This is a genomic window from Actinacidiphila acididurans (assembly GCF_016918855.1).
GTDB classification, from domain to species: Bacteria; Actinomycetota; Actinomycetes; order Streptomycetales; family Streptomycetaceae; genus Actinacidiphila; species Actinacidiphila acididurans.
In genome coordinates, this window is record NZ_JADKYB010000027.1 from 1 (window position 1) to 115,343 (window position 115,343).

Consider the following 115,343-nt stretch of genomic DNA (forward strand, 5'->3'; position numbering starts at 1 on the left):
TGGTGGGGAGGGTGGCGTCGAGGAGGGCGCGGTGGGGTGGGAGGAAGCCGTGGCGGCCGCCGTCGGGGAGGTGGGCGGGCCAGCCGAGGTCGACGCGGGTGGGGGTGGCGGAAGGGGCGAGGGGGAGGGGGGCGGCCGGGGTGTCGTGGGCGTCGACGAGGGCGCGGCCGCGGGTGAGGACGTCGGCGGGGAGGGTGACCGTGCCGGTGGCGAGGGCGACGAGGTCGATGCGGACGCCGAGGTCGGCCGCGAAGTCGTCGAGGTGGGCGCGGTCGGCGGCCGAGCGCAGGTCGGTGAGGGCGACGATGACGTAGTGGTCGCGCGGGGTGCGGCCGTGCAGGTCACGGATGGTGTTGAGGACGGTGCGGCCGGTGGAGAACTCGTCGTCGACGAGGACGAGGGGGCCGGGTGCGGTGAGCAGGGCCGGGTCCTCGGGGAGCAGGAGGTGGCCGGTGGCGTGGCTGTGCTCCTCCTGGAAGCCGCCGCCCGGGGTGACGCCGGGAACCTCGCGCCGGGTGGAGTGCAGGTACGGCACCGCGCCCAGGCCGTCGGCGACCGCGTGCCCGAGGCCGGTCGCGGTCTCGGCGTAACCGAGCACGAGCGCGCCGGCGGCCTGCTCGCCGAGCAGATCGCGTACGCGGCGGCCGAGATCGTACCCGTGGCCGTACACGACGCGCGGCGACTGCGGCACGTGCTTGCCGAGGACGTCGGAGACGAGCAGATGGGCGCGTTTGGGGTTGCGCCGCAGCGCGAGGCCGAGCAGGTCGTGCAGGCCGTCGCCGTGCAGGGCGACGCCCAGCCGGTCGGCGACCCACTGGCCGGGCCAGGGCGCGTTCGCTGTCATGCGGGGGCGGTTCCGTTTCTTCGGGGGCGTGGGGGGAGGGCGCGGGGACTCAGTCCTGCGGGAGGGAGGCGGCGAGGAGTTCCACGAAGCCGATGTCCTCACGGGCGACGCCGAAAACCTCCGCGCGGCGCAGGGTCCGCTCGGCCCAGGCGCGGTGCGGCTTCACCTCGTTCATCTTGTTGGTGTACGCCGAACGCAGCACCCCGCCGCCGCTGCGGTCCTCGTGCAGGATGTCGGCGGCGTCGCTGAACTCCTCGTGGGTGACCACGCTGAGTGCGTGCACGACCGGCACGTGGGTGGGGTGGATGCAGGTCTTGCCCTGCAGGCCGTTGGCCCGGTCCAGCTCGATCTCGCGGAGCAGGCCGTCCATGTCCCGTTCGATGAGGGAGTCGCGCAGGTCGACCGCCTCGGGGCGGAACGGGCTCATGCGCAGCTGGGGCTTGAACATCCGCTCGTGGTGGCGGAAGTACTCCCAGACCGGGCCGGTGACGGTGTAGCCGCTGCCGTCGGCGCGGCCGAAGACGTTGACCACGTCGGCGATGACGGAGGCGACGATCTGTACGTCGTAGGCGGTCATCGCGGGCGCGCGGCGCAGCCCGTAGGAGGAGCAGAAGTCGGTGACGCCGAGCCGCAGCGCGAGTATCCGCTCGCGGTACTTGTCGACGGTCCGGGAGATCCCGGCGAGCGTCTCGACCCGGGCCTCCAGGTGCATGAGCTGCGGCGACTCCAGGACCGGCATGGCGAACAGCCGGCGGCCGCAGGCGGTCTCGGCGGCGGTGAGCGCCTCGAGGAAGGGAACGCCGGTCTCCTCGGTGAACTTCGGGAGCACGAATCCGGACAGCAGCTCCACGCTTGCGCCCAGCCGGCTCACCAGGTCGGTGATCTGGGCGGGCGTGCGCACCCGGATGAACAGCAGCGGCAGCCTGGCGGCCGCGCCGGGGCGGGCGGCCAGCTCCGCGAACTGGCGGACCAGATTGGCCTCACCAGCGACGACATCCTTGTCGTCAATGGAGTCCTCCAGGCACAGGACCATGGACACCACCCCGCGGCCGGCCTGCTTGAGGACGTCGTCGGCGAGGCGGGGGCGGGTGGCGGGGCTGTAGAGGGTGGCGCCGAGGGCGACAGCGAGCGTATGAACAGGCGAATCTGCGGTGAACTCCTGCGGCTCGCGGTGGAACAGTTCACTCCTGAGGTCCGGAGTGAGGTGTCCGAAGTGGCGCATACGCCCCCTTTCGAGACGGTGGGCCTGGGCATAACTCGGAGATATCTGGCCGATTATCGTACGTGTGAGGATGCGGTACGGGTTCCCATCGCGTATGAAAAACAGGTAACCGGCGCAGGTCCATGGTGTGACCGAGCCGCCGGACCGGCCGCCCGGCACCCGCCGCGTTGTGAGCCACCCCGCCGGAAGGGCAGGATGACCGCTATGACGCAACGGATGGTGAAGGGCTCGAACCTCGCTGTGGACGCCCAGGGCATCCGGGCAGTGCTGAGCTGGACGCCCGGCGCCGGAGCGCCGGACGTGGACGCCTCCGTGCTGCTGCTCGGCCCCGACGGGCGGGTCCGCTCGGACGCGGACTTCGTCTTCTACAACGAGCCCCGGCACCCCTCCGGCCTGGCCCGCCACCTGCCGAAGAAGCGCGTCGCCGACGGCCTCACCGACACCGTGGAGGTGGACCTCGCCGCGCTGGACGCGGGGGTGGACCGCGCGGTGATCGCCGCCTCCTGCGACGGCGGCCCCTTCCGTACCGTCCGCGACCTGTGCCTTTCGCTGTACGACACCGCGGGCCCGGCGCACGCGGCCCCGCTGATCACCTTCGACGTCGTGCCCGACACCGGCCACGAGACCGCGCTGATCTGCGGCGAGCTGTACCGCAAGGGCAGCGGCTGGAAGTTCCGCGCCCTCGGCCAGGGGTACGCCTCGGGCCTGGTCGGGCTCGCCACCGAGTTCGGTGTCGCGGTGGACGACGTGGAGCCTGACTCCGAGCGTACGCCGCCACCGGCCGCTCCCCCGTCCGCGCCCGTCACCGCCGCTCTCCCGGCCACGCAGCCGGCCGTCGAGCCCCCCGCGACCAGCGCCTACGGCTACCCGCTCCAGCCCCCGGCCCACGTCCCGGCCCAGCCCGCCTACGGCTACCCGCAGCCGGTGGCCGCCGCGGCCCCGCCGCCGCCCCCGGTCCACCAGCAGCCCCAGCAGGGCTGGCCGGCCTACGGCTACCCCCAACCGGTCGCCGCGGCCCCCCACCAGCCCCCCCGCGGCGATTCCGGCATCACCCTGCCCCCCCAGGGCCCCCAGTTCCAGCCCACCCGCTGACGCGCCTTCCCCACGCCCCGCCCCACGCCGGACGGAGTCCGGCCGGCCGCCCGCAGCCCGCGAAGCGGCGCAAGGGCGGCCGAAAAATCAGACCTTCGTTTTGTAGCCCCGACCCCACTGCAGGCCCCACCCGTAGAGGCGGTCGATCTCGGCCTGGAAGCCGTAGACATAGCGGACTTCGCGGCGCACGATCAGCTCGCCCTTCTGGTTCTCGATGAGGACCACCGCGCAGGAGCGGGCCTGCGGCTCGCGCTCGTTGAGCGGGATCTCGATGCGCGGGCCGGAGCCCGGGAAGATCTCCACCTTCGCGTGCGTGCGGTCGAAGGCGGGCGTGCCGTCGTAGATGTAGACGAAGACCAGCAGCCGCTTGAACTCGTCGCGCTTGTCGAAGTTGATGAACAGCGTCTCGCCGGAGCCGCTGCCGAACCGGTCGTCGCCGCTCATCTGGATGTACGGCGGCTCGTCCAGGTCGCCCAGGAAGTTGCCGAGCGGCTGGACCACCCCTTTCGAGCCGTCCTTCAGCTCGTACAGGCACGCCAGGTCCAGGTCGACGTTGACCATCGCGGGGCCGGCCGCCTGCACCATTTTCGGCTTGAAAACCTCCGCTTGACGGCGGAAGAACCCGGGCCGGTCGGTGCTCCAGCCACCGGTGTCCGAGGTTCGCATGGACCAGGACAGGTTCACCCGCATGTTCCCCACCGCGGCGCCCTGCTTGCTGAGCGAGATCACCGGATTCCGCTTGGTGAGCTCCACCGAGTGCGCGTTCGCCAGATTGTCGAACTGTCCGGCTTCGCTGGGCCGCAGAAACCGCCACCAGGCCATATGTGTTCTCCACCCTCCCTCACGGCCCCCTGGGGGCCCACCAACCCCTGGCATGACATGACGCTGCCCCCACCGGCCGGCGGGGGCAGCGGTTGACGCGCGGGAGGCCCGGGGGTCAGACCCCGGACTTCACCTCCGCTTTGTCGTCGTCCGACTGTTCAGATCCTTCCCCCAGCCGACGGTTGCGTACCACCGACGACCAGTAGGACGCCGCGATCAGGACAACGCCGACCAGGCCGGTGATGACCTCGCTGACGTTGTACTTGATCGTGATCAGCAGGATGATCGACAGGGCGCCGATCGCGTAGTGGGCGCCGTGCTCGAGGTAGACGTAGTCGTCCAGGGTGCCCTTGCGGACCAGGAAGACGGTGAGCGAGCGGATGTACATCGCGCCGATGCCCAGGCCCAGCGCGATCTGGAAGATGTTGTTGCTGATCGCGAACGCGCCGACGACGCCGTCGAAGGAGAACGACGCGTCGATCACTTCCAGGTAGAGGAACATGAAGAACGCGGCCTTGCCGGCCAGCCCGGCCACCCGGGCGGCGTTCGCCCGCCGTTCCGGAGCCTTGGCCGCCTCGGCGCCCTCGTCCCCGCCCTCCTCGTCGTCGTCCTCCTCGTCGTCGAGCTGGTCCTCGAAGAAACCGGAGATGCCGCCGACCACGAGGTACGTCACCAGGCCCGCCACGCCGGAGAGCAGAACCGTCTCTCCCTTGTCGATGTGGCCGGTGGTGCCGTGCAGCGGGACCCCGGTGGCGACGGTGGTGGCCGCCACGATCAGCACGACCATGGCGATCACCACCGAGAGCATGTCCAGCTTGCCCAGCTTGGCCAGCGGCCGCTCCAGCCAGCTCAGCCAGGTGATCTCCCGCTCCTCGAAGAGGAAGTCCAGGAAGATCATCAGCAGGAACATGCCGCCGAAGGCGGCGATGGCGGGGTGCGCGTTGGTGACCAGCGTCTCGTAGCGGTCGTGGTCGTTGACCGCGATTCTGACCGCTTCCCACGGGCTGAGCTTCGCGGTCACCGCCACGATGATGATCGGGAAGACCAGCCGCATGCCGAAGACGGCGATCAGCACGCCGACGGTGAGGAAGATCCGCTGCCAGAACGGGTTCATCTTGCGCAGGATGCCCGCGTTGACGACGGCGTTGTCGAAGGAGAGGGAGATCTCGAGGACGGCAAGAATCGCAACAAGCGCGAGCCCCTTGCCCTGCCAGAAATACCCGGCCGCGGCCAGGCCGGCGGCGGTCACGCCGAACGACCAGCCGAATGTTCTCAGGAGCACGTGCTTCCCACCCAATCGCTCATGACCACGAAGGCCCCCGCGCGTACGCGGCTTTACGAAACGTTGACCCCGAAGTCTAGGGCGATGCCGCGCAGTCCGGAGGCGTACCCCTGACCCACGGCCCGGAACTTCCACTCGCCGCCGTACCGGTAGAGCTCGCCGAAGATCATCGCGGTCTCCGTCGAGGCGTCCTCGGTCAGGTCGTAGCGAGCGAGTTCCGAGCCGTCGGACTGGTTGAGCACACGGATGTAGGCGTCACTGACCTGTCCGAACGTCTGCGCCCGGGCGTCGGCGTCGTAGATCGACACCGGGAAGACGATCTTGTCGACCCGCTCCGGGACGGCGGTGAGGTCCACCAGTATCGTTTCGTCGTCGCCGCCGGTGCCGCCCACCAGTTCGTCGCCGGTGTGCTCGACCGAGCCGTCCGGGCTCTTGAGGTTGTTGTAGAAGACGAAGTAGTCGTCGCCCAGAACCCGGCCGGCCGCGCACAGCAGGGCACTGGCGTCCAGGTCGAAGTCGGCTCCGGTGGTGGAGCGGGCCCTCCAGCCCAGGCCGATCTGCACCTGGGTGAGATTCGGCGCGGCTTTGGAGAGGGAGACGTTGCCTCCCTTGGCGAGCGTGACGCCCATTGTGGTTGTTCCTCCCCGGTTTCGTTCCGTGTGCGCGTGGTGCCGACGGGCGCGGGCCGTCAGACGTTGACGCCGAAGTCCTGCGCGATGCCGCGCAGGCCCGAGGCGTAGCCCTGGCCGATGGCGCGGAACTTCCACTCGCCGCCGTGCCGGTACAGCTCGCCGAAGACCATCGCGGTCTCCGTCGAGGCGTCCTCGGTCAGGTCGTACCGGGCCAGCTCGCGCTGGTCGGCGGCGTTGACCACCCTTATGTAGGCGTTGCGCACCTGGCCGAAGCTCTGCTGGCGCGACTCGGCGTCGTAGATCGAGACCGGGAAGACGATCTTGGCGACGTCGGCCGGCACGCCGGCCAGGTTGACGTTGATCACCTCGTCGTCGCCCTCGCCCTCACCGGTGAGGTTGTCCCCGGTGTGCTCGACCGAGCCGTCGGGGCTCTTGAGGTTGTTGAAGAACACGAAGTGCTGGTCGGACAGGACCTTGCCCTGTTCGTTGGTGAGCAGCGCGCTCGCGTCGAGGTCGAAGTCGGTGCCCGTGGTGGTGCGTGCGTCCCACCCCAGACCGACGATCACCGCCGTGAGGTTCGGCGCCTCCTTGGTCAGCGAGACGTTGCCACCCTTGCTGAGGCTGACTCCCACGAGTCCTCTCCCGTCCGTTCGGTGCGGTCGGGCTCGCGCCGGGACCGCGTGACAGCTAGGCGTATCGAATGAACGAGCCGAGCTTAGTGACCGGTTCCCTCCGGCCGCAGTGCCTGGAGCGCCTTTGCGTACTCGCGGAGATCCCGGGCCTCCGGCAGGCCGTTGACGATGGTCCAGCGCACGATGCCGGCCGTGTCCACGACGAAGGTGCCGCGCAGCGCGCAGCCCTTGTCCTCGGCGAACACGCCGTACGCACGGGACGCCGTCCCGTGCGGCCAGAAGTCGGACAGCAGCGGGAAGTCCAGGCCCTCGGCGTCGGCGAACACCCGCAGCGCGTGCATCGAGTCGCACGAGACGGCGAGCACCTGCACGTTCTCGTTCTGGAAGGCGTCCAGCTCTTCCTGCACGGCGCGCAGCTCACCCGTGCAGACGCTCGTGAAGGCGAACGGGAAGAACATCAGCAGCACGTTCTTGTGGCCGCGCAGGTCCGAGAGCCGCACCTGCCGCCCGTGCTGGTCGCTCAGCGTGAAGTCCGGGGCAAGCTGGCCCTCTGCGATCACGGTCCCCTCCATCGGTGGCCTGCGATCGCAGAGTACCCGCACTGTGGGCAACCCAAGGGGCGCGGGGAACTGCGCGACCAGCCCACATCCCTGGCGCGGGTCGCCACCGGCCCAAGGGGGCAGTTGCTGCCGTTTCCGGACCACCGGCCGGTGGCCGGTTGCTCGCGCAGTTCCCCGCGCCCCTGGGTACTCCGGTGGCACCGCAGCGCGCATGATCCCCGCGCCCCTGTCGGGGCGCTCCCCGGCGAACCCGGGAGAAACAGGTGAACCTAGCGCTTGGCGGCTCGCGCGGCCTTGGGGGTGACCAACCTGCTGCCGGTCCAATCCTTGGCGGCGTTCACGCTACTGGTCTGGGCCAGGCCCGCCGTCTGCGCGGCTTCACCGATCTCACTGGGCTCGACGTGCCCTTCGCGCCCGGTCTTCGGCGTCATGAGCCAGATCGGGGCGCCGGGGTCGACCGTCGACGTGGCGTCGACGAGGGCGTCGGTGAGGTCGCCGTCCTCCTCGCGGAACCACAGCAGGACGGCGTCGGGCACGTCGTCGTACTCCTCGTCCACGAGCTCCTCGCCCGTGAGCTCCTCGATACCCTCGCGGAGCTCCTGGTCGCAGTCCTCGTCGTACCCGAGCTCCTGGACCACCTGTCCGGGCTCGAAACCAAGCCGGCTCGCCGGGTTGGTCCGCTCCTCCGCGTGGTCCGCGGTCGCGCTCACGCTTTGCCTCCTGTCATGGGAACTCTCTTGGTCCGGGGGCCCGCCACGGTGCGGGCTTATTGGCGGTAGTCCACACGGGCGCGGCGGATCGCGCAAGTACCCGGCGTACGAGACCGCCGAAACGGTGACTATTCGACCGTCTTCCCCGCAACCCGTACCTCCCATGGTGACGCACATCACTCCGCTTTGCCGGTGTTGCGGGTGATTGGCCCCGCGGAGCCGGTCGTACGTCCGAGTGGGCGTAGAGTTCGGGTTTGGCCTCGCCCTCCCGCGCCGCCCGCCGCCGCCCCCAGGGCCGTCTGCCCGCCGCACCCCGACGGAACCCCGGCGGAACCCCAGGGATTACCGCACGGTAGAGATGACGTATCCGGCGCCGCGGTACACGATGGATGGCGGCACGGATGCGGCACGCAAGCGGTCCAGGCCAGACAGTTTTCAGCAGACATCGAGCAGATTTCAGCCCTTCAGTCCCCCGACGTTCAGCCTATTTCAGCGAAGGAACAGCGTGGCTTCCGGATCCGATCGCAACCCGATCATCATTGGCGGCCTTCCCAGCCAGGTCCCGGACTTCGATCCCGAGGAGACGGCGGAATGGCTCGACTCGCTCGACGCAGCGATCGACGAGCGCGGCCGGGAGCGGGCCCGTTACCTGATGCTGCGGCTCATCGAGCGGGCGCGCGAGAAGCGCGTCGCCGTCCCGGAGATGCGCAGCACCGACTACGTCAACACGATCGCCACCAGGGACGAGCCGTACTTCCCGGGCAATGAGGAGATCGAGCGCAAGATCCTCAACGCCACCCGGTGGAACGCGGCCGTCATGGTCTCCCGGGCCCAGCGCCCCGGCATCGGTGTAGGCGGCCACATCGCCACCTTCGCCTCCTCGGCCTCGCTGTACGACGTGGGCTTCAACCACTTCTTCCGGGGCAAGGACGACGGCACCGGGGGCGACCAGATCTTCTTCCAGGGCCACGCCTCGCCGGGCATCTACGCCCGCGCCTTCCTGCTGGACCGGCTCTCCGAGGCCCAGCTCGACGCCTTCCGCCAGGAGCGGTCCAAGGCCCCGTACGGCCTGTCCAGCTACCCGCACCCGCGGCTGATGCCGGACTTCTGGGAGTTCCCGACCGTCTCCATGGGCCTGGGCCCGCTGGGCGCGATCTACCAGGCCCGGATGAACCGCTACATGCACGCCCGCGGCATCGCCGACACCTCCGCCTCGCACGTGTGGGCCTTCCTCGGCGACGGCGAGATGGACGAGCCCGAGTCGCTGGGCCAGCTGTCCATCGCCGCCCGCGAGGGGCTGGACAACCTGACCTTCGTGGTCAACTGCAACCTCCAGCGGCTGGACGGCCCGGTCCGCGGCAACGGCAAGATCATCCAGGAGCTGGAGTCGCAGTTCCGCGGCGCCGGCTGGAACGTGATCAAGCTCGTCTGGGACCGCTCCTGGGACCCGCTGCTGGCCCAGGACCGCGACGGCCTGCTCGTCAACAAGATGAACATCACGCCGGACGGGGCGTTCCAGACGTACGCCACCGAGTCCGGCGACTACATCCGCCGTCACTTCTTCGGCGACGACCAGCGGCTGCGCTCGATGGTCGAGGGCCTCACCGACGACCAGATCCTGCACCTGGGCCGCGGCGGCCACGACCACCGCAAGATCTTCGCCGCCTACACCGCGGCGCTCCAGCACCAGGGGCAGCCCACCGTCATCCTGGCCCAGACGATCAAGGGCTGGACGCTCGGCCCGAACTTCGAGGGCCGCAACGCCACCCACCAGATGAAGAAGCTGACGGTGGACGACCTCAAGCGGTTCCGGGACCGGCTGCACCTGCCGATCACCGACCGGCGGCTGGAGGAGGGCTACCCGCCCTACTACCACCCGGGCCGGGACTCGGAGGAGATCCAGTACATGCACGACCACCGCACGTCGCTGGGCGGCTACGTGCCGACCCGGGTCGTGCGGGCCAAGCCGCTGCCGCTGCCGGGCGACGCGACGTACGCCACCGCGAAGAAGGGCTCCGGCGCCCAGCAGGTGGCCACCACCATGGCCTTCGTGCGGGTGCTCAAGGACCTGATGCGGGACAAGGAGATCGGCAAGCGGTTCGTGCTGATCGCCCCGGACGAGTACCGCACCTTCGGCATGGACGCGTTCTTCCCGAGCGCGAAGATCTACAACCCGCTGGGCCAGCAGTACGAGTCGGTGGACCGCGAACTGCTGCTCGCGTACAAGGAGTCGCCGACCGGGCAGATGCTGCACGACGGCATCTCCGAGGCGGGCTGCACCGCCTCCCTGATCGCGGCCGGCTCGGCGTACGCCACCCACGGCGAGCCGCTGATCCCGGTGTACGTCTTCTACTCGATGTTCGGTTTCCAGCGCACCGGTGACCAGTTCTGGCAGATGGGCGACCAGCTCGCGCGCGGTTTCGTGCTGGGCGCGACCGCGGGCCGCACCACCCTGACCGGTGAGGGCCTGCAGCACGCCGACGGCCACTCCCAGCTGCTGGCCTCCACCAACCCGGCGTGCGTCGCCTACGACCCGGCGTACTCCTTCGAGATCGCCCACATCGTCCAGGACGGCCTGCGCCGGATGTACGGCGAGACCGCGGACGGCAAGCCCGGCGAGGACGTCTTCTACTACCTGACCGTCTACAACGAGCCGATCCGGCATCCCGCCGAGCCGGCCGACGTGGACGTGGAGGGCATCCTCAAGGGCATCCACCGCTTCCGGGCCGGCGAGCAGGGCGCGATCCCGGCGCAGATCCTGGCCTCGGGCGTGGCGGTGCCGTGGGCGCTGGACGCGCAGCGCATCCTGGCCGAGGAGTGGAACGTACGGGCCGACGTGTGGTCGGCGACCTCCTGGAACGAGCTGCGGCGCGAGGCCGTCGCGGTCGAGGAGCACAACCTGCTGCACCCGGAGGAGGAGCAACGGGTGCCGTACGTCACCCGGAAGCTGTCCGGGGCCGAGGGGCCGTTCGTGGCGGTGTCGGACTGGATGCGGTCGGTGCCGGACCAGATCGCCCGCTGGGTGCCGGGCCGCTGGACGTCGCTGGGCGCGGACGGCTTCGGGTTCGCCGACACGCGCGGCGGGGCCCGCCGGTTCTTCCACATCGACGCCCAGTCGATCGTGCTGGCGGTGCTCACCGAACTGGCCCGCGACGGCCGGATCGACCGCTCGGTGCTCAAGCAGGCGATCGACCGCTACCAGCTGCTGGACGTGGCCGCCGCCGATCCCGGCATCGCAGGTGGCGACGCCTGAGCCGTTCTCCGAGGTCGTGCGCCGGACGCCGCTGGGCGCCGGCGCACGACCGCATGCCCGGCGCGCGCCCCGGCGTCCGGCCGGTCGTATCGTCTTCCCGGCGCACCCCAGCCGTAAAACGTGACGTGAATCACTGTGACCTCGGGCATGCCCGCGCGTCTTCTACTGTGGATACGACGCATCGTCAGCCCGACGATCCGTCCCCGTTCCCCGGCTGCTCCGCCTGATCCCGGGACGATTCCGCGAGGCATCTGCGAGTGACCCTTCTCGACGCGCGCCTGAGCTCCACCTCTTTCCGCGCTCTGCTGGCCCTCTCCGTGGTCTTCGTCATGCTGGCCACCACCGGCTGGACGGCGCTGCGGCCCAGCGGCGGCGGGGATCCGCGCGCGCTGGCCCTGTCGGCGTGGATGCGCGGCTCGGTCGGCGTCCGCAAGCTGCCCGACCCGGAGTCGGCGCCGGGCACCATCGCCCGCTTCTTCGCCTCGCTGACGAAGGCTCAGCGGCTGCGCCTGGCCGACCGCTACCCGCTGGTGGTGGGCAACCTCAACGGCGCGCCGCTGGCCCTGCGCTATCTGGCCAACCGGCGGGCGCTGGCCACCGCCCAGGTGCAGGAGCTGGCCCGCGCCAAGAGCGATCAGCTCTCCGCGGCCGGCCGGCACGACGCGGCCCGCCTGGCGCACCGGTTCGCCTCGATGCTCAGCGGCCACCGGCAGATCCTCGCCTTCGACCCGACCGGCGCCGGCCGCGCCGCCGAGGTCTTCGGCGACCTGTCCACCGCCACCCGGGTGTCCATCGTGGTACCCGGCGTGGACACCGACCTGCTCACCTTCGAGCGCACGTCCAAGCCGTACCAGGCCCCGGTCGGCATGGCCCGGTCGCTGTACGGCGCCGAGCACGCGCTGGCACCGGCCGCGCGCACCGCGGTGATCGCCTGGGCTGACTACACGACCCCGGCCGGAGTCGGCCTGGACGCGTCCACCGGCCAGCTCGCCGAACGCGGCGCGACCCGGCTGGAGTCCCTGCTGACCGCCCTGCCGCGGCACTCCGAGGTGTCGCTGTTCTGCCACTCCTACGGCTCGGTGCTGTGCGGCGTGGCCGCGCCCGACCTGCCGCGCGGGCGGGTCGCGGACATCACCGTCTTCGGCAGTCCGGGCATGCGCGCCCAGCACGCCTCCGACCTGGGCACCACCGCGCACATCTGGGCGGCCCGGGACGGCAGCGACTGGATCAGCGACGTGCCGCACCTGGAGTTCGCCGGCCTCGGCCACGGCCAGGACCCGGTCTCGGACTCCTTCGGCGCCCGCGTGATCAGCGCGGCCGGCGCCAAGGGCCATCCCGGTTACTTCGCCCCGGGCACCACCAGCCTGGCCAACTTCGCGGACATTGCCCTCGGCGACTACACCGCCGTCACCTGCCGCAACGGCGGCGAGGTCTGCGTCGCCGGGCTCTAGGCCGTGTCTGCCAAATTTCGCCTGTCCCGCGACGCCCTGCACGCACGCTCGCTGCGTTGTCGGTCGTCGGCGCAGCCCGCTGCGCTCTCCTCCCTCCGCCTTGCGATCGCACGCACCGGACGCCGCGGGCCCCGCCCTGGCGGGCGGACGACGCTCTTTGTCAGACACGACCTCGCCCGTGAGTACGGCGACGCGCGTAGCGCCGGGAAGCAGCCCCCGCGGCCGACCCGGTCCTAAGCTGATCCTTATGGGTGAGGTGCTGGCCGGGAACAACGCCGTGTGGGAGTTCGAGCCCGACGCGCTGGTGATCCGGTACAGCAGGGGCGTACGGGGCTCACGGCTGCTCCAGGCGCTCGGGGAGCGTCGTGTGCCGCACGAGGCCCTGCGGGGCGTCGAGCTGACCGACGGGCGCAAGGGCACCGCGGTGCTGCGGGCCGAGCCCTGGCCCGGCGCCGACCCCCTGATCGAGACCGCCGCCGGCCAGCTCAAGGAGACCGCGGACCCCTACCGGCTCGTCGTGCCCGACCAGAACCGCGTGCTCGCCGAGTTCTACCGCGACGAATTGCGCGCCGCGATCGAGGCGGCGGGCCGGGCCGAGCCCCCGGCCCGCTTCCTGGTCGCCGCCCCGCCCGTACCGCGCTCCTTCAAGGCCTACGACGCGAAGGCCTTCTTCGACGGCCGCACCGTCGTCTTCCGCTGGTTCTGGACCGGCGCGTCCACCGCCAAATGGAAGGCGGGGGATCAGTCTTTTCCCGTGGAACAGCTCACCGGCGTCGACTGGCGCTCGCCCGAACTCCTCCACGGCCACCTACGGCTCCTTCTGCGCGAAGAGGCTGCCCCTCCGCCCGGAGGCACCTTGCACGCCCTCGGCAAGGCGGTGCCTTCTCCGAGCGAGGCCGACCAGGATCCGACGGCGGTTGTCTTCGGGCTCGGTTACGGTCCCGTCCACGAGTCGTTGCCGTTCGCCGCGGCCGTGCTTTCCGCTGTTCAAGCCGCACGGGTGCGGCCCGAACCCTGAGCCGGCGCTCTGCGGAGTAGCCGCACCTTCCAGGGGCGCGGGGCTGCGTTTGATTTGCGGCTGGCGCCGCGTGGGCGCGAGGAACCCAATTCCGTGGCGCGGGTCGCCACCGCCCCAAAGGGGCAATTGCTGTCGCATCCGGACCACCGGCCTGTGGCCGGCTGAGCGCGCAGTTCCCCGCGCCCCCATTAGTTCCCCTACTCCCGCGACAGCGCCGTAGAAGACATGTCGGGGTAGCGGTCCCCCGCGACCTGGGCGGCAATCGCGTCCAGGGAGGCAAGCTCGGCCTCGGACAGGGTGATCCGGGTGGCGCCGGCGTTCTCGCGGACGCGGGAGGCCTTGCGGGTGCCGGGGATGGGGATGACGGAGAGGCCGTGGACCTGGGCCTGCTGCTGGACCCAGGCGAGGGCGATCTGGCCGGGGGTGGCGTCGTGGGCGGTGGCTGCGGCGCGGAGGGGTTCGAGGAGGGCCGCGTTGCGCTTGGCGTTGTCGCCGGTGAAGCGGGGCTGGGTGTGGCGGAAGTCGCCCGCGCCGAGGTTGGTGGCGTCGGCGAACGCACCGGTGAGGAAGCCGCGGCCGAGCGGGGAGTACGGGACCAGGGCGATGCCGAGTTCGGCGGCGGCCGCGACCGCGGAGATCTCGACGTCGCGGCTGAACAGGGACCACTCGGACTGCACCGCGGCGATCGGGTGCACCGCGTGGGCCTCGCGGATCTCCGCGCCGGTGACCTCGGACAGGCCGAGGTGGCGGACCTTGCCCTCGGTGACCAGTTCGGCCATGGCGCCGATGGACTCGGCCAGCGGGACGGCGGGGTCCCGGCGGTGCATGTAGTACAGGTCGATCACGTCGATGCCCAGCCGGGTGAGGCTGCCCTCGACGCATTCGCGGATGTAGGCCGGGTCGTTGGAGACACCCCGGTACGCCGGGTCGTCGGCGCGGCGGACGATGCCGTACTTGGTGGCCAGGGTGATCTCGTCGCGGTGCGCCTTGACGAAGGGCGACAGGAACTCCTCGTTGGCCCCCATGCCGTACGCGTTCGCGGTGTCGAACAGGGTGACGCCGAGGTCGAGCGCGGTCTCCAGCGTCTCGCGCGCGGCGGCCTCGTCCGTGGCGCCGTAGAACTCGCTCATGCCCATGCAGCCCAGGCCCTGCACCCCGACCACGGGACCGCCGGTGCCGAGGGTCGCCGTGCCGGTCTTCTCGCTGTCGTTCGTCATCAGGCGCCCGTCCTCTCCTGGGCGCGCGCGGCGCCCGCGTATGAATCGATCTTGCCGTCGAGCACCGTGAGGGTGCCCTGGAGTTCGGCGATCCGCTGGAGCACGTCCAGCCGGGTCGCCTCCAGCAGCGCGCGGCGCTGGGCGAAGGTGTCGTCGCCGGCCCGGACCAGCTCGGCGTAGGTGACCATGTCGGACACCGGCATGCCGGTCAGCCGGAGCTTGCCGACCAGCGCCAGCCAGTCCAGGTCGCGGTTGGTGAACCGGCGCTGGCCGGTGTGCGAGCGGTCGACGTGCGGCATCAGCCCGATCCGCTCGTACCAGCGCAGGGTGTGGGCGCTCAGGCCGGTGAAGGCGGCGACCTCGCTGATGGTGTACCGGTCCTGGCCGTCCGGCCGCAGGTACCGCTCGACGTCGCAGCTCCCGGTTTCGTCGGTCTTGCTCTCAGCCACTCGTACGACCGTCATGCTCTCCACGCTAGGACCTTGGAGCGCACTCCAAGCAACCCGGTCCCACGGCGTGGATAGGCTCGGGCCCGTGGAGAGCCTTGGGTTGATCGGGACATGGCCGGTGGACGGTGCGGCGGCCGGCGTGGTGCGCCGGGACGGCACGGTGGCCGGCACGTACGGCGCGGTGGACCGGCCGTTCCGGCTGGCGTCGGTGACCAAGCCGCTGGCCGCGTACGCGGTGCTGGTGGCGTACGAGGAGGGCGTCTTCGAGCTGGACGACCCGGCCGGGCCGGAGGGCTCGACGGTACGGCACCTGCTCGCGCACGCCTCCGGGCTGGCCTTCGACGAGGACCGGGTGATGGCCGCGCCGGGCACGCGGCGGCTGTACTCCAACACCGGGTTCGAGGTGCTGGGGCGGACCGTGACGGCGGCGACCGGGATGCCGTTCGCGGAGTATCTGCGGCAGGCGGTGCTGGAGCCGCTGGGGATGACCGCGACCTCGCTGCCGGGCTCGCCCGCGGCCGACGGGATCTCCACGGCGGCGGACCTGCTGCGCTTCGCCGCCGAGCTCCAGGCGCCCAGGCTGCTGCACCCCTCCACGGTGGCCACGGCGACCTCGGTGGTCTTCCCCGGGCTGAAGGGCGTGCTGCCGGGCTACGGCCACCAGAACCCCAACGACTGGGGGCTGGGCTTCGAGATCCGCACCACCAAGTCCCCGCACTGGACCGGGACCCGCTCCTCGCCGGCCACTTTCGGCCACTTCGGCCAGGCGGGCACCTTCCTGTGGGTGGACCCGGTGGCCGGCGCCGCCTGCACCGTCCTCACCGACCGCGCCTTCGGCGAGTGGGCGCTGCCCCGCTGGCCGGAACTGACCGACGCGGTGCTGGCGGAGCTGGCTGAGATCCAATAGCGGCCCGTCAGCCGTAGGAGGGTTCGCCGTCCATGGCCAGGGCGAGGTATTCCGCCTCGCCGTCGGGTTCGGCGTGCAGGCCGGCTTCCGCGGTGATCCGGGCGGCGTCGCCGGGGCCGAGGGTGTGGCCGGCGAGCCGCAGCCGGCCGCGGACGCAGTGCACGTAGAGGAAGGGCGCCGCGGGCAGCGGCGCCGCGCTGCGCAGGACCAGCAGTTCGGCGCCGGGCTGGCCGAGGGGGGCCAGGTCGGCGGCGGTGCGGACGGCGTACCGCGGCGGGGTGCCGAAGGCCGCCGGGTGCAGCCACATCTGCACGAAGGTCAGCGGGCCGGTGCCCTCGTTGCGCTCGGTGTGCCGCACCCCGGCGCCGGCGCTGAGCAGTTGTGCCTGCCCGGGCCGTACGACCGCGCTGTGCCCGGCGGAGTCGTGGTGCGTCAACTCGCCCTCGACCACCCAGGTGACGATCTCCGTGTCCCGGTGCGGGTGCTCGGCGAATCCCGCCCCCGGGGCGAGACGCTCCTCGTTGCAGGCCAGCAGGAGGCCGAAGCGCAGATTGGTGGGGTCGTAGTGGGCGCCGAAGGAGAAGGCATGCCGGCTGTCGATGCCCGCCCCGGGGTCTCCCCCGCGGTACCGCTCCGCGTCCCGGCGCACCTCGATCATGCCGCCACCGTACCGGTCCCGGAGCCGCCCGCCCCGGCCGCGCTCCCGTCCTCCGCCGCACCGGATCAGGCCGTACCCGATCCGGCCGGCGGCGGCCGGGAGCGCGGAACCCCAGAGGGCAGTGCCCAGCTCATCACGGATCTTCCACCCCCGCACCCCGGGGCCCGGCCGATGAGGCAGGCTTGTCCCGTGGCCCCTCCCTCGCAACCCTCGCAACCTTCGCACCCCGCACCCACGCCCGTCGTGCACGGCCGGGGTGACCATTCCGCGACGCTGCGCCGGCTGGAGAAGTCCGCGGGACGGCTGGCCGCGCGCGCGATCGCCCGGATGGACGAGCAGCTCCCGTGGTACCGGGCGATGCCGCCGGAGAACCGCTCCTGGATCGGCCTGGTCGCCCAGGCCGGTATCGCGGCCTTCACCGAGTGGTTCCGCCACCCCGAGGCACCGCAGGCGATCAGCACCGACGTGTTCGGCACCGCGCCGCGCGAGCTGACCCGGGCGATCTCGCTGCGGCAGACCGTGGAGATGGTCCGCACCACCATCGAGGTCATGGAATCGGCCATCGACGACGTGGCCGCGCCCGGCGACGAGTCGGTGCTGCGCGAGGCGCTGTTGGTGTACGCGCGGGAGATCGCCTTCGCCACGGCCCAGGTGTACGCGCAGGCCGCCGAGGCCCGCGGCGCCTGGGACGCCCGGCTGGAGTCACTGGTGGTCAACGCGGTGCTCTCCGGCGAGGCCGACGAGGGCGTGCTGTCCCGGGCCGCGGCCCTGGGCTGGAACTCCCCGGACAAGATCGTGGTGGTGCTGGGCACCGCGCCCAACGGGGACAGCGAGCTGACCGTGGAGGCGATCCGCCGGGCCTCGCGGCACGCCAAGCTCCAGGTGCTCACCGGTGTGCTGGGCGAGCGGCTGGTGGTGGTCGCGGGCGGCGACGGCGATCCGCTGCGTGTCGCCAAGGCCCTGATCGGCCCGTTCGCGCCCGGGCCGGTGGTGGCCGGGCCGGTGGTCGGCGACCTGCTGTCGGCCACGCGCTCGGCGCAGGCCGCGGCCGCCGGGCTGAAGGCGTGCGCGGCCTGGCCGGACGCGCCGCGGCCGGTGCTGTCCGACGATCTGCTGCCGGAACGCGCGATGGCCGGGGACCGATATGCTCGTGAGCAATTGGTGGAGGAGATCTACAGGCCCCTCGAAGAGGCCGGCTCCGCGCTGCTGGAAACGCTGAGTGTCTACCTGGAGCAGGCGTCCTCCCTCGAAGGCGCCGCGCGGATGCTTTTCGTTCACCCCAACACCGTTCGCTACCGGCTGCGACGTGTGACGGACGTCACCGGGTGGTCACCCTCCGATGTGCGGTCGGCTTTCACCCTGCGCATCGCCCTCATCCTCGGCCGACTGTCCGATGCGGACCGGTCTCGCTGAGTCTTTGTGGGACACCCACAAATCACCTGACAGTTCTTGGTCCCTGTCCCCACGGGCGGTCCGGCCCGCCCGCGAGAGAGAGTGTGAAGGTGCTCGTACTCGTCGCTCCCGGCCAGGGCGCCCAGACGCCCGGCTTCCTCGCTCCTTGGCTCGAACTGCCCGGCACCGCCGACCGTCTCGAGAGCTGGTCGGCCGCAGCCGGACTCGACCTCGCCCACTTCGGCACCAAGGCCGACGCGGACGAGATCCGTGACACGAAGGTGGCCCAGCCGCTGCTGGTGGCCGCGGGCCTGCTGTCCGCCGCAGAGCTGGGTGTCGTCCCGGACACCGTCGCCGGGCACAGTGTCGGCGAGATCACCGCGGCCTCGCTGGCCGGGGTGCTCTCCGACCAGGACGCCATGACGTTCGTGGCCACCCGCGGCCGCGCGATGGCCGAGGCCGCCGCGGTCACGCAGACCGGTATGTCCGCCGTGCTCGGCGGCGACCCCGACGAGGTGGTGGCCCACCTGTCCGGGCTCGGCCTGACGCCGGCGAACATCAACGGCGCCGGCCAGATCGTGGCGGCCGGCACGGCGGAGCAGCTCGCGGCGCTGGCCGCGGACAAGCCCGCGAAGACGAAGGTGATCGCGCTCAAGGTGGCCGGGGCCTTCCACACCGCGCACATGGCACCGGCCGTGGCGGAACTGGAGGCGCTGGCGCCCTCGCTGACGGTCTCCGACCCGAAACTGCCGTATGTGTCCAACGCGGACGGGCAGGAGGTGGACAGCGGCACCGATGTGGTGCGTCGGCTGGTCGCCCAGGTGTCCAACCCCGTGCGCTGGGACCTGTGCATGGAGACGTTCAAAGCGCGCGGCGTCACCGCGATCATCGAGGTGTCGCCCGGCGGCACGCTGGTCGGACTTGCCAAGCGGGCGCTCCCCGGGGTACGGACGGTGGCGCTGAAGACGCCGGCCGACCTGGACGCGGCGCGTGCCCTGGTCGCCGAGACCGGCGCGGCCGGCGCCGCACAAGCCGAAGCCGAATAGGAGCCCGTGAGCGGATGTCAGCGAAGATCAGGCCCAGCAAAGGCGCGCCGTACGCGCGGATCCTCGGCGTCGGCGGCTACCGCCCGACGCGTGTGGTGCCCAACGAGGTGATCCTGGAGCACATCGACTCCAGCGACGAGTGGATCAGGTCCCGGTCGGGCATCGCGTCCCGGCACTGGGCGGGCCCCGAGGAGACCGTGGCCGAGATGTCGCTCGCGGCCGGCGGCAAGGCGATCGCGGACGCCGGGATCGACCCGTCCGAGATCGACGGCGTGATCGTCGCGACCGTCTCGCACTTCAAGCAGACCCCGGCGGTCGCCACCGAGATCGCGCACCGGATCGGCGCGGGCATGCCGGCGGCGTTCGACATCTCCGCGGGCTGTGCCGGCTTCGCCTACGGCCTCACGCTGGCCAAGAGCATGGTGGTGGACGGCACCGCGAGCAAGGTGCTGGTGATCGGCGTGGAGCGGCTGAGCGACCTGACCGACAAGGAGGACCGTTCCACGGCCTTCCTGTTTGGTGACGGCGCCGGCGCGGTCGTGGTCGGCCCGTCCCAGGAGCCGGCGATCGGCCCGACGGTGTGGGGCTCGGAGGGCGACAAGTCCGAGACCATCAAGCAGACCGTGGCGTGGGACGTCTACCGCGACGCGGACCCGGGCCAGGTGCGTTTCCCGGCCATCACCCAGGAGGGCCAGGCGGTCTTCCGCTGGGCGGTGTTCGAGATGGCCAAGGTGGCCCAGGAGGCGCTGGACGCGGCCGGGATCACCGCCGAGGAACTGGACGTCTTCATCCCGCACCAGGCGAACATGCGGATCATCGACTCGATGGTCAAGACCCTCAAGCTGCCGGACCACGTCGCGGTCGCCCGTGACGTGGAGACCACCGGCAACACCTCCGCCGCGTCGATCCCGCTCGCCATGGAGCGGCTGCTCGCCACGGGCCAGGCCAAGAGCGGGGACACCGCGCTGGTCATCGGCTTCGGGGCGGGTCTGGTCTACGCGGCGACGGTCGTTACGCTCCCCTAGCAATCGCAACAGCAGCGGACCGCCGCCGGCCGTCCGTTCCGAACAACGTTTCATCGACACACCAAGGAGCGCCGTAAACATGGCCACCAAGGAAGAGATCGTCTCGGGTCTCGCCGACATCGTGAACGAGATCGCCGGTATCCCCGCCGAGGACGTCCAGCTGGACAAGTCCTTCACCGACGACCTGGACGTCGACTCGCTGTCCATGGTCGAGGTCGTGGTGGCCGCCGAGGAGCAGTTCGGCGTGAAGATCCCGGACGACGACGTCAAGAACCTGAAGACCGTCGGCGACGCGGTCGACTACATCCTCAACGCTCAGGTCGCCTGAGCCCAGGCCGCACGATCCCCGGACGACGCGCCTGTCGCCCGCCCTTCTAGACGTGGAGAGACAATTCCTGTGAGCCCGACCAATCGCACTGTGGTCGTCACCGGTATCGGAGCAACCACACCGCTGGGTGGCGACAGCGCGTCGACCTGGGAGGCGCTGCTCGCCGGCCGGTCCGGCGTTCGGCCGCTCGAACAGGACTGGGCCGCCGAGCTCCCGGTGCGCATCGCGGCACAGATCGCGGTGGAGCCGGGTACGGTGATCCCCCGGCCGCAGGCCCGCAAGCTGGACCGCAGCGCGCAGTTCGCGCTGATCGCGGCCCGGGAGGCGTGGGCCGACGCCGGGTTCACCGCTCCGGCGGGCGAGGACCCGTCGGTCGACCCGAACCGGCTCGGCACCGTGATGGCCTCCGGCATCGGCGGCCTGACCACGCTGCTGGCCCAGTACGACATCCTCCTGCAGCAGGGATTCCGCAAGGTGTCCCCGCACACCGTGCCGATGCTGATGCCCAACAGCCCCGCGGCGAACGTCAGCATCGACGTCAACGCCCGGGCCGGGGCGCACACTCCGGTCAGCGCCTGCGCCTCGGGCGCCGAGGCGATCGGCTACGGCATCGAGATGATCCGCACCGGCCGCGCCGACGTCGTGGTCGCGGGCGGTACCGAGGCGGTCATCCACCCGCTGCCCATCGCCGCGTTCGGCAACATGATGGCGATGTCCAAGAACAACGACGACCCGCACGGCGCCTCGCGGCCGTACGACACCGGCCGTGACGGCTTCGTCATGGGCGAGGGTGCCGGCGTGGTCATCCTGGAGTCCGTCGAGCACGCCCGGGCCCGCGGTGCCCGGATCTACTGCGAGGCGGTCGGCCAGGGCGTGTCGTCCGACGCGCACCACATCACCCAGCCGGAGCCGACCGGCCGCGGCATCGCCGCCGCGCTGCAGCACCTGCTGGACACCTCCGACGTCAAGCCCGCCGAGATCGTCCACGTCAACGCGCACGCCACGTCGACCCCGCAGGGCGATGTGGCCGAGATCAAGGCCCTGCGGCAGATCTTCGGCGACGACGTGGACCACATGGCCGTCTCGGCCACCAAGTCGATGACCGGCCACCTCCTCGGTGGTGCCGGCGGCATCGAGTCGGTGTCGACCGTACTGGCGCTCCACCGGCGTCTCGCGCCGCCGACCATCAACCTGGCCGAGCAGGACCCCGAGGCCGACGCCGACATCGTGACCGACAAGCCGCGCCCGCTGCCCGAGGGCACGATCGTGGCGCTGAACGACTCGTTCGGATTCGGTGGCCACAACGTGGTGCTGGCCTTCCGTTCGGTCGACTGACGCATACGCGCATCCCCCGGTGGGGGCGGGCCCGGTCCGGGCCCGCCCCCACCGCTGCTTTTCTTCACGGTTACCGGCCCGAGTCGTCCCCGTCGAAGCTGGCGAAGTAGGAGGCGGCCATGTCCTGGTCGGCGTGACCCGCTTCGGCGGCGCGCCGGAAGCGCTCGGCGCCGGCCGCGGTGACGTCGAGCTGGATCCCCGCCCGCCGGCCGGCCTCGACGATCAGCCGGGCGTCCTTCCAGGCGGCCTCGACGGTGAAGCTGGGCGTGTAGTCGCCCTCGCGGATCGCGCCGGCCTTGATGTGCAGGTAGGGCAGGTCCAGGGTGCCGCCGTCGATGGCCTCGAAGAAGCGGTCCGGGTCGGCGCCGAGCCCCTTGGCCAGGGCCATGACTTCGGCGGCTCCGTGGGTGACGTTCAGCACCCAGGCGTTGACGACCAGCTTGAGCGCGCTGGCGGGGCCCTGCCCGCCGTCCTCGCCGAGCCACAGGGTGGTCCGGCCGACCGCGTCGAACAGCGGCTGGGCGACCGGCCGGGCGGCGGCGGGCCCTGCGGCCAGCACGGTGAGCTGCCCGCTCTCGGCGACCGACTTGGTGCCCAGCACGGGGGCGTCCAGGTACAGCACCCCGAACTCGCCGGCGAGCGCGGCCAGTGCGGCCTGGGCCTCCTGTCCCACGGTGCTCATCTGCGCCCAGACGGCGCCCTCCCGCAGCGCCGGGGCGGCGGCCCGCATCACCTCGGTCACCTGCGGGGAGTCGAGCAGCATGGTGATCACCGCGTCGGCGTCCCGTACGGCCTCGGCGGGGTCCGCGGCGACGGTCACGCCGTCCTTCGCCAGCGGCTCGGCACGCGCGGCCGTACGGTTCCAGGCCCGGACCCGGTGACCGGCCGCGGCCAGGTTGCGCGCCATGGCGGCGCCCATCAGGCCGGTGCCGAGAACGGCGACGGTGAGGGGGGTGGAGGTGGAGGAAGTCATGACGGCAGGCTATGCCCGGCGGCGGGGAATCCCGGCGGGGCACGAGCGGGACCTGCGGAAGGGTCGCCGAGGGCGGCGGGAAGAGGGGCTAGAGGTCTTCAGGGGCCGTCAGGGGCCTTCGGAGGCCGTCAGACGACCTGGTGCAGCCAGCGGACCGGGGCGCCCTCACCCGCGTAGCGGAACGGCTCCAGCTCGTCGTCCCAGGGCTTGCCGAGCAGCTTGTCGAGTTCGGCCTCCAGGTCGCCCTCACCCTTGCGGGCCCGCTGCATGGCGGCGCGCAGCCGGTCCTCAGGGATGAGGATGTCGCCGTGCATGCCGATGACGGCGTGGAAGATGCCGAGTTCCGGGGTGGCGCTGTAGCGCTCGCCCTCCGCGGTGGCGCAGGGCTCGGCGGTGACCTCGAAGCGCAGCAGCTGCCAGCCGCGCAGCGCCGAGGCCAGCTTCGAGGCGGTGCCGGGCTCGCCCTGCCAGGAGAACTCGGCGCGCCAGGTGCCGGGGGCGGCGGGCTGGCGGATCCAGTCCAGCGTCACGCGCACGCCTAGGACGCCCGCGACGGCCCATTCGACATGGGGGCAGAGCGCGCGCGGCGCGGCGTGCACGTACAGAACTCCACGTGTCGTCACCGGTACCTCCAGTGTGGGACGAGGTTCGCCTTCCCCAGCGGCCTCACCCTCGAACCGGTAGCACCCGGGGCAACGTTCAGCATTCTGCAGTATTCATCTCAAACGGGACAACAAACACATATGACACGCGGTCAATGCGGCCTCCCGTCAGATCTTCCGGGTGTCAGGCTAAAAGCTACCGTGCGGCGTCCTTGAGGGAGTGACGTACGGTCGGGCTGAGACCAGATGTCACCCACTCGTCGGAGGGGAGCACCGGATGCGACCACTGCTGCGCCGCGGCCTCGCACTGGCCGCCGGGGCCGTTCTCCTGGGCGGATGCGGGCTGGGCGGCTCGCCGTCGGCCGGCGGCCGGGCGACGCCCACCGCACAGATCTCGCATTCCAACGGCACCGAGCGGCGGCCGCTGCCCGAGGCGGCCCGGCCGGCCCGGCCGTGGGACGTGCACCCGGCGTCGGTGGCGGCCCTCGGCGACTCCATCACCCGCGGCTTCGACGCCTGCTCGCCGCTGGCGGACTGCCCCGAGGTGTCCTGGGCGACCGGCTCGCGGACCAGGATCGACAGCCTCACGCAGCGACTGACCGCCGCGGGGCCGGCCACCCGCGGCTGGAACCTGGCCGAGTCCGGCGCGCGGGTCGCCGACCTGCCCGGCCAGGCGCGGGCGGCCGCCGCGTACCGGCCGGCCATGGTGACCGTGCTGATCGGGGCGAACGACGCCTGCGCCGCCACCGCCGGCGCGATGACCACGGTGGACGCCTTCCGGTCCGCCTTCGGCGCCACCCTGGCCTACCTGCACAAGGTGCTGCCCGCCACCCAGGTGCTGGTGGCCTCCGTACCGGACCTGCGGCGGCTGTACTCGGTGGGGGTCACCAACCCGCTGGAGAAGCAGCTCTGGCGGCTCGGGCTGTGCCCCTCGATGCTCAAGGACGCCGACTCGCACAGTGCCTCGGCGCAGGCCCGGCGCACCCGGGTGTACGACCGGGTGGTGGCCTACAACGGGGTGCTCCGGCAGGTGTGCGCGAACTACGAGCGCTGCCGTTACGACAACGGCGCCGTCTTCGGTTACCGATTCACCCCCGACGAGCTGAGCAAGTGGGACTGGTTCCACCCGAACGAGAAAGGCCAGACCGAACTGGCCCGCCTGATGTCCGCGGTGGCCTTCGGTACGGCGCCGGCTCCGGCGGGCTGACCGCGGTCCGCGGGCGCTCACTTCGTGACGTCCCACCGGGCGGTCAGCCGTACGTCCGCCACGCTGTGGGCCGCCTCGACCGTGTAACGGCCCGGGACGGCCGTCCAGCCGTCGCCGGACCAGACCTCGGCGGCGCGGCGCGGCAGGGTGACGATCGCCTCGGCGGTCTCGCCGGGCCCGGCGGTGATCCCGGCGAAGCCGGCCAGCCAGCGCTCGGGCCGCTCCCAGGGGCCGGGCTCGGTGGGGTCCGGGGCGAGGTAGACCTGGACCACCTCGCGGCCGGGGCGCTGCCCGGTGTTGCGGAGCAGGACCCGCGCGACGGCCAGGCCGTCCGAGCCGGCGGGCGCCGGCGTCACGGTCAGGGACTCGTACGCCCAGGTGGTGTAGCCCAGGCCGTGGCCGAAGGGGTAGGCGGGCAGTGCCGCCGAGCGCTGCCAGGCGCGGTAGCCGATGAACAGCCCCTCCTCGTACGGCAGCTCGCCCTCTTCCGGCGTCACGCGCGTGACGGGGGCGTCGGCCAGGCGGGCCGGCCAGGTGGTGGGCAGCCGGCCGCCCGGCTCGTGCGTGCCGGTCAGGACGTCGGCGAGCGCCGCCCCGGCCTCCTGGCCGCCGAACCAGGTCAGCAGCACCGCCGCCACGTCCTCGCGCCAGGGCATCTCCACCGGCGAGCCGGAACCCACCACCACGACCGTACGCGGGTTGACGGCCGCGACGCGGGCCACGAGTTCGTCCTGCCGGCCGGGCAGCCGAAGGTCGGCGCGGTCGAAGCCCTCCGACTCGACGCGTTCGGTGGTGGCGACCACCACCACGGCGGTGTGCGCGGCGCGGGCCAGCGCGACCGCCTCGGCGAGGAGTTCCTCGGGGTCCCGCACGGGTTCGCCGTGCAGCAGGGCGAACCCCACGGCGGGGAACGGGAGGTCGAGCCCGCGCGGCAGCGCGCAGCCCAGGCGCACCTCGACCGGCCGCCCGGCCACCAGGTCGACCGTGCCGCGCTCCAGGGGCGCGCCGAAGAACGCCTCGAAGGGGTCGCCCTGCCCGACCGTCTGGTCCCCCGCGAACAGCTCACGCCCGTCGACCGTCAGGGTGAACGTCCCGGCCCCCCGGGTGCCGAACCGGTGCGTGCCGGTGACCCGGGGCACGAACTCGCCGCGGATCTCCACCGTGTGCAGGCGCTCGTACGGCACCCCGGCCGGCAGCTCGCCGAGCCACCGCACCTGGCCGTCGGGCAGCCGTACGACGCCCAGTTCGGCGCCGGCCGCGTCCCGGGCGACCGCGCGCAGGGTGAACCCGTGCCCGGCGGGGAGGAGTTCGTCGCCGGTGCCGGCGCCGAGCGCGTACGAGACCGGCACCCGGTCCGGCAGGGCGGTGCGCAGCCCCTCCAGCGGCGAGACCACGTGGTCGGGGAAGACCTCCGCCGAGCCGCCGCCGAGGATGCGCGGGTCGCGGGCGGCGGCTCCGATGACGGCGACGCCGGAGCCGTGGAACGGCCCCGCCAGCGGCAGCACGGGAGCGCTCCCGCGGACCTCGTTGCGCAGCAGCACGGTGCCGCGGCGGGCGATCTCGCGGGCCAGCGCGTCCCCGTCGATGCCGTCCGGGCGGTCGGCCACCGCGACCGCGGCCGGGGTGCCGGACAGCAGCCCGGCCCGGGCGGCCAGCAGCAGCACCCGGCGGGCGGCGGCGTCGACCAGTGCCTCGGGCACCTCACCGGCCCGCACGGCGGCGGCGAGCGCGTCGCCGTAGACCGTGTGCGGGCCGGGCATGGCGATGTCCAGGCCGCCGCGGATCGCCCCGACGGTGGAGCGCGCCGCGAGCCAGTCGGAGACCACCACCCCGTCGAAGCCCCACTCGCCGCGCAGCACGCCGTTGATCAGCGGGCCGTGCTCGGTCATCGTGGTGCCGTTGACGGCGTTGTACGCGGCCATCACGCCCCACGGGCGGGCGCCGGTGACCACGGCCTCGAAGGGCGCGAGATACAGCTCGCGCAGCACCCGCTCGTCGATCCGGTTGTCGACGGTGAAGCGGTCGGTCTCCGCGTCGTTGGCGACGAAGTGCTTGACGGTGACGCCGACACCGCCGTCCTGGACGCCCAGCACGTAGCCGGTGGCGATGACGCCGGTGAGATACGGGTCCTCGCTGTACGCCTCGAAGTGCCGGCCGCCCAGCGGGCTGCGGTGCAGGTTGACAGTGGGGGCGAGCAGCACGTGCACGCCCTTGCGGTGGGCCTCCTGGGCGAGCAGCCGGCCGGCCCGGCGGGCCAGTTCCGGGTCGAAGGCGGCGGCCAGCGCGGTGGGGCTGGGCAGCGCGACCGAGGGGTCGGCGGCGGTCCAGTGCCGGCCGCGCACCCCGACCGGGCCGTCGGACATCACCAGCGAGGCCAGCCCGATCGCGCCGAGCGCCGGCAGGCTCCACATGTCCTGCCCGCCCAGCAGCCGTGCCTTGGCCGCCGGATCGAGCGTGCCGAGCGCGACCTCCACCGCCCGCTCCCGCTCGGCCTGCGCGCCCCGCTCGTACGGCGTCATCGTCCCCGTCCCGTCCTCTCGCCGCCCCGGACTCCGTGCGCGGCCGCCGCCCTCGGGCGACGGACGCCGTACGGCCCCGGTCGCACCGACGCCGCGGACGGCGGTACCGAAGCCGTGGCCAATGGTCGCCGTCATCCTGCGCCCGGGGCGGGCCCGGCGCCTGCCGGCCGGTAGGCATAGTTGCTGATTCGTAATCTTGTAGGCTCGCCATCGTACGCGGAAAGGGGGTCAGGCCATGACGAGGGCACGGGCCGACCGCGGCAGCCGGCGCACGGAGATCATCCAGGCCGCCACGGAGGTGATCGCCGAACGCGGCTACCGGGGCGCGAGCCTGGCGGCGGTGGCCGAACGGGTGGGGCTGACCCAGCAGGGCCTGATGCACTACTTCCCCACCAAGGAGGCGCTGCTGGTGGCCGTACTGGAGGCGCGCGACCAGTGGGACATGGCCGCCGCGGCGCTGTACGAGCGGACCTGGCCGCTGGAGGTGGTGGCGGACCTGGTCGACTACAACGCGACCCGGCCCGGCATCGTGCAGGCGTTCACCGTGCTGGCCGGGGACAGCGTCACCGACGGGCACCCGGCGCAGGAATGGTTCCGCCGGCGGTACGCCCGGGTGCGCGACGGCGGCGCGGAAGTGCTGCGCGCCCGCTACGGCGACCGACTGCCGGGCGGGCTCACCCCGGAGCGGGCCGCCACCCTGCTGGCCGCGGTGGTGGACGGGCTCCAGGTGCAGTGGCTGCTCGACCCGCGGGAGGTGGACATGCCCGCGGCCTTCCGCGACTTCCTGACCCTGCTCGCGCCGCCTCCGCCGGAAGCCGGGGACGCCCCTTCCCGGCCGGAGGGCCCGGGCGGGGACACCCCGCCGGGAAAAGGCACCGACGGCCGTGACGCGGTGTCAGACCCGGAAGCCGGGGGCGGCACCGCCGGCGGCACGAAAGGTTCGACACGTCAAACACCGCAGTAACCTGGCCGTATGACCCGCCGCATGGACCCGCTGACCGCCGAGGTGGTCGACCTCATCGGCACCGTGGTGCAGCGCTTCTACCAGGAGTACGACGCGGCCGCCGCCGTCCACCACCTGACCGGGGCCCAGGCCCGGGTGCTGGCCCTGGTGTCGGGCGAGCCGATGCCGATGCGGCGGATCGCCCACCGGCTCAAGTGCGAGCCGTCGAACGTGACCGGCATCGTGGACCGGCTGGAGGCCCAGGGGCTGGCCGAGCGGCGCCCGGACCCGGCCGACCGCCGGATCAAGCTGGCCGTGGCCACCGAGACGGGCCGGGAGACCGCCGCCAAGGTGCGCGAGACCCTGGACTTCGCCGGCGAGCCGCTGGCCGCCCTCTCCGACCGGGAACGCACGGTGCTGCGCGACCTGCTGCACCGCATGGTGGACCCCTGGGGCCCGAACGACTGACCCGTACGCGGCCCCGCTGCCGGGCTGGGCTACCGGCTACTGGGCTACTGGGCTACTGGGCTACTGGGCTACTGGCACCACCACAGCACCTGATGGCACTTGGTGGCCGTCGGCGAGGGGTGCGGGGAGGACGGGGGCGCGCTGGTGGGCGGGGCCGTGGTGGGGCGGGGCCGGACCGTGCCGGTGGTGGTCACCGGGGGGCGGACCGGCACATGGGTACGGGTCGCGGTGGCGGTGGGCGCCGCGGACGGCGACACCGAGGACGCGGACGCCGAGTGCGAGGGCGAGGCGTGGTGGTGGCCGGGGGCCGTGCTGACCGCTCCCGCGTCGTCGGGCGAGGGCGCGCCGCTGGGCGGCAGCGGCGAGAGGTCGGTGAGCCCCGGCGCGGGCGTGCGCGAGCCGCCCGGGCCGCCGGACAGCGCGGCCATGGAGAACATCGCCAGCGCCCCGGTGACCGCCACGGCGCCGACCCCGTACACCGCGGCGCGCTGCCGGCCGCGTCTGGACCGCCGCGCCCGTTCCTGGCGGCCGCGCTGTCTGCGCGCGGCCCGTCCACCGGTCGAGGGCTGCTCGTCCGCGGCCTCCCCGGCGGAGGGCAGCCCGGCGGTCTCGGCCGCCCCGGGCGCCACGAGCCGGTCCGCGGGGGTGCCGCAGCCCGGACACGAGTACGCGCCGTTGAGGTGACGCCGGCACGCGTAGCAGTAGTCCATGAGGCCCGGACCTTAGAGGAAGCCCAGGTCGGAGCGGAACCCGGGCATCCCGCTTGACATGCCTTTGCCCGGTAACTCCACCGCTTCCGGCCCGGGCCGGCGGTCCGTCAGGCGGACAGCAGGCCGCGGCCGAGCCAGTCGTTCCTGTCGCGCGCGCCGGGCAGTACGAAGAAGTAGCCGCCGCCGACCGGGGAGATGTAGTCGACCAGCGGCTCGTCGATCAGCCGGGTCTGGGTGGCCTCGAACTGCCGCACCACGTCCTGCTGGTAGCAGCAGAAGACCAGGCCCATGTCGAGGTTGCCGACGTCGTCGATGCCGCGGTCGAAGTTGAAGCCGCGGCGCAGGATGCGCGAGTCGTCGGTGCGGGCGGTGCGCGGGTTGGCCAGCCGGATGTGTGCGTCCAGCGGAATCGCGTTGCCCTGCGGGTCCTTGGTGTAGTTCGGCGCGTCGGTCTCCACCGCGCCGTCCAGCGGGGCGCCGGTGTCCTTGCGGCGGCCGAACATCTTCTCCTGCTCGGTGAGCGAGACCCGGTCCCAGAACTCCACCAGCATGCGGATGATCCGGATCACCTGGTAGCTGCCGCCGGTGGCCCACGCGGGCTCGCCCAGCGCGTCGGTGACCCACACCAGGCGGTCCATCTCGCGCCCGGAGGACACGTCCGGGTTGACGATGCCGTCCTTGAAGCCCAGCAGGTTGCGCTGCGCGCCGGCCGGCCGCGGGGCGTTCTGGAAGCCGTCGATGCGCCACTTGATCTGCATGGCGCCGCGGGTGTGCCGGGCGATGTCGCGCAGCGCGTGCAGCACGGTGTCGGTGCTGCCCCCGCAGATCTGCAGGCTCAGGTCGCCGTGGCACTGTGCGTCCTGGAGGTTGTCGTTGGGGAAGGTGCGCATCGGGGCGAGGCGGCGCGGCTTGGCGGCGGCCAGGCCGTACCGGTCGTCGAAGAGGGAGGCGCCGACGCCGACGGTGACGGTGAGCGCGTCGGCCGGGACGACCGGGCCGAGGATGCCGTTGTCGGACGGCGGGGCGCCGACGCCCAGGTCCACCGGGGTGCCGCCGGCGGTGAGGAACCGGGCCCGCTCGGTGATGGTCCTGAGCAGGTCGGCGAGTTCGGCCTTGGTGTCGGCTATGACGTCGAAGGACACGAAGGTCGCCGCCGCGGGCGCGGGGGTGGTGATGCCGGCCTGGTGCGGGCCGTGGAAGGCGACCGCGGGCGACTGGCCCCGCGGGTCGGAGTCCGCCGCCTGCGCGGTGCTGCCGCCGACCGCCGAGGTCAGCGCGACCCCGCCGCCGGCCAGCACCGCGGCGCCCGCGCCCGCGCCGAGCGCGGTCTTCACGAACGACCTGCGGCCCGCGCCCGTACCCGTGCCGGCGCCCATGCCCATCGGGCAGGTGCCGGTCAGGCCCTCGTGCCCCGGGATCCCCGGGTGAGCCGGGACGCCGGGATGGTCCTCGGGGCGGAAGTCGGCGGACATGGGCGGGTTCCCTTCGGTACGGCTCGGGGTGGTACGGGGGCGCGGCCGCGTCGGCTCGGCGCTCGGGTCGGGGCGGCCGGGCATCAGGCGGACTTCCGGATTTCCAGCAGGTCCGGGATCGGCGCCAGGTCCTCCAGCAGCTGGCCGGTGGCGCCGTTGATCCTGGCGCGGGTCATCGGGTCCAGCGACTCCACCGGGGTCCAGGCGGCGCCCTTGTGGGCGGCGTCCAGCAGGCCCTGGAGGCGGGTGATGTCGGTGTCGACGGCGGTGAGCTGCTGCGGGGCGCGCTTGGTGATGAGCGGGCGCAGCACGTCGAGCAGTTCCTTGGTGCCGGCCAGGTTGGCGCCGGCGGTGGCCAGGTTGCTGCCGCTGCCCTCGTCGGTGTCGCCGGTCAGCTCGAACTGCAGGGTGTTCTCCAGGATCTCGTGGGTGCGCAGCGGCAGGTCCGACGGGTCGAAGTCCTGGGTGGGGAAGGCCTTGCGCAGCCCGGTCACGTCGGCCGCCAACCGGTCCGCGTACGGCTTGAGTTCAGCGGCGGACTGGCCGTGCCACAGGCCGTACTCGATCCGGTGGAAGCCGGTGAAGTCCTTGTCGTCCGCGCCGCCGGGCAGGCCGTCCTTGCGGCCGTTGATCTTCGCGTCGAAGTCGGCGAAGGTGCCGTAGGCGGCGCCCAGCGAGGCGTAGGTCAGGTGCGCGGTGAGCCAGTCGGCCTTGGCGGCGTTCAGGTTGTTCGCCTTGAAGTCGGCCTGGAGCTTGGCGGTCTGGCCCTGGAGGGTGGCGAGCCCTGTGTCCACGTACGCCTTGTACGCCGTCAGCGGCGGCTGGAGTTCGGACTCGGCCAGCGGCAGTACGGCCTTGGTGGTGCCGCCGCCGCTGACCCGGACCGAGGCGGAGGTGACCGCCTTGCCGCCGGTGGGCACGCACCGCCAGGCGTAGGTGCCGGTGCCGACCGTGGCGACCAGGTCGCGGGTGGTGCCGGGGGCCAGGCCCTCGATCTCGCCGAAGACGGCGTTGCTGGACGGGTCGATCAGGTAGACCTCGGACGCCTTGTTGCCGGTGTTGTGCATCTGGAAGGTCTGCCGGCCGGGCTTGGGCGCGCTGAAGCCCTTGCCGCAGTCGTTCTCGGAGACCGCCACGGTCTGCGCGGCGGCCGGCTTGCCCCCGCTGAAGGCCACGACCAGGCCGGCGATCAGGGCGGGCACGGCGACCACGGCCGCGGGCACCAGCCACACCGGGCGGGCACGGCGGACCGGCGGCGGCTCGGGGGATCCAGTGGCGGGCTTGCGGGCGGGCTCGGTGGGCTTCGCGGTGGCCGGTGGGTCGGCCGCGGGGGTCGCCGCGGCTGCCGGTGCGGGCGCGGGCGCCTCCCCGGACGGCTCCTCCGCGACCGCCTCGACGGTGGCCGCCGAGGCCTCGGCGCCGGCCTCGCCCCGGGCCGCCCGGGGGGCGGGAGCCGGGGCGGGGACGCGCAGGCCGCGGACGAACAGGGTCATCACCACGGCCAGATAGGCGACGTAACCGGCGACCTGGAGCCAGGTCATGGCCGGGGTCAGGTTGAGCACGCCCTGGAGCAGGGCCGCGTACCAGGAGCCGGCGTCGATGTGGGCGCTCAGGTCGAAGGCGAAGGCGGTCTTGCCGGGGAGTACGCCGCCTTCCTGGAGGTCGCGCAGGCCGTAGCCGAGGACGCCGGAGGCGATGACGATCAGCACCATGCCGGTGACGGTGAAGAAGCGGGTGAGGTTGATCTTCAGCACCCGCCGGTACAGGCCCCAGCACAGGCCGGCCGCCAGCACCAGGCCGATCCCCGCGCCGATCATCGGCCCGGAGGACTCGCCGGCGGCGCGCGCGGTGGTCCACAGGAAGAGCGCGGTCTCCAGACCCTCGCGGGCCACCGCCAGGAAGGAGGTGAGGATCAGCATGCTGCCGCCCATGGCGAGCGCCGCGGTCACCTTCTCGCGGATCTCGCCGGACAGGCTGCGCGCCGAGCGGCGCATCCAGAACACCATCGCGGTGACGAAGGCGATCGCGATGACGCTCAGCGTGCCGCCGAACGCCTCCTGCGCGGTGGCCGACAGGTTCGCCGCGGTGAAGGTGAGGATCGCGCCGAAGCTCAGGGACAGCGCGATGGCGGCCAGTACGCCCGTCCAGACCTGCGGCAGCCGGGACTTGGCGTTACCGCGGACCAGGGTGGCGACGAGGATGGAGACGATGAGTCCGGCTTCAAGACCTTCTCTGAGCCCGATCAGGAAGCTCGGAAACGCGTCGTCCCACATGGCTCTTGTCCTCCCCGGGCCCGCCCCGGTCGTCGGCGGCACGCCTACCGCACCGCGACGGACAACTTAGCTTAGGCGTACCTAACAATGCACGGCGGGGGGCGGACATTTCTCGGTTATGGGGGCGGGATGGGACCCAGGTCACATGCCGGCGGCGGGGCCGGGACCTCGAGCGGGGCCGTCCGCGGGACCCCAGGGGAGGACAACTTGTCCCCGGATGGACCGGGCCTTCATCCGGGGATCGGTGCGGCGCAGGGTGAGGAGGACGGGACATACGGAATCCGGCCGCAGCCGCGCACCCGGCGCGGCGGCCGGAGACATGAATGAAGGACACAGCATCGTGACCGCAACCGAGCACACCACCCGCCCCGCCCGGATCGCCCTGATCACCGGGGCCAACCGGGGCCTGGGCCGGAGCACCGCACTGCACCTGGCCGAGCAGGGCATCGACCCGGTGATCACCTACCGTTCGCACCCCGAGGAGGCGGAGGCGGTCGTCGAGCAGGCCCGCGCGCTGGGCCGTACCGCGTACGCGCTGAAGCTGGACACCGGCCGGATCGAGGACTTCGCCGCCTTCGCCGAGGAGTTCCGCGCCGTGCTGAAGGAGGGCTGGGACCGGGAGACCTTCGACGCCCTGGTCAACAACGCCGGGCACGGCCACCACGCGGCCTTCCTCGAGGTCACCCCGGAGGACTTCGACGAGGTGTTCGACGTCCACATCCGCGGGGTCTACTTCCTCACCCAGGCCCTGGTGCCGCTGCTCGCCGACGGCGGCCGGATCGTGAACATCTCGACCGGGCTGGCCCGCTTCACCTTCGAGGGCAGCTCGGCGTACGCCGCCGCCAAGGGCGCGGTCGAGGTCTTCACCCGCTACCTCGCCAAGGAGCTCGGGCCGCGCGGCATCACCGCCAACACCGTGGCCCCCGGGCCGGTCGCCACGGACTTCAGCGGCGGCGTCATCAAGAACACCCCCGAGCTGCGGGCCCAGCTCGACGCGGTGACCGCTCTCGGCCGGGTCGGCGTCGCGGACGACATCGGCGGCGCGATCGCCGCGATCCTCGCCGACGGCTCCGGCTGGATCAACGGCCAGCGCATCGAGGCGTCCGGCGGAATCCTGCTCTGACGTCGCGCCGGCGGGTCGCCCGGCGCCCACCCGGCGACCCGCCGGGCCCACCGCCACGGACGGCTCGGGGAAAGGCACGGCGGGAGAGAGGATGGAGCACATGGATCGCCTGGAACTGGCCGACTTCCTGCGCAGCAGGCGGGAGGCGCTGCAACCGGAGGACGTGGGACTGCCGCGGGGGGCGCGGCGCCGGACGCGCGGGCTGCGGCGGGAGGAAGTGGCCGCGCTGGCGGGCATGTCGGCGGACTACTACGGCCGGATCGAGCAGGCCCGGGGGCCGGAGCCGTCGGAGCAGATGCTCTCGGCCATCGCCCGGGGACTGCGGCTGTCGGTGGCCGAGCGCAACCACCTGTTCGAGATGGCCGGTCGCCCGGCGCCGGGGCGTACGGGGTACGGCGACCATGTGCCGCCGGGCCTGATGCGGATCCTGGACCGGCTGGACGACACGCCCGCGCAGGTGCTGAACGGCCTGGCCGAGACCCTCGCGCAGACCGAGTTGTCGAAGGCGCTGCTCGGTGACGAGACCGCGCACACCGGCCGGGAGCGCAGCTTCTGGTACCGCTGGTTCACCGACCCGGCCACGCGCCTGGTCTACCCCGCGGAGGACCGCCCCCGGCACAGCCGCCTCTTCGTCTCCGACCTGCGCGCCTCGTACACCCGCCAGGGCGGCACCGGCTCCCCGGCGGCCGCCCTGGTGACGGAGCTGCTGGAACGCAGCGAGGAGTTCGCCGGCCTGTGGCGGGCCCACGAGGTGGGCCTGCGCCGCCTGTCCGACGACAAGCGGATCTCCCACCCCGACCTCGGCGTCCTGGACCTCCAGTGCCAGGCCCTCCACGACCCCGACCACACCTTCGCCCTCCTCGTCTACACCGCGATCCCGGGCACCGAGGCCTACCAGAAGCTCCAGCTCCTCCCGACCCTCGGGGTCCGCCCGGTGGGGCGGTGAACCGGCGCCCGGGCGCTGTGTGCCATCTGGCGTAGACGGGGTTCGAGCCGTGCCGTAGGACAAGACCAGCCGAGTCATCGGCGGCGGTTCACGGGGGAGGCTCGATGGCATCCGAACCACTGCATCACTGGATCCTGGCGCTGGACATGGAGGGGTTCAGCACCAGGACCGACCCGGTCCAGCGGTCGCTGCGGGCCGAGATGTACGACATCGTCGACCACGCCTTCGAGCAGGCCGGTCTGGCCGGGTTCGGCGTGACGACGGAGGACCGCGGCGACGGCGCCCTCATGGTGGTGCCCGCGACGGTGCCGCCGGTGCGGCTGGCCGGCACCTTCGTGCGCGCCCTGGACGACGGACTCCAGGAGAAAGCCGCGCTGTTCGGTTCGAACCGCACCCTGCGGCTGCGGCTGGCGATGCACCAGGGGCTGGCCGCCGAGGACGATCACGGGTGGTCCGGCGACGCCGTGAACACCGCCTGCCGTCTGGTGGACGCCGAGCCGCTGCGCGAGACCCTGCGGGCCGCCGAGCGCGGCCGGCTGGCGTTCGCCGTCTCGGCCGCGGTGTACGAGTCGGTGGTCCGGCCCGGTCACCGCGGCATCGACCCGGCCGCGTACGCGCCACTGAGCTTCCGTACCAAGCACGGCGAGACGATCCGCGGATGGGTGACCGTCCCCGGCTACAGCGCGCCGCCGGAACTGCCGCGTCCCGCGCCGGACGCCACCCGCGGTCCTGCGGCCCCGGACGCGGCGCAGCCGCCGGCCGCCCCGCCCGCCGCCCACGGCTCCGGCCCGGTCTTCTCCATCGGCAAGGTGCGCGGCGACGTGGTCGGCGGGGACAAGCACGTCCACGCGCCGGGCCGGGACCACCGATGAGCACTCCCACTCCGCCCCCGGCGGCAGCCGGAGCGGCGGGCGGGACACCGGGAGCGGCCCCGCCCCGGCCCGAACCGCCCGCTCCCCAGAACGGCCCGGCACCGGGCCCGAAACCCGAACCGGACCCGCAGCCGGCCGCCGGCGACGGCGGCGGCGCCCAGGGCGGCGAGCCGGCCGACCCGCCGCACGACCGGGTCGGCCCGGGCGACGAGGCCAGCGCCGCCACCGGCCGGCTGGGCCAGGGCTCGCAGCGCTACGACCACCTGCGGAACGCCTTCGCCAACGTCGACGGCGACGTGGTCGGCGGGGACAAGTACGTCTATCTGCTCGGGGGCGAGCGGGACCGGTTGCGGCCGGTGTCGCCGCTGCTGGTGGAACGGGTCCGCTTCGCGTACGAGGAGGCGCCCGGCGCCGACGACGCCAGGGAGGCGCTGCGCCGCCACGGGATCGTGATCCTGCGCGGCGCGGCCGGCCTGGGCAAGACCGCCACCGCCGTACGGCTGCTCATCGGAGCCTGCCGGGGGCCGGTCTACCACCTGGACAGCGGCGTCGACTTCGCCTCGCTCGCCGACCGGCTGGATGCCGCGGAGTCCGGCGGCGGCATCGGCATCGAGGCGGGGGCCGGCTTCCTGCTGGACCGCCCGGCGGACGCGCGCAATCTGCGCGGCGAGATCCACGACCGGTTGCAGACCGCGCTGATCACGGCCGGGGCGGTCATGGTGGTCACCGTCGCGGACACCGACCTCGCGGACAGCGAACTGCTGTCCGGGGTGGTGGACCTGACCCTGCCGCCGTCGACGCGCGCACTGGTGCGGCGCCATCTGGACTGGCGGCTGGGCGCCGGGCCGGCCGGGCTGCTGCTGGCTGAGCCCGAGGTGGAGGAGCTGGTGGCCGCGCACCTCGCCGCGCGCACCTCGTGCAAGGCGGCCGCCGATCTGGCCATCGCGCTGGAGGAGGAGTACGGCTCGGGCGCGGTCGACACGTCCCGCATCCGCGACCGGCTGGCCCGCCAGGACCTGGAGGCCTTCGAGATCTGGGCCGAGGGGCTTGCCGATCCTTTCGTCAGGGCCTTCGCGCTGGCGCTGGCCGTGCTGAACGGGCTGCCGCAGGAGGACGTGGCCCAGGCCGCGCGTGCGCTGCTGCGCCGGATGGACGGCGCGTTGGCACCGGCGCAGCCGGATCCGGGCGAGCCCCGCTACGGGTCCGTACCGGGCCGCGATCCGTTCGCCGTACCGATGCGGCGGCTGCTGGCCCGGCTGCGCGCCCGGCGGGTGCCGCCCGGCGCGGCGCCGCGGTCCGGCGCGGGCCGGCCGGCCGACTCGCGGGCGCGCTGCCTGGAGTACGAGGACCCGCAGTACCCGCGGCAGGTCCTCGCGCACGCCTGGTCGCAGTACGCCGGGCAGGACGTGCTGCTGGACTGGTTCGGCGAACTGGTGCGGGACCGCTCGGAGGAGGTCCGGGTGTACGCGGCGGTGGCGCTGGGCGGGCTGCTGCCGTCGGCCTTCGGGTACCTGGGCGAGGGCCTGCTGGCCGACTGGGCGTTCGCCCAGGACTTCCGGCTGCGCGAGGCGGCCGGCTACGCGCTGGCCGCCGGCAGCCGCGACCCCGGCCTGCTGCCGGACATCGAGGCGATGGTCGGCGTGTGGTTCGCCGACCGCGGGCGGCCGATGGGGCAGGCCACCGCCGCCCGCGTGTACGGGCTGAGCCCCCTGACTGCCGGGAGCCGGCAGAACCTCGCCCTGCTGGCCCGGCTGGCGGTGGTGGACAACGTCAAGGTCGCCGTGGCCATCGGCAACAGTTGCTCCGACCTGATCGCCGGCGACTACCGGCTGGCCCTGCCGGTGCTGGGCGTGCTGCGCTCCCGGGTGAACGACCCGCAGGCCCGGCCGACCAGTCTGCTCGCCTTCCTCGTGGTGGCCTCGGCGCTGCTGGTGGACGGCACCAGGCCGGGCATGGCGCCGGGCGAGGGCTGGCCGGCCCTGCTGTACCTGACGGCCGATCAGCCGGAACTGCGCGAGCCGTTGCTGGTGCTGTGGCGGGACGCGCTGTCGCAGGCGCACTTCAACAAGCAGGCCCAGCACGTGCTGCGCACCTGGGCGGCGCTGGCGGAGAGCGACGACAAGCTGCGCGAGTCGTTCCTGGCGATGGTGGCCGGGATCGTGTACGGCGATCCGCGGTCGGCGGCGATCGTCCGCGCCTGCGCGCAGGAGTGGGTGGGCCGGGACGAGCTGGTGCCTCTGCCCCTGGTGGCGTGGGAGGTCCGCAAGGTACTGGAACGGGAGAAGGTCTGACATGGAATCGACGCTGCCGCTGATCCTGAGCCTGGACGCGGTGCCGCCGGAGGAACAGGACGCCTGGTGGCGGGAGCACCGCAGTGTCGCCGTGGTCCACCTGTCGGCGGACGGCAGGCTCACCGTGGGCACCAAGTCCCCGGCGACGCTGTGGGACAAGCTGCTGGGCAGGGGCGGGACGCGGTACGCGGTCGACGTCAGCGACCACCGGCGCCGGGCCGAGATGCGCAACACCCCGTTGCCCTGCTCCGACCAGGCACACCGCTTCGAGGCCACCGTCGACATCGGCTTCCGGGTGCACGACCCGGAGGAGGTGGTACGGCGCAATGTCGCGGACGCGCTGCCGGTGGTCTACGGCCACGTCACGCAGACGGTACGCAGCCACGCCCGGCGGTTCGCGATCGACGAGGCGGACCGCGCCGAGGAGTACATCAACCAGGTCTTCGCCCAGGAGATCAGGCTGCCCGAGGGCATCACCGTCTTCCACTGCGCGGTCACCCTGGAGCCGGACGCCGCCGCGCGGAAGTACATCGAGACGCTGGCCGGCCTGGACCGCGAACTCACCGTGGGCCGCGGGCGGCACGAGGCGGCGGTGGCCGAGGAGCGCTCCCGGCAGGCCATCGCCGACATGAAGCAGGAGGGCGAGCTGGGGCGGGAGAAGCAGCGCGCGGCGGCGCTGTCCGGCATGGCGCTCAATATCGAGGGGCTGATCCGGCAGCACCTGGTGCAGCACCCGGAGGACACCGTGCGGGCCACCCAGCTGCTGACGGACTGGGAGACCGCCCAGGTGGCACGGGCGGAGCTGGGCACTCAGCGGCACGACGCGATGTTCAGGTTCCTGGTGGAGAAGGACATCCTGCGCAGCCCCGACCTGCTGATGCTGCGCGAAGGACTGCTGGGCGGGCTGAATCCGGCCGCGCCGCCGGTGGGGCTGCCTCCGGCGGCGGCCTCGGCCGTGGGCGGCGGCGCCGCAGCGGCGGCGCCGGTCTCCTGGGGCGGCACGGTGGCGGCGGGCGCGGCCCCGGGCGGCGGGCCGGACGCCGTCACGGGCGCCGCGGTGCCGGTGTACCTGGTCCTCGACGCCTCGCAGTCGGCGGCGCCCTTCGCCGACGGTCTCAACGACGCGCTGCGTTCCCTGCACACCGCCCTGTCCACCAGTCCGGACGTGGCGGCGGGCCTGCGGGTGTGCGTGCTGGCGTTCGCCGAGAACGGTGACCTGCGGCTGCCGCTGACCCGTTTCACCTGGGCCACCAATGTGCCGTATCTGGCCACCGGCGGCGACAGCCGGTTCGGGGCGGCCTTCGAGAAACTCCTCGACCTGCTGCCGGGCGACGTGGATCTGCTCAAGCGGGGCGGCGGCAGCGTGCACCGGCCGGTGGTGTTCTTCGTGGCCACCGCCCCGCCGCGGGACGGCACGCAGTGGCCGGACGTCCGGCAGCAGCTGGCCGCGCACCGCTACGCGCCCACCGTCCTCGCCTGCGGTCTGGGAGAGTCGGAGGGCCGCGCGATGCTGCGGATCGCCTCCGACCCGAATCTGGCGTTCGTCGCCGCTCCCGGCAGCCACCCGGCCGACCAGGCCCGGGCACTGTCGGCACTGCTGCAGAGCACCTTGCTGCACCTGGGCCGGACCGTACTGGCCGGCCACCCCGATCTGGTCGCCGAGTGTCCGCAGGGCCTGGTGCCCGCGGACCAGCGGTGACGCCTTCGTCACACATAAGGATCAGTCACGTGCCCGAGAACCGCGGGAATCTGCTCCCCGTCTACGTCCTCGCCGACGAGTCGGGGTCCATGGGACCGTACATCGACGACCTCAACGACGGCCTGCGCTCACTGCACACCACCCTGCTGGCCGAGCCCATGGCCGCGGCCAAGGTACGGTTTTCCGTCCTCGGCTTCGCCGACGACGTGGTGGTCCGCATCGCGCTGGCGGACCTGCGGCAGGAGAACGAACTTCCCCGGCTCAGCGCCCGCGGCACCACCAGCTACCTGGCCGCCTTCAGCGCGCTGCTCGACCGGCTGCCGGGCGACGTCGGCACGCTCAAGGGCGAGGGCTACCAGGTGCATCGCCCGGCGGTGTTCTTCATGAGCGACGGCCTGCCCAACACGTACGAGGACTGGCGCTCCGCCCACCGGAAGCTGACCGACCGGTCCGTGACCAAGGCGGCCCCGAACATCATCTCCTGCGGCATCGGCGAGGCCGACGCGGGGACGATGCTCGACGTCGCCACCGACCGCAATTTCGCGTTCGTGTCGGTGCCCGGCTCCGACATCGGGCAGTCCATCGCGGGCTTCTTCGGCTCGCTGACCCGCAGCGTGGTGGAGTCCGGTCGCAGCCTGGCCTCCGGGGACGCGCAGTTGATCGTGGACCGGCCCGAGGGGTTCACCATGGCGATCGATGTGATCTGAGATGCCCGAATCGCACACCGTGAGCGCCGGGCCGGCCGACGGCCGGGCCGGGGGCCCCGGCGGACCCGGGCCGGTGCCGCCCCCGCTCTCCGGGGCGTGGGCGCCGGTCCCGGTCGGGGATCCGGCCGCGGACTTCGAGCCCAGACCCCCCGGCGGTCCCCTGTACCGGCCGGACACCGTCCACGACGGATGGTCCACCGACGCGGTGACCGTACGGCTGGCGTCGGTGCGCGGCAACGCGCACCGGTTCCGCGGCAGGCCCCGCGAGGACGACGTGGCCGTGGCCGTCCACGCACCCACCCGGACCGTGGTGTTCGCCGTCGCCGACGGGGTGTCGGCCGCCGAGCAGCCGCAGGTGGGCGCGGCGCTGGCCTGCCGCGGAGCGGTGGACGACCTGCTGGCCCAGCTGGAGTCGGGCCAGGCCGCGATCGACTGGAAGCACGTGGTCGACTCGGCCGCCTACCAGCTGGTGGCGCGGGTGGCGGGCACGGGCGGGCCCGCCCTGGCCGCGAGCAAGGAGGCCGAACGCCGGTACGCCACGACGCTGGTGGCCGGAGCGGTCCAGGTGCGCGAGCACGGCGTGCTGTCCCTGGCGCTGGTGCAGGCCGGTGACTCCGGGGCCTGGCTGCTGCACCGGGGGTCCGGCCACTACGAACCGCTGCTGGCCACCAAGTTCTCGGCCGGCGACGCGGTGATCTCCTCGGCCGTCACCCCGCTGCCCCGGGTGCCCTCACCGGTGGTGGCCACCACCGCGCTGCTGCCGCCGGGGGCGGTGCTGCTGGTCGGCACCGACGGCTTCGGCGACGCGCTGGGCGACGGCACCGGCGCGGTCGGCCGGCTCTTCCACGACCACCTGAGCACCCCGCCGCCGGCCCGCGGCCTGGCCCACCTGCTGGACTTCTCGCGCGAGACGTTCGACGACGACCGCACCCTTCTCGCGATCTGGCCGCGCCACCTGCTGCCCGGGACCACGCCGTGACCGGCGCCGACGCCGCACCGGCGGTCGCCCTGGCCGGCCTGGACCGGGAACGCCTGCTCGGCAAGGGCGGCCAGGGCGAGGTCTGGGCGATCCGGGGCGCCATGGTCAACGGGTCCTGGCCGGTGGCCTACAAGCAGTACGCACCGGATTCCCTGCGCGAGGCCGACACCGCGGCGCTCGACGCCATGGTCCGGTTCGTGCCCTCGCTGGAGGCCGCCGCGGGCCGCTGGCTGTGCGAGCACACGGCCTGGCCGGCGGCGCTGGTCGAGGACGCCGACGGCACGGTGCGGGGTTTCCTGATGCGTCAAGTGCCGCAGGAGTACGTCAGGCGGCTGGCCACCCGGCCCGACAAGCCGGAGATCGCCGGTGTCGAGTTCCTGCTCAACCCCCGGCCGTACCTCGACCGGATCGGCATCGACCTCGGCGACCGGCAGCGCCTGCAGTTGCTGATGAACGTGGCCGGATTGCTGGACGGACTGCACCGGCTGGGCGTCGCGGTCGGTGACCTGTCGCCGAAGAACCTGCTGTTCACGCTGGACCCGCAGCCGTCCTGCTTCTTCATCGACTGCGACGCCATGGCGCTGGGCGGGCGCAGCGTGCTGCGGCAGACCGAGACGCCGGGCTGGGAACTGCCGATCGGGGAGCCGCTGGCCACCCCCGCGGGGGACCGGTTCAAGTTCAGCCTGCTGGCGGTCCGGCTCTTCCTCGGCGACCAGGAGGACCGGGACGTGGCGGCGCTGGCCGCCGTCTCCCCGCGCCTGGGCGAACTGGCCCGGCTCGGCCTGTCGGCCACGCCCGGCGAGCGGCCCCCGCTGCGCGAGTGGCTCGGCGAGCTGGAGCCGGCACTGTCCCGGGTGCCCGCGCGGCCGGCCGCGCCGCACTTCGCGCCGGCCGTGCCCGGCGCTGCGGCCCCGGCAGGCCGGCCCGCGCCCGCCACGCCCCTTGCCGCTCCCCAGCCGCTCGGGCAGCGCGGCACCGTCCCGCGGCAGGGGCGGGCGGGGGTGACAGCGGTCCTGGTCCTCGTGGCGGTGATCGTCGCGGTCGTCCTGGGCGTCGGCCTGACGCACTCGGGGGGCACCTCCGCCCCGCCGGACCCGGAGGCCATCGGCGCACAACGGACGACCGACACCGACACATCGCAGGCCGATCCGGCCGCCCAGGCCGCGGCGCTGGACGCGCTGCTGCGGCAGCAGGCGGGCACCCGCGGCCACGTCCAGCAGGCGGTGAACTCGGCGATGAAGTGCGGCCGGGGCACCTCGCTCACCGAGGACACGGACGCCTTCCGGCACGCCTACGGCCGGCGCGACGACCTGACCACGCAGTTGAGCGGGCTGGACGTCGACGCGGTGGACGGCGGCGGCCAGGCGGTGAGCGACCTGACCGACGCCTGGAACGCCTCCATGGCAGCCGACCGGGCCTTCGCCCAATGGGCGTCCTGGCTGGCCACGAACGGCTGCGACGCGGACACCACCGCCAATGCCCCCGGCTTCTCCGACGCGATGGACGCCAGCGCCCGTGCCACCGAGGCGAAGAAGACGTTCGTCGCCGAATGGAACCCCGTCGCCGACCGCTACGGTCTGCCCGACTACTCCTGGGACCAGCTGTGACCGGGCGGGCCGGCCCCGGCCGCCCGGGTCCGCAACTGCGCCCTCGCGCCCGGCGCAAGTTCCAGCATCTGGCGCCCGGTGGTCAGGATGCCGAGCCGCCGCCACTCCTCCAGGGCCCGGGCGACGGTGCGCCGGGAACCGAGGACCAGGCCGGCCAGATCGTCCTGGGACAGCGGCAGGTCGATCCGGACCGAACGGCCCGCGGCGGCGGTGCCGTAACGGCCGGCGAGGTCGAGCACGAGTGCCGCCAGCCTGGCCTCGACCGAGGTGGAGCCGGTCACCGCGCGCTGCCGGTCGGCCTCGCGCAGCCGCCCCGAGAGCACCTGCTGCACCGCGAACGCCACGGTGGGCGTCGACCGCAGCAGCGCGGCGAACCGGCCGGCCGGGATCACCAGCGCCTCGACCTCCATCAGCGCGGCGATCGAGGCCGAACGCGGCTGCCGGTCCAGCCCGGCCTGCTCGCCCAGCAGGTCGCCGTCGTTGCGGAGGGCCAGGACCGCCTGGTAGCCGGTGCCCGTGTCGGCGTAGATCTTCACGCAGCCGCGGCGCAGCACGAACACATGCTCGGAGACCTCGTTCTGCCGCACCAGATGGGTGCGCACCGGAAAGCTCTTCACGTGCCCGGCGTCCTGCAACTGCTGCCTGGCGGCGTCGTCCAGGAGCGACCAGAAGCCCTCCCCCGCGCGGCCCCCGTCACCGGGTTTCCGCACTCCCCTGGCGCTCATCGCTCAGCCGGCCGTGCCGCGTATCGCGACCGGCCGGCCGGGTAACCCAGGCACCCGCCCAGCCGCTTCAGCCGCCCGAGCCGCTCGAAGCCCTGTCATCCCCATCCCTCTTCCCGCATGTTCCCGCGAGCTCTTCCCGCGGGTTCCGGCAAGCCTGCCGCAAAGGCGTTCGCCGTGGCGCCCCCTTTTCGGGGTGGGCGCTTCGGGCGCTGTGAGCCGAGGCCCCGGTCGGCCCGGCGCTCAGCCCAGGTCGAAGGTGTTGGGCAGGCCCAGGCGGTAGCGGACGTCGTCCACGCGTTGGAGGACGGTGAGTTCGGGGGCGCGGAAGAGGGTCCAGAGTTCGCAGCGGGGGGCCGGGGAGGCGTCCGCGTCGAGGAGGGCGTTGACCGCGCGGCGGGCGGATTCGTTGGCGCCCTCCATGGTGGCCAGGTCAACGTCGGTGCGCACGTAGTCGCCGGCCAGGAAGAAGTTGGGCACCCGGGTGGCCGCCGAGGGGCGGTGGTAGAGGGTGCCGGCCGGGTGGATCAGCAACTGCTCGCGGTTGGCCGGGGCGGCGCCGCCCAGGCCCGTGACGGCCGGGTCCATGAACCAGGAGTGCAGGTCGTCGTCGGTGAGCACGGCCTCGCCGGTGTCGTTGAGGGCGGCCTTGAGCTGGGCCCAGGTCTCGGCGACCACTTGGTCGCGGGTGCACTCCTTGGCGGTCCGGCCGTAGAGGATGCCCGGCTCGTTCCACTCCGAGACGCACACCGACAGGCAGTCCACCGCCTGCCCGTCGCCGTAGTCGGCCGGGAAGTCACGGTGGTCCCAGAACTGCGCCTGGTTGATCGTGGTGAGCGACCACGGCGAGTCGGGGTAGATCGCGTGGCCGTGCACGATGCGCACCGGGCGGCGCAGGTAGAACTGCACGCCCACCATCCAGTCGGTGTCCAGGGCGTCGCAGGCGGCCAGTTGCGGGTCGGCGGCGCGCAGCGCGGGTCCCCAGGTGGGGCGGGCGTGCTCGACCGGCAGCGCGGACAGGTAGTGGTCGGCGGTGACGGTCCGCTCGGCGCCGCTGCCGTCGGCGGCGGCCACCCGCGCACCGGTGATCCGGCCGCCCTCGTACACCACCTCCTTGACCTCGGTGCCGAGTTCGAAGCGCACCCCGAGCGCGCGCAGGTGCTGCTCCCAGGGGTCGATCCAGGCCTCGCTGGTGGGGGCGTTGAGCACCCGGTCCAGGTCGCCGTCGGTGCCGCGGCCGAGGAGGCCGTTGAGCAGCCAGGCCTCGACGATGGTCCGGGCGACGGTGCGGGTGCTGGCCTGTTCCGCCTTGGTGGCCACCAGGTCGCGGGTCAGGCCGACGCCGAGCAGCCGCTGGTAGTCGTAGGACATTCGGTCCGCCTTGATGAAGTCCCACCAGGGCGTCTTCTCCCACACCTCGTCGCGTCGCCGGTCGCAGCTCGTGAGGTGGACCAGCACCCGGTCGGCGAAGTACGCGATCTCGTCCGCGGGCAGGTGCAGGGCGGTGTCCAGGCCGCCGACGATCAGCTTGCGCAGCGCCTCCACGCTGAGGTCGCCCGCGGCGGGCGGGCTGGCGAGGGCGTGGAAGGGCAGCGTGACGTCGGGGCGGCCGCCGGAGCGGGCGAGCCGGGTCTCGGTGCTGTTGCGGAGGTTGCCGTGCACGCCGTCCGGATTGCCGGGGAACGGGATACGGCGCAGCGTGTCGGGCAGGTTGCGGTAGAAGCCGGGGAAGAACCGGAAGCCGTGCTCGCCGGGCAGCGGCGCCCGGCCGCCGGCCGCGGAGCCGGGCACGTCCATGCTGCGGGCCTTGCCGCCGAGCCTGGTGTAGTACTCGTAGACGGTCACCGCGTAGCCGCGTTCGGCCAGTTCGTGGGCCGCGCTGAGCCCGGAGACGCCGCCGCCGAGCACCGCGACCGTACGCTGCGGTGCCGCCGCCACCGCGGCCGGGGCCACCGCGCCCAGCGCGAGCGCGCCGCCGATCCCCCCGGCCGCCGACAGCACCTCGCGCCGCGTCCGCTCCCGTCCCCGTCCCATGGCTCCGCCCTTCCCGTGCGCCGTCCGTCCGCCCGCCTCGTACTGCGGCGTCATGCTAGGGACGGGCAAAACGGTCAGGAAGCGTCCGGCGCACGCCGCACAGCACCCTCACACCACGTTCGAGGGCGAGCGATCAATACGCGCCAGCCGGCGGGCGTACGCAATCGGTCGGACGCGGGCGGCCGGACGTACGCGGTCGTACGTCCGAAGCCGCCGCCCCCGAAAACGCCTCCGCTCAGATCCTGCCGCCCGCCGCGGTGTCGCCGGACAGCCGCTGCGCCGCGTAGACCGGGATCACCGACAGCAGGACCAGGACCGCGGCGACCACGTTGACCACCGGCGCCTGCTGCGGGCGGGCCAGGTTGCCGAAGATCCACACCGGCAGGGTCTGCACGCCGGCGCCCGCGGTGAAGGTGGTGACCACGATCTCGTCGAAGGACAGGGCGAACGCCAGCAGGCCGCCGACCGCCACCGCGGACCGCACCAGCGGCCAGGTCACGTCGCGGAACGCCTGGAAGGGGCCCGCGCCCAGGTCCATCGCCGCTTCCTCGTAGGAACCGGACACCCGGCGCAGCCGCGCCACCACGTTGTTGAAGACGATGACGACGCAGAAGGTGGCGTGCCCGATGATCACGGTCAGCAGCCCGAAGCCCAGGCCGAGCGGCGGCAGCACCGACCGGAATGCGCTGTTGAGGGCGATGCCGGTGACCACTCCGGGCAGCGCGATGGGCAGCACCACCACGAAGGACAGCGTCTGTCGGCCGAAGAAGGCGTAACGCTGGACGGCGAAGGCGACGAGCGTGCCGAGGACCAGGGCGACGGCGGTCGCGCCGAGGCCGGCCCGCACCGACACCCACAGCGCCGAGCGGGCCCCGGCGCTGTGCCAGGCGTCGGCCCACCACCGGCCGGTCACGCCGCCGGGCGGCCAGCCGAAGGAGCGGTCCGCGTTCACCGAGTCGACCAGCACGAGCAGCAGCGGCAGGTAGATCACGGCCAGGCCGAGCGCCGCCGCCGAGCGCAGCAGGATCCGTGCGGTCCGGGACAGTCGCATCCGTGCGGGTCACCTCGCCTTCGGGAGGGGGACGGACAGGGGCGCGCCGTCACAGCGAGTCGAGCGCGCCGGTGCGCCGTATCGCGAGCAGGTAGAGCACCACCACGGCCACCGGAACGGTGCCGAGCGCGGCAGCGAGCGGCAGGTCGAGGGTGATGTCGGAGTAGACGACGTTGCCGATGAGCTGGGTCTTGCCACCGACGATCTGCACCGCGATGTAGTCGCCGAGGCTGAGCGAGAAGGTGAACACCGATCCGGCCGCCACCGACGGCAGCACCATGGGCAGCACCACCGAGCGGAAGGTGCGCCAACTGCGGGCGCCGAGGTCCGCGGCGGCCTCCAGGACGTCCTCGGGCAGGTTCGCCAGCCCCGCGTGGATGGGCAGGATCATGTACGGCAGCCACAGGTACGCCAGCACCGTGATCATCGCGGGCAGCCCGTAACCGGGCCCGCTCAGCCCGAGCGGCTTCAGCGCCCAGTCCAGCGGCCCGCCCGCGGACAGGATGATCCGCCAGGCGTACGCCTTGACCAGGTAGCTCGCCCACAGCGGGGTGAGCACGGCCACCACCAGCAGGTTGCGGTGGCGCGCGGCGGCCACCCTGGCCGTCCAGAAGGCGATCGGGAAGGCCACCACGATGTCCACCGCGGTCACCGCGAGGGCGGTGCCGAGGGTGCGCAGGGCCACGTGCCAGTAGACGGAAGTGGTCAGCACCTCGCGGAAGTTGGCCGTGGTCCAGGTGCGCACCACGTCCGAGGTGAAGGGGTCGGTGGTCCAGAACGCGGACAGGAACAGCGCGGCCAGCGCGCCGAGGTAGGCCACCACCAGCCAGGCCAGCGGGGCCGACAGCAGCAGGGTCAGCCGCAGCCGGGGCCGCCGGTGCAGCGCCCGGACGAACGCCCGGACCGGGCCCCGACCCGGCCCGCCGCCCGCTCCCGGGCGGCCCACCGGGCCCGCCCCCGCGGGCCTCACCCCTTGATCGACGTCCACGCCTGCACCCACTTCGCGTACGGCACGCAGGTGACGTCCTTGCGCCCGTCGACGCACTGCGGAATCGGCGTGGTCCAGAACCACACCCGCCGGTAATAGGCGCTGTCGCCGGCGTGGTAAGCGGCGCAGAAGCCCTTGTCCACGGTGTGGTCGCAGGCCAGCCGGTTCGCCGGGGCCTCCCCGAAGTACTCGGCGACCTGAGCGTTGACCTGCGGCGAGACGATCCAGTTCAGCCACGCGTAGGCGCAGTTGGGGTGCTTCGCCTTGGCCGAGAGCATCCAGGTGTCCGACCAGCCGGTGGCGCCCTCGCTCGGCAGCACCGCCTTGACCGGGGCCTTCTCCGACTGCGCGGTGTTGACGATCACCTGCCAGGTGGTGCCGAGCACCGAGTCGCCGCTCTTGAAGGCGGACACCTCCTTGAGGTAGTCGCTCCAGTACTCGCCGATGTTCGCGTTCTGCTGCCGCAGCAGCGCGACGGCCGCGTCGAACTGCTTCTGGTCCAGCGCGTAGGGGTTCTTGATGCCGAGCTCCGGCCGGGTCCGCATCAGGTACAGCGCCGCGTCGGCGAGGTAGATCGGCGAGTCGTACGCGGTGATGTGGCCCTTGTACGGCGAGTCCTTCGCGAAGACCGCGCCCCAGGAGGTGGGCGCCGGGGAGACCTTGTCGGTGCGGTACATCAGCAGGTTGGCGCCGTAGCCGTGCGGGATGCCGTAGGCGACACCGCCCACGGAGTTCCACGCCTGGAGCTTCAGGCCGTCGAAGACGTCCTTGTAGTTGGGCACCAGGTCGGTGTTGACCGGGGCCGCGTCGCCGGCGGCGATCAGCCGCAGCGAGGCGTCACCGGAGGCGGACACGGCGTCGTACTGCCCGGTCTTCATCAGGCTGACCATGTCGTCGGAGGTGCCGGCGATCTTGACGTGGACGGTGCAGCCGGTCTGCTGCTCGAAGGGGTGGACCCAGTCGGCCTTGGGGTCGTCGGAGCCGTCCTCGACGTATCCGGCCCACGCGACGAGGTTCACCGCGCCCTCGCGCGGGCCGAGGGTCCGCTGGGCGGTCATCTTCGGCGGGTGCAGCTTGCCGTCGGAGCCGACCGATCCGGACCCGCCGGAGGAGCCGCCGCAGGCGGTGGCCAGGGCGAGGACGGCGGTGAGTGCGGCGGCGGTGGCGGCCAGGTGGCGGGTCGCGCGCACGGTGTCTCCCTTCGTCGTGCTTCGGCGTGGCGGGATTGCTAATGCGGTCCGCGCGCGGGTGCCGGTACGGTCGCGGGCGCGCCGGGGTCCGGGTCCGTACCCGGCTCCCCGGGGTCCGCCGGCAGCGGTACGGCGTGGGCGGCCGGCCAGCGCAGCAGCACCCGGGCGCCGGGCGCGGCTTCTGTGGCCGGTTCCCCGGCGTGCCGCAGCACGGTGAGCCGCCCGCCGGCGTCGAGGTCGACCAGGACCCGGACGGCGTGCCCGAGATAGACCACGTCGGCCACGGTGCCGCCGGCGCGGTGCTCGCCCGCGGCCTCCCGCTCGGCGGAGGGCGCGGACAGCGTGATCCGTTCCGGGCGGATGCTGTACGGTCCCGGGGCGCCGGTGACGCGGCGGGCCGGTTCGCCGGTGAGCAGGTTGGACACCCCGACGAAGCCGGCCACGAACGCGGTGGCGGGCTTCTCGTAGACCTCGGCGGGCGTGCCGACCTGCTCGATGCGACCGGCGTTGAACACCGCGACCCGGTCGCTCATGCTCAGCGCCTCGCCCTGGTCGTGGGTGACGAAGACGAAGGTGATGCCCACCTCGCGCTGGAGTTCCTTGAGTTCGGCCTGCATCCGGCCGCGCAGTTGCAGGTCGAGGGCGGCCAGCGGCTCGTCCAGCAGCAGCACGGCCGGCCGGTCGACCAGGGCGCGGGCCAGCGCCACCCGCTGCCGCTGGCCGCCGGAGAGCTGCGCGGGGCGGCGCCGGCCGTGCCCTTCGAGCCGGACCGAGGCGAGCGCAGCCCGTACCCGCTCGGCGCGTTCGGCCCGGGGCACCTTGCGCACCTTCAGCGCGTAGCCGACGTTCTGCTCCACCGTCATGTGCGGGAAGAGGGCGTAGTCCTGGAAGACGGTGTGCACGTCGCGCTCGTAGGGGGCCAGGCCCGTCACGTCCTGGCCGGCCAGTTCGACGCTGCCGGCGGTGGGCTCCTCGAAGCCCGCGATCAGCCGCAGCGTGGTGGTCTTGCCGGAGCCGGACGGGCCGAGCAGCGAGAAGAACTCGCCGTGGCCCACGTCGAGATCGATTCCGGCCAGGGCGTGCGTCGGGCCGTAGGACTTGCTCAGGGCGCGCAGGCGAATGGCTGCTCCGCTACCGGCCACGTGGGACCTCCGCCTCCGGCGTCGTCGCCTCTCCGGTCACTTGGGCAGCTTTTTGCCCACGCGGAAGCACACGTATGCCGAACCTCGCGTTTCGCTCCCGGTCACTCGCGGAAAACCGATTGTCATGTCATCCGCAGAGGTTCGGGTTCCGGGCATCGAGGTCCGCTCCATCGACTGGGTGCCGCTGAGCGAACGGCACGGCAGGCTCAGCCAGTTGGGGCCGCTGTGGTTCATGTCCAACGCCCAGATAGCCACCCTCGCGGTGGGCCTGATCTCGGTCACCGAGGGCGGCAACCTGATCTGGTCGCTGATCGCCATCGTGGCCGGCGCGTTGACCGGCACGTTCTTCATGGCGTTCCACTCGGCGCAGGGCCCGCAGCTCGGCCTGCCGCAGATGATCCAGTCCCGGCCGCAGTTCGGCTACGTCGGGGCGCTGATGGTGTGGCTGTTCGCGTACGTGCAGTACGCCGGGTTCAACGTCTTCAACACCATTCTGGCCGGTCAGGCGATGGGGCAGACCGCGCACGGCAGCGTCAAGTCGTGGGTGGTGCTGGCCACGGTGCTGGCCTTCGCCCTCGCGCTGTTCGGCTACGACCTGATCCACCGCGCGGAACAGGTGCTCACCTGGGTCTTCCTGGTGGTCTTCGGCGTCTTCACGGTGGGCGTGCTGGTCACGCTGCACTACCCGGCCGGCTCGTTCGACCTGGGCGGCTTCAAGTGGACGCCGTTCCTGGGCCAGTTCGGGGTGGTGGCCGGCTACCAGATCTCCTGGGCGATCTACGTGTCGGACTACTCCCGCTATCTGCCGCCGGAGGTGACCGTGCGCCGGACCTTCGCCTGGACGTACGCCGGCTCCGCGATCGGCGGGATCTGGCTGATGACGCTGGGCGCGGCGCTCGCCGCCTGGGCCGGCAAGGACTTCGACACCATCGCCTCGATCAACGCGGCCGGCGACAAGGTCTTCACCGGCTTCGGCGCGGTGGTCCTGGTGTTCGCCGCCCTCGGCCTGGTCTCGGTGACCGCGCTCAACATGTACGGCGGCTCGCTCACCCTGATCAGCGCGGCGGACTCGCTGCGCCGGATGCGGCCCACCCTGCCGCTGCGGGCGGTGACCATCGGCCTGACCGCCGCGCTGTCCCTGGTCGGCGCGCTGACCGCCACCTCGCACTTCCTGACGAACTTCAACAACTTCCTGCTGCTGATCCTCTACCTGTTCATCCCGTGGACCTCGGTCAACCTGATGGACTACTACGTGGTCCGGCGCGGGCGGTACGCCATCGCGGAGATCTTCCGGCCGCGCGGGGTCTACGGCCGCTGGGGCGTGGCGGGCATCGTCTCCTACCTGGCGGGCTTCGGCGCGATGGTGCCCTTCTTCTCGGTCGGCACCCTCTTCACCGGCGTGCTGGCACACAAGCTGCACGGCGCCGACATCTCGCTCTTCGTGGGGCTGCCGGTGTCGGCCCTGCTGTACTGGGCGCTGACCCGGCACATCGACGTGGACGCGGAGATGGCGGCCGGGGCGGCGGCGGAGCACTTGGACGCGCCGGTGGCCGTACCGCCGGGGCACTAAAGTACTGGGCAGGTGGCCGAAGGTGCCCTACGGTGGCCGATAGGCAGCGGCTATCGCATTGATGCGGAACCGGTGTTGGACAACGGGGCCCGGAACGCGAAAAAATCTGATCGATCATCGATCGATCCAGCCGCACCGCGATCCGGGCGAGGAGAGCAGCAATGAGCACGGTGGTCCAGCCCTTGTACGGCTTCAACGGTCCCGACGGTCCGGGCGGCTTCGAGGGCGCCGAAGGGTTCGACGGCGCCGGGACGGCCAAGGGTCCCGCCGGCTTCGGCGGGGTCGGGGGGTTCCCCGGGCCCGGCGGTCCGGCGGCGCGGGCCGAGGCGCGCTTCGAACGCGAGGTGCTGGCGCACCTCGACCGCCTCTACACCGGCGCGCTGCGACTGACCCCGCACCCGGCCGAGGCCGAGGACCTGGTGCAGCGCACCTTCGAGCGGGCGTTCCAGGACTTCCACTGGGCCCGGCCGCAGGACACGATACGGGCCTGGCTCTTCCACCACCTGGTCGGCGTCTGGTTCGACGACGAGCCGCACCTGCCCATCGCCCCGCTGCCCGCCGCCACCCAGCCCGGCTCCGCGGACGCCGCGATGCGCGAGGCCATCGGCTCCCTCACCCCCGTCGTCCGCCTCACCCTCCACCTCTCCGACGTCGAAGGCTTCTCCGAGCAGCAAATAGCCGAGATCACCGAGGTCCCCCCGGGCATAGTCGCCGCCCGCCTCCGCCGCGCCCACGAACGCCTGGCGGACCGCCTGGTGACGTGGCTCCGCGCGAATCCTCCGACCCCGCGTTCGGCCGCGGAGCCGAGCACGTCGGAGGGCTCGACGGCGGGCTGACGGCTGTCCGTACGGGAGGTTGCGTTGATCATGGACCACCATTCCCCGAGCCCGTCGTCCGTCCCCACGGACACCGCCGACGACGCCGTGGCCGACACCGCCGCCCGGCTGCGCGCCCTGCACGGGCTACCGAACCTCGTCAGGAACGGCGCCCTCGACATCGGCCTGCTCGCCGACAAGCATTCGTACCGGCGCGGGGCCGCCCGCTGAGCGTGCCCGGTTGTCGGGGGGACGCTGTCCGGGTGCAGGGCCGGCCCGTCCTTGCGTCCCTTTCGGATGGGCGCCGGGGGCCGCCGGGACGTTTGTCGTACGGGCTCCCCAGGTGTTTGTCGTACGGTCCGCTTGTCGTGGGGACGCGGGCCGTTACTGGGTGGTACGGTCCCGGCACCGGCGAGGGCTCGGGCCCGGAGCCGGGCAGCACGGCACCGCGTACCGCCCGCAGGTCTTCCCGCACCCTCAGCTTCGTATCGCGGAGGCCCACTTCGATGACCGCCTCGTCAGGCCGCCCCAGCCCCCGCGCCCTTGCTCGCCGGGTCTCCGTCGTCGCCGCGGTGGGTGCCGTGGCCGTCGTCTGCGCGGTGCCGGGCGTCGCGTACGCCGTTCCGGGCGGCACCGGGATCAGTGGTCCTTATGCCGTTCATCCAGGTCAGCGGGTTGCCCAGCCGGCCCGTACGTACGTGACCGGAGCGAACCCGTTCCCGGTCGCGGTCGCCGCGGGCACGGCGACCGCCCAGGTGATCACCGTCAAGGCGAGCGGGTCGTACGCCACCGTCACGCTGTGGCAGAAGACGTCCGGCGCCTGGCACAAGATGGCCGCCACGGCCGCGGCCCGGATCGGGTCGCACGGCATCACGAACGGCGCCACCCGGGTCCAGGGCAGCTACACGACGCCCACCGGCACGTACGCCATCACCCGCGGCTTCGGCGTCGGCGTCAACCCGGGCACGGCCATGCCGTACCACCGGGTGACCAGCCACGACTGGTGGGTGGAGGACCCCACCTCCGCCTACTACAACCAGATGCGCACCGACACCCAGGGCGGCTTCCACCTCACGGAAGCGGGTGCGGACGGCAGCGAGCACCTCATCAAGTACCCCACGCAGTACCACAACGCCCTGGTGATCAACTACAACATGAACCCGGCCGTCAAAGGCCGCGGCGCCGGCATCTTCCTCCACGACCTGGGCCCCCAGGCCGGCCCCACCGCCGGCTGCGTCGCCGTCCCCGCGGACTTCCTGACCCGGACCATGAAGTGGATCACCCCGAGTGCCCACCCCGTGATCGCCATCGGCTGATCCGCGCGTCCCCTTTCGGGTGTACGGCGGTGCGAGCGGAGGCCGCCGCTCGTACGGGGAGGGATCACGCGAAGGGGCGCCGGGCGTGCCCTCGGCCGCGTATGGTCGGTGCTCGTTCGGGCCCTGCTACGGGGTCTTCCAGGGGGGAACACACACATGCAGCACGCCTTCGGCGACCTCGCCGCCATCACCGCCCGCAGCCGCGGCGGCCACCACGGAAGCGGCCACATCAGCCACCACATCACCCGGCACCTCAGCAACACCCACCACCCCTCGAACGGAGGAGGCGGCGGTGGGGTGGGCGCGTGGGTGGTGATCCTGCTCATCCTGATCGTCGTGGCAGTGATCGTCATCGCCGCAGTGGTGATCCACCGCCGGCGCGCGGCTGCCTGAGCCGAGCCCACCTCTTGCGTTTATTACGCTTGCTTCGATTATTGCGGATAATGAGGCAGGTTGACAGGGTGCCCTGCCGTTGCGATGCAGGTGAGGAGGCGAGCCATGCCCACAACAGACTTCCGTCCCGTCCACCTCCCGCCGGAGAAGGTCGAGGAGGCCAAGGAGGCGTTGGAGCGAGTCCGCGGTTACCTGGGCGAGCACCGGGGTCTGTCCCGGATCAGCATGAGTGTCGACGAAGGGGCCGACCGCAGGCCACTCACCCTGCCCAGGGAAGCGGTCGAGCTCCTGGCGATGCTCCTTGCCCACCTCGGGGCCGGACGCAGCGTCTCCGTCGTGCCGCACAACGCGGAACTCACCACGCAGCAGGCGGCCGACCTGCTCAACGTATCCCGCCCGTTCCTGATCGGCCTCCTGCAGGCCGGGGAGATCGAGTACCGCACGGTCGGCACGCACCGCCGCGTCCTCGCGTCCTCCCTGGTCGATTACCGGCGCAAGGACGACCAGCGCCGCCGGGCAGCCGCAGACGAGCTCTCGCAGCTCAACGAGGAGATGGGGCTCCTCTGAGCCATGGCCTTCGTCGCTGTCTACGACGCCAACGTGCTGTACCCGAGCACATCGACCTCGATGCCGGTGCCGTGTACGCAGCGGTGCAGCAGATCGTGAACAGCCGCCCCAAGCCACCGGCCACTTGGGCGGACATCCTTGGCTCCCTCGAAAAGGACGGTCTGGTGGCATCGGTGGCCGCTCTGCGCTCGATGTAAGCCCTTGGACGCGGGCCCACGGCCCGACATCACCACGCCGTGCCAGCAGAAGATCACCGATTCGCGCCGACCGCCCTGGCACCGGGTCCGATCCCGCCGAGATCGCCGGCGTGCGGCGCCGGCTGCGTGAACTGGCCGCGGACCCTGCCGACGCCGACCGACTCACCCTCGTGGCGGACGCCGTGGAGTGGATCGCGGCCGAGGTCGTACCGCTTCTCGGCTGACCCGCGCACCGTGGGCCCGGGCCCGCCTCGCAACCGCACCCGCGGCTATCCCGTGGCAGCGGAATTCGAAGATCCGTCCCGTTCGCATGCCTCCTGCACCGGCAAGGGCTCCTGATAGACCGATCACCACGGCGAGCAGCCGCGAATTGCACGATTTCGGGCGCACCTCGTACGGCCGGTCACTCTCCTTCCACCTGGCGGCCACAAACAACTCACGAAATTCCCCGCCCCAGGGCCTGCCGATCTTTCGGGGACCCGCCTCCGCCCGGGCTCACGGCCACCGCGGACCGGCCGACCGGCCAGCAACCAGCGGGCGCGGCAACGCAAGTGATCGCCAATAACCTCGCCCGAAGATCATGTAATCAATGAATGCATCGAAGGCCGGGGCCGCATGGTGGAAAGCCGAAGCGAACTGTAAAGTTTGACGCATGAAGAGACGCCTCGTTGCTTCAACGGCTCTGACCGCGGCGGCTGTTGTCACCACGCTCGCCCTCGGTTCACCCGCGCAGGCCGGCGCCGCCGGCTACGTGAAGTACGGCAGCTTTAACTGGGGAGATCAGTGCAACTCGATCGGCATCCAAGGCGTCGCCGACCACGCGTGGCAAAGCTATTACTGCGACACGGTGAGCCCGTCGAGCCCCACCGGGCCGGGTCTGTACAACCTCTGGGTCCTGTACTGACGGGGCCGCCCACCAGTGGCCCGCCACAGGCCCGCCGCTCCGGCGGGACATCCACCGCACGAATCACGCGAATCACACGACGGGGGACCGTCCCCACCACCGGCAACCGTCGCGGCCCGCGAACGGGCCGCCCCGCACGAAACAGGGGTGCACAGTGCGCAAGAAGCTCACCCAGTCCTCGCTCCGGGGACCGGCCCTGACCCAGGTCCGCCATGTCGCTCCGGTGAGTTACGGCGCGGCCGAAGGCCGAGTGGCACGGATATACCAGGAACTCGAACGGGACTTCGGCATGCTCGCGCCGCCCATCGCGCTGCACTCGCCCGCGCCCGATGTGCTCGCCGCGAGCTGGCTGATGCTCCGGGAGACGCTGCTGGTGCCCGGTGTCGCCTCCCGCGCGGAGAAGGAAGCCGTGGCCTCCTCGGTCTCGGCGTCCAACGAGTGTCCGTACTGCCTGCGGATGCACGCCGCCACGCTCAGCAGCGTGCTGCCGCCCGCCTCCCGCGCGGACCGGGCCGCCGACCCGCTGACCGACCCGTCCGTACGGGCCCTCGCCGACTGGGCCAGGGAGAACTCGTTCCGCGACACCGCCGGGCAGAGCCCTGCCCCCTTCTCCTCCGAGCCGGCGCCCGAATTCGTCGCCTCGGCGGTGCTGTTGCACTACCACAACCGTATGGTCAACGTCTTCCTCGGCGAGCTGCCGCTGCCCCCGAAGGCCCCGCTGACCGCGCTCGGCCCGGTGATGCGCGTCGTCATGTGGCTGATCGGCTCCGCCGCCCGGACCAGCGTCCCCTCCGGCACCTCGATGGAGCTGCTGCCGGCGGCCCCGCTGGCCGACGACCTGTCCTGGGCAGCCTCCAACCCGTCCATCGCCGACGCCTACTCCCGCGCCACCGCAGCCGTCGACGAGGCCGGCCGCCGGTCCGCGCCCGAATCCGTACGCGACCTGCTGGGCGCCGAACTCGACGCCTGGGACGGCCGCCCGCCCGGCATCTCCCGCGCCTGGGTCGACGAGCGAACCGCCGCCCTCCCCCCCGAGGACCGCCCCGCCGGCCGCCTCGCCCTCCTCACCGCCCTCGCCTCCTACCAGGTGGACGACACCGTGGTCGCCGCCTTCCGCGCCACCCACCCCGAGGACAGCGCCCTGATCGACCTCACCTCCTGGGCCGCCCTCTCCGCCGCCCGCCGCATCGGCTCCTGGATGCAGACCAAGTCCTGAGCCCGGGAGCGCTCACCGACGTGCCGGAAAGGCCCGCTCACGCCCCCACGTACGCCGCCAGGTGCCGGCCGGTGAGGGTGGTGGGGGTGGCGATCAGGTCGGCGGGGGTGCCCTCGAAGACTATGCGGCCGCCGTCGTGGCCGGCGCCGGGGCCGAGGTCGATGATCCAGTCGGCGTGGGCCATGACGGCTTGGTGGTGTTCGACGACGATGACGGACTTGCCGGAGTCGACGAGGCGGTCGAGGAGGCCGAGGAGTTGCTGGACGTCGGCGAGGTGGAGGCCGGCGGTGGGCTCGTCGAGGACGTAGACGCCGCCCTTGTCGGCCATGTGGGTGGCCAGCTTGAGCCGTTGCCGCTCACCGCCGGACAGGGTGGTGAGCGGCTGGCCGAGGGTGAGGTAGCCGAGTCCGACGTCCGCGAGCCGGCCGAGGATCGTGTGCGCGGCGGGCGTGCGGGCCTCGCCGGCGCCGAAGAACTCCTCGGCCTCGGCCACGGACATGGCGAGCACCTCGCTGATGTCGCGGCCGCCGAGGTGGTGGTCCAGCACCGACGCCTCGAACCGCTTGCCGTCGCACTCCTCGCAGGTGGTGGCGACCCCGGCCATCATCGCCAGGTCGGTGTAGACGACGCCGGCGCCGTTGCAGTTGGGGCAGGCGCCCTCGGAATTGGCGCTGAACAGTGCCGGCTTGACGCCGTTGGCCTTCGCGAACGCCTTGCGGATCGGGTCGAGCAGCCCGGTGTACGTCGCGGGGTTGCTGCGCCGCGAGCCGCGGATCGTCCCCTGGTCGACGGACACCACCCCGGCGCCGGCCGCCCCTGAACCGTCGACCAGCGAGCCGTGCACGAGGGAGCTCTTGCCGGAGCCGGCGACGCCGGTGACGACGACCAGCACCCCGAGCGGGATGTCGACGTCGACGTCACGCAGGTTGTGCGCGGACGCGCCGCGGATCTCCAGGGCGCCGGTGGGCTTGCGGACCGTCTCCTTGAGGGCGGCCCGGTCGTCCAGATGGCGGCCGGTGAGGGTGTCGCCGGCCCGCAGCCCCGCCACGGTGCCTTCGAAGCAGATCGTGCCGCCGGCCGTACCGGCGCCCGGGCCGAGGTCGACGACGTGGTCGGCGATCGCGATCGTCTCCGGCTTGTGCTCCACGACCAGCACGGTGTTGCCCTTGTCCCGCAGCCGCAGCAGCAGCCCGTTCATCCGCTGGATGTCGTGGGGGTGCAGGCCGGTGGTGGGCTCGTCGAAGACGTACGTGGTGTCGGTGAGCGACGAGCCGAGGTGGCGGATCATCTTCACCCGCTGCGCCTCGCCGCCGGACAGCGTGCCCGCCGGCCGGTCGAGCGCGAGGTAGCCGAGCCCGATCTCCACGAACGACTCCAGCGTGCGGTGAAGTGCGGCGAGCAGCGGCGCCACCGACGGCTCGCTCAGGTCGCGGACCCACCCGGCCAGGTCGCTGATCTGCATCGCGCAGGCGTCGGCGATGCTGATCCCGGCGATCCGCGACGAGCGGGCCGCCTCGCTCAGCCGGGTGCCGCCGCAGTCGGGGCACGCGGTGAAGGTGACCGCCCGGTCCACGAACGCCCGGATGTGCGGCTGGAGCGCCTCCTTGTCCTTGGACAGGAACGACTTCTGCACCTTGGGGATCAGCCCCTCGTAGGTGAGGTTGATCCCGCCCACCTTCACCTTGGTCGGCTCGCGGTGCAGGAAGTCGTGCAGCTCCGCCTCGGTGTAGTCGCGGATCGGCTTGTCCGGGTCGAGGAAGCCCGAGTCGGTGAAGATCCGCACGGTCCAGTGGCCGCCCGTCGTGTACCCGGGGATCGTGATCGCGCCTTCGGCGAGCGACTTGCCGTCGTCGTAGAGCTGGCGAAGGTCGATGTCGGAGACCGTGCCCCGGCCCTCGCAGCGCGGACACATGCCGCCGGTGCGGGTGAAGGTCTGCCGCACCGTCCTGGCGGCGCCGCGCTCGACGGTGATCGCGCCGCTCGCCCGGACCGAGGGCACGTTGAAGGAGTACGCGTTGGGCGAGCCGATGTGCGGCTGCCCGAGCCGGCTGAAGAGGATGCGCAGCATCGCGTTGGCGTCGGTGGCGGTGCCGACCGTGGAGCGCGGGTCGGCTCCCATCCGCTGCTGGTCCACGACGATCGCGGTGGTCAGCCCTTCGAGCACGTCGACCTCGGGCCGCGCCGTGGTGGGCATGAAGCCCTGCACGAAGGCGCTGTACGTCTCGTTGATCAGCCGCTGCGACTCGGCGGCGATCGTGCCGAACACCAGGGAGCTCTTGCCCGAACCGGACACGCCGGTGAACACCGTCAGGCGGCGCTTGGGGAGTTCGACGCTGACGTCCTTGAGGTTGTTCACGCGCGCGCCGTGCACGCGGATCATCTCGTGGCTGTCGGCGGCGACCCGGCCGCGGGCCGCGCTCCCGTCGGCGTCCTGCGGATTCGCGGCGCTGTGGCCGCTCCCGGGGGCGTACGGCTCGGGCGGCTGCCCGTCCGTCCTGGTGTCCGTGCTCATCGTCTCTCCATCAGCGGTACGTCCGGTTCTCCTTCGCGGGCCCGGTCACGGCATCGGTTCACGCCCACCATAGGGGCGCCCACTGACAGAGCCGGCCGGGCGACGGTTCGGGACCCGTACGGGGCCGGCGGTACGGGGTGGCCGGTGCGCGCCGGCCGGCCGTCCCGTATTCGCGGCGGCACACCCCGTACCGCCCCGTCCGTGCGGGTCGGGCAGGTGATCGCCGGACCGCTCAGCGGACCTCGTTGATACGGATCAGGTTGCCCGCGGGGTCGCGGAAGGCGCAGTCGCGGACCCCGTACGGCTGCTCGGTCGGCTCCTGGACGACCTCGGCGCCGGCGGCCTGGATCGTGGCGAAGGTGCCGTCGAGGTCGGCGGTGGCCAGGATGAGGCGGGCGTAGCTGCCCTTGGCCATCATTTCGCGGATGGTGCGGCGCTCGTCCTCGGTGATGCCGGGGTCGGCGGCCGGCGGCTCCAGGACGATGGAGGTGCCGGGCTGGTCGGCGGCGCCGACCGTGATCCAGCGCATCCCGCCGTATCCGACGTCGTTGCGGACCTCGAAGCCGAGGATGTCGCGGTAGAAGGCCACGGACGCGTCCGGGTCCTCCTGCGGAAGGAAGGTGGTGTGAATCGTGAGGTTCATGCCGTTCACGCTAGCCACGGGCCTGAACGGTCGCTTCTCGATTCCTGATCGGTCTGGTCACCTGCTTGACCACGCACGACGGCATCCCGGCGGTCGCCCGCGCGGCCTCGCGCCGGTACGCGCTGGGCGGCATGCCCACCAACTGGGTGAAGCGGGTGCTGAAGGTGCCCAGCGACTGGCAGCCGACCGCGAAACAGACGTCCGTGACGCTGAGGTCCCCTCGGCGCAGCAGCGCCATCGCCCGCTCGATGCGCCGCGTCATCAGGTAACCGTACGGCGACTCACCGTAGGCGGCCCGGAACTCCCTGCTGAGGTGCCCGGCCGACATGTGCGCGCCACGGGCCAGCGCCTCGACGTCGAGCGGCTGCGCGTACTCCCGGTCGATCCGGTCCCGTACGCGCCGCAGCAGCGCGAGGTCCCGCAGATGGCGTGCGGCGTCGGGTCTGGTGCTCACGTGCGCGATGCTGCCACACGGCACTGACAGCGGCGAGCGCCGCGGGCCTCGGGCCGGCTACTTGGTGAGCGTGTAGACGGCGATGACCAGCGCGCCTATCGCGCCCAGCACCAGGAGGCTGATGACGGCCGAGACGGCGCAGCAGGCGGTGAGCTCGCCCGCGCGCGTGATCGCCGACAGGACCGGCCCGCCGGAACGGGAACCCGGGTGATCATCCGGATCGCGGGGCTGCCGCACGGGCCGGCGCGGCCCCTGGGATGCGGTCGTCGCGGCGCCACCGGGAGCGGCGGCACGCCGGCGGCCGTGGTCGGCGCGGGAGTCGGAATGCGACAAGGGTCATCTCCTGGCGTCGGTCGTCCGTCAGCATCATTACTACAACTTGTAGGAAGTCACAGCTTCGCCCGGCCCCCGTGGACACGCCACGCGGGCCGATGCGAGCGTACGCAAGCGGCCGCCCGGGATCAGCGCCCGCGTCATGAACAGGAACACACGAGCGCCCGCCGAGCGTCTACACGGTGTGAAAATCGAGTACGCCGACGCGTCCGTCGCCCGCACCGTCCGGGCCGCCCGGACCGCCGGGATCCGCCGGCCCACCCGCCCGCGGACAGGCCGGCGGACCCGCGCCGCGAACCCGTCAGCGGAAAGGACGGCCGTCCGATGAGCGCACCGCCGCTTCCCGGCGTCCTGGGCGACCTCGCACCGATCCTGAACCACTGGGGCTACCTGGCCGTCGGCGGGCTGATCCTCGTCGAGGACTTCGGCGTACCCGCCCCGGGCGAGACCATCCTGATCGCCGCGGCCCTCTACGCCGGGGCCGGCCAGCTCAACATCGTCGCCGTCATCGCCATCGGCATCATCGCCGCGATCATCGGCGACAACATCGGCTACCTCATCGGCCGCACCGGCGGCCAGGCCCTGGTCCTGCGCTACGGCAAATACATCTTCCTCACCCCCGAACGCTTCGCCAAGGCCGAGCAGTTCTTCACCCGCCACGGCGGCAAAGTCGTCACCATCGCCCGTTTCGTCGAAGGCCTGCGCCAGGCCAACGGCATCATCGCCGGCACCACCGCCATGCCCTGGCGCCGCTTCCTCGCCTTCAACGCCCTGGGCGCCGCACTGTGGGTGGGCCTGTGGGCCGGCCTCGGCTACGCCGCCGGCAACCACATCTCCACCATCTACACCCAGGTGAACCGCTACTCCCTGTACGTCCTGGTGGCCTTGGCCGTGCTCGTGGTCGCGCTCGTCCTCCGTACGGTGCTGCGCCGCCGCCGGGCCGAGCACCCATAGCGGCGCCTGGGAGGGGGCAGCGGCCCGCGGCGGCCGCCTACTGCGCGTCCCGGTACCAGCGCCGGTGCGCCAAGGGCTCCACGCACAGCACGGCGGCGCCCGCGACCGCGCCGACCAGCAGGGCGCACCAGCCGCCGCCATTGAGTACGGCACCGAGGCACGCGGCGCCGACGGCGAGCGGACGCAACAGGGTCAACGGCCCGAGGCCGACGACCACCGCGAAGGTGCCGGCGCGGAACGGGAGGACGAAGTAGGCGGCGAGCGAGAGCAACACCACGGCGGCGAAGACGCAGAGCGGGAGCAGGTAGCCGAAGCCCCCGACGGCCAGGGCGTGACGGGTCCGGGCCCGGTCGGACGCGGTCAGCAGCACAAGGACGGCGGCCAGCGCGGGGGCGGCCAGCAGGACGGCCCCGACGGCCAGCCCGCGCAGGGCGGCTCGTACGGCGGCCCGTCGTTTGCGGATACGGGCGTCGCGGCCGGCGTACGCGCGGAAGCCGCTGAACGCCGAGTCGACCAAGCCGAGCAGGGCCAGCGGCACGGCGGGCGTCACCGGGTCGCCCCGGCCCCTGCTCCGGCGGCTCCCCCGGCCTCGACGCCGACCGCGGCCCCGGCCACAACCCCGGCCCCCGCGAAGTGCTCCTCACCGACCATCCGGCGCGCGGCCCGACCGAGAGCCCGGCGAAAAGGCGCCTCCAACTGCGGGCGCACCCCGATGATCGGGCGCAAGGTGGTGCAGAACGGATTCGCCAGCCCGCCCGGCTCGTACAGCAGCGCCCGCATCCCCGGCACCGCCGCGGCTCGCAGCAGCGTCTCGTCGCTGTGCGCGCGCAGCGCGGAGACGACACCGTCGTGCCGGCCGAGCCGGTGTCGCATCCGCGCCCGGTGAAAGATCCAGGCGCCGATCGGCGCGAGACGGGTCGCGGCGATGTCGAAGTGGCAGAACGCCTGCGCCGGTGAAGCGGCCTGGGCCCGGAAGAACTCGCCCAGCGCCGGACCGCGGAAGTGGTGCAGCAGGCCCGTGGAGACGTACACGGTCGCCGCCTCGGCCGGCCCAAAGGCGTTCCCGTGCACGAACCGGCACGTGAGCCCTTCGGCCCGGGCCAGCCGGTCCGCCTCCCCGACGAGCGCGGCGTCCAGGTCGACCCCCACCAACTCCACGTCCGGACCCAGCGCGTTGGTGGCCGCCAGCCACCGCACCACATAGCCCAGCCCGCACCCGACGTCGACCAGCCGGTACGGCCCGCCCTGTCCGTTCTGCCCACCGACCTCCCGGATCGCGTCGAACAGCGGCCCGACCGGATCGACCAGGCGCTCGCCGATCCGCAACTCCTCGCTCAGCCGCTGCAACTCGGTGTGCACGCCGATGAGCAGCCGGTCCACGGCCCCCGGGTCGAGCACCCCGTCCCGGTCCACGGGCAGCCTCCGGACGATCCGGACCGCCCGCTCGTCCCCGCTCTCCCGCAGCCGCCGCACCACCTCGTCCCGCCGCACCGGAAGCCGTGCCCCGCTGCCCGCGTCCACCGCGGTGATCAGGTCCGAAATCTCCAGCCGCCCCACGCCCAGCACCTTACGGTCCGGCGGGCGGCCTGCCGCCACGCCGCAGGAGGGTCAGTCCCCGGGCCGGCGACGCAGCAGGCGGGCCAGGTTGACTCCGTAGCCGATCCCGAAGGCGTGGGGGGTGAACAGGGCGTCGTTGCCGGGGTCCCAGAACTCCGCGCGCACCCGGGCCCAGGTCGGCCGGCGGAAGTCGTACGGAAGGCCCAGGACGCGCCCCTGGCCGTCCCGCCGGCCGGCCGGCTTGCGGTATTCCTTGGCCACCGCACCGGCGACCGCTCCGACGGCGGCGCCGATCAGAAGCAGCTTCGCGACTCTCCCCATGCCCTCACGCTACCTCGCCCAGGTGACCGGTATCGGCTGATCACCCGTCAGGAAAGGGCGCGGGACGGCTGTCGGCGCACAAACCCGGGCAAGGCTCTTGACAACGTTGTCCGCGCGGGGACACGCTGACGGCGTTTTTTCCAGCCGGGTGCGCCTCTCCGCGAGCCCGTCACCACCTCGTGGAGTCGCCCCATGGCCATAGCACGGTCTCCCCGTTCACGGCAACGACCGCTGCGGTTCCCACTGTCCCCCGACACCGGACCGCGTTAGCTCACGCCGGCGCGAGTCGCCCGTACCCCGGGCCGGCTCGCGCCCGCGGTGCGTCCGGGACCGGAAGCCCGTACGGGATACGGGCTCCGCTGCTGGACGGACGGCCTCGACCGGGTTCCCCCCTCGCACCGTTCGACCCCTGTGTTCGACCCTCTACCGAGTCGAAAGGCTCTGTTGTGTCAAATCATCCTCATGCCCGCTTTTCGCCGCTTTGGCGTTGGGCGAGCGCGGCCGCGGCACTGTTGTTGCCGGTATGGGCGCTCGCGGCCTCCCCTCCGGCCGGCGCGGCGACGCCGCAGGGCAACTTCAGCTCCTCCTTCGAGTCGTCCGACGCGCAGCCCGCGACGAACACGGTCGAAATCGGCCCCGACGGCAAGCCGCTGCAGACGAACCTGAGCGGTTCGAGCCCCACGGGCCTGCCCGGCAGCCTGCTCGGCACGGTCGACACGGTGACCGCGAGCGCGGAGAACCCCCCGTCCGAAGTCGCCGTGAACCTCAAGGACGGCAACCCGTCGACCAAATGGCTCGCGTTCAACCCGACCGGCTGGGTGACGTATCACCTGACCAAGCCGGCCGCGGTGGTGCGCTACTCGCTGACCTCCGCGAACGACTCGCCGGGCCGCGACCCCAAGGACTTCGTCATCCAGGGGTCCAACGACGGCAGCGGCTGGACGGACCTGGACAAGCGGACCGGGGAGAGCTTCACCGGCCGGCTGACCACCAACACGTACAGCTTCACCAACACGACGGCCTACGCGTACTACCGGCTGAACGTCACGGCGAACTCCGGTGACTCGCTGATCCAGCTCGCCGACTGGGACATCAGCGACGGCTCGAACACGCAGCCGCCGGCCACCCCGATGGTCACCAAGGTCGGCTCCGGTCCGGTCAGCGGCTACAACATGAAGTCGTCGGCCGGATTCACCGGCGTGGCCTCGCTGCGGTACTCCGGCGGCGCCGAGGCCAAGGGCGAGTCGTCGGCGGTCAACAAGCTGTTCGACGTCAACATCCCGGTCGGCCCGAAGACCCGGCTCTCCTACCGGATCTTCCCCGAGTACACCGGCCAGGACGCCCAGTACCCGTCCACGTACGCCGCGGTCGACCTGCACTTCACGGACGGCACCTACCTGAGCGCGCTGTCCCCCCTCGACCAGCACGGCTACGCGCTCACGGCGGCCGGCCAGGGCGCCTCGAAGGTGCTGTACGCCGACCAGTGGAACGCGGTGCAGTCGGACATCGGGAAGGTCGCCGACGGCAAGACGATCGACCGCATCCTGCTGTCCTACGACGACCCGCAGGCGACCGCCTCGACCCGCTTCCAGGGCTGGCTCGACGACGTCACCGTGACGGCGGCGCCGGCGGCCATCGACGGTTCCAGCCTCACCAACTACGTCGACACCCGCCGCGGCACCAACGCGTCGGGCTCGTTCTCGCGCGGCAACAACCTGCCGATCTCGGCGCTGCCGAACGGCTTCAACTTCTTCACGCCGGTCACGGACGCCACGTCCAACTCGTGGGAGTACACGTACCAGCAGAACAACAACGCGCAGAACCTGCCGACGCTGCAGGGCCTGGCGATCTCGCACGAGCCCAGCCCCTGGATGGGTGACCGCGACCAGATGTCGGTCATGCCGGTGCCGGCCGGCGGATCGCTGACCGGGCAGCCCAGCTCCCGGGCGCAGGCCTTCAGCCACACGAACGAGATCGCCCGCCCGGACTACTACCGGGTCGCGATGCAGAACGGCATGGTCGCCCAGATGTCGCCCACCGACCACGGCGGCATCATGCAGTTCACCTTCCCGTCCGGGCAGGCCACCGGAAGCCTGGTCTTCTACAACGGCACGTATCTCATCGGCACGGACGGCACGTTCACCGGCTGGGTCGACAACGGAAGCGGCCTGTCCGCCGGGCGCAGCCGGATGTTCGTGTCCGGCACCTTCGACCGTGCGCCGACCGCCACCTCCGCCACGTCCGCGACCTTCGACACCTCCGCGAACCAGCAGGTGACGCTGCGCATCGCGACGTCGTTCATCTCGACCGACCAGGCGCGCAAGAACCTCGACCTGGAGGTCACCGGGCACAGCTTCGACGAGATCCACGCCGCGGCCACCGCGGCCTGGAACGACCGGCTCGGCCGGATCTCGGTCGCGGGTGCCTCCGAGACGCAGATGGTGACGCTGTACTCGAACCTGTACCGGCTGAACCTCTACCCGGACTCGCAGTCGGAGAACACCGGCACCGCGGCCGCGCCGCACTGGCAGTACGCGAGCCCGGTGTCGGCGGCGACCGGCACGTCGACCGCCACGACGACCGGCGCGAAGGTCGTCGACGGCCAGATCTACGTGAACAACGGGTTCTGGGACACCTACCGCACCGTGTGGCCCGCCTACTCGCTGCTGTACCCGGACATCGCGGCCAAGATCGCCGACGGTTTCGTCCAGCAGTACCGTGACGGCGGCTGGATCGCCCGCTGGTCCTCGCCGGGCTACGCCGACCTGATGACCGGCACCAGCGCGGACAACGCGGTGGCCGAGGCGTACCTCAACGGCGTCAAGCTGCCCGACCCGCTGTCCGCCTACAACGCCGCCGTCAAGGACGCGACGGTCGCCTCCGGGCGCAGCGAGGTCGGCCGCAAGGGCATCGAGTCCTCGCTGTTCCTCGGCTACACCCCGACCAGCACCGGAGAATCCGTGTCCTGGGCGCTGGAAGGCTTCATCAGCGACTACGGCATCGGCAACATGGGCGCGGCCCTGGCCAAGGACCCGAGCACCCCGAAGTCGGAGCGCCAGCGGATCAAGGAGGAGTCGACCTACTTCCTCCAGCGGGCCCGCGACTACGTCAACCTCTTCGACACCAAGACGAACTTCTTCCAGGGCCGCAACGCCAACGGCACCTTCCTGAACGGCAACCCGCTGGACTGGGGCGGCGTCTACACCGAGACCGACGGGTGGAACTTCGCCTTCACCGCCGAGCAGGACCCCAACGGCCTGGCCAACCTCTACGGCGGCCAGAAGGGGCTGGAGCAGAAGCTCGACCAGTTCTTCGCCACCCCGGAGAACGCCGACCACCCGGGCGGCTACGGCGGCACCATCCACGAGATGCTCGAGGCGCGCGCGGTGCGCATGGGCCAGCTCGGCATGAGCAACCAGCCCTCGCACCACATCCCGTACATGTACGACGACACGGGCGCCCCGTACAAGACGCAGGCCATCGTGCGCGAGATCATGCAGCGGCTGTACGTCGGTGACGAGATCGGCCAGGGCTACCCGGGCGACGAGGACAACGGCGAGATGTCGTCGTGGTACATCCTCAGCTCCCTGGGCATCTACCCGATGCAGTCCGGCTCGTCCAACTGGGCCATCGGGTCCCCGCAGTTCACGCAGATGACCGTCCACCGGAGCACCGGCGACATCGTCGTCAACGCCCCGGACAACAGCACCAAGAACGTCTACGTGCAGGGCGTGACGGTCAACGGCAAGGCACAGCGCACGGTGTCGATCGACTCCTCCGTCCTCGAGCACGGCGGCACGATCGACTTCGCGATGGGCCCGAACCCGTCGTCGTGGGGCACCGGCAGCAATGACGCGCCGCCGTCCCTGACCAAGGGCAACCAGATCCCCAAGCCGCTTCAGGACACCACGGGCCCGGGCCTGGGCACCGCGACCGCCGACAACGGTGTGGACGCGTCGAAGCTGTTCGACGACACGTCGACCACGCAGATGACGTTCGCCACCGGCACCCCGCAGGTCACCTGGGCGTACCGCACGGGCCAGCAGACGCCGACGTACTACACCCTGACCTCCGGGGCGAGCGCCGGCGACCCGCAGGACTGGAAGCTCCAGGGCTCCAACGACGGAATCACCTGGACCACGGTGGACTCCCGCAGCGGCGAGGTGTTCCCGTGGCGCAACCAGACCCGGCCGTTCCAGATCAGCGATCCCGGTCAGTTCTCGCAGTTCCGCCTGGTGGTGACCAAGACCGCCGGGGCGGCGCGGACGAACCTCGCCGAGATCGAGCTGCTCGCGGGCGGCGACGTCCAGCTCGGCGGCGGCACCGTGGCCGTCAGCGCTTCACCGAGCGCGGTGCACGCCACCTCCGGCGTCGCCGTGTCGGCGCCGCTGGCGACCGTCACCGGCGGCACCGCGAGCAGCTACCAGGCCACGATCAACTGGGGTGACGGCACCGCCGCCACCCCGGGCACCCTGGCCCTGAGCTCGCGCGGCGTGTACGGCATCACCGGCGGCCACACCTACGCCAAGCCCGGTTACTACCAGGCCGGCGTCCAGGTGACCGACGGCACCAGCCAGAGCTCCGCGACGGTCGACGTCGACGTGTCCTACGCGCCGGCCGGCGGCCTCGCCTCGGCGTTCGACAGCACCTGCCTCGGCGACGACGGCACGTTCGCGGCCGACTGCGACACCGTGGGCTACGGGTACTCCCGCACCGCCCTGGCGGCCGCCGGTGTGACGCCGGGCCAGCAGCACGACGTCCCCGGTACGGCGCTGCACTTCACGATGCCGGCCACCGAGGCGGGAGCGCCGGACAACGCCACCGGCAACGGCAAGACGATCAACCTGAACCTGCCGGCCGACGCGAAGAGCATCTCCTTCATCGGCGCCGGCACGGAGGGCAACCAGAGCACCACCGCGACGGGTACGTTCAGCGACGGCAGCACCGCGAACATCCCGATCCAGATGAGCGACTGGACGCTGGGCGGCAACGCCAACGGCACGCCCGCCTTCGGGAACATCATCGTGGCCAAGTCCGCGTACCGCCTCCAGGGCACCAGCAAGGACGGTGCCCAGCCGTTCCTGCTCGCCACCGCCCCCTACCAGATCCCGCAGGGCAAGACGCTCGTCTCGGTCACCCTGCCGACGCAGACCGGCGACCCCAGCACGGTCGGCCGGATCCACGTGTTCGCCATTGCGGACGACGGCACCGCCGCCGCTCCGCTGGTGACCACCGCCGCGCAGGACCAGTCGGCGACCGCCGGCCACGCCCTGTCGGCGGACCTCGGTACGGTGTCCGGTGGCGTCACCGACGCGTCCGGCTACCACGCCCGGGTCCAGTGGGGTGACGGCTCGGTTCCCGAGGACGTCACGGTGGGCTCCTCCGGCGCGATGAGCGGACAGCACACCTACCAGCAGGCGGGCACGTACACCGTGCACGTCACCGCGTGGGACACGCTGTCCAGCAGCACCCGCACCTTCACCGTGACCGTCGCCGGAGCCGGTTCGCAGCCGGCCCTGACGGCCTCGGCGTCCACCGCCGCGGGCAGTTCGATCACCGTCAGCGGCCACGGCTTCGCCGCGGGCGAGCAGGTGACCGTCGCTCTCGGCTCCGGCTCCGGTTCCGACGTCACGACCGTCACGGCCACGGCGGACGGAACGGTCCGCACCTCGGTGGCGGTGCCGAAGGGCACCCAGCCGGGTCGTTACGCCGTCACCGCCACGGGTACGTCCTCCCGGACGCCCGCGACGGCGACCTTCAAGGTGGCCGACGGGACGGCGACGCCGTCCCCCAAGCCGCCGGTGATCCCCTCGGCCACTCCGGCCCCGGACGGATCGGCCGCGTAACGGTTGCAGCCGCGCACTGAACCGGTGGTTCACGGTTCGGTGGTCAACGCCGCCGGTGGGCGGGGGTCTCGATCGAGGCCCCCGCCCACCGGCGTTTCGCGTCCCGCCGGTTCGCGTCCCGCCCGTTCCGGTTCGCCGCTTCCGGTTGCCGCCGCGGTGCGGTCGCGACTGCGCTCAATGGCCCATGCCCGTCTCGACGCGGCCGTGGGCCTCTTCTCGTCCTGACGGGTACGGCACGGTCACCGGCTGGTGCGGTACGGGGTACTCCTCGCGGCGTCTTCGTCCGGTTTCCGGGGGCGCGTGTGCTTTCTGCGGCGGCCGAAGCGTTGGTACGGGCGGCCCGTGCGGCGGGAGTGGCGGGGGCTGTCGCCCGTGCCGTGATGCGGCCCGAGTGCCGTACGGACGGGCGCTTGTGGGGCCGCGACACACGCCCGTAATGTCCGCTCCCGCAGTGCCTCAGCCGGCCGATACCGTGCGTCGCCGCCCTGTGCGTGCGCGTCCCGCCCGGTTCGTCCCGCTCGGCTCAGGGTGTTCTCGTGGGGGGATCGGACCGTGGATCGTGCACGACGTCAATCAGGCTTTTCCGGGGCCGTCCGGGGCGGGCCCGTCCGGGGTGTGCTCCGGGCGGGGGGCAGGGCGGCGGGTCGTACGGCTGCCGCCGCCGTCGCCGTCTTCGTCGCGGTGCTGGCACTGTGCGTGCCGGCATCGGCGGCTCCTTCGTCGGGGGGTGCGGCCGGGCGGGCTTCCGCTTCGGCCTCGGCTTCCGCTTCGGCGGGATCGGGCATCGGTGACGCCGGCGAGCTGACCGGTTCGGTCACCGGCGCGATCGTGGCCGGTTCCAACGACTGGTGGGTGATCTACCCGGCCGTTACGGGTGGGGCGGTGGCGGTGACCGTGCAGAACACCAGCGCCGCCGACACCCCGTGCCGGGGCATCCACGCCGCGCTGTACAACGCGGACGGCACCAGGGGCTCGGCGCTGGGCAGTTCGGACATCGCCGCCGGGAACGCGGCCCAGGTGGCCGGCCGGCAGGCGGGCGCGGACCGCTACTTCGTCAACGTCACGGCGTGGGGCTGCACTTCGGTCGCGCCCTACGGCCTGACGCCCACCGGCGGCGGAGGCGCGGGCACCCAACCGGTCACCGGGCACATCCTCGCCGGCTCGTCCATCGGCGCCGCGTGGCCGCCGTTGCTGGGCCACACCTCGTACGCGGGGACGCTCGGCGGAAACGGCAGCGAGGACTGGTACGTCCTGTACAAGAAGGCCGACACCAGCCAGGCGACGATCCGCGTGCAGAACACGACCGCCAACGACACGATCCCGTGCGCCGGCGTGAGCATCACCCTCTGGGGGTCGACCGGCACCCGGAACGGGATCCAGTCGGCCCAGATGGCGGCCAACGGCTCGGTCACCTTCGCCCTGCCCGGCACCGAGCCCGGCGACGCGCAGGGGCGCTACTTCGTGGAACTGGTCCCCTGGGGCTGCGTGACCGGCGGCCAGACGTACACCCTCGAGCCGGAGCCGGCGGCGGAGTGGGCCGCACCGGCGGCGGTGCCGTCCGCCACGCTGCGGTCGGGCAGCTCGATCGGCACCGCGTGGCCGCCGCTGCACGGCGGGACCGCCTACCGCGAGTCGGTGAACGGGTCCGGCACCGAGGACTGGTACGTGCTCGCCAAGAAGCAGGACGCCGCCCTGGCGACGCTGCGGGTGCAGAACACCACCGTGGACGGCTCCGCCGCGTGCGGCGGGATCACCGCCACCGTCTTCGGTTCCGGCGGCACGCAGGACCAGATCCAGTCGCAGCAGATCGGCAGCAACGGCACGACGACGTTCACCTTTCCCGGCACCGAGGCGAGCGACGCCCGCGGCCTGTACTACGTCGAAGTGACCCCGTGGGGCTGCACCGGCGGCGGCCAGACCTACACCATGGAGCCGGAACCGGCGGCGGAGTGGGCCGCCCCCGCGCAGGTGCCCGCCGCCAGGGCGACGCCCGGAACCGCGGCGGCCGACGCGTGGCCGCCGCTGCCCGGCGGGGTCTCGTCGTACCAGACCCTGGGCAACACCACCGGCCAGGACTGGTACGTCCTGTACAAGAAGGCCGACAGCTCCCTGGCCACCGTCCGCGTCCAGGACACCTCGGTCGACGGCTCGGTCCGCTGCACCGGCCTCACGGTCACGCTCTGGGGCGCGACGGGCACCCAGGCCGTCAGGTCCGTGCAGATGAGCGGGAACGGCACCGCCACCTTCGTCCTCCCCGGCCGGGAGACCGGCAGCACGCAGGGCCGCTACTACGTGGAGATCGCGCCCTGGGGCTGCACCGACCTCGGGCAGACCTACGCCGTCGAACCCGAACCGGCGGCGGAGTTCGGCACGGCCGCCCAGTCGCTCCCGATCGGTCCCAGCCGCACGGCGGCAGCCGGTCCCCTGTCCGGCAGCGTCAACTACACCGCGCGCCTGGCCTCGTCCACCACCCAGGACTGGGCCTACTTCCACGCCAACGGCTCAGGCTCGCTGCGCGTCCAGAACACGACCCCGAGCACCGACACCTGCAAGAGCGTCCGGATCACCCTGTACGGCCCCGGCAGCACCACGGCGACGACGACCCCAAGCTCCGGAGCGGTCTCCGCCCTCGCGGTACGCGGCGCCGGTGACTACTTCGTCGAGCTCACGACCGGCGGCTGCGCGCCCGCCACGGCGATGAGCGCCCTGCTCGACGTCAGCGCGAGCCTGCGCGGACCGGCACTGTCGGTCTCCACGCCCACCCTCCCCGGCGGCACCCTGCACAAGAAGTACGCCGCCACCGTCAAGGTCTCCGGCGGCCACGCGCCGTACACCTTCACCGCGAAGACCACCCTGCCCGCCGGGCTGACCCTGAACCGCACGACGGGGTCCGTGACCGGCACCCCGACGAAGTCCGGCAGCTACACGTTCATGGTCGCCGTCACCGACGCGACCAAGCCGACGCACAACACGGTCACCGTACAGATCGCGCTCAAGGTGTCCTGACCGCTCGCTCTTGTCGAGACCCGGCGTCCTTTCGGGGGCCGGGCCTCGATGGATCGATGGGGGCCGTCCGGGCCGGGTCGCGAACGGCCATGGGGCGGCCGCGGTCACTCCGCGCCGACGGGACCGACGTAGGTACCCGGGTGCGTGGCGCCGTCCTGCAGGAGCACCGGCTGGAAGTCCCAGGCGACCTTCGCCGACGTGGTGTCGTTCGGCGGGGTGATGACGACGGTCTTCACGTCCAGTTCCTGGCCGTCGCCCGCGGCGAAGGGCAGGTACGTGATGGTGAAGCTGGTGCTGTGCCCCTGCGCGACGGTCACCGCGTGCGGGGTGACGGACGTCTGGCGGCTCAGCGACCACGTCCGACCGCCGCCGACCAGGTCGACGCCCGGGTAGCCCTTCATCGTGCACGTGCCGGCACCGTTGTTGGTCATCTTGATGATCACTCCCCCCGCCGAGCCGACCGACTGCGCGCCGCTGCCGGGCGCGACGGCGAAGGAAAGGTCGGCGGTGTGGCACCGCCCGCTCCCGGCCGAGGCGCCGGACCCCGTGGACGAGACCTGGGACGTATCCGAGGAACCCGAGGAGCCGGAGGAGCCGGACGCGCCGCCGGACGAGGCCGAGTTGTCGGAGACACCGTCCGCGGTCGGCGCTGCGGTCGGCGTGCTGCCCGTGCTGCCGGAGTTCGTGCTCACGGACGAACTCCCCGAGCCACTGCCCCCGTTCGACGCGGACGAGGCGCTGTCCGTGCCCGACCCACCACTGCAGGCGGTGAGGACCAGACCGGCACTCAGGGTGGCAACGGCAAGCGAAAGAGTCTGCAGACGACGCATCGAAACCTCACATGGGGAAATCACCCGACATTTGGAGGCTCGCGGCCCCCCGTGGTGATCACTCTGCCCCACCCGAACCCCCCAACGGCCGCCTGCCGGAAGCCCATTACCTCGCTGTCGACCGCCTGTGACACGGCAACACCTGCGGGCCTCCGGTCCCACGCGTCCCAACGATCCGCTGTTACAGACGCCCCGGTGATGCCGTTGCGGACAGGAACGCACGCTTCGACGGCGCCCCTGGCAGCTGGGTGGAATGGGAGAACCGGTTCGGCGAGGTCTTCACGGCCCGGGCAGCACCGCGCCCGCTCTCACCCTTCACGCGGCCACCGGCGAACGACCCGCATCAAGGCCACGCTCGCTCGGGCTCACAGGCCGCCTCGAAGAGGAAGAAGGCGTTCCCTTCCCCCAAGATCACCGGCGGGAAGATCACCCAGGTCAGCCGGGACATGCCCACGGGCCCGCTGGGTGGGGCGGGTGGGACTCGAACCCACGACCGACGGATTATGAGTCCGCTGCTCTAACCGGCTGAGCTACCGCCCCGTACGGCGTGCCGTGCGCGCCGTCTGCCGCAGCATAGCTGCTCATACGATCTGTCGCCCTCGCGGGTCACAGACGGGACGCCGGTGGACTCACGTGGGCCCGATGGAGGGACGGCCGGGGGACCGCGGGCACGAAAAAGGACCCCGGAGGGTCCCTGTTCCGTGTCCCGCGGCACCACGTGCCGTCGTCTGCGCTCCCCCGACTGGACTCGAACCAGTAACCTGCCGGTTAACAGCCGGCTGCTCTGCCAATTGAGCTACGGAGGACCGAGCTCCCCCGACTGGACTCGAACCAGTAACCTGCCGGTTAACAGCCGGCTGCTCTGCCAATTGAGCTACGGAGGATCGCCCTGTGTGCGCCGAATGCACCCGCCGGGGTCATCCCGGAGGGCGCGCGCTCGGTGCGACACATACATTAGCGCAAGTGGGGGGGTGCTCCGCCAACCGCTTGCAGCTGGGTTGTGGCCCGGGTGCACAGGGTAGGCGCCGAACAACCCCGCTGGGACCGAGGATGTCCCGGGAGGGCCCGGCCGAGGGTCCCGAGGCAGATCCGAGGACGTCCGAGGACGAGAAGGTCCGAGGACGCGAGGAAGGTGGAGGCATGCGCTACCGGCTGACGTTCGTCGTGGGTGCCGTGGTCGGCTATGTGCTCGGCACGCGGGCCGGGCGGGAGCGGTACGAGCAGCTTCGCGCCCAGGCGCAGAAGCTGGCCAGCAATCCCGCGGTGCGCAACACCGCCGAGGCCGCCGTCCTGCAGGGGCGTAAATCCGCCGCCAAGGCCGCGGACACCGTCACCCACAAGTTCGGCGACCACCTGCCGGACGCCCTGGTCGGCAAGGTGCGTTCGCTGCGCAACGGCAGCGCCCCCGAGGACGACTGGGGCACATCGAACACCTGAGCGCCGATCACCGTGCCGGGCACCCTCCCGGTACGGCATCATCGGCCGCATGGGGAAAGTCGCGGGCATAGACAGTTCGACCACCGGCACCACCATCGTGGTGTGCGACAGCGACACCGGGGCCGTGCTCAAGCAGGGGCACGCCCCGCATCCACTGGAAGAGGGGGAAAAGCCCACCGAACTCGATCCGCAGGCCTGGCTGCTCTCGCTCGGCGAGGCCGCCAAGGGCGGCGTCCTGGAGGGTGTGCAGGCCATCGGCATCTCCGGGCAGCAGCAGGGCCTGCTCGCTCTCGACGCGGGCGGCGTGACCGTACGCCCCGCGCTGCTGCGCGGCGACCGGCGGGCCCAGGTGCAGGCCGCGGACCTGGTCGAGGAGCTGGGCGGGGCGGCGGGCTGGACCGAGGCGGTCGGCACCGTGCCGCAGGCCGCCCACCCGGTGGCCAAGCTGCGCTGGCTCGCCCAGCACGAACCGGCCGCCGCCAAGCGCGTCGCCCACGTCCTGCTCCCCCACGACTGGCTGGTCTGGCAGCTTCTGGGCCAGCCGGCCCGCCGTACCACCGACCGCGGCGACGCCTCCGGCACCGGCTACTGGTCCGCGGCCACCGGCGAGTACCGCACCGACCTGGTGGAACGCGCGCTCGGCCACACCGTGTACGTCCCGGACGTGATCGCCCCCGCCGAACCGGCCGGGCAGACCCCCGAAGGCCTGCTGATCTCGGCCGGCACCGGCGACACCATGGCCGCCGCACTCGGCCTCGGCCTCGCCCCCGGCGACGCGGTGGTCTCGCTGGGCGCGGGCGGCACCGTCTTCGCCGTGCACCACGAGGCGCTGAAGGACCCCACCGGTACGGTCACCTCGTACGCCGACGCCACCGGCCGGCACCTGCCGCTGGTCCAGGTGCGCAATGCCGTACGGACCCTGCGCGGCGCCGCGGAACTGCTGTCCACCGACCTGCCGGGCCTGTCGGAGCTGGCGCTGCGCTCGACACCGGGGGCGTACGGGCTGGTGCTGCTGCCGTATCTGGAGGGCGAGCGCACCCCCGACCTGCCGCACACCGCGGGCACCCTGGCGGGGCTGCGCCGGGAGTCGATGAAGCCGGAGCACCTGGCCCGGGCCGCCTTCGAGGGCATGCTGTGCGCGCTGGCCGACGCGCTGGACGTGCTGCGCAACAAGGGCGTCGCGGTACGCCGGGTCTTCCTGCTGGGCGCGGCGGCCGAACTGCCCGCCGTTCAGGCGATCGCGCCGGCCCTGTTCGGCGCGCTGGTGGTCGTACCGCCGGCGGCCGAGTACGCGGCGCTGGGCGCGGCCCGGCAGGCGGCGTGGTCGCTGGGCGCGGTGCTGGGCAACCAGTCGCGCACCGAGCCGCCGCAGTGGACGCAGGACACGGGCCGGCTGCTGGACCCGGGCGAGGAGACGGCCGTCGGATCGGCGGTACGGCAGCAGTACACGGCGGTGCGGGAGCACACCCACCCGGGGGCCTTCGCCGCGCTCTGACGCAGCCGTGACGCATCGGACGCGTACCGGCCGATGCGTCGGTCCGGGTCCGGCTGCCGGCTCGCGGGGTCCCCGGCGGGCCGCGCCGCCCGAGTTATCCACAACCTTTAACCACATGCGCCACGGCGATCGCGGAAGATAGCTTGGTACGCCCTTCCGCGATCCGCCCGTCGATTGCTCTCGCTCACTACCCGATATATCGTTGAGATATCGCGAGCGGTCAACCTCGGGGCAGTCATGCCCCGGTGCCGACCGCTCAACCCCCCAACGGCCGCCGCGCGTCCTCTCAAGTCGGCCGTCCCTCATCCCCCCGACCCGCGCCGACGACACCGAGGACTTCAGTGTGCTGATCCGACTCCTGCGGTCCCACCTCGGACCGTACAAGCGCCCCATCGGCATCCTGGTGCTGCTCCAGCTCGTGCAGACCATCGCCGCCCTGTTCCTGCCGACGCTCAACGCGGACATCATCGACAACGGCGTCATCAAGGGCGACTCCGGCTACATCCTGGGCATGGGCGGCACCATGATCGGCGTCACCGTGGTCCAGGTCTGCTGCGCGATCGGCGCGGTGTACTTCGGCGCGCGCACCGCCATGTCCGTCGGCCGGGACATCCGGGCCTCGGTCTTCCGCCGGGTGCAGAGCTTCTCCGCGCGCGAGATGGGCCAGTTCGGCGCGCCCTCGCTGATCACCCGCACCACCAACGACGTCCAGCAGGTGCAGATGCTGGTACTGATGACCTTCACCCTGATGGTCTCGGCGCCGATCATGTGCTTCGGCGGCATCGTCATGGCGCTCGGCCAGGACGTGCCGCTGTCCTCGCTGCTGCTGGCCGTGGTGCCGGTGCTGGGCATCACGGTGAGCCTGATCGTCCGCCGGCTGCGCCCGATCTTCCGCACCATGCAGACCCGGGTGGACACCGTCAACCGGGTGCTGCGCGAGCAGATCACCGGCATCCGGGTGATCCGGGCGTTCGTCAAGGACGACTACGAGCAGCGCCGGTTCGGGGTGGCCAACGAACAGGTCACCGCCGCCTCGCTGGCCTCCGGCCGGCTGCTGGCGCTGATGTTCCCGCTGGTCATGGCGATCGTGAACTTCTCCAGTGTCGCCGTGCTGTGGTTCGGCGCGCACCGCATCGACAGCGGCGGGATGAAGATCGGCGCGCTCACCGCGTTCCTGAGCTACCTGCTGCAGATCCTGATGTCCGTGATGATGGCCACCTTCATGTTCATGATGGTGCCGCGCGCCGAGGTCAGCGCCGAGCGGATCCAGGAGGTGCTGGGCACCGAGAGCAGCGTGGTGCCGCCCGCCGAGCCGGTCACCGAACTGCGGCGGCACGGCGAACTCGAGCTGTTCAACGTGGACTTCGCCTACCCCGGCGCCGAGGCGGCCGTCCTGCACGGGGTCAGCCTGATCGCCCGGCCCGGCGAGACCACCGCGGTCATCGGCTCCACCGGCAGCGGCAAGTCCACCCTGCTCGGCCTGATCCCGCGGCTGTACGACGCCACCGGCGGCCAGGTGCTCATCGACGGCGAGGACGTGGCCGAACTCGACCCGGCGCTGCTGGCGCAGACCGTCGGTTACGTACCGCAGAAGCCGTACCTCTTCAGCGGCACGGTCGCCTCCAACCTCCGCTACGGGCGGCCGGACGCCACCGACGAGGAGCTGTGGCACGCGCTCGAGGTCGCGCAGGCCAAGGAGTTCGTGGCCAAGCTGGAAGGCGGCCTGGAGGCGCCCATCGCGCAGGGCGGCAGCAATGTCTCCGGCGGGCAGCGGCAGCGCCTGGCCATCGCCCGGGCCCTGGTGCGCACGCCCGAGATCTACCTCTTCGACGACTCCTTCTCGGCGCTGGACTACGCCACCGACGCCGCGCTGCGCCGGGCGCTGGGCCGGGAGACCGCCGAGGCCACCGTGGTGATCGTCGCCCAGCGGGTGTCCACCATCCGCGACGCCGACCGGATCATCGTCCTCGACGAGGGCCGTGTGGTCGGCACCGGCACCCACGCCGAGCTGATGGCCGGCAACGAGACCTACCGCGAGATCGTCCTCTCGCAGCTCACCGAACAGGAGGCCGCGGCGTGAGCGACGCGATGCGCAAGGCGCCGACCCGGCGGGGGCCGGCGCCGATGGCCGGGCCCGCGCGGTTCATGAGCGGCGGGCCGATCGAGCGGTCGATGGACTTCAAGGGCTCGCTCAAGCGCCTGATCCGGCTGATGCGGCCGGACCGGTTCTTCCTGTACGGCGTGCTGGCGCTGGGCGTGGGCGGGGTGGCCCTGTCGGTGCTGGGCCCGAAGATCCTCGGCCACGCCACCGACCTGATCTTCGCCGGGGTGATCGGCAAGCAGCTCAAGGGCGACTCCAAGCAGAGCGCCCTGGACCACCTGCGCCAGCACGGCAAGGGCGGGGTCGCCGACATGCTCTCGGGCATCGACTTCACCCCGGGCAAGGGCATGGACTTCCACGCCATCGGCTCGGTGCTGCTGCTGGCGCTGGGCGTGTACGTGGCCGCCGCGCTGCTGGGCGTGCTCCAGATGCGCACCGCCACCAAGGTGATCAACCGCGCGGTCTACCGGCTGCGCGCCGAGGTCGAGGAGAAGCTGTCCCGGCTGCCGCTGTCGTACTTCGACCAGCAGCCACGCGGCGAGGTGCTCAGCCGCGCCACCAACGACATCGACAACATCGGCCAGACCATGCAGCAGACCATGGGCCAGCTGATCACCTCGGTGCTGAGCGTCGTCGGCGTGCTGGCCATGATGTTCTGGATCTCCTGGCTGCTGGCCCTGGTGGCGCTGGTGACCGTGCCGGTGACGCTGCTGGTCGCGACCCGGGTCGGCAAGCGGGCCCAGCCGCAGTTCGTGCAGCAGTGGAAGACCACCGGCACGCTCAACGCGCACATCGAGGAGATGTACACCGGCCACTCCCTGGTGAAGGTCTTCGGCCGCGCCAAGGAGTCGGAGGAGATCTTCGACCAGCAGAACGAGGCGCTGTTCCGGTCCGGCTTCCGCGCCCAGTTCATCTCCGGCACCATCCAGCCGCTGATGATGTTCATCGGCAACCTCAACTACGTCGCGGTCGCCGTGGTCGGCGGGCTGCGGGTCGCCTCGGGCTCGCTGTCCATCGGCGACGTCCAGGCGTTCATCCAGTACTCCCGGCAGTTCAGCCAGCCGCTGACGCAGGTGGCGAGCATGGCCAACCTGATCCAGTCCGGGGTGGCCTCGGCCGAGCGGGTCTTCGAGCTGCTCGACGCCGAGGAGCAGTCCGCCGAACCGGCCGCCCCGGCCCGCCCGGCCGAGATCACCGGCAAGGTGGCGCTGGAGAACGTCTCCTTCCGCTACGACCCGGACAAGCCGCTGATCGAGGACCTGTCGCTGAAGGTCGAGCCGGGCCACACCGTGGCGATCGTCGGCCCGACCGGCGCCGGCAAGACCACCCTGGTGAACCTGCTCATGCGGTTCTACGAGGTCTCCGGCGGCCGGATCACGCTGGACGGCACGGACATCTCCGAGATGTCCCGGGAGGAGCTGCGGGCCGGCATCGGCATGGTGCTCCAGGACACCTGGCTGTTCGGCGGCACCATCGCGGACAACATCGGTTACGGCTCCGAGGGCGCCACCCGTGAGCAGATCGAGGCGGCGGCCCGGGACGCGCACGCCGACCGCTTCATCCGTACCCTGCCGGACGGCTACGACACGGTGATCGACGACGAGGGCACCGGGGTCAGCGCGGGCGAGAAGCAGCTCGTCACCATCGCCCGGGCGTTCCTGTCCGACCCGGTGATCCTGGTGCTGGACGAGGCGACCAGCTCGGTGGACACCCGTACCGAGGTGCTGATCCAGCGGGCGATGGCCCGGCTCAGCCACGGCCGGACCAGCTTCGTCATCGCGCACCGGCTGTCCACCATCCGCGACGCCGACGTGATCCTGGTGATGGAGTCCGGGTCGATCGTGGAGCAGGGCACGCACGACGAGCTGCTGGCGGCCGGCGGGGCGTACGCGCGGCTGTACGCGGCGCAGTTCGCGCAGGCGGTGGCGGAGGTGGACTGAGGGCGCCCCGGACCGGCAGCCGGGCCGGCCCGGGGCACGATTCCGGACCGGTCCTGGGGCTGGTTCCGGACGGGTCCTGGAGCCGGTTCCGGGCCGGCCCCGAAGGCGGTCCCGAAGGCGGTCCCGGACCGGTCCGGAACCCGGCCCCGACCACCTCTGGCCTGGTGAAAAACCCGGCATTGTTCAGGCAATGTCCTGGCCGCGAGGGGTTGCGGGGACACAGCGCATTGATAGCCTGTGCCCTCGTTCCCGTTCGGCGGCAGGAGCCGGGGAACGATCAGGGCTTTCGCCCGGGAGGCTGAGACACATGAGCAGTGCCGTCACCGCGTCCCCGCGTGCCCGCGACGCGGCCGACGCCCGTTCGCGGGCCGGCGCCCCGGGCAAGGGCGGCCCCGACCAGCGCTGTGTGCGCGGCGGCGGCAAGCTGGCCCAGCGCAGCGCCCTGGTGCCCATCTGGTACCTGCGGCTGATCGGCCTGCTCAACCTGGTCGGCGGCGTGTCGCTGACCGCCCGCCAGGAGGTCTACGACCACAACACCGGCAACCTCTTCACGCCGTTCATGCTCTTCGCGGGCTACGGTTCGGCGGCCGTCGCGGTGTTCATGGCCATGATGCTGGCCCGGCACAAGCGGATGGCCTGGTGGGTCTTCATGGTGCTGTGCGGCGGCTACACGGCCCTGTCGCTGTCCTGGCTGTTCGTGGCCGACCTGCGCCGCCACCCGTTCAACTGGGTCTCCACCGGCATCACGCTGGCCGTCTTCGTCTTCGCGCTGCTCGGCCGCCGGGAGTTCTACGGCAAGGGCGACCGTACGAATCCGCAGCTCGCGCTGGCCGTGCTCGGCGCTGGCGCGCTGCTGTCGGTGCTGATCGGCACCACCCTGGTGACCGCGGTCGGCCCGGACAAGGCCAGCGTCGGCGACCGGGTCTGGTACGTGGCGCTGCGCCTGGGCACCCTCAGCCGCGACGACGACCTGGCACCGAACCTGCACGTGAACCCGTGGGTGAGCACCGCGATCAACCTGGCCGGCCTGGTGCTGATCCTGGCCGTGCTCTACGCGCTGTTCCGCTCGCCGCGCGGCCGGGACCTGCAGACCAGGGACGACGAGGACATGCTGCGGGCGCTGCTGGACAAGCACGGCGCCCGGGACTCGCTCGGCTACTTCGCGCTGCGCCGCGACAAGTCGGTGATCTTCTCCCCCAGCGGCAAGGCGGCCATCGCCTACCGCGTGGTCGGCGGAGTGGCGCTGGCCTCCGGCGACCCGATCGGGGACGTGGAGGCGTGGCCCGGGGCGATCGACGAGTGGCTGGTGGAGGCGCGCGACCATGCCTGGATCCCGGCGGTGATGGGTGCCAGCGAGGAGGGCGGCACGGTCTACGCCCGGCACGGCCTGGACGCGCTGGAGCTGGGCGACGAGGCGATCGTGGAGACCGACGAGTTCTCCCTGGACGGGCGCGCGATGCGCGGGGTGCGGCAGGCGTACAACCGGGTGCGCCGGGCCGGCTACACCACCCGGATCCGCCGCCACCGCGACATCCCGGCCGACGAGATGGCCGCGCTGCTCGAGGCGGCCGACCGCTGGCGCGACGGGCAGACCGAACGCGGCTTCTCCATGGCGCTGGGCCGGCTCGGCGACCCGGCGGACGGCGCGTGCATGATGATCGAGTGCCACGACGGCGACGGGGAGCTGCGGGCGCTGCTCAGCTTCGTGCCGTGGGGGCCCAAGGGCCTGTCGCTGGACCTGATGCGGCGGGACCGGGACAGCGAGAACGGCCTGATGGAGTTCATGGTCCTGGACCTGATCGAGCGCTCCCGCGAGGTGGGGGTGGAGCGGCTGTCGCTGAACTTCGCGATGTTCCGCTCGGTGTTCGAGGGCGGGGCGCGGCTGGGCGCCGGTCCGGTGCTGCGGATGTGGCGCTCGGCGCTGATGTTCTTCTCCCGCTGGTGGCAGCTGGAGTCGCTGTACCGGGCGAACGCGAAGTACCGGCCGATCTGGGAGCCGCGGTTCCTGCTGTTCGCCAAGAGCGCGCATCTGCCGCGGATCGGCCTGGCCAGCGCGCGGGCGGAGGGGTTCATCGTGGCGCCGCGCCCGCTGGCCCGGTTGCGCAGGGACGCGTCCTGAGGGTCCGCAGGGTCCGGGTCCGCGGGCCCGAGTCAGCATTTTGATCAAACGTGACGAATTCCGGCAGTCTTTGAGCGGTTAGAGCCGGATGCGAGCGGCAACCCTCCCCCACGGAGGTGGTGGCCATGCACAGGCGGCGTACGGCGGGGGTGGTCGCGGCGGGGGCACTGGTCCTGGCGCTGACCTCGGCGGGCTGCACCATCAGCGCGTCCGGCCCGCCCGCCCGGGGCGCGACGGCGAGCGCGCCCGGCGCCACCCCCTCGGGCCCCTCGGTGCTCACGGGCGAGCCGGGGGCCGCCGGCAAGGTGCTGGCCGTGAAGATCGACAACGTGGGCGCGGCCCGCCCGCAGACCGGCCTGAACAGCGCCGACATCGTCTACGGCATCGAGGTCGAGGGCGGCCTGTCCCGGCTGATGGCCGTCTTCGACACCGCCCACCTGCCGCCCGTGGTGGGCCCGGTACGCAGCGCCCGCGAGACCGACCTCCAGCTCCTGGGCCAGTACGACCACCCGGTGCTCGCCTTCTCCGGCGCGCAGAGCCACCTGCTGCCCGTACTCAAGGCGGCCACGAACATCGTGCCCGTCACCGGCACCGGCGCGTTCTTCCGTTCCTCCGGCAAGCCGGCCCCGCACAACGAGTACCTGCACACGGCCGGCGTGGCCGACAAGGCGGGCGTCGCCAAGGACATCGGCCTGCGCTTCTCCGCCGCCCTCCCGCCCGGCGGCACCACCGGCACCGGCACATCGGTGTCCATGCCCTCGGCCCGCTTCACCTTCACCTGGTCCGGCGGCCACTACCGGATCGCCATGGACGGCTCCCCCACCCCCTGGACCGCCGACAACGTGATCGTCCAGCACGTCACCGTCAAGGAATCCCGCTTCCACAGCCGCACCGGCTTCGTCCCCTTCTCCCAGACGGTCGGCACCGGCACCGCCCAGATCCTCCGCGACGACCACTCCTACGCCTCCCACTGGTCCCGCCCGTCCGACACCTCGCCCACCACCTTCACCACCCCCACCGGCACCCCCGTCCCCCTCCACCCGGGCCGCACCTGGATCGTGCTGGCGCCTCAGTGACGGGCCCCGCGGCGTACAGCGACGGTCGCGGTGACGGCGGCGCGGTCAGTCGAGGTAGCCGCGGAGTTGGTCGGCGAAGGCGTGGTCGCGGAGTTTGTTGAGGGTTTTGGACTCGATCTGGCGGATGCGTTCGCGGGTGACGCCGAAGATGCGGCCGATCTCCTCCAGGGTGCGGGGGCGGCCGTCGTCGAGGCCGTAGCGCAGCTGGACGACTTTGCGTTCGCGTTCGCCCAGGGTGGACAGGACCGCGTCGAGGTGCTGGCGGAGCAGGAGGAAGGCTGCGGACTCGACCGGGGAGGCGGCGTCACCGTCCTCGATGAGGTCGCCGAGGGCCACGTCCTCCTCCTCGCCGACGGGGGCGTGCAGCGAGACGGGTTCCTGGGCCAGCCGGAGGACTTCGGTGACGCGTTCGGGGGGCAGTTCGAGGGCGGCCGCGACCTCTTCGGTGGACGGTTCGTAGCCGCGTTCCTGGAGCAGACGGCGCTGGGCCCGTACCACCCGGTTGATCAGCTCAACGACGTGCACCGGGACCCGTATCGTGCGGGCCTGGTCGGCAAGAGCGCGGGACATGGCCTGGCGGATCCACCAGGTTGCGTAGGTGGAGAACTTGTAGCCGCGGGCGTAGTCGAACTTCTCGACCGCGCGGATCAGGCCGAGGTTGCCCTCCTGGACCAGGTCGAGCATGGTGAGGCCACGGCCGACGTAACGTTTCGCCACCGAGACCACCAGGCGCAGGTTGGCCTCGATCAGCCGCCGTTTGGCCATCCGGCCGAGCACCACGAGCGTGTCGAGGTCCGAGGCCAGGTCGGAGTCCGGGTCGGGGAAGGCGGTCAGCTTCTCCTCGGCGAACAGCCCGGCCTCCACCTTGCGGGCCAGGTCCACCTCTTCCGCCGCGGTCAGCAGCGGGATCCTGCCGATCTCCCGCAGGTACTGGCGGAACAGGTCGGCCGACGGCCCCACCGCCTCCTCGCGCAGCGGCCGCCGCGGCCCGGCCCGGCCAGGAAGCGCGACCGCCGGCACCACCGGCTCGCCCTGTTCCGGGAACTGCGCGGCGAGGTCCGCGAGGAGATCCCCGGCGAGTCCGCCGGTCTCGTCCGCGGGCCTGTCCACCGGCTCCACCTCCACGACCGGGTCCGGCGCCGGTACGTCCCCGGGCCGGGCCGCCTCGTCGCGGTCGCCGGGTTCGGCGCGCTGCTCGGGCACCCGCTTCGGGGCGGGGGCGGCCTGGAGATCCTGGATGTCCTGGAGTTGGGTCTGCACGGAAGCGACCTCCGCAGTGAGCGCGACGTTGGGCTCGAAGAGGGCTCGCGGGGCCCGGGCCGTCACCCAGTGTCGCTCACCGCGCACCCTGGTTACGAGGGTCGTGCACCCGATTTTTCGGATTTCCGTGACGCTTCGCATCCGCCCCGCTACCCGGGGGCCGGGGCGCCGAGCGGGCTCCCGAACCGCCGTTGCCAGGCGTTTCGTACGCCGGAGCCGGCCGTCGTCGCAGCGGGGCCCGGCCGTTCGAAGCCGGCGTCAGAGCGCAGCCGCGCCCTGGCCGCGCAGCCGGTTGCCGTACTGCTGAAGGGCCCACAGCTCGGACTGGACGGCGGTCATCTCCGGCCCGCCGGCCAGGACGTTCTGGGCGGACAGCCGCAGGCCCATGGCGTGCACCTCGGCGATCCGCCGGTCCACGGCGTACAGCCGGACCCGGACCAGCACCTCGCCGGCGTAGATCTCCGGGAGCTTGTGCATCACCGGTTCCACCGCCAGCTCGGTGATCATCATGCGGACGCCGTCGTCGGGCGCGGCCTCGCGGACCCGCAGCAGGTAGTCCCCGTCGGCCTGTTCCACCCCGCCGGCCTCCGCGATGGCGCGGCGCACCGCCACGTACGGAGGGCCGGTGAACTCGTCCTCGCCATAGGCGTCGAAGGCCGGGGAGACCAGGGCGGGGTGCTGGAGCGCCATCTTGAGCAGTTCGCGCTCGGCGCGGTGGGCGGGGCTGCGCAGGTCCAGGCGCGGGCCGCGGGGGACGGCTGGACCGGCCTGGGCGGCGGCCGGCGAGCCGTACGCGGGCAGCGGCGGGCGGACCTGCGGCGCGGAGCCGGCCGCCCTGGCCCGGGACAGCGCCCGTACCCGGCGGATCATCGACTGCTCCTCGGCCTGGGTGTTGATGCCGGCCATGCCGACCAGCCGGATCGCGTAACGGTCGCGCAGCGCCTGGTTCTTGATCGCGGCGACCACCGGTACGGCCGCGTCGACGGCGGCGACGCGGCCCTCGTCGGTGTCCAGGTTGTAGCGCGAGACGATCGAGCGCAGCGCGAAGGCGAACAGCGGGGTACGCCCGTCGATCAACCGCTGCACGGCCGCGTCGCCCTCGGCCAGCCGCAGTTCGCACGGGTCCATGCCGCCGGGGGTGATCGCGATCGAGGTCTCGGCGGCGAACTTCTGGTCGTCCTCGAAGGCGCGCAGCGCGGCCTTCTGCCCGGCCTCGTCGCCGTCGAAGGTGAAGACGACCTCGGCGGTGGAGTTGTCCATCAGCAGCCGGCGCAGGATCTTGATGTGCTCGCCGCCGAAGGACGTACCGCAGGTGGCGATCGCGGTGGTCACCCCGGCCAGGTGACAGGCCATCACGTCGGTGTAGCCCTCGACCACCACCGCCCGCCCGGTACGGGCGATCTCCTTCTTGGCCAGGTCGATGCCGTACAGCACCTGGGACTTCTTGTACAGCGGCGTCTCGGGGGTGTTGAGGTACTTCGGCCCCTGGTCGTCCGCGCGCAGCTTGCGGGCGCCGAAGCCGATCACCTCGCCGGTGATGTCCCGGATGGGCCAGATCAGCCGGCCGCGGAAGCGGTCGATGGCCCCGCCGCGGCGGTTCTCGGAGGCCAGCCCGGACAGGATCAGCTCCTTGTCGGTGAAGCCCCTGCCGCGCAGGAACCGCACCAGGTGGTCCCAGCCGGCCGGGGCGTACCCCACCCCGAAGTGCTCGGCCGCCGCCTGGTCGAAGCCCCGCCCGGCCAGGAACGCCCGGGCGATCTCGGCCTCCTCGCCGCCCAGTTGCTCCACGTAGAACTGCGCGGCCACCCGGTGCGCCTCGACCAGCCGGATCCGCTCCCCCTGCTGCCGCCCGGGGATGTGGCTGCCTTCCTCGTACCGCAGCGTGACCCCGGCCTGCCCCGCCAGCCGCTCCACGGCCTCGGTGAACGACAGGTGATCCACCTTCATCACGAAGGTGAGCGTGTCCCCGCCCTCGCCGCAGCCGAAGCAGTGGTAGAGCCCCTTGGAGGGGCTGACCTGGAAGGAGGGGGACTTCTCGTCGTGGAAGGGGCACAGGCCCTTGAGGTTGCCGCCGCCGGCCGGTTTGAGCTGGAGGTATTCGGAGACCACGGCATCGATCGGGATGGCGTCCCGTACCGCCTTCACGTCCTCGTCCCTGATCCTGCCGGCCACGGGGGAAGTCTACGGCGCGGGTGGGAGGGGGTCGGCCCGCACGAGGGCCCGGCCCATCGCGTGCGGGTGCCAGGGCCCGGCCCGCGTGAATGCCAGGGGTCCGGCCCGCGCACGCCGCATTGACCAGGGCATGATCAGGTGGTTAGCGTAGCCGTATTCGTTAGGAAGGTTTCCTAACTCAGGAGAGAGGTCGCGCATGCCCACCACCAGTGCGTACCGGCCGGGAATCCGCAGTACGACCACCGCCGTGGCCACCGGGGTCACCGCCGCCGCCCTGCTGGCGGCCCTGTCCCTGGCCGGAGGCGCGCAGAGCGCCCAGGCGGCCACCAGCGGACTGGTCCGGGTCAACCAGGTCGGGTACACCGACACCGGTGCGAAGGAGGCGTTCCTGCTGGCCACATCGGCCGTGTCGGGGGCGACGTGGAAGCTGGTGGACGACGCGGGGGCGACCGCCGCGTCCGGTACGACCGGGGCCAGCCTGGGCAGCTGGAACTCGGCCTATCCCGCGGTTTATCTCATCGACTTCACCTCGGTGAAGACCGACGGCAGCTACCGCCTGGTGGTCGGCGGCGCGGCCACCGGCACCTCCCCCACCTTCACCATCGGCTCCGCCGCGGGCGTCTTCGGCCGCCCCGCGGCCGACGCCACCACCTTCTTCCAGGCCCAGCGCGACGGCGCCGACACCGTCCCCGGGCAGCTCGGCCGCAAGCCCTCGCACCTGAACGACGCCAAGGCCACCGTCTACAACTGGCCCTCCTTCACCTCCTCCGACGGCGACACGATCAAGGCCGCGCCGACGAAGATCGGCGGTACGGTGGACGTCTCCGGGGGCTGGTTCGACGCCGGCGACTACCTGAAGTTCACCGAGACCACCTCGTACGCGGTCGCCGCGCTGGAGATCGCGGCCCGGCAGACGGACGCCGCCGCCAGTTCCCCGCTGGCCGCCGAGGCCCAGCACGGCCTGGACTGGCTGGCGAAGATGTGGGACGGGACGAGCAAGACGCTGTACGTCCAGGTGGGGCTGGGCTCGGGCACCAGCAGCGGCAGCGTGGTGGGCGACCACGACGTGTGGCGGCTGCCGGAGCGCGACGACACCGACTCCGCCGACCCCTTCCTGAAGAACCGCCCGGTCTTCCGGGCCGCCGCCCCGGGCGCGCGGATCAGCCCCAACCAGGCCGGCCGGCTCGCCGCCGACTTCGCACTGGCCGCCCAGCGGTACGCGGCGAGCGACCCGGCGAAGGCGGCCTCGTACCTGTCCACGGCCGCGCAGATCTACGGCCTGGCCGACACCAGCCCCGGCACCCTGGTGACCACCGTGCCGTACGCGTACTACCCGGAGACCACCTGGCAGGACGACATGGCGCTGGGCGGGGCCGAACTCGCCCTGGCCGCGCAGAAGCTGGGCGACTCCCGGGCCCGCACCTGGCTGTCCCAGGCGGCGACCTGGGCCAAGGCCCACCAGGGCGAGGCGGACGCGGACACGCTCAACATGTACGACACCAGTGCGCTCGCCGACCTCGACCTCGCCCAGGCGGTCAAGGCGGCCGGCAACCCGGCCGGCCTCGCGGTCGGTTACGACGACCTGATCAATTACGTGAAGGCCCAGATCACCACCGGTCAGAACCGGGCGAAGACCGATCCCTTCCACGCGGGCGCGATCTACAACGACTTCGACGCCGACTCGCACGCGCTGGGCATGGCGGCCACCGTGCGGCTGTACCGGACGGTGACCGGCGACACCTCGTACAACAGGTTCGGCGTGCAGCAGCTCGACTGGCTGCTGGGCGCGAACGCCTGGGGCACGTCCTTCATGGTCGGCGACGGCACGGCCTTCCCCAAGTGCACCGCGGGTCAGCTCGGCAACCTCGCCGGCAGCCTGGACGGCGCGGCCCCGCTGGAGGTCGGCGCGATCGTCAACGGCCCCAACGGCTCTGGCCAGTTCAGCGGGGGCCTGGGCGACTACCTGGACGGCATGCGGCACTGCCCGGCGAGCGGCGACGCGTACAGCGCCTTCACCGGTCACGGCAGTACGTACGCCGACGACGTGCGGTCCTGGCAGAGCTCGGAACCGGCGCTGGACATGGACGCCTCGGGGCTGCTGGCGTTCTATCTGTCGAGCTGAGCTCCGCCGCCGAACGGCCCCAGCCGGGACCTGCTGCTGAACGGCCCCCGCAGCCGCTACAGCAGCAGGTCCTTGGTGACGAACCGGTAGTGCGGCCCGCTGGGCTGGATGACGAATTCCTCGCCCTGCGCGGTGAAGCCGAAGTGCTCGTAGAAGCCGGTCGCGGAGGTGCGGCCGTTGCACCAGACGAGCGCGGCGCCGCGGTCCGCGGCCTCGCGCATCCCCGCCTTGAGGGCCGCGGCGCCGAAGCCGAGGCCGCGGACCTCGGGCGCGCTGCCCATGCCGCGGAAGCGGAACGCCGCGGCACTGTCGCCGGGCAGCGGGTCCGGGAAGAAGGTGACGCAGCCGCGCACCGCGCCCTGCTCGTCGTACGCCGCGACGTGGAAGACGTCGCCGCGCGCGTCCTCCGGGTAGACGGCGGTCTCGCGCGGCATCCCGGTGCGCAGCACCGCCCAGCGCAGGGCGAAGATCTCCTCGACCGGCGCGACTGCGGTGCGTATCGCCTCGGGCGCCGCCTCGGGCGCCGCCTCGGGCGCCGCCTCGGGTGTCAGCTGGGGCGCCGACTCGGGTGTCGTCTGGGGCGTCAGCTCGGGCGTCGACTCAGCGGGCATCAAGCGGTGTCCTTCCCGGTGTGCGGCCCGGCCCGCCGCCCGCGTCCCGTGACGCACGGGCGCACACGGCGGACGACGCTGGATGGCGACGGAAAAGGGCCTGGTCAGTCCAGGAAAGAGGGTAGTGGCACGGACGGATCGGACAGCGCCTCGGGGTCGACCTGGCGGCCGGAGCGGATGAGCTGCTGGATGGTGTCGGTGACGTCCCACACATTGACGTTCATCCCGGCCAGCACCCGGCCCTCGCGCAGCCAGAAGGCGATGAACTGCCGTTTTCCGACGTCGCCGCGGGCCACCACCTGGTCGTAGCTGCCGGGCGCCGCGTGGCCCGAGAACTCCATGCCCAGGTCGTACTGGTCGGTGAAGAAGTACGGGATCCGGTCGTAGCTGACCGGGCGGCCGAGCATGGCGCGGGCGGCGGCGGGGCCGCCGTTGAGGGCGTTGGCCCAGTGCTCGACCCGCAGCCGCACCCCCAGTAGCGGGTGCTGGGCGCCGGCCACGTCGCCGGCGGCGAAGATGTCGGGGTCGGAGGTGCGCAGCGAGGCGTCCACCGCGATGCCGCCGCCCTCCTCCCGGCCGGCCAGGGCGAGCCCGGCGGTCTCGGCGAGCGCGATGCGCGGGGCGGCGCCGATGGCGGCGAGCACGTCGTGCGCCGGGTGCTCCTCGCCGTCGTCGGTGACCGCGGCCAGCACCATGCCGTCCTGGCCGGTGATCTCGGTGAGCCGGGCGCCGAAGCGGAACCGTACGCCGTGCTCGGCGTGCAGGTCGGTGAAGACGGCGCCCAGTTCCGGGCCGAGCACGGCGTGCAGCGGCGTCGGCTCGGGTTCCACCACGGTGACCTCGGCGCCGTAGCCGCGGGCTGCCGCGGCGACCTCCAGGCCGATCCAGCCGGCGCCGGCGATCACCAGGTGGCCGTTCTCCCGCCCCAGACTGGTCAGCACGTGCCGCAGCCGGTCGGCGTGGGCGAGCCGGCGCAGATGGTGCACGCCGGCCAGGTCGGTGCCGGGAATGTCCAGGCGGCGCGGCTCGGAGCCGGTGGCCAGGAGCAGCTTGTCGTACTGGAGCACGGTGCCGTCGCCGAGCGCCACGGTGTGGGCGACGCGGTCCAGGTGCACCACGGGCTGGCCGAGGTGCAGTTCCACGTCGTGCTCGGCGTACCAGCCGGGCTGCTGGACGAAGACGGAGTCGCGGGCCGCGGCGCCGGTCAGGTAGCCCTTGGACAGCGGTGGACGTTCGTAGGGGTGGTCGCGCTCGTCGCCGATCAGTATCACCCGGCCGGTGAATCCCTCGGAACGCAGCGTCTCCGCGGCTTTCGCCCCGGCGAGCCCCGCTCCGACGATCACGAAGGTCTGGTGTGCGTCCACCACTGTGCGCCTCCCCTGCCGGTCGTTCGTTACGGTCGAGCGTCCCGCACGGCCGGTGCCGTCCGGAAGAGCGCCGCGCCGGACCGCGGGTCCCGCCGGTCGCGCCCGGCACGGCACCGCTCACCACGGCAAAGCGCTCGGGCGTGCCCTCGCGTCCTGGTCGTACGTGTGCGTGTGACCCCTTGATCCTTGATCACCGAAGTGAGAGTACGCCTGGGGGCGCGGCCGGGGTCAACGCCCGCGTCACCCTCGTGTACGGCGAGGTGGTGCGCGTACGGGGGATGTGGGCGCCGGGAACGGGGGCGCGCGGAGGGCTGACGGCGGCGTACGGAGGCGTGGACGGCGGGTGTACGGCGGGGGTACGGGAGGCGTTGGGCACGGTCGAGGGGGGCTGGTCAAGGGGCTGGTCAGGGGGCTGCCTGCGGGCCGTCCAGGGGCGTTTGCGGGCCGTCGCGGTGGCCGTGCGGCAGCGGTCAGCGCGGCGGTGCGCAGCCGGTCAGCCGACCGTCATGCGGCGGTGCAGGGCGGTCGCGGCCGCGTCGGTGAGGGAGGCTATCTGGTCGACCACCACCCGGCGGCGGGAGCGGTCGTCGGGCGCGGCCAGGAAGAGCGCGCGGAACTGCGGGTCCAGGCCTTCCGGCGCCCTGGCCGACAGCTCGGAGGCCAGTTCGCCGATCACCACGCGCTGCTCGGCGCGCCGCCGGGCATGGGCGGCGCGCTGCATCACGAAGCAGTCGGCCACCGCCTTGAGCACGGCGCACTCCAAGCGCTGCTCGACGGGCACCACCAGCTCCGCCGCGTACCGGGTCAGCCGGGCGGAGCCGTGGCGGGCCCGGGTGGCGCCCTCGGCGGCCAGGCAGAAGCGGCCGATGAGCTGGCTGCCCGCGTCCTTGAGACGGGCCTGGTCCAGCGCGGAGCCGTCGTAGCGGCGCGGCCACCAGGGCTGGGCGAGCAGCCGGTCCAGGGCCTCGGCCAGCTCCGCGGCGCCGGTGCCGGGCGGGGCGTAGCGGGCGGCGGCGCAGCGGAAGACCTCGGCGCGCTCGTCGGCGGACAGCAGCGCCCGCGGGTCGATGTGGCCGGCCTGCAGGCCGTCCTCGACGTCGTGCACCGAATACGCCACGTCGTCCGACCAGTCCATGACCTGGGCCTCGAAACACTGCCGCCCGTCGGGCGCGCCCTCGCGCAGCCAGCGGAAGACCGGCAGGTCGTCCTCGTACACCCCGAACTTGGGGCTGGCCGGCGCGGTGGGGTGGGCGCCGCGCGGCCACGGGTACTTTGTGGCCGCGTCCAGGGCCGCGCGGGTGAGGTTCAGCCCGACGCTGGCGGGGGTGCCGTCCGGGCCGTCGGTGAACCGCTTGGGCTCGATCCGGGTGAGCAGCCGCAGGCTCTGCGCGTTGCCCTCGAAGCCGCCGCAGTCCGCGGCGAACTCGGCGAGCACCACCTCGCCGTTGTGCCCGAACGGCGGATGGCCCAGGTCGTGCGCAAGACAGGCGGTCTCCACCAGGTCAGGGTCGCAGCCCAACGCGGCGCCCAGTTCCCGGCCCACCTGCGCGCACTCCAGCGAGTGGGTGAGCCGGGTGCGCGGGCTGGTGTCGGTGACCGCGGTGCCGCCCACCCCGGGGTCGACGACCTGGGTCTTGCCGGCGAGCCGGCGCAGCGCCGCCGAGTGCAGCACCCGCGCCCGGTCGCGCTGAAAGGCGGTACGTCCGGGCCGCTTGTCGGGCTCCGGCACGTACCGCGCCATGTCCGTGTCCCCGTACGGGCCCCAGCGCTCGTACGGGCCCGGATACGCGAGGGCCGACCGGTCGTCTCCTTCCATGCCAACGACGGTAACCGCCCGCACCGACATTGGGGACAAGCCGACGTGTACGGGTCAGCCACGTCCGGCGGCGAGCAGGTGGCGCGACGGCGGGAAGCCGGCGGCCGCGCGGTCGTAGCGGTGCAGCACCAGTTCTGCCATCGCGTCCTGGGCGCCGAGCGGGGCGGCGACGATCCAGGGCGCCGCCTGGGCGCTCTGCGCCGCGAACCGGCCGGGGGCGGTGAAGCAGGAGGCGACCGCGATGCGCGACAGCCCCCTTGCGGCGAGTTCGGCGAGGGCCTGCGGGACGGTGGGCGCGGCGGCCGAGGCATAAGCGGGCAGCACCGGCACCCCGCCGAGCCGGGCGCTGAGAAGGGCGGCGGTACGGGAGGTGTCGGCGGCCGACTCCGGGTCGCGCGAACCGGCCGCCGCAAGGACGAGGGCGTGCCCTGGTGCCCGGTTTCCGGCCGGCCAGCCCGCCTCCAGGAGGCGGGTGTGCAGTGCGCGGGCGAGCAGCGGGTGCGGGCCGAGGGCGCCGGCGACCACGCCGTGCACCCTGGGCGCGCCGGCCAGTGCGGCGGGCAGGTCGTGCTTGACGTGATAGCCGCGGCCCAGGAGCAGCGGCACCAGGACCGCGGGGCCGCGGATCCCGGCGAGGGTGTCGGTGAGCAGCGGCTCGTTGAGCTCCACGTGCCCGAGCCGCACGTCCAGCCCGGGCCGCAGCTCCCGCACCCGCGCCAGCAGCGCGCGTACCACCGGAAGCGCGCGCGGATCGCGGCTGCCGTGCGCGACCGCCACCAGCACCGGCCGGCCCGCCGGTGTCGCGGGGCCGGCCGGCCGGTGGGCTGCGGGGCTCGGGATGCTGGTCACAGTGGGATCGTCCGGGTCGGGCGTTGCACCGCCGTGTGCGGGCGGCTAAGGGCCGGTGTCGGTGCTCTCACCAGGGTACGGCGGCGGTGTGAGGGGCCGTGCCGGACGTAGGAGGCGTACGGCTCCCCGGGCGCTCCCGGTTCACGGCCCGGTCCGCCGCAGCCAGTCGTCGTCGCGCACCCGCACACCCGAGACGCGCAGCTCGCGGGCTATGCGGTCGGCGGCGAAGTAGGTCCAGGCGTCCGTTGCGGCGCCGTCCGCGGCGCGCACCTGTACCCGCACCCGCTCGTAGTGGTTGCCGGTCCCGCCCGGGGTGTAGTCCTCCAGCTTGTCGAGGTCGGCGAGCACTTCGTCGTACACGTCGTCGGCGACGGCGGCGACCTGCCCGCGCACTGCGGCGGCGCCGTCCGGATCGGGGACGGCGTAGGGGTACGGGTAGGGGCGGCCGGAGCCGTGGAAGAGCAGGGCGCCGGGGAGTTCCGCGGGAGTCCAGGACAGGGTCCGGCCGGCCAGCAGCGGGTGGTTGCGCTCGCCGGGCAGCAGCGTGCCGTAGACGAAGAACGGCAGGTGACGGGGGGTCAGGACGGCCTCCGGGGGGCGTTGTCAGTGGTGCCACCTAGTGTGATCGACATCGCTGAGGGACGGTATCGGGAGGGGCCCTGTCATGGGGTGGATCGAGACGGCGGAGGGATACGCCGTCACGCTGGACGGCACCAAGGTCGTGTGCCGCAATGCCGCCGGGCGCACGCTGCGTCAGGTGCCGGGCAAGCTGCGCGACGACCCGGAAGTGGTGCGGCTGCGCCAGCTCGCGCAGTGGCTGGAGCGGCACGAGCGGGAGTGCCTGGCGCAGGCCGACGCCTGGCTCGTGCGGTCGCTGCCGGTGCCGGCCGCGCTGCTGGCCCGGGTCTGGCCCGATCCGGCCTGGCAGGAGGCGCTGCGGGACCTGGTGGTGGCGCCGGTGGCCGAGGACGGCGGCCCGGACCTGACCCGCGCGGGCTTCCTGCGCGACGCGGACCCCGCGCGCGGCCTGGGTGTGGTGGACCTGGACGGGGACTCGGTGCGGCTTTCGGCGGACGCCGTGCTGATCCCGCACCCCGTGCTGCTCCAGGACCCCGCGGACCTGGACGACCTGCGGGAGTTCGCGGCGGAGCTGGACGTGACCCAGCGCGTCGGCCAGCTCTTCCGCGAGGTGTGGCGGCGCGGGGCGGACGTGCCGGCCGCGGCCGCTGCCCTGGACACGTACGCGGGCGGCCGGTTCGAGCAGTTGCGGCACGCCACCGCGCGGGCGGTGCAGCACGGCTACCGGGTGCGCGGCGGTTACGCGACCTGCCAGGTCGTCGAGGACGGTCGTCCGGTGGAGGCCGCGCTGTGGCTCGGCGACGACTATCCGGAGGCCGAGGCGGTCACCGGTGACCTGGAGTGGCGGGACGCCGGGGGCGGCCGGCTGCGGCTGGGCGAGGTGGGCCCGGTGGCCTGGTCGGAGGGGGAACGGATGGCGTCGCTGGTGTACGCGGGGCGCGTCGTGGCGGAGGAAGAGGAGGGGGACCGGTGACGACCGGGACGGACGAGCGCGGCCTGCTGGAGGCCGGCGCCGTGCTGGCGCTGGGCGCCGAGGGCACGGACGGGGGCGCGCAGGCGGAGTTGCCTGCGGGCGTGGACGTGCTGGAGGCGCGCGGCTACACGCACCCGGCGATGGACGACCGGGTGGTGGTGCGGCTGGTGCCGGAGACCCTGGGCGCGGCCGAGGATCTGGCGCTGGAGTACCTGGGCTTCGCGTCCGGCGGCGGCGAGCCGGTGGGCCGGGTGCGGCGGCAGGCGCTGGGCTTCCCCGCCTGGGCGCTGGTCAACGACCCGGCGCGCGGCCGGCACGCGCTGGCGGTGGTCAAGGAGATGGAGCGGCTGGCGCGGCTGGCCGTCACCAAGCCGGGCCACGCCAAGGACGGCTTCGACGAGATCGCCACCCGGCTGGACCGGTCGGTGCCGCACTTCCTGCCCACCTACTACGAGCAGGTGGCCCGGCACTTCCTGGCCGCGGAGTCGGCGTCGTACGCGTCGGCGTTCTTCGGCAAGGCCCGCGAGGCCGAGCGGCGGCACGCCCTGCCGGTGGACGAGGACCGGCTGCGCGAGGTGTTCCTGGAGTTCGCGGCGGCGGGCGCGCTCAGCGGCAAGACGCTGCGCGAGCAGGCCCGCGGGCTGGCCGAACGGCTGGCGCCCGAGGCGGCGTTCGAGCAGTTCCGCACCCTGTGCCAGGAGCGGGCGGCGGCGGGCCTCGCGCCGTACGCGGGGATGCTGGAGGACCTGCGGCGGCTGGCGAAGGCGGCCGGTCGCGACGTGCTCGCCGAGGAGGCGGCGCTGGTGACCGCGCTGCTGCCGACCGGGGCGGTGACCAGGGCGCCTATGTCGTTCTGGAAGGCGGCCCGCCCGGCGCTGGTCGAGGCGGCCCGGCGCGAGCCCGCGGTCCGGGCGCGGCTGCTGCGCATGCTGCCGGCCGCGCGGGACGAGAAGGGCGAGTCGGACCTTATGTGGCTGGCGGTCCTGGCGGAGACGGGGGCGTTCGCGCTGCTGGCGGGCGAAGGCGGCGACGCGGGTTCGGCCGAGGGGGACGACGCCGGCGAGGAGACCGAGCGGCCGCCCACCGCCGCGGAGTGGTTCGGCATGTGGGCGACGCGGCGGCAGCACGGCTACTGGTGGCGCGGACCGGGGCGGCTCGAAGCCGAACTCGCGCTGGTGGAGCGTTTTTCGGCGCAATTGGCGCGGGAGGGCGAGCCGGTGCGGCTCGCGGCGGGCAACGGCCGGCACCACACCGACCTGGACGTGCTGGACTGCTGCCTGGCGCACAGTGTGCCGGTCGCAGAGCGGGAGCAGGGGACGACCTTCGACCTGGCGCGCTGGCTCGACGACAAGGGGCCCGGCCGCCGGGACCTGGCCGCGGTCGCCGGTGACGCCAGGTTCGCGCGGGCGCTGCGCGGGGCCGTGGAGCAGATGGCCGGCGACCAGCGCGGCCCGGAGCGTCTGCTCGTGGTGGCCGCCGATCCGGTGCTCGGGCCGGTCGTCGGGCAGTGGCTGGCCGAGCGCGCCGCCGACCTGGCCGCCGCCCGCGGACTGCCAGGGCTGGACCAGCAGTTGAGCCGGCTGGCCCGGTTCGACGACCCGGCCGTGCTGGCCACCGCCCCCGAGGCGGTGGCGGGGATCGCCGCCGTCGACGTGGCGCCGACGCTGGCCCGCACCCTGCGCGCCGGCATCCTGGACGAACTCGGCTGGCCGGCCCTGGAGGAGACCGTGGACCGGCTGACCGCGGCCCCGGCCGGGACGCAGCGGCCCAAGGCCGAGCTCCAGTTGGAGGACGCCTGGCCCGCGCTGGTCGTCGCCCGCGACACCCACGCCGTCGCCGTCGGCCCGGACGGGGTGCTGGACGAGCGCACCCTGCCCCGGCCGGCCCCGCAGACGTATTCATGGGAGCGGACCGTCATCCGGTGGAGCGACGGGCAGTGGCTGATCGCCTCCGGCCGCGGCTCGGAGCGCCGCGCCGCTTGGTCGGGCAGTCCGGCCGACACCTTTGCGCCGGCCGGCACCCTGGACGCGCCCTGGCGCGGCTCCGGCACCGTGTCCCTGCCGCTGCCCGGTGGCGGCCGGTTCTACGGCAGCCGGCCGATGCGGGCCGGCGACACCTCCTTCGGCGACCGCCGCCCGGTGGCGTCCGACGGGCTGTCGTACTGGGTGCTGCACGACGGGCGCTGGTACGAGTACGACCCGGCGACCGCCCGCCGCGGCCGGGCCGCCGTGCCCGCCTTCTTCGACGCCGCCCTGGCCGAGGGCGGCACCGGCAGCCGGCTGGTCGAGCCCGCCTCCCGGCTGCTGCCGCTCCAGCCGGGCCTGGCCGGCTCGCCGTTCGGCACCAAGGACGGCCTGCTCGGCTGGTGGGTGCGGTACGACACGGCGGCGGGCACGCTGACCGCCTGCGGCACCGACGGCAGCCGCAGCCGCCCGCTGCCCGCGCCGGACGGCCCGGTCTCGGCCGGCCACGTGTCCGGCCGGATGTCCGGCCCGATGCCGGTGCCGCCGCTGCGGCTGCCCGGCGCGGTGCTGCACCCGGTGGTCACCGGCGGCTGGACCGACACGGTGCGCTTCCACGACGCCGAGGGCATCGAACTCGGCCGGGTGGAGGCGGGCCTGGGCAGCAGCTTGTACGCGGGCGGCACCGCCCTCGTACCGCCGCTGTGGTACTGGCACGCGCTGCGCCCCCGCGACGAGGCGGGCTCGGCGGCGCTGCGGGCGCTGACCGACGCCGAGGCCCGGGCGCTGCTGGAGCCGCTGCCCGAGGACCGGCCCGCCGCCGAGGAGGCGGTGCGACGGGTGCTGCCGGACATCACCCACCCGCGCCTGGCCGCGGGCGTGGCGGCCCTGGTGCTGGAGGCGGCGCGGACGGTCCGGCGGATCGCCGGCCTGGTCCGTACCGCCGCCGCCCGGCCGCGCCCGGCCGTCCGGCAGGTCACCCACGCCAAGGACGGCATGCTCAACACCGCGCTGGCCGGGCTGGTCTCGCGGAACCGTTACTACCTGCGCTGGGTCTCGCGGGGCGACGCCGCCACCACGGTGATGGACGGCGTGCGGACCGTGCACCGGCTGGTCGCCGGCACCATCGGCGAGGACGAGCCGAACGGGCCGGCCGTCGGCGGCCGGGGCACTCCCGGACGGCGGTCCGGCACGGACCTGACGTGGCTGTCCCTGCTCGGCCCCGGCTTGGCGGCGGTGGCCGCCCGTGCGGCAATGGAGGGCACCCCCGAGGAGGAGCGGCAGGCGCTGCTGGAGTTCCTGGACGCCGTGCTCGACGGGCCGGCACCGCTGACCGAGCCGGGCGGCCGACTGCGGACGCTGCGGCTGACCGAGCCCGCGGCGACGATCCGCGGCAACCGGGTCGGCGAGGTGCACCGCACCGGCGAACGCACTCTGCTGATCGTCGCCGAGGACCACGACTACGACGGCAAGCAGCACTGGCGGGCGGTGGAGTACGCACCGGACGCCCGGTTCGGCCCCTGGTCCGGCTTCACGCTCTCCGAGGAGGAGACCCCGGGCGGCGGAAAGGACCCGGTACCGGCGCCGGCCCTGCGCCGGCTGGCCGAACTGGTCCGCGAGCGCGGCCCCGTACCGTACCGGGCGGCGACGACCGAGCGCTTCGCTCAGCTCACCGGGCTGGACGCGGCGACGGCCGCAGTGCTGCTGCTCGGCCTGCCGCGGCTGGACGCGTACGGCCGCGACGGCACTCCGGTCCCTGAGGCGCTGGCGCTGGCCGGGCTGCGGCCCACCCGCGCCGCCACCGCCCGCGACACCCTGCGCCACCTCGACCTGCCGGAGCGGCAGCGGCTGCTGGCCGCCCTGGTGCCGGCCGACCCGGCGGATGTGGCGCGGCTGTGGGAGGACGGTTTCGACGCCGACGCCCTTGCCGCGCGGTGGATCGCCGTCGAGGGCGTGCGCCGGGCCGTCCCCATCGAGCTGATGGAGCAGGCGAACCGGGAGACCCACCTCACCGGCTTCCTGAGCACCGCGCTCAACCCCGAGCACAACAGGGAGCTGACCGGCCGCACCCGGCAGCGCTTCACCGACGGCGCACTGATCGCCGACGACCCCAGTGCGCTGCTGACCGCCGAGCCGCTCGTGCAGTACGCGGCGGCGCTGCGCTGGCTGGCGTACCGGCTGCCGTACGGCGACCCGCTGCGCGCGGTGCTGCCCGACACCTTGCGGGCGCTGCGGCTGCGGCTGGCCGACGAGGGCCTGCTGATCGACCCGGGCGTGGACTGGACGGCGCAGGGCGAGCCCACCGCGCCGCGGATCCGGGAGGCGTACGGGCTGCCCGCCGACGGCGGCGCCCGCCCCGACGGCCAGCTGCCGGCCGGGCCCGCGCTCGTCCTGCTGCCGTCCCGGTACGGCAGGGGCGGCGAGGAGATCTGGCTGCGTCCGGCCGCGGTGCTGCCCGGGGAGTCGCCGGAGGGCGGCCCGGACCACCCGACGCTGACCCTGCTGGCCGGGCTCGGCCGGCAGAGTCACCGGCTCGACGCCCTGCGCGCGCTGATCGGCGACGACTTCGCCGCCATTGTGGCGGACGACGGGCCGGCCGGCGCCCCGCAGCACCCGGTGCGCAGTGCGCCCGACGTGGCGGCGTCCGCCGCCGAACGGCTCGGCCTGTCCGAGGACGCCGCCGCGCTCTACCTGATGCTGCTGGCACTGCCCGACCCCACCGACCGCAATGTCGCGGCCTGGACCGGCTGGAAGCCGGCCCGGCTCAAGAAGGCGCGCGCCGAACTCGCTGCGACCGACCTGGTGGTCGAGGCCAAGCGGCCCCGGGCCGGGCGGAGCCTGTTCCTGCCCGGCGGCTGGCTGGACCGCAAGGCGCCGGGCCTGCCGCTGGAGACCTGGAAGACGGCACTGTTCGGGGCCGGCGCGGTGGTCAGAGACGGGTTCCTGATACCGGACTGCCCGGTGCCGGAACTCTTCCGGCGCGCTTGGCGGCGGGTGACGGACGGGGACGCGCCCGGTTTCGAGGAGTTCGCGGCGCGCAGTACGGGACGGGGACGGCGATGAGCGGCGCGGAAACGAACGGCTCGACAGCCATCAGTGCGGATGCGAACGGCACGACGCGGGAAGGCGGGGGCCCGGTGCGGGGCGACGGGGGCGCGGTGGCGCAGGCACGGCAGATCGAGCTGCCCGAGGACCGGTACGCGGAGGAGCTGGAGTTCCTGGCGGGCTGGGACCGGGGGCCGCGGCCGCCCGGGTGGCGGCTCACCCCGCGGGCGGTGGTGGCCTTCGTGTGCGGCACCGACGGCGAGACGCTGCGGTGGGACGAGCGCCGGCTGGCGATCGGGCGGAAGTTCGTCGGCGACCGGGCGCTGGTCGAGCGGTGCGTGGTGACGCTCGCCGGTGAGCGCGGCCTGCTGCTGGTGGGCGAGCCGGGCACCGCCAAGTCGATGCTGTCCGAGCTGCTGTCGGCCGCGGTGTGCGGCACCAGCGCCCTCACCGTGCAGGGCACCGCCGGCACCACCGAGGACCAGCTGCGTTACGGCTGGAACTACGCGATGCTGCTCGCGCAGGGCCCCAGCAGCGCCGCCCTGGTCCCCTCCCCCGTGCTGACCGCCATGACGCGCGGCGCGGTGGCCCGCATCGAGGAGGTCACCCGATGCCTGCCCGAGGTGCAGGACGCGCTGGTGTCGGTGCTGTCCGAGCGGCGGATGGCGGTGCCGGAGCTGGTCCAGGCCGCGGACGGCGGCGGCACCGTGCACGCCGCCCCCGGCTTCACGGTGATCGCCACCGCCAACCTGCGCGACCGCGGGGTCTCGGAGATGTCGGCCGCCCTCAAGCGCCGCTTCAACTTCGAGACGGTCGGCCCGATCACCGACCTGGACACCGAGACCGAGCTGGTCCGCGGGCAGGCCACGGCCGCGCTGGCCAGGGTCGGGGCGGACTTCGCCGTGGACACCGCCGTACTCGAAGCCCTGGTGACGGCCTTCCGAGACCTGCGCACCGGCCACAGCGCGGAGGGCTGGGAGGTGGAGCGGCCCTCCACGGTGATGAGCACTGCCGAGGCGGTCCATGTGGCCACCGCCATGGGCCTGGGCGCGGCCTACCTGCCCGACGGCCGGGACCCGTTGCGCACCTTGCCGGGCCACCTGCTCGGCACCGTCCGCAAGGACGACCCCGCCGACCATGCGCGGCTGCTCGGCTACTGGGACGGCCCGGTCCGCCGACGTGCCGAACAGGGCTCGCCGCTGTGGCGCACGCTGTGGGAGCTGCGCGATGCGCTGGGATGACGAGGGTTCGGCCGGGCGGCCGGCTGTGACCGAGGCGCAGGCGGCGCAGGCAGCGGACGACGAGGCAGGGGAAGCGGCGGGGGCGGCCGTCGAGGAGCTGGCGGGGAGCCGGGCGCCGTATCTGATCGGGATACGGCACCACTCCCCCGTGCTGGCCGCCGCCATGCCGGAACTACTGGCCGCGGCCGCGCCCGAGGTGCTCTTCGTGGAGCTGCCCGGGGAGTTCGGACCCTGGCTGCCGCACCTGGCCGACCCCGGCACGTGCCCCCCGGTCGCGCTGGCCGGGCACGGTCCGCGCGGGCTGGTGTTCCTGCCGTTCGCCGAGTTCTCCCCCGAACTCGTCGCCCTGCGCTGGGCCCGGGCCGCCGGTGTGCCCGTCGTCCCCTTCGACCTCCCCCTGGGCGCGCCGCCCGCCCCCATGTCACCGCCCGAGGGCGCGCCGCCGGAGGGGGGCGGCGCGTCCCCGGGCGGCTCAGGGGAAGAGGGTTCCGCGGTCGACGGGTCGTCGGGGGACGGCTCCGCTGCGGGTGGCTTCTCGGCGGGCGACCCTTCAGGCGGCGACTTCTCGGGGAGTGATTTTTCGGGGGACGGTGAAAGCGGCGGCTCCCCCGCCAGGCCGGTCGGCGGTTCGCTGGCCGGTGCCCTGCGCCGCCGGGCGGGCGAGGACCTGTGGGATCGGCTGGTCGAGACGGCGGCGCCCGGCGGCACCGCGGAGTCGCTGCGCCGGGCCGCCCTCCTCGTCGGCTGGGCGCTGCGGCACGACGCCCGCGGCACGCGCCGGCTGGACCCGCACGACCTGCGCCGCGAGGCCCATATGCGGAGCCTCCTGGCCCGGTACGGTGCGGGCCGCCGCGTCGCCGCCGTGGTGGGCGCTTTCCACGCGCCCGCGCTGCTCCCGGGCCCGGCGTCGTACGACAAGCCCGGGAACACCTCGCCGAGCCCGGACCGGGTGCAGCTACACCTGGCCGCCGGGCGGACCGCGGATGCGGGCGGTGCGATCGTCGTACCGGTCGACCTCCGCCCGACGGAAAGGGCGCCGCAGGGCGGTCCCTACAAGGCGGCGCGGGAGGACGCGGCGGAGACCGTAACGACGTCCCTGGTGCCGTACGCGTACGGGCTGCTGGACGAGCGGTCCGGGTACCCGGCCGGGATCAAAGACCCCGAGTGGCAGCACGGGGTGGTGGCGGCCGGCGCCGCGCCGGACGGGCTGGACGAGCTGCTGGTACGGACGGCCGTACGGGTGTGTGCCGAGGTACGGGCCGCGGGTCACCCGTCCGGGCCGCCGGACGCGCGGGAGATCGTGCGGCACGCGCGGGACCTGGCGACCTTGCGGGGCTACCCGGCGGCGGGCCGCAAGGAGCTGGCCGAGGCGGTCGAGACCGTGCTGACGCAGGGCCAGTTGCTGGGCCGGGGCCGCGTGGTGGCGCAGGCGCTGGAATCCGTACTCGTCGGCGGCCGGCGGGGACGGCTCGCCCCGGGAACACCGCGATCCGGTCTCGCTCCGTCGGTGGAGGGGCTGCTGGCCGAGCTGGACCTGCCGGACCCGGCGCGGCCCGAGCGCAGGGAGCTGCGGCTGGACCCGTACCGTTCGCCGCTGGACCGCCGCCGGGAGATCGCGCTGCGGCGGCTGGACGTGTGCGGGGTGCCGTACGGGCAGCCGGCGAGTACGCAGGGCGCCGGCGGCACCGCGGGCATCGGCGTCCGGTGGGCGCTGGAGTGGACCCCGTCGACCGCGGCGATGCTGGACGTGGTCGCGGTGTACGGCCCGGAACTCGGCCAGGCCGCCGAGGGGTTGCTGCGCGGGCGGGCGCTGGCCGAGCGGCGCGAAGGGGGTCCGACCGCGGCGCAGATCCTGGCCGGGCTGCAGCAGGCGGCGCAGTGCGCGCTGCCGGACCTCGCGGCCGACCGGCTCGCCGAGGCCGCCGCGGTGCTCCCGGCCGTGGGCACCCTGCCGGAGCTGCTGGCGGGGGTGACACTGCTGGACCGGCTCGGCTCCGGCCTGGTCCCGGGGCTCCCCGAGGGCTGGCAGGCCGAGGCCGTCGCCGCCGCTTCGGCCGAGCTGACCGCCGCCGGGGTCCGCGCGCTGGACGGCCTCGCCGGCTCCGAGGACCCGGCCGACGCAATGGCGCTGGCCGACCTCGCCGCGCGGGGCACGCCCGGGCTGCGTATGGCGGACGCGCTGGCCCGGCTCGCCGACACCGGTACGCCGCTGATCCGGGGCGCCGCCGGCGCGGCCCGCGTCCTGCTCGCGCACGCCGAGCCGCGTGCCTTCGGGACCGTACTGGCGGCGCGTACGGACGGCGCCACGACCCCGGAGCTGCGCGCCGACCTGGCCGCCTTCCTCACCGGGGCGCTCACCGCGGCCGGGCCGCTCCTGGAGGCGGGCGAACTCCTCGCGCCCATGGTGACCAGAATCGAGTCGCTGCCCGACCGCGCCTTCCTGGACCGGCTTCCGGCGCTGCGTCACGGTTTCGACGCGCTCTCACCGGCCGCCCGGTCCCGGCTGCTGGCGTCCGTACGCGCCGAGGACGCGCGGACCGCCGTCGCCGCCCCGGATCCGGCCGTGCTGGCCCGGCACACCGCGGCCGACCTCGCCGGGCGCGAGGCGCTTGCGGGGCGCGGGCTGCTGGCCGTACTCGATGCGGCGGCGCAGGACGCTGCGGGGGCGCCGAATCCGGGAGGGCAAGGGGAGGCGCGGAAGGGGTCGGACGAGCCCATGGCGATCGCGGCGGACGTGCGGTGGCAATTGCTGCTGGGCCGGCTCGACCCGGCCGCTTCGCCGCGGGCGCTGCGGATCGGGGCGGCGCTGGACGAGCTGTACGGGTCCGGGCGCGGGGAGGGCTCGGGCGAAGGCGGCGGCGTGGGCGGCCGGCGGGGCGGGGACGGGCCGTCGTACCCCGATGTGCGGAGCTGGTCGGAGGAGTTGACGGCGCTGTTCGGCGAGGGGGTGCGCGAGGAGGTGCTCGCCTCGGCCGCGATGGCGGGGCGCCTGGACGCGGCGCTTGAGCTGGATCCGGCAGCGGCCCGGCCGTCGGTGGAGCTGCTGCGTACGGTGCTGTCGTACGCGGGCGGCCTGCCGGAGGGCCAACTGGCAAAACTGCGCCCGTTGGTGGCCCGGATCGTGGAGGAGCTGACCCGGGCGCTGGCCAATCGGCTGCGTCCGGCGCTCGCGGGCCTCGCGCATCCGCGCCCGTCCCGGCGCCCGGGCGGACCGCTGGACCTGGCCCGTACGGTGCGGGCGAACCTGGCGACCGCCCGCCGCGACCCGGCCGACGGATCACTCACGGTGCTGCCCGAACGGCCGGTGTTCCGGACCCGGGCCCGCAAGGCCGCGGACTGGCGCATCGTGCTGGTGGTGGACGTGTCGGGGTCCATGGAGGCGTCCACCATCTGGTCGGCGGTGACGGCCTCGGTGCTGGCCGGGGTGCCCGCGCTGTCCACCCACTTCGTGGCCTTCTCCACCGAAGTGCTGGACCTCACGGACCATGTCGACGACCCGCTCGGCCTCCTGCTCGAGGTCCGGGTCGGCGGCGGCACCCGGATAGCGGCCGGCCTGCGCCACGCCCGCAGCCTTGTCACGGTGCCGTCGCGCACCCTGGTGGTGCTGATCAGCGACTTCGAGGAGGGCGGCCCGGTCGGCCCCCTCCTGTCCGAGGTCCGCGCCCTGGCCGACGCCGGCTGCCACCTGCTGGGCTGCGCCTCCTTGGACGACGCCGGCCGGCCCCGCTACTCCGCGGGGATCGCCTCCCAGGTCGTCGCCGCGGGGATGCCGGTGGCCGCGCTCAGTCCGCTGGAGCTGGCGCGATGGGTGGGGGAAAGGGTGGCGGGGCGGGCGGGGTGAGCTGCCGGTCCGCGGGACGGCTTCGGCCGCGTGCTGGCTGCTGCCATGCTGCCTGCTGCCTGCTGCCTGCCGGGAATCCTGCTCAGAGTCGGCGTTCGCGGCTGAGCTCGTCCTCGACGGGCGGTTTCGGCACCTCGCGCAGGTACTGGGACAGGTGCGGCTTGCCGCCCTCGCGGGCCTGCTCGGCTCGTTGCGCTTCGCTCAGCCCCAGGTCGGAGGCGGGGTCGAGGCGTACCGAGTGCGCGATCTCGGCCCGGTTGCGGTACTGCTCCGGCGGGATGCCGCGCAGTGCCGCCACCACGTCCCCGGGCGCCCCCGCCGCCATGGCCGCCTCCACCAACTCCCGCCTGCCCGCCGGGAAGTCAACGTCCCGCACCGCGTGCAGCACCTGCGCCACGTCGGTCCTGAGCATGCTCATCGCCTCCTGGGTCCTCGGGGGTCTCTGCGATCCTTTCCGGCTTTCACGGCGGGTTTCCGGGATGCCCTGGGCCGAAACCGTTCGGAACGGATATTCCAGCCGGTCGGCCCGTGGCCGCAAAACCGCAGGTCAAGTGGATTGTCAGTGGGGCGTGGTTCGATGGTCGGCAGGTGAGGAAGCCGGGGGTGAGGCCCCGGGGGGAAGGGCCCTGCGCGGGCTGAGGCCGATGTGTGCGCGGGCAAGGGGAAGGACACGGGGAGGTACGGGGCGATGGGGGTGCGGGTGCCGCCGGTGGAGGCGGCGGTCGCGGCCGGGGCGGTGGAATTGCTGCCCGCACGGCTGCGGAAGAGGCTCGAGGGGGTGGTGGACAAGGCCCGGAGTTGGGCGGTGTCCGAGGGGGACGAGGGGTCCGTACGGGTCGCGGTGGACGACGAGACCGCGGTGCTGCTCCGGCCGGGCCCCGGCGGGACGGTCACGGACGGGGAGGCGGTGACCTGCTCGTGCCTGCTGGCACCCGCCTGCCTGCACCGGGCGGCCGTGCTGAGCATCGCCCCGCTGGCCGAGGCGACGCCGGGGCCGGAGCAGGCAGCGGTGGAAGCCCGTACCGAGGGGGAGGCCGAGGACCGGCTCGCGGAGGGCGACCCGTCGGCCGCGGAACAGGTGCCGGCGGCTCAGCGCGGAGCGGCTGCGGCGCTGTGGGACGCGGGGGTTGCGGCGCTGTGCGCGGGGGCGGCCGCGGCGTCCCTCGCCCGGGCCGCACTGCTGCACGCCGCGCACGCCGCCCGTCTGGCGGGCCTGCACCGGCCGGCGGCCAGCGCCGTACGGGTGGCCCGGCGGCTGGCGGAGGCGCGGGAGGGGGACAGCGCCTTCCGGCTGGGCGAGTTGACGCAGGACCTGGCGGCCCTGCTGGACGAGGCGCGGACGGTACGGGAGGCGGAGGACGCGGCGGCGGCCCGGGAGGCGGTGGGCACGGCCCGCAGGACGTACGAGCAGGCCGGATCGCTGCGGCTGTACGGCCTGTTCACCGAGCCGGTGGTCACGGCCTCCGGGTACGCCGGCGCGACCGCCTACGCGGTCACCGGGGAGGGCGCGATACGGAGCGTCTCGGTGGTCCAGCCGGGCGGCCCGGAGCGGGTGGCACCCTCGGCGGGGGCTCGGGTGCCGGGCGGGGCGGCGCTGAGCCTGCGTCAACTCGGCCGGGGCGGCGGGCTGATCGTGACCGGGACCACTCTGACCGGGGACGGCAGGGTCGGCGGCGGCGCCTCGGTGCGGTCGGTGGCCGCCACGGGCGCGGGGTGGGAGCAGGCCCCGCTCGACGGGTTGTGGGCGCGTCCGGTCGCGGCGCAGGTCAGGGCGGCGCTGGCCTGGCAGGCCGAGCCCGTGGACGACCGCCCGGCCGGGGGTGACCTGCTGTTCCTCACCGGCACGGTCACCTCCCTGGGCGGCCTGCCCGCGCTCGCCGTCCACCCCGGTCCCGGCTCCGCCGTCGAGGACGTCCTCGGCCCGGTGGTGATCCTGCACTCCCCGGACGAGCGGCCCGAGTTGCCCTACACCGCGAACCTGCGGGCACTGGCCGGCCGGCGAGGCGCGACGATACGGCTGATCGCCCGCCTGGTGCCCGACCGCCCGGCCGGTGTGGCCGCACTGGCGCTGTGCCCTGCGGGCGGCGAACCGGTGGACCTCGGCCTGGAACGCCTGATACCCGGGCGCCTCGGCGGCGGTGCAGACGGGCCGCGTGCAGTGGCCGGCCGGCCGCTGGCGCTGCCCCCGGTGGAGTGGGACCTGCTGAGCCGTACGGTGGCGCGCACCGCGCTGGGCGGCCGAGCCGTCGCCGCGGCGGCGGCCGACCCCGGACTCCCCCGGCGCCTGCGAGCGGCCGGCCTCCCCACCGCCGCGGCCTGCGCCGACGCCCTCACCACCGCCACCCGCGCCCGCCACGCCGACGCTCTCGGCACCATGCTCCCGGCCGACCCGGACGCCTTCGCCCTCGCCTGGCTGACCGCGGCGGTGTACGTGGGAGCCACCGCACGGGAGTTCACGGCCGAGGCGTGGGAGGCGGCGGACTGACCGGGTCCGCGGCGGTTACCGAAGGGCGCGAGCCTCGGCTCGTCCGGGTCGGGCCACGACCGGCCCTGGTCAGATCGGTTCGTGGCGGTCCAGCCCCGCCCGGGTTCACGTCCCACGCGTGGACGGCAACCGGCGGACAGTGCTCCGGCGTCGATCACTGAGGACGCAGGTCCTGGAGGTGCAAGGTGGTCCAGGACCGAACCCGGCCTGGATGCGGAGCCGTTCCGGTCCGGGGCGGCGCGGTGGCGGGTCGTGCGTCGTGGGGTGCCGGGATGTCGGGTGCCGCGGCTTCGGCTCGGATCGGGTCGGTGAGGGGGCTGTGTGGGGCGGGACGGGAAGGACGGAGGGGGACGCGTGCGAGGGTTCACCTGGCTCGTAGGGATGCGGGCACGGCTGCGGGGGACGGTGCTCCGTGGCCGAGCGGGGCAACCGGAACCGGCGGAGTTGGTGGTGGCGGAAGGGACGGGGACCCCGGCCAGGAAATCGCCCTGGGCCCGGAGGGCATCGCGGCTGCGGCCGAGGCTGCCGCGGACGGTGCGGGGGTGGCGGCGGTTGGTGCGGTGGGCGGTGGTGGTGTGCGTGGTGGCGTTGCTGCCCGCGATGTGGTTGCAGGTGAGCGGGGGTGGGCGGTTGCGGTCGGAGGCGGATGTGCCGAGCGAGCCGGTGGCCGTGGTGTTCGGCGCGGGGTTGTGGGACGGGCGGCCGTCGCCGTATCTGGCGCACCGGCTGGACGCGGCGGCACGGCTCTACGCGGCGGGAAAGGTGAAGGTGGTACTGGTCACGGGCGACAACAGCAAGACGTCGTACAACGAGCCGGGGGCGATGCGGACGTACCTGACGGCTCACGGGGTGCCCGCCGGAAAGGTGGTGCTGGACTACGCCGGGTTCGACACCTGGGACTCGTGCGACCGGGCCCGGCGGATCTTCGGGGTGGACCGGGCGGTGCTGATCAGCCAGGGGTTCCACATACGCAGGGCGCTGGCGTTGTGCGAGGCGGCGGGGATCGACGCGTACGGGGTGGGGGTGGACGAGCCGCATGACCTGACCTGGTACGCGGGCGGGCTGCGGGAAGTGCTCGCCGCGGACAAGGCGGCGCTGGACGTGGTGGTCAAGCCGAATCCCACATTCCTCGGGCCGCGCGAGAACGGGGTGACCCGCGCCCTGGCTTCCCCTGCCGCCGCCCCTGCCCGGGCCGGAGGCCCGAGCTCCGGCTCCGGCGGGTGACGGCGGGCGGGCCCCGCCCGTCACGCCACCGCCCCTCACACCACCGCCCCCTCCTCGATGAGCCCCTCGTGCCCGCCGCGTAATCGGCGCGGGAGCCCGGGGAAACACAGGTCACCCAGGGTGGGGGCATGACGACAGCGGTGGGCGACGTGGCGGCGACGGACGTGGACACGCACTGCCCGTACTGCGCGTTGCAGTGCGGGATGACGCTGCGGGTGGGGAGCGGGGCGCTGCCGGAGGTGGTCGAGCGGGCCTTTCCGGTGAACCGGGGCGCGCTGTGCGGGAAGGGGCGGACGTCGGCGGAGGTGCTGTCGGGGGCGGTGCGGCTGAGCGAGCCGCTGGTGCGGGACGCGGACGGACAGCTGCGGGCCGCGTCGTGGCAGGAGGCGCTGGACCGGGTGGCCGAGGGCCTGCTGCGGGCCCGGGCCCGGCACGGGCGGGACGCGGTGGCGGTGTTCGGCGGCGGCGGGCTGACGAACGAGAAGGCGTACGCGCTGGGCAAGTTCGCCCGGGTGGCGCTGCGGACCTCGCAGATCGACTACAACGGCCGGTTCTGCATGTCGTCGGCGGCGATGGCGCAGAACAGGGCGTTCGGGCTGGACCGGGGGCTGCCGTTCCCGCTGGCGGACGTGGCGCGGACCGGGTGCGTGATCCTGGTCGGCTCGAACCTGGCCGACACCATGCCGCCGGCGCTGCGCTGGCTGACCGAGCTGAAGGAGAACGGCGGCACCCTGATCGTGGTGGACCCGCGCCGGACCCGGACCGCCGAGCAGGCCGACCTGCACCTCCAGCCGCGCCCGGGCACGGACCTGGCGCTGGCGCTCGGCCTGCTGCACCTGGTGGTGACCGAGGGGCGGCTGGACGAGGAGTTCATCGCGTCGCGCACCAGCGGCTGGGAGGAAACGCTGCCCGGGGTGATGGCGCACTGGCCGGAACTGGTGGAGCGGATCACGGGGGTGCCGGTGCCGCAACTGCGCCGGGCCGTGGCGATGTTCTGCGACGCCCCGGAGTCGATCGTGCTCACCGCGCGCGGCCCCGAGCAGCAGTCGAAGGGGACGGACACGGTCGGCGCGTGGATCAACCTGTGCCTGGCCACCGGCCGGGCCGGGCGGCCGCTGTCGGGCTACGGCTGCCTGACCGGGCAGGGCAACGGCCAGGGCGGGCGGGAACACGGCCAGAAGGCGGACCAGTTGCCGGGGTACCGCAAGCTGGACGACCCGGCGGCGCGGGCGTACGTGGCGGGGGTGTGGGGTGTGGACCCGCAGGACCTGCCGGGGCCGGGCCGGAGCGCGTACGAACTGCTCGACGCGCTCGGCCGGGACATCAAGGCCCTGCTGGTGATGGGCTCCAACCCGGTGGTGTCCGCGCCCCGGGCCGGGCACGTGACCGAGCGGCTTGCGGCGCTGGACTTCCTCGCGGTGTGCGACGTGGTGCTCTCCGAGACCGCCCAACTGGCCGACGTGGTCCTGCCGGTCACCCAGTGGGCCGAGGAGACCGGCACCACCACCAACCTGGAGGGCAGGGTGATCCTGCGCCGCAAGGCGATCGACCCGCCGGCCGGGGTGCGCTCCGATCTGGAGGTGATCAGCGGACTGGCCGCGCGGCTCGGCTGGGAGAACAGTTTCCCGGCCGACCCGGAGGAGGTCTTCACCGAATTGCGCCAGGCCTCGGCGGGCGGCCCCGCAGACTACTCCGGCATCACCTACGACCGGATCGCCGCGAGCGATGGCGTGTTCTGGCCGTGCCCGGCACCGGAAACGGAACCCGGATCGGATACGGCGACAGGGGCGGGCCCGGGAACGGAACCGGCGGCCGGGGCCGAGACGGCGGAGGACGGGACGCCGCGGTTGTTCCTGCAGCGGTTCGCCACGCCGGACGGCCGGGCAAGGTTCGCGCCGGTCGAGCACCGGCCGGCCGCGGAGGAGCCGTCGGCGGAGTACCCGTACTACCTGACCACCGGGCGGGTGCTGGCCCAGTACCAGTCGGGAGCGCAGACCCGGCGGGTGCGGGAGCTGAACGACGCCGCGCCCGGCCCCTTCGTCCAGCTCCACCCGCGGTTGGCGGAGAAGCTGGGCGTGGCCGACGGCGATCGGCTGGCCGTGACCAGCCGGCGGGGCCGCGCGGTGGCGCCCGCCCGGGTGTCGGCGGCGATCCGCCCGGACACGGTGTTCATGCCCTTCCACTGGCCGGGCGAGGGCCGCGCGAACACCCTCACCAACCCGGCGCTGGACCCGGCGTCCCGGATGCCGGAGTTCAAGGTGTGCGCAGTACGGGTCGAACGGGCCTGAGCAGCGGGAGCCGACACAACCCCCCAGTTGCATACGCTGCATGCATTGCATGCAAAGTCTCACCCGCACTACCCTCGCCTGTGTGCAGCAGACCGATTCCGCCCTCGCGCGCCTGCGCGCCCTGATCGTCGACGGCGCCTACGCGCCCGGCCAGCGACTGACCGAGACCGAGGTGGCCGCGTCGCTGGCGATGAGCCGCACCCCGGTACGGGAGGCGTTCCGCGCGCTGGTGGCCGACGGACTCGTACGGTCCGCCGGGCGTGGGGTACAGGTGGTGGCCCTGGACCGCGAGTCACTGCGTCATGCCTACGAGGTGCGCTCGGCGCTGGAGGCGCTCACCGCCGAACTCGCCGCGCGGCGCCAGGCCGAGGGCCGGATCGCCCCGGCCGACCTGGCCGATCTCACCCGCGAGGCCGAGCAGGCGGAAGCCGCGACGCTGGCCGGCCGGTTCGCGGCGGCGGTGGCGTACAACCGCCGGTTCCACCGCCGGATCGCGGGCCTGGCCGGCAATCCGGTGGCGCTCGAGGCGCTGGACCGGCTGTGGGACCAGATCATGGTCTCCACCCGGGCGACCCTGTCGCCGCCGCACCGGCCCGCGCAGGTCAACAGCCAGCACCGGGACCTGCTGGCCGCGATACGCGAGGGCCGGCCGGACGACGCCGCCGCGGTCGCGCGCGCACACGTACGCGACACCCTCGGGGAAGGAGACCACTGACATGCCCTCCGCCAGGCAGCACACGTACGAGACCGAGGTCGTGTGGACCGGGAACCTCGGCACGGGCACCGACTCGTACCGCTCGTACCGGCGCACCCACGAGGTCGGCGCGGACGGTCCGGCGCCCATCGCCGGCTCCTCCGACCCGCACTTCCGGGGCGACGCGGACCGCTGGAATCCCGAGCAGTTGCTGCTCGCGGCGCTGTCGCAGTGCCACATGCTGTCGTACCTGCACGCCTGCGCGGTCAACGGCGTGGTGGTGACCGCGTACACCGACCGGGCGGCCGGCACCATGACGGAGACCGGGGACGGCGGCGGCCGGTTCACCGGCGTCGTGCTGCGGCCGCGGGTCGAGGTCGCGGAGCCGTCGATGGCGGAGAAGGCCGTCGCCCTGCACGAGGACGCCCACCGGCTGTGCTTCATCGCGAGCTCGGTGAACTTCCCGGTGGGCCACGAGCCCGAGGTGACGGTCCGACCGGGCGGCCCGGTCCGCCCGGCGGAAGGCTGACGAAGGCCGCTCCCGGCACCCGGACCCGGCCCTAGAGCCGCGGCTCGGGAAGACGTACGCCTCAGGCCAGCGCCTGCCTCGCCCGCAGCCGCCGCAGCATGCGCGCGTCCTGGAAGCCCACCGCGCGGGCCGCGGATTCGTGGGTCGCGCCCTGGGTGATCAGGTGCTCGGCGCGCTCGATGCGCAACTCCTGCTGGTAGCGCAGTGGGGTCAGGCCGGTGGAGGCGGCGAAGCGGCGGGTGAGGGTGCGTTCGCTGACGCCGGTGGCCGCGGCGAGATCGGCCAGGGCGAGGCGCTCGGAGAAGCGGGCGTCGATGAGGTCCTGGGCGCGGTGGACCGCGTCACTCAGGTGCGCGCGGCGCCGCAGCATGGCGCTGGCCTGCTGCTCGTCACCATTGCGGCGGGCGTAGACCACCATCTGCCGGGCGGCGCGGGCGGCGGCGCCCGGCCCGTGCCGCACCGCGACCAGGTGGAGGGCCAGGTCGATCCCGGACGCGATGCCGGCGGAGGTGACGACCCGGCCGTCCACCACGTACAGCACGTCGCGGATCACCGTGGCCAGCGGGTAGGTGCGGGCGAGTTCGTCCTGGACGTCGTGGTGGGTGGTGCAGCGGCGGCCGTCCAGCAGGCCGGCCCGGCCGAGCGCGTCGGCGCCGGCGCAGACCGAGGCCACCGTGCCGCCGCGTTCGTGGTGGGCGCGCAGCCAGTCCAGGGTGGCGGGGGCGAGCCGGCCGTTGTCGCGCAGCGAGCGGGACCGCCAGCCGGGCACGACGACCAGGTCGTCGGCGGCCAGGCCCGGCAGCGCCGCCGACGCCCGCAGCGGCAGGCCCTGCGCGGTGGGCACGTCCTCCTGCTCGGCCACGTACTCCAGCTCGTACCCGAGCCCCTGGTCGGCGGCCGTCGAGAAGACCTGGGCCGGCCCGGCGAGGTCGAGCAGGTGCAGCCGGGGAACGAGCAGGAAGACCACCCGGGTCACGATCCGGTCAGCTCCTTGACTGTGGTGACGGTGGCGAAGCGTCCGGCCAGAGCGTAGCGGGTGCGCTCCACGATGTCGGCCGGCCACAGGGTGCGCGGGTCGGCGAGCACCTCGGCGTACGGGCGGCCGTCCGGCGCGTCCGGGTCCGGCACGGGCTCGGTGGCGGTCGCGTCCAGCACGAAGGTGACGTCGTAACCGAGGTCGGAGGCGAGCCGGGTGGTGGTCTCCACGCACTGCTCGGTCCGGATGCCGCAGGTGATCAGGGCGCGGATGCCATGTTCGGTGAGGATCTGCTGGAGGTTGGTGGTGGTGAAGGCGTTGTGCGAGGTCTTGGTGACGACCGGCTCGCCGTTTCCGACCGCCAGCGGCTCGATCAGCCGGACGTGGCCGAGCGCCGGGTCGAAGACGGTGCCGGTGCCGGCCTCTGAGTGCAGCACCCACACCACCAGGTCGCCGCGCTCGCGGGCGAAGTCGACCAGCTTCGCCACCTGAGCGGCCACCTCGGGGTCGGAGGCGTGGGCCCAGCTCTCGCGCTGCCGGAAGGACTCCTGGACGTCGATGACCAGCAGGGCGGTGGCGCCGGCCGGCGGGATCGCGGGGGTTGAGGCAGGGGACGAGGCAGGGGACGAGGCAGGGGTGGGCGCGGGAGACGGCGCTGGGGACGGCGTACGGGTCGGCTCTCCGGACGGCGTACGGGATACGGTGTCGTCGCTCATGGCCCGATCCTGGCCCGGCCGCCCGCCGCCGGCCAGGCCCGATCGTGCCCCGCTCCGGAACGATCCGGTCAGGGGACGCGGCCCGCTCACACCTGCTCCCCCGCCGCGATGAGCGCACCGTTGCTCCCGGGTAATGGCGGGGATGCGGGCGGGAAACAGCGCCCGCGCACCCTCGCAGTCATGGACATCGTGGTGGTCGGCGGCGGAATGGCGGGGGCACGGCTCGCGCACCGGCTCGGGCAGCCGCACGCCCTCCCTGGACCGCATGCCCTCGCGGGCGCCCCCGGCGGACGAACGGACGGCGATCGGATCCACGTCACGCTGGTCGCGGAGGAGCCGCACCGCCCGTACAACAGGGTGCTGCTCGCCGAGGTGCTGGCCGGACGGCTGCGCCCGGAGCAGGTCGCGCTGCCCGCGCCCGGTCGCCTGGTCAGCGCCCGCGCGGTCCGGCTGGACCGCGACGAGCGCCTGCTGCACTGCGACGACGGGTCGGTGCTGAGCTGGGACCGGCTGGTGCTGGCCACCGGCGCCAACCCCGTACTGCCGCCGCTGCGCGGGCTGTTCCGCCCCGGGGACCACGACCTGCCCGCCGGGGTGCA

At 73.1% G+C, this 115,343-nt stretch carries 90 protein-coding genes, 3 tRNA genes and 1 pseudogene (1 of these 94 running past the window's edge); 50 read left to right on the forward strand and 44 right to left on the reverse strand.

The features are described from left to right. The coding region (locus tag ITX44_RS34635; protein ID WP_205362917.1) for a phosphoribosyltransferase domain-containing protein at positions 1-844 on the reverse strand (844 nt) is incomplete at its 3' end. 49 nt (positions 845-893) lie between these two features. Then, positions 894-2,066 carry an HpcH/HpaI aldolase/citrate lyase family protein gene (locus tag ITX44_RS34640; protein ID WP_205362919.1) on the reverse strand — a complete coding sequence of 391 codons (1,173 nt, stop codon included), beginning with the start codon at positions 2,064-2,066 and terminating at the stop codon, positions 894-896. 204 nt (positions 2,067-2,270) lie between these two features. Between ITX44_RS34640 and ITX44_RS34645 the strand changes: the two genes are divergently transcribed. Continuing rightward, positions 2,271-3,158, forward strand: a complete 888-nt coding sequence (locus ITX44_RS34645; RefSeq protein WP_205362921.1) for a TerD family protein — start codon at positions 2,271-2,273, stop codon at positions 3,156-3,158. 87 nt (positions 3,159-3,245) lie between these two features. On the opposite strand, the gene ITX44_RS34650 is transcribed toward ITX44_RS34645, so the two are convergent. From ITX44_RS34650 to ITX44_RS34675, 6 genes are all read right to left on the reverse strand, one after another. Next, positions 3,246-3,980 (reverse strand): TerD family protein, encoded by a 735-nt coding sequence (locus tag ITX44_RS34650; protein WP_205362929.1) that lies wholly within the window; start codon positions 3,978-3,980, stop codon positions 3,246-3,248. Between the two features lie 115 nt (positions 3,981-4,095). Further along, a complete protein-coding gene (locus ITX44_RS34655; protein ID WP_205362930.1) occupies positions 4,096-5,262 on the reverse strand; it encodes a DUF475 domain-containing protein in 1,167 nt (388 codons plus the stop codon). Positions 5,263-5,315: 53 nt separating this feature from the next. Beyond that, entirely contained in the window at positions 5,316-5,891 is a 576-nt protein-coding gene (locus ITX44_RS34660; RefSeq protein WP_205362931.1) for a TerD family protein, read from the reverse strand. A gap of 59 nt (positions 5,892-5,950) precedes the next feature. Beyond that, the gene (locus ITX44_RS34665; protein ID WP_205362932.1) at positions 5,951-6,526 is read right to left on the reverse strand and encodes a TerD family protein; all 576 of its coding nucleotides are present in this window, start codon (positions 6,524-6,526) and stop codon (positions 5,951-5,953) included. 83 nt (positions 6,527-6,609) lie between these two features. Then, positions 6,610-7,086 carry a peroxiredoxin gene (locus ITX44_RS34670; protein ID WP_504739969.1) on the reverse strand — a complete coding sequence of 159 codons (477 nt, stop codon included), beginning with the start codon at positions 7,084-7,086 and terminating at the stop codon, positions 6,610-6,612. Between the two features lie 269 nt (positions 7,087-7,355). After that, positions 7,356-7,796, reverse strand: coding sequence for a DUF3052 domain-containing protein (locus ITX44_RS34675; protein ID WP_205362934.1), 441 nt, complete (start codon positions 7,794-7,796; stop codon positions 7,356-7,358). Between the two features lie 505 nt (positions 7,797-8,301). On the opposite strand from ITX44_RS34675, the gene aceE reads away from it, so the two are divergent. The 3 genes from aceE (at position 8,302) to ITX44_RS34690 (ending at position 13,518) form a co-directional block, all read left to right on the forward strand. Then, positions 8,302-11,049 (forward strand): pyruvate dehydrogenase (acetyl-transferring), homodimeric type, encoded by a 2,748-nt coding sequence (gene aceE, locus ITX44_RS34680; protein ID WP_205362939.1) that lies wholly within the window; start codon positions 8,302-8,304, stop codon positions 11,047-11,049. A 257-nt stretch (positions 11,050-11,306) separates the two neighbouring features. Then, the gene (locus ITX44_RS34685) at positions 11,307-12,500 is read left to right on the forward strand and encodes an alpha/beta hydrolase (protein WP_307795627.1); all 1,194 of its coding nucleotides are present in this window, start codon (positions 11,307-11,309) and stop codon (positions 12,498-12,500) included. 247 nt (positions 12,501-12,747) lie between these two features. After that, complete coding sequence (locus ITX44_RS34690; protein WP_205362940.1) at positions 12,748-13,518, forward strand: DUF4429 domain-containing protein; 771 nt, start codon at positions 12,748-12,750, stop codon at positions 13,516-13,518. A 197-nt stretch (positions 13,519-13,715) separates the two neighbouring features. Here ITX44_RS34690 and ITX44_RS34695 read toward each other — a convergent pair whose 3' ends face one another. After that, positions 13,716-14,735 (reverse strand): aldo/keto reductase, encoded by a 1,020-nt coding sequence (locus ITX44_RS34695; RefSeq protein ID WP_205362941.1) that lies wholly within the window; start codon positions 14,733-14,735, stop codon positions 13,716-13,718. After that, a complete protein-coding gene (locus tag ITX44_RS34700; protein ID WP_205362942.1) occupies positions 14,735-15,199 on the reverse strand; it encodes a MerR family transcriptional regulator in 465 nt (154 codons plus the stop codon). Before ITX44_RS34700 ends, ITX44_RS34695 begins: the two co-directional genes overlap by 1 nt. A gap of 70 nt (positions 15,200-15,269) precedes the next feature. Here ITX44_RS34700 and ITX44_RS34705 point away from each other — a divergent pair, with 70 nt between their 5' ends. After that, the gene (locus ITX44_RS34705) at positions 15,270-16,091 is read left to right on the forward strand and encodes a serine hydrolase domain-containing protein (protein WP_205362943.1); all 822 of its coding nucleotides are present in this window, start codon (positions 15,270-15,272) and stop codon (positions 16,089-16,091) included. 7 nt (positions 16,092-16,098) lie between these two features. Here ITX44_RS34705 and ITX44_RS34710 read toward each other — a convergent pair whose 3' ends face one another. After that, complete coding sequence (locus tag ITX44_RS34710) at positions 16,099-16,749, reverse strand: pirin family protein (RefSeq protein ID WP_205362945.1); 651 nt, start codon at positions 16,747-16,749, stop codon at positions 16,099-16,101. A 171-nt stretch (positions 16,750-16,920) separates the two neighbouring features. Here ITX44_RS34710 and ITX44_RS34715 point away from each other — a divergent pair, with 171 nt between their 5' ends. From ITX44_RS34715 to fabF, 5 genes are all read left to right on the forward strand, one after another. Next, positions 16,921-18,162 (forward strand): PucR family transcriptional regulator, encoded by a 1,242-nt coding sequence (locus ITX44_RS34715; RefSeq protein WP_236062230.1) that lies wholly within the window; start codon positions 16,921-16,923, stop codon positions 18,160-18,162. 89 nt (positions 18,163-18,251) lie between these two features. Next, positions 18,252-19,187, forward strand: coding sequence for an ACP S-malonyltransferase (locus ITX44_RS34720; protein ID WP_205362948.1), 936 nt, complete (start codon positions 18,252-18,254; stop codon positions 19,185-19,187). 14 nt (positions 19,188-19,201) lie between these two features. Further along, entirely contained in the window at positions 19,202-20,212 is a 1,011-nt protein-coding gene (locus tag ITX44_RS34725) for a ketoacyl-ACP synthase III (protein WP_205362950.1), read from the forward strand. Between the two features lie 79 nt (positions 20,213-20,291). Continuing rightward, positions 20,292-20,540 carry an acyl carrier protein gene (locus ITX44_RS34730; protein ID WP_205362951.1) on the forward strand — a complete coding sequence of 83 codons (249 nt, stop codon included), beginning with the start codon at positions 20,292-20,294 and terminating at the stop codon, positions 20,538-20,540. A 69-nt stretch (positions 20,541-20,609) separates the two neighbouring features. After that, a complete protein-coding gene (gene fabF / locus ITX44_RS34735) occupies positions 20,610-21,875 on the forward strand; it encodes a beta-ketoacyl-ACP synthase II (RefSeq protein ID WP_205362961.1) in 1,266 nt (421 codons plus the stop codon). Positions 21,876-21,945: 70 nt separating this feature from the next. Here the strand turns inward: fabF and ITX44_RS34740 are convergent, their stop codons facing one another. Continuing rightward, positions 21,946-22,848 carry an NAD(P)-dependent oxidoreductase gene (locus ITX44_RS34740; RefSeq protein ID WP_205362962.1) on the reverse strand — a complete coding sequence of 301 codons (903 nt, stop codon included), beginning with the start codon at positions 22,846-22,848 and terminating at the stop codon, positions 21,946-21,948. Positions 22,849-22,976: 128 nt separating this feature from the next. Beyond that, positions 22,977-23,471 carry a DUF3145 domain-containing protein gene (locus ITX44_RS34745; RefSeq protein ID WP_205362963.1) on the reverse strand — a complete coding sequence of 165 codons (495 nt, stop codon included), beginning with the start codon at positions 23,469-23,471 and terminating at the stop codon, positions 22,977-22,979. A gap of 256 nt (positions 23,472-23,727) precedes the next feature. On the opposite strand from ITX44_RS34745, the gene ITX44_RS34750 reads away from it, so the two are divergent. After that, positions 23,728-24,657, forward strand: a complete 930-nt coding sequence (locus tag ITX44_RS34750; RefSeq protein ID WP_205362964.1) for an SGNH/GDSL hydrolase family protein — start codon at positions 23,728-23,730, stop codon at positions 24,655-24,657. A 17-nt stretch (positions 24,658-24,674) separates the two neighbouring features. On the opposite strand, the gene ITX44_RS34755 is transcribed toward ITX44_RS34750, so the two are convergent. After that, entirely contained in the window at positions 24,675-27,176 is a 2,502-nt protein-coding gene (locus ITX44_RS34755; RefSeq protein WP_205362965.1) for a glycoside hydrolase family 3 protein, read from the reverse strand. A gap of 235 nt (positions 27,177-27,411) precedes the next feature. Between ITX44_RS34755 and ITX44_RS34760 the strand changes: the two are divergent. Further along, positions 27,412-27,972: pseudogene (locus tag ITX44_RS34760) on the forward strand (TetR/AcrR family transcriptional regulator); the annotation flags it as partial. Positions 27,973-28,149: 177 nt separating this feature from the next. Next, positions 28,150-28,587, forward strand: coding sequence for a MarR family winged helix-turn-helix transcriptional regulator (locus tag ITX44_RS34765; RefSeq protein ID WP_205362974.1), 438 nt, complete (start codon positions 28,150-28,152; stop codon positions 28,585-28,587). A gap of 68 nt (positions 28,588-28,655) precedes the next feature. On the opposite strand, the gene ITX44_RS34770 is transcribed toward ITX44_RS34765, so the two are convergent. The 3 genes from ITX44_RS34770 to efeU all read right to left on the reverse strand — a co-directional run bounded on the left by ITX44_RS34770 (position 28,656) and on the right by efeU (position 33,042). Further along, positions 28,656-29,297 (reverse strand): SCO2400 family protein, encoded by a 642-nt coding sequence (locus ITX44_RS34770; RefSeq protein WP_205362975.1) that lies wholly within the window; start codon positions 29,295-29,297, stop codon positions 28,656-28,658. Positions 29,298-29,404: 107 nt separating this feature from the next. After that, a complete protein-coding gene (efeB, locus tag ITX44_RS34775; RefSeq protein WP_205363111.1) occupies positions 29,405-30,679 on the reverse strand; it encodes an iron uptake transporter deferrochelatase/peroxidase subunit in 1,275 nt (424 codons plus the stop codon). A gap of 173 nt (positions 30,680-30,852) precedes the next feature. Further along, on the reverse strand, positions 30,853-33,042 hold the full coding sequence (gene efeU, locus ITX44_RS34780; protein ID WP_205362977.1) for an iron uptake transporter permease EfeU: 2,190 nt from the start codon (positions 33,040-33,042) through the stop codon (positions 30,853-30,855). Between the two features lie 319 nt (positions 33,043-33,361). On the opposite strand from efeU, the gene ITX44_RS34785 reads away from it, so the two are divergent. The 8 genes from ITX44_RS34785 (at position 33,362) to ITX44_RS34820 (ending at position 43,266) form a co-directional block, all read left to right on the forward strand. Continuing rightward, complete coding sequence (locus ITX44_RS34785) at positions 33,362-34,165, forward strand: SDR family NAD(P)-dependent oxidoreductase (RefSeq protein WP_205362978.1); 804 nt, start codon at positions 33,362-33,364, stop codon at positions 34,163-34,165. Between the two features lie 100 nt (positions 34,166-34,265). Continuing rightward, a complete protein-coding gene (locus ITX44_RS34790) occupies positions 34,266-35,111 on the forward strand; it encodes a helix-turn-helix transcriptional regulator (RefSeq protein ID WP_205363113.1) in 846 nt (281 codons plus the stop codon). A 104-nt stretch (positions 35,112-35,215) separates the two neighbouring features. Then, positions 35,216-35,983: a nucleotidyl cyclase domain-containing protein gene (locus tag ITX44_RS34795; RefSeq protein ID WP_205362979.1), complete on the forward strand. Its 768-nt coding sequence runs from the start codon at positions 35,216-35,218 to the stop codon at positions 35,981-35,983. Further along, the gene (locus tag ITX44_RS34800) at positions 35,980-38,274 is read left to right on the forward strand and encodes a hypothetical protein (protein WP_205362980.1); all 2,295 of its coding nucleotides are present in this window, start codon (positions 35,980-35,982) and stop codon (positions 38,272-38,274) included. The genes ITX44_RS34795 and ITX44_RS34800 overlap by 4 nt, the downstream gene beginning before the upstream one ends. A gap of 1 nt (position 38,275) precedes the next feature. Then, positions 38,276-39,973, forward strand: coding sequence for a vWA domain-containing protein (locus tag ITX44_RS34805; RefSeq protein WP_205362981.1), 1,698 nt, complete (start codon positions 38,276-38,278; stop codon positions 39,971-39,973). Positions 39,974-40,002: 29 nt separating this feature from the next. Further along, positions 40,003-40,680, forward strand: coding sequence for a vWA domain-containing protein (locus ITX44_RS34810; RefSeq protein ID WP_205362982.1), 678 nt, complete (start codon positions 40,003-40,005; stop codon positions 40,678-40,680). Between the two features lies 1 nt (position 40,681). Further along, positions 40,682-41,659, forward strand: coding sequence for a protein phosphatase 2C domain-containing protein (locus tag ITX44_RS34815; protein ID WP_205362984.1), 978 nt, complete (start codon positions 40,682-40,684; stop codon positions 41,657-41,659). Further along, positions 41,656-43,266, forward strand: a complete 1,611-nt coding sequence (locus tag ITX44_RS34820) for a hypothetical protein (RefSeq protein ID WP_205362985.1) — start codon at positions 41,656-41,658, stop codon at positions 43,264-43,266. The genes ITX44_RS34815 and ITX44_RS34820 overlap by 4 nt, the downstream gene beginning before the upstream one ends. On the opposite strand, the gene ITX44_RS34825 is transcribed toward ITX44_RS34820, so the two are convergent. The 6 genes from ITX44_RS34825 to ITX44_RS34850 form a co-directional block, all read right to left on the reverse strand. Continuing rightward, positions 43,245-43,976 (reverse strand): Crp/Fnr family transcriptional regulator, encoded by a 732-nt coding sequence (locus tag ITX44_RS34825; protein ID WP_307795629.1) that lies wholly within the window; start codon positions 43,974-43,976, stop codon positions 43,245-43,247. The two genes, ITX44_RS34820 and ITX44_RS34825, sit on opposite strands and share 22 nt — an antisense overlap. A gap of 255 nt (positions 43,977-44,231) precedes the next feature. Then, on the reverse strand, positions 44,232-46,022 hold the full coding sequence (locus ITX44_RS34830; RefSeq protein ID WP_236062231.1) for a hydroxysqualene dehydroxylase: 1,791 nt from the start codon (positions 46,020-46,022) through the stop codon (positions 44,232-44,234). 235 nt (positions 46,023-46,257) lie between these two features. Continuing rightward, on the reverse strand, positions 46,258-47,073 hold the full coding sequence (locus tag ITX44_RS34835; protein WP_205362992.1) for an ABC transporter permease: 816 nt from the start codon (positions 47,071-47,073) through the stop codon (positions 46,258-46,260). Positions 47,074-47,122: 49 nt separating this feature from the next. Continuing rightward, complete coding sequence (locus ITX44_RS34840) at positions 47,123-48,019, reverse strand: ABC transporter permease (protein WP_205363115.1); 897 nt, start codon at positions 48,017-48,019, stop codon at positions 47,123-47,125. 20 nt (positions 48,020-48,039) lie between these two features. Next, a complete protein-coding gene (locus tag ITX44_RS34845; RefSeq protein ID WP_205362993.1) occupies positions 48,040-49,251 on the reverse strand; it encodes an ABC transporter substrate-binding protein in 1,212 nt (403 codons plus the stop codon). Positions 49,252-49,289: 38 nt separating this feature from the next. Beyond that, the gene (locus tag ITX44_RS34850) at positions 49,290-50,393 is read right to left on the reverse strand and encodes an ABC transporter ATP-binding protein (protein WP_307795630.1); all 1,104 of its coding nucleotides are present in this window, start codon (positions 50,391-50,393) and stop codon (positions 49,290-49,292) included. A 124-nt stretch (positions 50,394-50,517) separates the two neighbouring features. Between ITX44_RS34850 and ITX44_RS34855 the strand changes: the two genes are divergently transcribed. From ITX44_RS34855 to ITX44_RS34890, 9 genes are all read left to right on the forward strand, one after another. Then, complete coding sequence (locus tag ITX44_RS34855) at positions 50,518-51,963, forward strand: purine-cytosine permease family protein (protein ID WP_205363000.1); 1,446 nt, start codon at positions 50,518-50,520, stop codon at positions 51,961-51,963. A 161-nt stretch (positions 51,964-52,124) separates the two neighbouring features. Beyond that, entirely contained in the window at positions 52,125-52,799 is a 675-nt protein-coding gene (locus ITX44_RS34860; protein ID WP_205363001.1) for an RNA polymerase sigma factor, read from the forward strand. Between the two features lie 30 nt (positions 52,800-52,829). Further along, positions 52,830-53,009 (forward strand): hypothetical protein, encoded by a 180-nt coding sequence (locus tag ITX44_RS34865; protein ID WP_205363002.1) that lies wholly within the window; start codon positions 52,830-52,832, stop codon positions 53,007-53,009. Between the two features lie 275 nt (positions 53,010-53,284). Beyond that, positions 53,285-54,094: a L,D-transpeptidase family protein gene (locus ITX44_RS34870; RefSeq protein ID WP_205363008.1), complete on the forward strand. Its 810-nt coding sequence runs from the start codon at positions 53,285-53,287 to the stop codon at positions 54,092-54,094. Positions 54,095-54,250: 156 nt separating this feature from the next. Next, positions 54,251-54,487 (forward strand): hypothetical protein, encoded by a 237-nt coding sequence (locus ITX44_RS34875; protein ID WP_205363010.1) that lies wholly within the window; start codon positions 54,251-54,253, stop codon positions 54,485-54,487. A 105-nt stretch (positions 54,488-54,592) separates the two neighbouring features. Then, positions 54,593-55,054, forward strand: a complete 462-nt coding sequence (locus tag ITX44_RS34880) for a helix-turn-helix domain-containing protein (protein WP_205363011.1) — start codon at positions 54,593-54,595, stop codon at positions 55,052-55,054. A gap of 50 nt (positions 55,055-55,104) precedes the next feature. Further along, positions 55,105-55,251: a VapC50 family PIN domain-containing toxin gene (locus tag ITX44_RS42435; RefSeq protein WP_504739970.1), complete on the forward strand. Its 147-nt coding sequence runs from the start codon at positions 55,105-55,107 to the stop codon at positions 55,249-55,251. A gap of 652 nt (positions 55,252-55,903) precedes the next feature. Further along, positions 55,904-56,155 (forward strand): hypothetical protein, encoded by a 252-nt coding sequence (locus tag ITX44_RS34885; protein WP_205363012.1) that lies wholly within the window; start codon positions 55,904-55,906, stop codon positions 56,153-56,155. 154 nt (positions 56,156-56,309) lie between these two features. Next, on the forward strand, positions 56,310-57,371 hold the full coding sequence (locus ITX44_RS34890) for a carboxymuconolactone decarboxylase family protein (protein ID WP_205363017.1): 1,062 nt from the start codon (positions 56,310-56,312) through the stop codon (positions 57,369-57,371). A 37-nt stretch (positions 57,372-57,408) separates the two neighbouring features. Here ITX44_RS34890 and ITX44_RS34895 read toward each other — a convergent pair whose 3' ends face one another. The 4 genes from ITX44_RS34895 to ITX44_RS34910 form a co-directional block, all read right to left on the reverse strand. Further along, positions 57,409-59,751 (reverse strand): ATP-binding cassette domain-containing protein, encoded by a 2,343-nt coding sequence (locus ITX44_RS34895; protein WP_236062249.1) that lies wholly within the window; start codon positions 59,749-59,751, stop codon positions 57,409-57,411. Between the two features lie 364 nt (positions 59,752-60,115). After that, positions 60,116-60,526, reverse strand: a complete 411-nt coding sequence (locus ITX44_RS34900; protein ID WP_205363021.1) for a VOC family protein — start codon at positions 60,524-60,526, stop codon at positions 60,116-60,118. 10 nt (positions 60,527-60,536) lie between these two features. Next, positions 60,537-60,980 (reverse strand): helix-turn-helix transcriptional regulator, encoded by a 444-nt coding sequence (locus tag ITX44_RS34905; RefSeq protein WP_205363023.1) that lies wholly within the window; start codon positions 60,978-60,980, stop codon positions 60,537-60,539. A gap of 57 nt (positions 60,981-61,037) precedes the next feature. Further along, positions 61,038-61,313, reverse strand: a complete 276-nt coding sequence (locus tag ITX44_RS34910; protein WP_205363025.1) for a hypothetical protein — start codon at positions 61,311-61,313, stop codon at positions 61,038-61,040. Positions 61,314-61,637: 324 nt separating this feature from the next. Between ITX44_RS34910 and ITX44_RS34915 the strand changes: the two genes are divergently transcribed. Further along, positions 61,638-62,267, forward strand: coding sequence for a DedA family protein (locus tag ITX44_RS34915; RefSeq protein ID WP_205363026.1), 630 nt, complete (start codon positions 61,638-61,640; stop codon positions 62,265-62,267). 37 nt (positions 62,268-62,304) lie between these two features. Here the strand turns inward: ITX44_RS34915 and ITX44_RS34920 are convergent, their stop codons facing one another. Genes ITX44_RS34920 through ITX44_RS34930 form a run of 3 tightly spaced genes read right to left on the reverse strand, consistent with a single transcriptional unit; the run spans position 62,305 to position 64,145 of the window. Beyond that, a complete protein-coding gene (locus ITX44_RS34920) occupies positions 62,305-62,817 on the reverse strand; it encodes a hypothetical protein (protein WP_205363027.1) in 513 nt (170 codons plus the stop codon). After that, the gene (locus tag ITX44_RS34925; RefSeq protein WP_307795631.1) at positions 62,814-63,863 is read right to left on the reverse strand and encodes a class I SAM-dependent methyltransferase; all 1,050 of its coding nucleotides are present in this window, start codon (positions 63,861-63,863) and stop codon (positions 62,814-62,816) included. The genes ITX44_RS34920 and ITX44_RS34925 overlap by 4 nt, the downstream gene beginning before the upstream one ends. Before the next feature lie 12 nt (positions 63,864-63,875). Then, a complete protein-coding gene (locus tag ITX44_RS34930; protein ID WP_205363028.1) occupies positions 63,876-64,145 on the reverse strand; it encodes a DUF5808 domain-containing protein in 270 nt (89 codons plus the stop codon). A 515-nt stretch (positions 64,146-64,660) separates the two neighbouring features. On the opposite strand from ITX44_RS34930, the gene ITX44_RS34935 reads away from it, so the two are divergent. Next, positions 64,661-69,991: a GH92 family glycosyl hydrolase gene (locus tag ITX44_RS34935; protein WP_236062232.1), complete on the forward strand. Its 5,331-nt coding sequence runs from the start codon at positions 64,661-64,663 to the stop codon at positions 69,989-69,991. Positions 69,992-70,606: 615 nt separating this feature from the next. Then, positions 70,607-72,997: an Ig domain-containing protein gene (locus ITX44_RS42875; protein ID WP_205363031.1), complete on the forward strand. Its 2,391-nt coding sequence runs from the start codon at positions 70,607-70,609 to the stop codon at positions 72,995-72,997. A gap of 104 nt (positions 72,998-73,101) precedes the next feature. Here ITX44_RS42875 and ITX44_RS34945 read toward each other — a convergent pair whose 3' ends face one another. The 4 genes from ITX44_RS34945 to ITX44_RS34960 form a co-directional block, all read right to left on the reverse strand. Next, complete coding sequence (locus ITX44_RS34945) at positions 73,102-73,689, reverse strand: DUF4232 domain-containing protein (protein WP_205363032.1); 588 nt, start codon at positions 73,687-73,689, stop codon at positions 73,102-73,104. Between the two features lie 604 nt (positions 73,690-74,293). Then, positions 74,294-74,367 (reverse strand) — tRNA-Ile (locus ITX44_RS34950). Positions 74,368-74,560: 193 nt separating this feature from the next. After that, positions 74,561-74,633 (reverse strand) — tRNA-Asn (locus ITX44_RS34955). Positions 74,634-74,638: 5 nt separating this feature from the next. After that, positions 74,639-74,711 (reverse strand) — tRNA-Asn (locus tag ITX44_RS34960). Between the two features lie 256 nt (positions 74,712-74,967). Here ITX44_RS34960 and ITX44_RS34965 point away from each other — a divergent pair. The 6 genes from ITX44_RS34965 (at position 74,968) to ITX44_RS34990 (ending at position 83,995) form a co-directional block, all read left to right on the forward strand. Then, the gene (locus ITX44_RS34965) at positions 74,968-75,264 is read left to right on the forward strand and encodes a YtxH domain-containing protein (RefSeq protein WP_205363033.1); all 297 of its coding nucleotides are present in this window, start codon (positions 74,968-74,970) and stop codon (positions 75,262-75,264) included. Between the two features lie 49 nt (positions 75,265-75,313). After that, the gene (locus ITX44_RS34970) at positions 75,314-76,759 is read left to right on the forward strand and encodes an FGGY family carbohydrate kinase (RefSeq protein WP_205363034.1); all 1,446 of its coding nucleotides are present in this window, start codon (positions 75,314-75,316) and stop codon (positions 76,757-76,759) included. A gap of 343 nt (positions 76,760-77,102) precedes the next feature. Beyond that, positions 77,103-78,839 (forward strand): ABC transporter ATP-binding protein, encoded by a 1,737-nt coding sequence (locus ITX44_RS34975; protein ID WP_205363035.1) that lies wholly within the window; start codon positions 77,103-77,105, stop codon positions 78,837-78,839. A 44-nt stretch (positions 78,840-78,883) separates the two neighbouring features. Continuing rightward, a complete protein-coding gene (locus tag ITX44_RS34980) occupies positions 78,884-80,800 on the forward strand; it encodes an ABC transporter ATP-binding protein (RefSeq protein WP_205363121.1) in 1,917 nt (638 codons plus the stop codon). Between the two features lie 307 nt (positions 80,801-81,107). Continuing rightward, entirely contained in the window at positions 81,108-82,919 is a 1,812-nt protein-coding gene (locus ITX44_RS34985) for a phosphatidylglycerol lysyltransferase domain-containing protein (protein WP_205363037.1), read from the forward strand. 125 nt (positions 82,920-83,044) lie between these two features. Then, entirely contained in the window at positions 83,045-83,995 is a 951-nt protein-coding gene (locus ITX44_RS34990; protein ID WP_205363039.1) for a DUF3048 domain-containing protein, read from the forward strand. A 45-nt stretch (positions 83,996-84,040) separates the two neighbouring features. Here the strand turns inward: ITX44_RS34990 and ITX44_RS34995 are convergent, their stop codons facing one another. Beyond that, positions 84,041-85,342 carry an RNA polymerase sigma factor gene (locus ITX44_RS34995; protein WP_307795632.1) on the reverse strand — a complete coding sequence of 434 codons (1,302 nt, stop codon included), beginning with the start codon at positions 85,340-85,342 and terminating at the stop codon, positions 84,041-84,043. A gap of 171 nt (positions 85,343-85,513) precedes the next feature. Further along, on the reverse strand, positions 85,514-87,427 hold the full coding sequence (gene dnaG / locus ITX44_RS35000) for a DNA primase (protein WP_205363041.1): 1,914 nt from the start codon (positions 87,425-87,427) through the stop codon (positions 85,514-85,516). Positions 87,428-87,623: 196 nt separating this feature from the next. Between dnaG and ITX44_RS35005 the strand changes: the two genes are divergently transcribed. Next, a complete protein-coding gene (locus ITX44_RS35005) occupies positions 87,624-89,549 on the forward strand; it encodes a glycoside hydrolase family 9 protein (RefSeq protein WP_205363043.1) in 1,926 nt (641 codons plus the stop codon). A gap of 56 nt (positions 89,550-89,605) precedes the next feature. On the opposite strand, the gene ITX44_RS35010 is transcribed toward ITX44_RS35005, so the two are convergent. The 5 genes from ITX44_RS35010 to ITX44_RS35030 all read right to left on the reverse strand — a co-directional run bounded on the left by ITX44_RS35010 (position 89,606) and on the right by ITX44_RS35030 (position 94,774). Beyond that, positions 89,606-90,160 carry a GNAT family N-acetyltransferase gene (locus ITX44_RS35010; RefSeq protein ID WP_205363045.1) on the reverse strand — a complete coding sequence of 185 codons (555 nt, stop codon included), beginning with the start codon at positions 90,158-90,160 and terminating at the stop codon, positions 89,606-89,608. A gap of 104 nt (positions 90,161-90,264) precedes the next feature. Then, positions 90,265-91,527 (reverse strand): NAD(P)/FAD-dependent oxidoreductase, encoded by a 1,263-nt coding sequence (locus ITX44_RS35015; RefSeq protein WP_205363047.1) that lies wholly within the window; start codon positions 91,525-91,527, stop codon positions 90,265-90,267. Positions 91,528-92,020: 493 nt separating this feature from the next. Further along, positions 92,021-93,343, reverse strand: coding sequence for a deoxyguanosinetriphosphate triphosphohydrolase (locus ITX44_RS35020; RefSeq protein ID WP_205363050.1), 1,323 nt, complete (start codon positions 93,341-93,343; stop codon positions 92,021-92,023). A 54-nt stretch (positions 93,344-93,397) separates the two neighbouring features. Next, positions 93,398-94,192, reverse strand: a complete 795-nt coding sequence (locus tag ITX44_RS35025) for a sirohydrochlorin chelatase (RefSeq protein WP_205363051.1) — start codon at positions 94,190-94,192, stop codon at positions 93,398-93,400. Between the two features lie 141 nt (positions 94,193-94,333). Continuing rightward, complete coding sequence (locus ITX44_RS35030; RefSeq protein WP_205363124.1) at positions 94,334-94,774, reverse strand: gamma-glutamylcyclotransferase family protein; 441 nt, start codon at positions 94,772-94,774, stop codon at positions 94,334-94,336. An 82-nt stretch (positions 94,775-94,856) separates the two neighbouring features. Between ITX44_RS35030 and ITX44_RS35035 the strand changes: the two genes are divergently transcribed. The 4 genes from ITX44_RS35035 to ITX44_RS35050 are packed head-to-tail and all read left to right on the forward strand — an operon-like array spanning position 94,857 to position 105,832. After that, positions 94,857-95,744 (forward strand): DUF4132 domain-containing protein, encoded by an 888-nt coding sequence (locus ITX44_RS35035; protein ID WP_205363052.1) that lies wholly within the window; start codon positions 94,857-94,859, stop codon positions 95,742-95,744. Further along, positions 95,741-100,768, forward strand: coding sequence for a hypothetical protein (locus ITX44_RS35040; RefSeq protein WP_205363053.1), 5,028 nt, complete (start codon positions 95,741-95,743; stop codon positions 100,766-100,768). The genes ITX44_RS35035 and ITX44_RS35040 overlap by 4 nt, the downstream gene beginning before the upstream one ends. Next, entirely contained in the window at positions 100,765-101,991 is a 1,227-nt protein-coding gene (locus ITX44_RS35045) for an ATP-binding protein (protein ID WP_205363054.1), read from the forward strand. Before ITX44_RS35040 ends, ITX44_RS35045 begins: the two co-directional genes overlap by 4 nt. Continuing rightward, complete coding sequence (locus tag ITX44_RS35050; RefSeq protein ID WP_205363055.1) at positions 101,978-105,832, forward strand: DUF5682 family protein; 3,855 nt, start codon at positions 101,978-101,980, stop codon at positions 105,830-105,832. The genes ITX44_RS35045 and ITX44_RS35050 overlap by 14 nt, the downstream gene beginning before the upstream one ends. 82 nt (positions 105,833-105,914) lie before the next feature. Here the strand turns inward: ITX44_RS35050 and ITX44_RS35055 are convergent, their stop codons facing one another. Continuing rightward, positions 105,915-106,250 (reverse strand): DUF2795 domain-containing protein, encoded by a 336-nt coding sequence (locus ITX44_RS35055; protein ID WP_307795633.1) that lies wholly within the window; start codon positions 106,248-106,250, stop codon positions 105,915-105,917. A 270-nt stretch (positions 106,251-106,520) separates the two neighbouring features. Here ITX44_RS35055 and ITX44_RS35060 point away from each other — a divergent pair, with 270 nt between their 5' ends. The 5 genes from ITX44_RS35060 to ITX44_RS35080 all read left to right on the forward strand — a co-directional run bounded on the left by ITX44_RS35060 (position 106,521) and on the right by ITX44_RS35080 (position 113,052). Then, entirely contained in the window at positions 106,521-108,317 is a 1,797-nt protein-coding gene (locus ITX44_RS35060) for an amino acid adenylation domain-containing protein (RefSeq protein ID WP_205363056.1), read from the forward strand. 381 nt (positions 108,318-108,698) lie between these two features. After that, positions 108,699-109,541, forward strand: a complete 843-nt coding sequence (locus ITX44_RS35065) for a SanA/YdcF family protein (protein WP_205363133.1) — start codon at positions 108,699-108,701, stop codon at positions 109,539-109,541. A 128-nt stretch (positions 109,542-109,669) separates the two neighbouring features. Then, a complete protein-coding gene (locus tag ITX44_RS35070; protein WP_205363057.1) occupies positions 109,670-111,829 on the forward strand; it encodes a molybdopterin oxidoreductase family protein in 2,160 nt (719 codons plus the stop codon). Positions 111,830-111,911: 82 nt separating this feature from the next. Then, positions 111,912-112,544, forward strand: coding sequence for a GntR family transcriptional regulator (locus tag ITX44_RS35075; RefSeq protein ID WP_205363059.1), 633 nt, complete (start codon positions 111,912-111,914; stop codon positions 112,542-112,544). A gap of 1 nt (position 112,545) precedes the next feature. Beyond that, positions 112,546-113,052, forward strand: a complete 507-nt coding sequence (locus tag ITX44_RS35080; protein WP_205363061.1) for an OsmC family protein — start codon at positions 112,546-112,548, stop codon at positions 113,050-113,052. 61 nt (positions 113,053-113,113) lie between these two features. Here ITX44_RS35080 and ITX44_RS35085 read toward each other — a convergent pair whose 3' ends face one another. Both ITX44_RS35085 and ITX44_RS35090 read right to left on the reverse strand, forming a co-directional pair. Continuing rightward, positions 113,114-114,028 carry a GlxA family transcriptional regulator gene (locus tag ITX44_RS35085; protein WP_205363063.1) on the reverse strand — a complete coding sequence of 305 codons (915 nt, stop codon included), beginning with the start codon at positions 114,026-114,028 and terminating at the stop codon, positions 113,114-113,116. Next, positions 114,025-114,744: an isochorismatase family protein gene (locus ITX44_RS35090; protein ID WP_205363065.1), complete on the reverse strand. Its 720-nt coding sequence runs from the start codon at positions 114,742-114,744 to the stop codon at positions 114,025-114,027. The genes ITX44_RS35085 and ITX44_RS35090 overlap by 4 nt, the downstream gene beginning before the upstream one ends. A 180-nt stretch (positions 114,745-114,924) precedes the next feature. On the opposite strand from ITX44_RS35090, the gene ITX44_RS35095 reads away from it, so the two are divergent. Further along, a protein-coding gene (locus ITX44_RS35095) for an NAD(P)/FAD-dependent oxidoreductase (RefSeq protein ID WP_205363067.1) crosses the window boundary here: on the forward strand, positions 114,925-115,343 show its start. It continues 910 nt past the right edge of the window; only the first 419 of its 1,329 coding nucleotides appear in the window; it begins with the start codon at positions 114,925-114,927; its stop codon lies beyond the right edge, outside the window.

Coding starts and splice junctions, on each gene's coding strand:
- ITX44_RS34900 (WP_205363021.1), bottom strand. CDS start 60,526: ATGAACCTCACGATTCACACCACCTTCCTTCCGCAGGAGGACCCGGAC.
- ITX44_RS34970 (WP_205363034.1), top strand. CDS start 75,314: ATGGGGAAAGTCGCGGGCATAGACAGTTCGACCACCGGCACCACCATC.
- ITX44_RS34755 (WP_205362965.1), bottom strand. CDS start 27,176: ATGACGCCGTACGAGCGGGGCGCGCAGGCCGAGCGGGAGCGGGCGGTG.
- ITX44_RS34885 (WP_205363012.1), top strand. CDS start 55,904: ATGAAGAGACGCCTCGTTGCTTCAACGGCTCTGACCGCGGCGGCTGTT.
- efeU (WP_205362977.1), bottom strand. CDS start 33,042: ATGTGGGACGACGCGTTTCCGAGCTTCCTGATCGGGCTCAGAGAAGGT.
- ITX44_RS34695 (WP_205362941.1), bottom strand. CDS start 14,735: ATGACGAACGACAGCGAGAAGACCGGCACGGCGACCCTCGGCACCGGC.
- ITX44_RS34700 (WP_205362942.1), bottom strand. CDS start 15,199: ATGACGGTCGTACGAGTGGCTGAGAGCAAGACCGACGAAACCGGGAGC.
- ITX44_RS34660 (WP_205362931.1), bottom strand. CDS start 5,891: ATGGGCGTCACGCTCGCCAAGGGAGGCAACGTCTCCCTCTCCAAAGCC.
- ITX44_RS35060 (WP_205363056.1), top strand. CDS start 106,521: ATGGGGGTGCGGGTGCCGCCGGTGGAGGCGGCGGTCGCGGCCGGGGCG.
- ITX44_RS34690 (WP_205362940.1), top strand. CDS start 12,748: ATGGGTGAGGTGCTGGCCGGGAACAACGCCGTGTGGGAGTTCGAGCCC.
- ITX44_RS34865 (WP_205363002.1), top strand. CDS start 52,830: ATGGACCACCATTCCCCGAGCCCGTCGTCCGTCCCCACGGACACCGCC.
- ITX44_RS34985 (WP_205363037.1), top strand. CDS start 81,108: ATGAGCAGTGCCGTCACCGCGTCCCCGCGTGCCCGCGACGCGGCCGAC.
- ITX44_RS35065 (WP_205363133.1), top strand. CDS start 108,699: ATGCGGGCACGGCTGCGGGGGACGGTGCTCCGTGGCCGAGCGGGGCAA.
- ITX44_RS34750 (WP_205362964.1), top strand. CDS start 23,728: ATGCGACCACTGCTGCGCCGCGGCCTCGCACTGGCCGCCGGGGCCGTT.
- ITX44_RS34965 (WP_205363033.1), top strand. CDS start 74,968: ATGCGCTACCGGCTGACGTTCGTCGTGGGTGCCGTGGTCGGCTATGTG.
- ITX44_RS34895 (WP_236062249.1), bottom strand. CDS start 59,751: ATGATCCGCGTGCACGGCGCGCGCGTGAACAACCTCAAGGACGTCAGC.
- ITX44_RS34855 (WP_205363000.1), top strand. CDS start 50,518: ATGTCATCCGCAGAGGTTCGGGTTCCGGGCATCGAGGTCCGCTCCATC.
- ITX44_RS34800 (WP_205362980.1), top strand. CDS start 35,980: ATGAGCACTCCCACTCCGCCCCCGGCGGCAGCCGGAGCGGCGGGCGGG.
- ITX44_RS35035 (WP_205363052.1), top strand. CDS start 94,857: ATGGGGTGGATCGAGACGGCGGAGGGATACGCCGTCACGCTGGACGGC.
- ITX44_RS34880 (WP_205363011.1), top strand. CDS start 54,593: ATGCCCACAACAGACTTCCGTCCCGTCCACCTCCCGCCGGAGAAGGTC.
- ITX44_RS34770 (WP_205362975.1), bottom strand. CDS start 29,297: ATGGACTACTGCTACGCGTGCCGGCGTCACCTCAACGGCGCGTACTCG.
- ITX44_RS34915 (WP_205363026.1), top strand. CDS start 61,638: ATGAGCGCACCGCCGCTTCCCGGCGTCCTGGGCGACCTCGCACCGATC.
- ITX44_RS34710 (WP_205362945.1), bottom strand. CDS start 16,749: ATGATCGAGGTGCGCCGGGACGCGGAGCGGTACCGCGGGGGAGACCCC.
- ITX44_RS34730 (WP_205362951.1), top strand. CDS start 20,292: ATGGCCACCAAGGAAGAGATCGTCTCGGGTCTCGCCGACATCGTGAAC.
- ITX44_RS35055 (WP_307795633.1), bottom strand. CDS start 106,250: ATGAGCATGCTCAGGACCGACGTGGCGCAGGTGCTGCACGCGGTGCGG.
- ITX44_RS35005 (WP_205363043.1), top strand. CDS start 87,624: ATGCCCACCACCAGTGCGTACCGGCCGGGAATCCGCAGTACGACCACC.
- ITX44_RS35020 (WP_205363050.1), bottom strand. CDS start 93,343: ATGGAAGGAGACGACCGGTCGGCCCTCGCGTATCCGGGCCCGTACGAG.
- ITX44_RS34805 (WP_205362981.1), top strand. CDS start 38,276: ATGGAATCGACGCTGCCGCTGATCCTGAGCCTGGACGCGGTGCCGCCG.
- ITX44_RS34740 (WP_205362962.1), bottom strand. CDS start 22,848: ATGACTTCCTCCACCTCCACCCCCCTCACCGTCGCCGTTCTCGGCACC.
- ITX44_RS34835 (WP_205362992.1), bottom strand. CDS start 47,073: ATGCGACTGTCCCGGACCGCACGGATCCTGCTGCGCTCGGCGGCGGCG.
- ITX44_RS34790 (WP_205363113.1), top strand. CDS start 34,266: ATGGATCGCCTGGAACTGGCCGACTTCCTGCGCAGCAGGCGGGAGGCG.
- ITX44_RS34725 (WP_205362950.1), top strand. CDS start 19,202: ATGTCAGCGAAGATCAGGCCCAGCAAAGGCGCGCCGTACGCGCGGATC.
- ITX44_RS35080 (WP_205363061.1), top strand. CDS start 112,546: ATGCCCTCCGCCAGGCAGCACACGTACGAGACCGAGGTCGTGTGGACC.
- ITX44_RS34990 (WP_205363039.1), top strand. CDS start 83,045: ATGCACAGGCGGCGTACGGCGGGGGTGGTCGCGGCGGGGGCACTGGTC.
- ITX44_RS34830 (WP_236062231.1), bottom strand. CDS start 46,022: ATGGGACGGGGACGGGAGCGGACGCGGCGCGAGGTGCTGTCGGCGGCC.
- ITX44_RS34645 (WP_205362921.1), top strand. CDS start 2,271: ATGACGCAACGGATGGTGAAGGGCTCGAACCTCGCTGTGGACGCCCAG.
- ITX44_RS34795 (WP_205362979.1), top strand. CDS start 35,216: ATGGCATCCGAACCACTGCATCACTGGATCCTGGCGCTGGACATGGAG.
- ITX44_RS35070 (WP_205363057.1), top strand. CDS start 109,670: ATGACGACAGCGGTGGGCGACGTGGCGGCGACGGACGTGGACACGCAC.
- ITX44_RS34650 (WP_205362929.1), bottom strand. CDS start 3,980: ATGGCCTGGTGGCGGTTTCTGCGGCCCAGCGAAGCCGGACAGTTCGAC.
- ITX44_RS34765 (WP_205362974.1), top strand. CDS start 28,150: ATGACCCGCCGCATGGACCCGCTGACCGCCGAGGTGGTCGACCTCATC.
- ITX44_RS35045 (WP_205363054.1), top strand. CDS start 100,765: ATGAGCGGCGCGGAAACGAACGGCTCGACAGCCATCAGTGCGGATGCG.
- ITX44_RS34815 (WP_205362984.1), top strand. CDS start 40,682: ATGCCCGAATCGCACACCGTGAGCGCCGGGCCGGCCGACGGCCGGGCC.
- efeB (WP_205363111.1), bottom strand. CDS start 30,679: ATGGGCATGGGCGCCGGCACGGGTACGGGCGCGGGCCGCAGGTCGTTC.
- ITX44_RS35090 (WP_205363065.1), bottom strand. CDS start 114,744: ATGAGCGACGACACCGTATCCCGTACGCCGTCCGGAGAGCCGACCCGT.
- ITX44_RS34875 (WP_205363010.1), top strand. CDS start 54,251: ATGCAGCACGCCTTCGGCGACCTCGCCGCCATCACCGCCCGCAGCCGC.
- ITX44_RS34860 (WP_205363001.1), top strand. CDS start 52,125: ATGAGCACGGTGGTCCAGCCCTTGTACGGCTTCAACGGTCCCGACGGT.
- ITX44_RS34715 (WP_236062230.1), top strand. CDS start 16,921: ATGAGGCAGGCTTGTCCCGTGGCCCCTCCCTCGCAACCCTCGCAACCT.
- ITX44_RS34980 (WP_205363121.1), top strand. CDS start 78,884: ATGGCCGGGCCCGCGCGGTTCATGAGCGGCGGGCCGATCGAGCGGTCG.
- ITX44_RS35050 (WP_205363055.1), top strand. CDS start 101,978: ATGCGCTGGGATGACGAGGGTTCGGCCGGGCGGCCGGCTGTGACCGAG.
- ITX44_RS34870 (WP_205363008.1), top strand. CDS start 53,285: ATGACCGCCTCGTCAGGCCGCCCCAGCCCCCGCGCCCTTGCTCGCCGG.
- ITX44_RS35010 (WP_205363045.1), bottom strand. CDS start 90,160: ATGCCCGCTGAGTCGACGCCCGAGCTGACGCCCCAGACGACACCCGAG.
- ITX44_RS34930 (WP_205363028.1), bottom strand. CDS start 64,145: ATGGGGAGAGTCGCGAAGCTGCTTCTGATCGGCGCCGCCGTCGGAGCG.
- ITX44_RS34785 (WP_205362978.1), top strand. CDS start 33,362: ATGAATGAAGGACACAGCATCGTGACCGCAACCGAGCACACCACCCGC.
- ITX44_RS34640 (WP_205362919.1), bottom strand. CDS start 2,066: ATGCGCCACTTCGGACACCTCACTCCGGACCTCAGGAGTGAACTGTTC.